Source organism: Ruegeria sp. YTSC002 (genome assembly GCF_059609845.1).
Window position 1 is genome coordinate 224,595 of the sequence record NZ_JBXWML010000003.1, and the last position, 110,628, is coordinate 335,222.

The 110,628-nt window shown below is 59.2% G+C and carries 122 protein-coding genes (2 of these 122 running past the window's edge); 58 read left to right on the plus strand and 64 right to left on the minus strand.

The genetic code is table 11. From position 1 onward, the window contains the following. The 5 genes from AC2FFD_RS08680 to miaB form a co-directional block, all read right to left on the minus strand. A protein-coding gene (locus tag AC2FFD_RS08680) for a hemolysin family protein (protein WP_170344914.1) crosses the window boundary here: on the minus strand, positions 1-652 show its 5' portion. The gene continues 236 nt to the left of window position 1, outside the view; only the first 652 of its 888 coding nucleotides appear in the window; the start codon lies at positions 650-652; its stop codon lies off the left edge, out of view. A 36-nt stretch (positions 653-688) separates the two neighbouring features. After that, positions 689-1,183: an rRNA maturation RNase YbeY gene (gene ybeY, locus AC2FFD_RS08685; protein ID WP_496872842.1), complete on the minus strand. Its 495-nt coding sequence runs from the start codon at positions 1,181-1,183 to the stop codon at positions 689-691. Positions 1,184-1,219: 36 nt separating this feature from the next. Next, positions 1,220-2,242, minus strand: coding sequence for a PhoH family protein (locus AC2FFD_RS08690; protein ID WP_170344912.1), 1,023 nt, complete (start codon positions 2,240-2,242; stop codon positions 1,220-1,222). 136 nt (positions 2,243-2,378) lie between these two features. Continuing rightward, positions 2,379-3,143: an outer membrane protein gene (locus AC2FFD_RS08695; RefSeq protein WP_257600177.1), complete on the minus strand. Its 765-nt coding sequence runs from the start codon at positions 3,141-3,143 to the stop codon at positions 2,379-2,381. 173 nt (positions 3,144-3,316) lie between these two features. Further along, the gene (gene miaB / locus AC2FFD_RS08700) at positions 3,317-4,636 is read right to left on the minus strand and encodes a tRNA (N6-isopentenyl adenosine(37)-C2)-methylthiotransferase MiaB (RefSeq protein ID WP_496872843.1); all 1,320 of its coding nucleotides are present in this window, start codon (positions 4,634-4,636) and stop codon (positions 3,317-3,319) included. 123 nt (positions 4,637-4,759) lie between these two features. Between miaB and AC2FFD_RS08705 the strand changes: the two genes are divergently transcribed. Continuing rightward, positions 4,760-5,623: a hypothetical protein gene (locus tag AC2FFD_RS08705; RefSeq protein WP_496872844.1), complete on the plus strand. Its 864-nt coding sequence runs from the start codon at positions 4,760-4,762 to the stop codon at positions 5,621-5,623. Here the strand turns inward: AC2FFD_RS08705 and AC2FFD_RS08710 are convergent. Next, positions 5,606-6,427: a phytanoyl-CoA dioxygenase family protein gene (locus AC2FFD_RS08710; RefSeq protein ID WP_496872845.1), complete on the minus strand. Its 822-nt coding sequence runs from the start codon at positions 6,425-6,427 to the stop codon at positions 5,606-5,608. The genes AC2FFD_RS08705 and AC2FFD_RS08710 overlap by 18 nt on opposite strands. A gap of 84 nt (positions 6,428-6,511) precedes the next feature. Here AC2FFD_RS08710 and AC2FFD_RS08715 point away from each other — a divergent pair, with 84 nt between their 5' ends. Beyond that, entirely contained in the window at positions 6,512-7,408 is an 897-nt protein-coding gene (locus AC2FFD_RS08715) for a LysR family transcriptional regulator (protein ID WP_170344908.1), read from the plus strand. A gap of 6 nt (positions 7,409-7,414) precedes the next feature. Here AC2FFD_RS08715 and irrA read toward each other — a convergent pair whose 3' ends face one another. Next, positions 7,415-7,831 (minus strand): iron response transcriptional regulator IrrA, encoded by a 417-nt coding sequence (gene irrA, locus AC2FFD_RS08720; protein ID WP_170344907.1) that lies wholly within the window; start codon positions 7,829-7,831, stop codon positions 7,415-7,417. A gap of 186 nt (positions 7,832-8,017) precedes the next feature. Between irrA and fabA the strand changes: the two genes are divergently transcribed. Genes fabA through AC2FFD_RS08735 form a run of 3 tightly spaced genes read left to right on the plus strand, consistent with a single transcriptional unit; the run spans position 8,018 to position 10,585 of the window. Continuing rightward, positions 8,018-8,527, plus strand: coding sequence for a bifunctional 3-hydroxydecanoyl-ACP dehydratase/trans-2-decenoyl-ACP isomerase (gene fabA / locus AC2FFD_RS08725; RefSeq protein WP_152457158.1), 510 nt, complete (start codon positions 8,018-8,020; stop codon positions 8,525-8,527). A 31-nt stretch (positions 8,528-8,558) separates the two neighbouring features. Next, positions 8,559-9,788, plus strand: a complete 1,230-nt coding sequence (gene fabB, locus AC2FFD_RS08730; protein WP_170344906.1) for a beta-ketoacyl-ACP synthase I — start codon at positions 8,559-8,561, stop codon at positions 9,786-9,788. A 5-nt stretch (positions 9,789-9,793) separates the two neighbouring features. Next, complete coding sequence (locus AC2FFD_RS08735) at positions 9,794-10,585, plus strand: enoyl-ACP reductase FabI (protein WP_170344905.1); 792 nt, start codon at positions 9,794-9,796, stop codon at positions 10,583-10,585. A 271-nt stretch (positions 10,586-10,856) separates the two neighbouring features. Here AC2FFD_RS08735 and AC2FFD_RS08740 read toward each other — a convergent pair whose 3' ends face one another. Beyond that, positions 10,857-11,285 (minus strand): FKBP-type peptidyl-prolyl cis-trans isomerase, encoded by a 429-nt coding sequence (locus tag AC2FFD_RS08740; protein ID WP_170344904.1) that lies wholly within the window; start codon positions 11,283-11,285, stop codon positions 10,857-10,859. Positions 11,286-11,411: 126 nt separating this feature from the next. Between AC2FFD_RS08740 and AC2FFD_RS08745 the strand changes: the two genes are divergently transcribed. From AC2FFD_RS08745 to AC2FFD_RS08785, 9 genes are all read left to right on the plus strand, one after another. Beyond that, entirely contained in the window at positions 11,412-12,098 is a 687-nt protein-coding gene (locus AC2FFD_RS08745; RefSeq protein WP_257600173.1) for a haloacid dehalogenase type II, read from the plus strand. Further along, a complete protein-coding gene (locus AC2FFD_RS08750) occupies positions 12,098-12,928 on the plus strand; it encodes an alpha/beta fold hydrolase (RefSeq protein WP_496872846.1) in 831 nt (276 codons plus the stop codon). Before AC2FFD_RS08745 ends, AC2FFD_RS08750 begins: the two co-directional genes overlap by 1 nt. After that, a complete protein-coding gene (locus AC2FFD_RS08755) occupies positions 12,925-13,899 on the plus strand; it encodes a threonine ammonia-lyase (RefSeq protein ID WP_496872847.1) in 975 nt (324 codons plus the stop codon). Before AC2FFD_RS08750 ends, AC2FFD_RS08755 begins: the two co-directional genes overlap by 4 nt. A 60-nt stretch (positions 13,900-13,959) precedes the next feature. Then, the gene (gene pcaD, locus AC2FFD_RS08760; RefSeq protein ID WP_496872848.1) at positions 13,960-14,748 is read left to right on the plus strand and encodes a 3-oxoadipate enol-lactonase; all 789 of its coding nucleotides are present in this window, start codon (positions 13,960-13,962) and stop codon (positions 14,746-14,748) included. A gap of 12 nt (positions 14,749-14,760) precedes the next feature. Continuing rightward, positions 14,761-15,474 (plus strand): alpha/beta fold hydrolase, encoded by a 714-nt coding sequence (locus tag AC2FFD_RS08765; RefSeq protein WP_496872849.1) that lies wholly within the window; start codon positions 14,761-14,763, stop codon positions 15,472-15,474. Between the two features lie 100 nt (positions 15,475-15,574). Further along, a complete protein-coding gene (locus tag AC2FFD_RS08770) occupies positions 15,575-16,774 on the plus strand; it encodes a TCR/Tet family MFS transporter (RefSeq protein ID WP_496872850.1) in 1,200 nt (399 codons plus the stop codon). An 82-nt stretch (positions 16,775-16,856) separates the two neighbouring features. Beyond that, positions 16,857-17,951, plus strand: a complete 1,095-nt coding sequence (locus AC2FFD_RS08775) for a Zn-dependent alcohol dehydrogenase (protein ID WP_496872851.1) — start codon at positions 16,857-16,859, stop codon at positions 17,949-17,951. Between the two features lie 19 nt (positions 17,952-17,970). Beyond that, the gene (locus AC2FFD_RS08780) at positions 17,971-19,203 is read left to right on the plus strand and encodes a mandelate racemase/muconate lactonizing enzyme family protein (RefSeq protein WP_496872852.1); all 1,233 of its coding nucleotides are present in this window, start codon (positions 17,971-17,973) and stop codon (positions 19,201-19,203) included. Between the two features lie 112 nt (positions 19,204-19,315). After that, positions 19,316-19,603 (plus strand): ArsR/SmtB family transcription factor, encoded by a 288-nt coding sequence (locus AC2FFD_RS08785; protein WP_171205760.1) that lies wholly within the window; start codon positions 19,316-19,318, stop codon positions 19,601-19,603. A gap of 3 nt (positions 19,604-19,606) precedes the next feature. On the opposite strand, the gene AC2FFD_RS08790 is transcribed toward AC2FFD_RS08785, so the two are convergent. Further along, positions 19,607-22,603: a cyclic nucleotide-binding domain-containing protein gene (locus AC2FFD_RS08790; RefSeq protein WP_496872931.1), complete on the minus strand. Its 2,997-nt coding sequence runs from the start codon at positions 22,601-22,603 to the stop codon at positions 19,607-19,609. A 244-nt stretch (positions 22,604-22,847) separates the two neighbouring features. On the opposite strand from AC2FFD_RS08790, the gene AC2FFD_RS08795 reads away from it, so the two are divergent. Next, positions 22,848-23,210, plus strand: coding sequence for a DUF3307 domain-containing protein (locus AC2FFD_RS08795; RefSeq protein WP_374041614.1), 363 nt, complete (start codon positions 22,848-22,850; stop codon positions 23,208-23,210). Here AC2FFD_RS08795 and AC2FFD_RS08800 read toward each other — a convergent pair. The 7 genes from AC2FFD_RS08800 to AC2FFD_RS08830 all read right to left on the minus strand — a co-directional run bounded on the left by AC2FFD_RS08800 (position 23,165) and on the right by AC2FFD_RS08830 (position 31,186). Then, a complete protein-coding gene (locus AC2FFD_RS08800) occupies positions 23,165-23,947 on the minus strand; it encodes a hypothetical protein (RefSeq protein WP_496872853.1) in 783 nt (260 codons plus the stop codon). The two genes, AC2FFD_RS08795 and AC2FFD_RS08800, sit on opposite strands and share 46 nt — an antisense overlap. A 56-nt stretch (positions 23,948-24,003) precedes the next feature. Beyond that, positions 24,004-25,308 (minus strand): NAD(P)/FAD-dependent oxidoreductase, encoded by a 1,305-nt coding sequence (locus AC2FFD_RS08805; protein WP_170344893.1) that lies wholly within the window; start codon positions 25,306-25,308, stop codon positions 24,004-24,006. Continuing rightward, positions 25,305-25,979 (minus strand): TetR/AcrR family transcriptional regulator, encoded by a 675-nt coding sequence (locus AC2FFD_RS08810; RefSeq protein ID WP_170344892.1) that lies wholly within the window; start codon positions 25,977-25,979, stop codon positions 25,305-25,307. Before AC2FFD_RS08810 ends, AC2FFD_RS08805 begins: the two co-directional genes overlap by 4 nt. Then, positions 25,980-27,524 carry a trimethylamine methyltransferase family protein gene (locus AC2FFD_RS08815; RefSeq protein ID WP_496872854.1) on the minus strand — a complete coding sequence of 515 codons (1,545 nt, stop codon included), beginning with the start codon at positions 27,522-27,524 and terminating at the stop codon, positions 25,980-25,982. It lies immediately after the preceding gene. A 2-nt stretch (positions 27,525-27,526) separates the two neighbouring features. Next, on the minus strand, positions 27,527-29,929 hold the full coding sequence (locus AC2FFD_RS08820) for a GcvT family protein (protein WP_496872855.1): 2,403 nt from the start codon (positions 29,927-29,929) through the stop codon (positions 27,527-27,529). Positions 29,930-30,040: 111 nt separating this feature from the next. Beyond that, positions 30,041-30,670 carry a glutathione S-transferase family protein gene (locus AC2FFD_RS08825; RefSeq protein ID WP_496872856.1) on the minus strand — a complete coding sequence of 210 codons (630 nt, stop codon included), beginning with the start codon at positions 30,668-30,670 and terminating at the stop codon, positions 30,041-30,043. An 18-nt stretch (positions 30,671-30,688) separates the two neighbouring features. Then, positions 30,689-31,186, minus strand: coding sequence for a class I SAM-dependent methyltransferase (locus AC2FFD_RS08830; RefSeq protein WP_368040345.1), 498 nt, complete (start codon positions 31,184-31,186; stop codon positions 30,689-30,691). Positions 31,187-31,419: 233 nt separating this feature from the next. Here AC2FFD_RS08830 and AC2FFD_RS08835 point away from each other — a divergent pair, with 233 nt between their 5' ends. From AC2FFD_RS08835 to AC2FFD_RS08855, 5 genes are read left to right on the plus strand one after another with little or no spacing between them, the layout of a single operon-like run. Then, positions 31,420-33,192: an ABC transporter ATP-binding protein gene (locus AC2FFD_RS08835; RefSeq protein ID WP_257600163.1), complete on the plus strand. Its 1,773-nt coding sequence runs from the start codon at positions 31,420-31,422 to the stop codon at positions 33,190-33,192. Further along, the gene (locus AC2FFD_RS08840; RefSeq protein WP_496872857.1) at positions 33,185-35,098 is read left to right on the plus strand and encodes an ABC transporter substrate-binding protein; all 1,914 of its coding nucleotides are present in this window, start codon (positions 33,185-33,187) and stop codon (positions 35,096-35,098) included. Before AC2FFD_RS08835 ends, AC2FFD_RS08840 begins: the two co-directional genes overlap by 8 nt. 14 nt (positions 35,099-35,112) lie before the next feature. Beyond that, entirely contained in the window at positions 35,113-36,141 is a 1,029-nt protein-coding gene (locus AC2FFD_RS08845; protein WP_152457137.1) for an ABC transporter permease, read from the plus strand. Then, positions 36,138-37,292: an ABC transporter permease gene (locus tag AC2FFD_RS08850; RefSeq protein WP_257600162.1), complete on the plus strand. Its 1,155-nt coding sequence runs from the start codon at positions 36,138-36,140 to the stop codon at positions 37,290-37,292. Before AC2FFD_RS08845 ends, AC2FFD_RS08850 begins: the two co-directional genes overlap by 4 nt. Then, positions 37,289-38,644, plus strand: coding sequence for a CoA transferase (locus tag AC2FFD_RS08855; protein WP_496872858.1), 1,356 nt, complete (start codon positions 37,289-37,291; stop codon positions 38,642-38,644). Before AC2FFD_RS08850 ends, AC2FFD_RS08855 begins: the two co-directional genes overlap by 4 nt. Before the next feature lie 86 nt (positions 38,645-38,730). On the opposite strand, the gene AC2FFD_RS08860 is transcribed toward AC2FFD_RS08855, so the two are convergent. Continuing rightward, entirely contained in the window at positions 38,731-41,106 is a 2,376-nt protein-coding gene (locus AC2FFD_RS08860) for a mechanosensitive ion channel domain-containing protein (RefSeq protein ID WP_496872859.1), read from the minus strand. Positions 41,107-41,492: 386 nt separating this feature from the next. Between AC2FFD_RS08860 and AC2FFD_RS08865 the strand changes: the two genes are divergently transcribed. From AC2FFD_RS08865 to AC2FFD_RS08895, 7 genes are read left to right on the plus strand one after another with little or no spacing between them, the layout of a single operon-like run. Beyond that, complete coding sequence (locus tag AC2FFD_RS08865) at positions 41,493-42,707, plus strand: glycosyltransferase family protein (protein ID WP_257600159.1); 1,215 nt, start codon at positions 41,493-41,495, stop codon at positions 42,705-42,707. Next, positions 42,704-43,951 (plus strand): glycosyltransferase family 4 protein, encoded by a 1,248-nt coding sequence (locus AC2FFD_RS08870; protein ID WP_496872860.1) that lies wholly within the window; start codon positions 42,704-42,706, stop codon positions 43,949-43,951. Before AC2FFD_RS08865 ends, AC2FFD_RS08870 begins: the two co-directional genes overlap by 4 nt. Next, positions 43,951-45,027 carry a glycosyltransferase family 4 protein gene (locus AC2FFD_RS08875; RefSeq protein ID WP_496872861.1) on the plus strand — a complete coding sequence of 359 codons (1,077 nt, stop codon included), beginning with the start codon at positions 43,951-43,953 and terminating at the stop codon, positions 45,025-45,027. The genes AC2FFD_RS08870 and AC2FFD_RS08875 overlap by 1 nt, the downstream gene beginning before the upstream one ends. Next, entirely contained in the window at positions 45,024-45,608 is a 585-nt protein-coding gene (locus AC2FFD_RS08880) for a histidine phosphatase family protein (protein ID WP_496872862.1), read from the plus strand. Before AC2FFD_RS08875 ends, AC2FFD_RS08880 begins: the two co-directional genes overlap by 4 nt. Then, positions 45,605-46,747: a glycosyltransferase family protein gene (locus tag AC2FFD_RS08885; RefSeq protein ID WP_496872863.1), complete on the plus strand. Its 1,143-nt coding sequence runs from the start codon at positions 45,605-45,607 to the stop codon at positions 46,745-46,747. The genes AC2FFD_RS08880 and AC2FFD_RS08885 overlap by 4 nt, the downstream gene beginning before the upstream one ends. Next, a complete protein-coding gene (locus AC2FFD_RS08890; RefSeq protein WP_496872864.1) occupies positions 46,744-47,499 on the plus strand; it encodes a polysaccharide deacetylase family protein in 756 nt (251 codons plus the stop codon). The genes AC2FFD_RS08885 and AC2FFD_RS08890 overlap by 4 nt, the downstream gene beginning before the upstream one ends. Positions 47,500-47,509: 10 nt before the next feature. Continuing rightward, complete coding sequence (locus AC2FFD_RS08895; RefSeq protein WP_496872865.1) at positions 47,510-47,986, plus strand: class I SAM-dependent methyltransferase; 477 nt, start codon at positions 47,510-47,512, stop codon at positions 47,984-47,986. On the opposite strand, the gene AC2FFD_RS08900 is transcribed toward AC2FFD_RS08895, so the two are convergent. After that, positions 47,987-49,129, minus strand: a complete 1,143-nt coding sequence (locus tag AC2FFD_RS08900; protein ID WP_496872866.1) for an alpha-D-ribose 1-methylphosphonate 5-triphosphate diphosphatase — start codon at positions 49,127-49,129, stop codon at positions 47,987-47,989. Positions 49,130-49,181: 52 nt separating this feature from the next. Between AC2FFD_RS08900 and AC2FFD_RS08905 the strand changes: the two genes are divergently transcribed. Next, complete coding sequence (locus tag AC2FFD_RS08905; protein WP_496872867.1) at positions 49,182-49,865, plus strand: DUF1045 domain-containing protein; 684 nt, start codon at positions 49,182-49,184, stop codon at positions 49,863-49,865. Here AC2FFD_RS08905 and phnN read toward each other — a convergent pair. From phnN to phnG, 8 genes are read right to left on the minus strand one after another with little or no spacing between them, the layout of a single operon-like run. Beyond that, positions 49,847-50,395, minus strand: a complete 549-nt coding sequence (gene phnN / locus AC2FFD_RS08910; protein WP_257600150.1) for a phosphonate metabolism protein/1,5-bisphosphokinase (PRPP-forming) PhnN — start codon at positions 50,393-50,395, stop codon at positions 49,847-49,849. The two genes, AC2FFD_RS08905 and phnN, sit on opposite strands and share 19 nt — an antisense overlap. Beyond that, a complete protein-coding gene (gene phnL, locus AC2FFD_RS08915) occupies positions 50,392-51,075 on the minus strand; it encodes a phosphonate C-P lyase system protein PhnL (protein WP_170344873.1) in 684 nt (227 codons plus the stop codon). Before phnL ends, phnN begins: the two co-directional genes overlap by 4 nt. Positions 51,076-51,097: 22 nt before the next feature. Further along, entirely contained in the window at positions 51,098-51,868 is a 771-nt protein-coding gene (phnK, locus tag AC2FFD_RS08920) for a phosphonate C-P lyase system protein PhnK (RefSeq protein WP_496872868.1), read from the minus strand. Beyond that, positions 51,865-52,725 carry an alpha-D-ribose 1-methylphosphonate 5-phosphate C-P-lyase PhnJ gene (locus tag AC2FFD_RS08925; protein WP_496872869.1) on the minus strand — a complete coding sequence of 287 codons (861 nt, stop codon included), beginning with the start codon at positions 52,723-52,725 and terminating at the stop codon, positions 51,865-51,867. Before AC2FFD_RS08925 ends, phnK begins: the two co-directional genes overlap by 4 nt. Further along, on the minus strand, positions 52,722-53,318 hold the full coding sequence (locus tag AC2FFD_RS08930) for an HAD family hydrolase (RefSeq protein WP_496872870.1): 597 nt from the start codon (positions 53,316-53,318) through the stop codon (positions 52,722-52,724). The genes AC2FFD_RS08925 and AC2FFD_RS08930 overlap by 4 nt, the downstream gene beginning before the upstream one ends. Further along, on the minus strand, positions 53,315-54,403 hold the full coding sequence (locus AC2FFD_RS08935; RefSeq protein WP_496872871.1) for a carbon-phosphorus lyase complex subunit: 1,089 nt from the start codon (positions 54,401-54,403) through the stop codon (positions 53,315-53,317). Before AC2FFD_RS08935 ends, AC2FFD_RS08930 begins: the two co-directional genes overlap by 4 nt. Positions 54,404-54,406: 3 nt before the next feature. After that, positions 54,407-54,982, minus strand: a complete 576-nt coding sequence (gene phnH, locus AC2FFD_RS08940; protein WP_496872872.1) for a phosphonate C-P lyase system protein PhnH — start codon at positions 54,980-54,982, stop codon at positions 54,407-54,409. Further along, entirely contained in the window at positions 54,982-55,440 is a 459-nt protein-coding gene (gene phnG, locus AC2FFD_RS08945) for a phosphonate C-P lyase system protein PhnG (protein ID WP_496872873.1), read from the minus strand. Before phnG ends, phnH begins: the two co-directional genes overlap by 1 nt. 103 nt (positions 55,441-55,543) lie before the next feature. Here phnG and phnF point away from each other — a divergent pair, with 103 nt between their 5' ends. Next, entirely contained in the window at positions 55,544-56,254 is a 711-nt protein-coding gene (gene phnF / locus AC2FFD_RS08950) for a phosphonate metabolism transcriptional regulator PhnF (protein ID WP_496872874.1), read from the plus strand. A 169-nt stretch (positions 56,255-56,423) separates the two neighbouring features. After that, a complete protein-coding gene (gene rpe / locus AC2FFD_RS08955; protein WP_480685294.1) occupies positions 56,424-57,113 on the plus strand; it encodes a ribulose-phosphate 3-epimerase in 690 nt (229 codons plus the stop codon). 525 nt (positions 57,114-57,638) lie between these two features. Here rpe and tuf read toward each other — a convergent pair. From tuf to AC2FFD_RS08970, 3 genes are all read right to left on the minus strand, one after another. After that, positions 57,639-58,814 (minus strand): elongation factor Tu, encoded by a 1,176-nt coding sequence (gene tuf, locus AC2FFD_RS08960; RefSeq protein ID WP_152457114.1) that lies wholly within the window; start codon positions 58,812-58,814, stop codon positions 57,639-57,641. Positions 58,815-58,929: 115 nt separating this feature from the next. After that, positions 58,930-59,520: a hypothetical protein gene (locus tag AC2FFD_RS08965; RefSeq protein WP_170344863.1), complete on the minus strand. Its 591-nt coding sequence runs from the start codon at positions 59,518-59,520 to the stop codon at positions 58,930-58,932. Between the two features lie 96 nt (positions 59,521-59,616). Next, complete coding sequence (locus AC2FFD_RS08970; RefSeq protein ID WP_496872875.1) at positions 59,617-61,965, minus strand: DNA topoisomerase IV subunit A; 2,349 nt, start codon at positions 61,963-61,965, stop codon at positions 59,617-59,619. 203 nt (positions 61,966-62,168) lie between these two features. On the opposite strand from AC2FFD_RS08970, the gene AC2FFD_RS08975 reads away from it, so the two are divergent. The 6 genes from AC2FFD_RS08975 (at position 62,169) to AC2FFD_RS09000 (ending at position 66,428) form a co-directional block, all read left to right on the plus strand. Then, positions 62,169-62,798 carry an SH3 domain-containing protein gene (locus AC2FFD_RS08975; protein WP_496872876.1) on the plus strand — a complete coding sequence of 210 codons (630 nt, stop codon included), beginning with the start codon at positions 62,169-62,171 and terminating at the stop codon, positions 62,796-62,798. 69 nt (positions 62,799-62,867) lie between these two features. Continuing rightward, complete coding sequence (locus AC2FFD_RS08980) at positions 62,868-63,695, plus strand: SDR family NAD(P)-dependent oxidoreductase (RefSeq protein ID WP_170344861.1); 828 nt, start codon at positions 62,868-62,870, stop codon at positions 63,693-63,695. 77 nt (positions 63,696-63,772) lie between these two features. Further along, positions 63,773-63,976 (plus strand): twin transmembrane helix small protein, encoded by a 204-nt coding sequence (locus AC2FFD_RS08985; protein WP_171727088.1) that lies wholly within the window; start codon positions 63,773-63,775, stop codon positions 63,974-63,976. Further along, positions 63,977-64,549: a cob(I)yrinic acid a,c-diamide adenosyltransferase gene (locus tag AC2FFD_RS08990; protein WP_117869844.1), complete on the plus strand. Its 573-nt coding sequence runs from the start codon at positions 63,977-63,979 to the stop codon at positions 64,547-64,549. It begins immediately after the preceding gene. A gap of 191 nt (positions 64,550-64,740) precedes the next feature. After that, positions 64,741-65,499, plus strand: a complete 759-nt coding sequence (locus AC2FFD_RS08995; protein WP_170344858.1) for an electron transfer flavoprotein subunit beta/FixA family protein — start codon at positions 64,741-64,743, stop codon at positions 65,497-65,499. Next, positions 65,499-66,428, plus strand: a complete 930-nt coding sequence (locus tag AC2FFD_RS09000; RefSeq protein ID WP_257600139.1) for an electron transfer flavoprotein subunit alpha/FixB family protein — start codon at positions 65,499-65,501, stop codon at positions 66,426-66,428. The genes AC2FFD_RS08995 and AC2FFD_RS09000 overlap by 1 nt, the downstream gene beginning before the upstream one ends. A 50-nt stretch (positions 66,429-66,478) precedes the next feature. On the opposite strand, the gene AC2FFD_RS09005 is transcribed toward AC2FFD_RS09000, so the two are convergent. Then, positions 66,479-67,282, minus strand: a complete 804-nt coding sequence (locus tag AC2FFD_RS09005; protein ID WP_496872877.1) for a DUF6473 family protein — start codon at positions 67,280-67,282, stop codon at positions 66,479-66,481. 163 nt (positions 67,283-67,445) lie between these two features. Between AC2FFD_RS09005 and AC2FFD_RS09010 the strand changes: the two genes are divergently transcribed. Then, a complete protein-coding gene (locus AC2FFD_RS09010; protein ID WP_257600137.1) occupies positions 67,446-68,321 on the plus strand; it encodes a 3-hydroxybutyryl-CoA dehydrogenase in 876 nt (291 codons plus the stop codon). A gap of 74 nt (positions 68,322-68,395) precedes the next feature. Here AC2FFD_RS09010 and AC2FFD_RS09015 read toward each other — a convergent pair whose 3' ends face one another. From AC2FFD_RS09015 to AC2FFD_RS09050, 8 genes are read right to left on the minus strand one after another with little or no spacing between them, the layout of a single operon-like run. Further along, complete coding sequence (locus AC2FFD_RS09015) at positions 68,396-69,295, minus strand: lysophospholipid acyltransferase family protein (RefSeq protein WP_170344855.1); 900 nt, start codon at positions 69,293-69,295, stop codon at positions 68,396-68,398. Positions 69,296-69,334: 39 nt separating this feature from the next. Beyond that, positions 69,335-69,604, minus strand: coding sequence for an HPr family phosphocarrier protein (locus tag AC2FFD_RS09020; protein ID WP_152457104.1), 270 nt, complete (start codon positions 69,602-69,604; stop codon positions 69,335-69,337). Between the two features lie 16 nt (positions 69,605-69,620). Further along, positions 69,621-70,013 (minus strand): PTS sugar transporter subunit IIA, encoded by a 393-nt coding sequence (locus AC2FFD_RS09025; protein ID WP_152457103.1) that lies wholly within the window; start codon positions 70,011-70,013, stop codon positions 69,621-69,623. Then, on the minus strand, positions 70,010-70,891 hold the full coding sequence (gene rapZ / locus AC2FFD_RS09030) for an RNase adapter RapZ (RefSeq protein ID WP_170344854.1): 882 nt from the start codon (positions 70,889-70,891) through the stop codon (positions 70,010-70,012). Before rapZ ends, AC2FFD_RS09025 begins: the two co-directional genes overlap by 4 nt. Beyond that, a complete protein-coding gene (locus AC2FFD_RS09035) occupies positions 70,888-71,343 on the minus strand; it encodes an HPr kinase/phosphorylase (RefSeq protein WP_253285458.1) in 456 nt (151 codons plus the stop codon). The genes rapZ and AC2FFD_RS09035 overlap by 4 nt, the downstream gene beginning before the upstream one ends. Positions 71,344-71,362: 19 nt before the next feature. Continuing rightward, positions 71,363-73,054, minus strand: a complete 1,692-nt coding sequence (locus AC2FFD_RS09040; protein ID WP_496872932.1) for an ATP-binding protein — start codon at positions 73,052-73,054, stop codon at positions 71,363-71,365. 59 nt (positions 73,055-73,113) lie between these two features. After that, positions 73,114-73,818: a response regulator transcription factor gene (locus AC2FFD_RS09045; protein WP_170344852.1), complete on the minus strand. Its 705-nt coding sequence runs from the start codon at positions 73,816-73,818 to the stop codon at positions 73,114-73,116. Positions 73,819-73,839: 21 nt separating this feature from the next. After that, positions 73,840-74,106 carry a hypothetical protein gene (locus tag AC2FFD_RS09050; protein ID WP_170556094.1) on the minus strand — a complete coding sequence of 89 codons (267 nt, stop codon included), beginning with the start codon at positions 74,104-74,106 and terminating at the stop codon, positions 73,840-73,842. Between the two features lie 55 nt (positions 74,107-74,161). Between AC2FFD_RS09050 and AC2FFD_RS09055 the strand changes: the two genes are divergently transcribed. From AC2FFD_RS09055 to AC2FFD_RS09065, 3 genes are all read left to right on the plus strand, one after another. After that, entirely contained in the window at positions 74,162-75,760 is a 1,599-nt protein-coding gene (locus tag AC2FFD_RS09055; RefSeq protein WP_496872878.1) for a phosphoenolpyruvate carboxykinase, read from the plus strand. A gap of 358 nt (positions 75,761-76,118) precedes the next feature. After that, positions 76,119-76,409 carry a hypothetical protein gene (locus AC2FFD_RS09060; RefSeq protein WP_170344849.1) on the plus strand — a complete coding sequence of 97 codons (291 nt, stop codon included), beginning with the start codon at positions 76,119-76,121 and terminating at the stop codon, positions 76,407-76,409. 24 nt (positions 76,410-76,433) lie between these two features. Next, positions 76,434-76,988 carry a hypothetical protein gene (locus AC2FFD_RS09065; protein ID WP_257600133.1) on the plus strand — a complete coding sequence of 185 codons (555 nt, stop codon included), beginning with the start codon at positions 76,434-76,436 and terminating at the stop codon, positions 76,986-76,988. 4 nt (positions 76,989-76,992) lie between these two features. Here AC2FFD_RS09065 and AC2FFD_RS09070 read toward each other — a convergent pair whose 3' ends face one another. After that, positions 76,993-77,757 carry a sulfite exporter TauE/SafE family protein gene (locus AC2FFD_RS09070; RefSeq protein ID WP_496872879.1) on the minus strand — a complete coding sequence of 255 codons (765 nt, stop codon included), beginning with the start codon at positions 77,755-77,757 and terminating at the stop codon, positions 76,993-76,995. A gap of 144 nt (positions 77,758-77,901) precedes the next feature. Here AC2FFD_RS09070 and AC2FFD_RS09075 point away from each other — a divergent pair, with 144 nt between their 5' ends. From AC2FFD_RS09075 to AC2FFD_RS09085, 3 genes are all read left to right on the plus strand, one after another. Beyond that, positions 77,902-79,593 carry an acyl-CoA dehydrogenase family protein gene (locus AC2FFD_RS09075; protein WP_425080160.1) on the plus strand — a complete coding sequence of 564 codons (1,692 nt, stop codon included), beginning with the start codon at positions 77,902-77,904 and terminating at the stop codon, positions 79,591-79,593. 251 nt (positions 79,594-79,844) lie between these two features. Continuing rightward, the gene (locus tag AC2FFD_RS09080) at positions 79,845-80,399 is read left to right on the plus strand and encodes a hypothetical protein (RefSeq protein WP_496872880.1); all 555 of its coding nucleotides are present in this window, start codon (positions 79,845-79,847) and stop codon (positions 80,397-80,399) included. Between the two features lie 40 nt (positions 80,400-80,439). Continuing rightward, positions 80,440-80,832, plus strand: a complete 393-nt coding sequence (locus AC2FFD_RS09085; protein WP_496872881.1) for an META domain-containing protein — start codon at positions 80,440-80,442, stop codon at positions 80,830-80,832. Here AC2FFD_RS09085 and recO read toward each other — a convergent pair. Further along, positions 80,816-81,541: a DNA repair protein RecO gene (recO, locus tag AC2FFD_RS09090; RefSeq protein ID WP_257600128.1), complete on the minus strand. Its 726-nt coding sequence runs from the start codon at positions 81,539-81,541 to the stop codon at positions 80,816-80,818. The two genes, AC2FFD_RS09085 and recO, sit on opposite strands and share 17 nt — an antisense overlap. 195 nt (positions 81,542-81,736) lie before the next feature. Here recO and AC2FFD_RS09095 point away from each other — a divergent pair, with 195 nt between their 5' ends. Next, a complete protein-coding gene (locus AC2FFD_RS09095) occupies positions 81,737-81,988 on the plus strand; it encodes a hypothetical protein (protein WP_170344843.1) in 252 nt (83 codons plus the stop codon). A gap of 214 nt (positions 81,989-82,202) precedes the next feature. After that, complete coding sequence (locus AC2FFD_RS09100) at positions 82,203-82,592, plus strand: VOC family protein (protein WP_496872882.1); 390 nt, start codon at positions 82,203-82,205, stop codon at positions 82,590-82,592. 57 nt (positions 82,593-82,649) lie between these two features. Here the strand turns inward: AC2FFD_RS09100 and AC2FFD_RS09105 are convergent, their stop codons facing one another. From AC2FFD_RS09105 to era, 3 genes are all read right to left on the minus strand, one after another. Beyond that, entirely contained in the window at positions 82,650-82,973 is a 324-nt protein-coding gene (locus AC2FFD_RS09105; protein WP_496872883.1) for a SemiSWEET transporter, read from the minus strand. A gap of 113 nt (positions 82,974-83,086) precedes the next feature. Then, positions 83,087-83,416, minus strand: coding sequence for a DUF1491 family protein (locus AC2FFD_RS09110; protein WP_425080164.1), 330 nt, complete (start codon positions 83,414-83,416; stop codon positions 83,087-83,089). Beyond that, positions 83,413-84,321: a GTPase Era gene (era, locus tag AC2FFD_RS09115; RefSeq protein WP_496872884.1), complete on the minus strand. Its 909-nt coding sequence runs from the start codon at positions 84,319-84,321 to the stop codon at positions 83,413-83,415. Before era ends, AC2FFD_RS09110 begins: the two co-directional genes overlap by 4 nt. A gap of 159 nt (positions 84,322-84,480) precedes the next feature. Here era and AC2FFD_RS09120 point away from each other — a divergent pair, with 159 nt between their 5' ends. After that, on the plus strand, positions 84,481-85,863 hold the full coding sequence (locus tag AC2FFD_RS09120; RefSeq protein ID WP_496872885.1) for a multicopper oxidase family protein: 1,383 nt from the start codon (positions 84,481-84,483) through the stop codon (positions 85,861-85,863). 2 nt (positions 85,864-85,865) lie between these two features. Here AC2FFD_RS09120 and AC2FFD_RS09125 read toward each other — a convergent pair whose 3' ends face one another. The 10 genes from AC2FFD_RS09125 to folK all read right to left on the minus strand — a co-directional run bounded on the left by AC2FFD_RS09125 (position 85,866) and on the right by folK (position 93,644). Continuing rightward, positions 85,866-86,384 carry a GNAT family N-acetyltransferase gene (locus tag AC2FFD_RS09125; protein WP_170344838.1) on the minus strand — a complete coding sequence of 173 codons (519 nt, stop codon included), beginning with the start codon at positions 86,382-86,384 and terminating at the stop codon, positions 85,866-85,868. A 4-nt stretch (positions 86,385-86,388) separates the two neighbouring features. Then, positions 86,389-87,081, minus strand: coding sequence for a ribonuclease III (rnc, locus tag AC2FFD_RS09130; protein ID WP_171617537.1), 693 nt, complete (start codon positions 87,079-87,081; stop codon positions 86,389-86,391). After that, the gene (gene lepB, locus AC2FFD_RS09135; protein WP_496872886.1) at positions 87,078-87,917 is read right to left on the minus strand and encodes a signal peptidase I; all 840 of its coding nucleotides are present in this window, start codon (positions 87,915-87,917) and stop codon (positions 87,078-87,080) included. Before lepB ends, rnc begins: the two co-directional genes overlap by 4 nt. 60 nt (positions 87,918-87,977) lie before the next feature. After that, entirely contained in the window at positions 87,978-88,397 is a 420-nt protein-coding gene (acpS, locus tag AC2FFD_RS09140; RefSeq protein WP_496872887.1) for a holo-ACP synthase, read from the minus strand. Then, positions 88,394-89,017, minus strand: coding sequence for a LysE family translocator (locus AC2FFD_RS09145; RefSeq protein ID WP_496872888.1), 624 nt, complete (start codon positions 89,015-89,017; stop codon positions 88,394-88,396). Before AC2FFD_RS09145 ends, acpS begins: the two co-directional genes overlap by 4 nt. Beyond that, the gene (locus tag AC2FFD_RS09150; protein ID WP_170344833.1) at positions 89,014-89,760 is read right to left on the minus strand and encodes a pyridoxine 5'-phosphate synthase; all 747 of its coding nucleotides are present in this window, start codon (positions 89,758-89,760) and stop codon (positions 89,014-89,016) included. The genes AC2FFD_RS09145 and AC2FFD_RS09150 overlap by 4 nt, the downstream gene beginning before the upstream one ends. Beyond that, positions 89,753-90,451 carry a DUF2062 domain-containing protein gene (locus AC2FFD_RS09155; protein WP_170344832.1) on the minus strand — a complete coding sequence of 233 codons (699 nt, stop codon included), beginning with the start codon at positions 90,449-90,451 and terminating at the stop codon, positions 89,753-89,755. The genes AC2FFD_RS09150 and AC2FFD_RS09155 overlap by 8 nt, the downstream gene beginning before the upstream one ends. A 16-nt stretch (positions 90,452-90,467) precedes the next feature. Further along, the gene (locus AC2FFD_RS09160) at positions 90,468-92,600 is read right to left on the minus strand and encodes a RelA/SpoT family protein (protein ID WP_170344831.1); all 2,133 of its coding nucleotides are present in this window, start codon (positions 92,598-92,600) and stop codon (positions 90,468-90,470) included. A gap of 26 nt (positions 92,601-92,626) precedes the next feature. After that, positions 92,627-92,980 carry a DNA-directed RNA polymerase subunit omega gene (gene rpoZ, locus AC2FFD_RS09165; RefSeq protein WP_117869873.1) on the minus strand — a complete coding sequence of 118 codons (354 nt, stop codon included), beginning with the start codon at positions 92,978-92,980 and terminating at the stop codon, positions 92,627-92,629. Between the two features lie 94 nt (positions 92,981-93,074). Continuing rightward, positions 93,075-93,644: a 2-amino-4-hydroxy-6-hydroxymethyldihydropteridine diphosphokinase gene (gene folK / locus AC2FFD_RS09170; protein WP_496872889.1), complete on the minus strand. Its 570-nt coding sequence runs from the start codon at positions 93,642-93,644 to the stop codon at positions 93,075-93,077. A gap of 141 nt (positions 93,645-93,785) precedes the next feature. On the opposite strand from folK, the gene AC2FFD_RS09175 reads away from it, so the two are divergent. From AC2FFD_RS09175 to AC2FFD_RS09205, 7 genes are all read left to right on the plus strand, one after another. Then, the gene (locus AC2FFD_RS09175; protein WP_117869875.1) at positions 93,786-94,361 is read left to right on the plus strand and encodes a LabA-like NYN domain-containing protein; all 576 of its coding nucleotides are present in this window, start codon (positions 93,786-93,788) and stop codon (positions 94,359-94,361) included. Positions 94,362-94,551: 190 nt separating this feature from the next. Continuing rightward, positions 94,552-95,502 carry a 4-hydroxy-3-methylbut-2-enyl diphosphate reductase gene (ispH, locus tag AC2FFD_RS09180; RefSeq protein ID WP_496872890.1) on the plus strand — a complete coding sequence of 317 codons (951 nt, stop codon included), beginning with the start codon at positions 94,552-94,554 and terminating at the stop codon, positions 95,500-95,502. After that, positions 95,499-95,951 carry a DUF3429 domain-containing protein gene (locus AC2FFD_RS09185; RefSeq protein WP_496872891.1) on the plus strand — a complete coding sequence of 151 codons (453 nt, stop codon included), beginning with the start codon at positions 95,499-95,501 and terminating at the stop codon, positions 95,949-95,951. Before ispH ends, AC2FFD_RS09185 begins: the two co-directional genes overlap by 4 nt. Further along, a complete protein-coding gene (locus tag AC2FFD_RS09190; protein WP_496872892.1) occupies positions 95,948-96,535 on the plus strand; it encodes a class I SAM-dependent methyltransferase in 588 nt (195 codons plus the stop codon). The genes AC2FFD_RS09185 and AC2FFD_RS09190 overlap by 4 nt, the downstream gene beginning before the upstream one ends. After that, positions 96,528-96,995, plus strand: coding sequence for a ribonuclease HI (gene rnhA / locus AC2FFD_RS09195; RefSeq protein ID WP_171232686.1), 468 nt, complete (start codon positions 96,528-96,530; stop codon positions 96,993-96,995). The genes AC2FFD_RS09190 and rnhA overlap by 8 nt, the downstream gene beginning before the upstream one ends. After that, the gene (locus AC2FFD_RS09200) at positions 96,992-97,615 is read left to right on the plus strand and encodes a trimeric intracellular cation channel family protein (protein ID WP_171169182.1); all 624 of its coding nucleotides are present in this window, start codon (positions 96,992-96,994) and stop codon (positions 97,613-97,615) included. Before rnhA ends, AC2FFD_RS09200 begins: the two co-directional genes overlap by 4 nt. Before the next feature lie 65 nt (positions 97,616-97,680). Further along, complete coding sequence (locus tag AC2FFD_RS09205) at positions 97,681-98,283, plus strand: COG3904 family protein (RefSeq protein ID WP_496872893.1); 603 nt, start codon at positions 97,681-97,683, stop codon at positions 98,281-98,283. Position 98,284: 1 nt separating this feature from the next. On the opposite strand, the gene speB is transcribed toward AC2FFD_RS09205, so the two are convergent. The 6 genes from speB to def (AC2FFD_RS09235) are packed head-to-tail and all read right to left on the minus strand — an operon-like array spanning position 98,285 to position 101,574. After that, positions 98,285-99,106, minus strand: coding sequence for an agmatinase (gene speB / locus AC2FFD_RS09210; protein ID WP_496872894.1), 822 nt, complete (start codon positions 99,104-99,106; stop codon positions 98,285-98,287). Between the two features lie 60 nt (positions 99,107-99,166). Continuing rightward, complete coding sequence (locus AC2FFD_RS09215; protein WP_152457067.1) at positions 99,167-99,403, minus strand: GlsB/YeaQ/YmgE family stress response membrane protein; 237 nt, start codon at positions 99,401-99,403, stop codon at positions 99,167-99,169. Between the two features lies 1 nt (position 99,404). Next, positions 99,405-99,641 carry a hypothetical protein gene (locus tag AC2FFD_RS09220; protein ID WP_170344822.1) on the minus strand — a complete coding sequence of 79 codons (237 nt, stop codon included), beginning with the start codon at positions 99,639-99,641 and terminating at the stop codon, positions 99,405-99,407. A 6-nt stretch (positions 99,642-99,647) separates the two neighbouring features. Next, positions 99,648-100,562, minus strand: coding sequence for a methionyl-tRNA formyltransferase (gene fmt / locus AC2FFD_RS09225; RefSeq protein WP_425080175.1), 915 nt, complete (start codon positions 100,560-100,562; stop codon positions 99,648-99,650). A 2-nt stretch (positions 100,563-100,564) separates the two neighbouring features. Beyond that, positions 100,565-101,059, minus strand: coding sequence for a peptide deformylase (gene def, locus AC2FFD_RS09230; RefSeq protein ID WP_425080176.1), 495 nt, complete (start codon positions 101,057-101,059; stop codon positions 100,565-100,567). Then, a complete protein-coding gene (gene def / locus AC2FFD_RS09235; RefSeq protein WP_496872895.1) occupies positions 101,056-101,574 on the minus strand; it encodes a peptide deformylase in 519 nt (172 codons plus the stop codon). Before def (AC2FFD_RS09235) ends, def (AC2FFD_RS09230) begins: the two co-directional genes overlap by 4 nt. Positions 101,575-101,668: 94 nt before the next feature. Here def (AC2FFD_RS09235) and AC2FFD_RS09240 point away from each other — a divergent pair, with 94 nt between their 5' ends. Then, positions 101,669-102,841: a MalY/PatB family protein gene (locus tag AC2FFD_RS09240; RefSeq protein WP_496872896.1), complete on the plus strand. Its 1,173-nt coding sequence runs from the start codon at positions 101,669-101,671 to the stop codon at positions 102,839-102,841. A 164-nt stretch (positions 102,842-103,005) separates the two neighbouring features. Here the strand turns inward: AC2FFD_RS09240 and AC2FFD_RS09245 are convergent, their stop codons facing one another. Further along, a complete protein-coding gene (locus AC2FFD_RS09245) occupies positions 103,006-103,359 on the minus strand; it encodes a hypothetical protein (RefSeq protein ID WP_170344817.1) in 354 nt (117 codons plus the stop codon). 212 nt (positions 103,360-103,571) lie between these two features. On the opposite strand from AC2FFD_RS09245, the gene AC2FFD_RS09250 reads away from it, so the two are divergent. Next, positions 103,572-104,561, plus strand: a complete 990-nt coding sequence (locus tag AC2FFD_RS09250) for a glutathione S-transferase family protein (RefSeq protein ID WP_496872897.1) — start codon at positions 103,572-103,574, stop codon at positions 104,559-104,561. On the opposite strand, the gene AC2FFD_RS09255 is transcribed toward AC2FFD_RS09250, so the two are convergent. Beyond that, positions 104,543-104,905, minus strand: coding sequence for a response regulator transcription factor (locus AC2FFD_RS09255; protein WP_171205733.1), 363 nt, complete (start codon positions 104,903-104,905; stop codon positions 104,543-104,545). The two genes, AC2FFD_RS09250 and AC2FFD_RS09255, sit on opposite strands and share 19 nt — an antisense overlap. Positions 104,906-105,090: 185 nt before the next feature. Here AC2FFD_RS09255 and cobD point away from each other — a divergent pair, with 185 nt between their 5' ends. The 3 genes from cobD to AC2FFD_RS09270 are packed head-to-tail and all read left to right on the plus strand — an operon-like array spanning position 105,091 to position 108,149. Continuing rightward, positions 105,091-106,056 carry a threonine-phosphate decarboxylase CobD gene (gene cobD / locus AC2FFD_RS09260; RefSeq protein WP_496872898.1) on the plus strand — a complete coding sequence of 322 codons (966 nt, stop codon included), beginning with the start codon at positions 105,091-105,093 and terminating at the stop codon, positions 106,054-106,056. Continuing rightward, positions 106,053-106,973 (plus strand): adenosylcobinamide-phosphate synthase CbiB, encoded by a 921-nt coding sequence (gene cbiB, locus AC2FFD_RS09265; RefSeq protein WP_496872899.1) that lies wholly within the window; start codon positions 106,053-106,055, stop codon positions 106,971-106,973. The genes cobD and cbiB overlap by 4 nt, the downstream gene beginning before the upstream one ends. Positions 106,974-106,985: 12 nt before the next feature. Continuing rightward, the gene (locus AC2FFD_RS09270) at positions 106,986-108,149 is read left to right on the plus strand and encodes a lytic murein transglycosylase (RefSeq protein WP_257600111.1); all 1,164 of its coding nucleotides are present in this window, start codon (positions 106,986-106,988) and stop codon (positions 108,147-108,149) included. A gap of 13 nt (positions 108,150-108,162) precedes the next feature. Here the strand turns inward: AC2FFD_RS09270 and AC2FFD_RS09275 are convergent, their stop codons facing one another. The 3 genes from AC2FFD_RS09275 to AC2FFD_RS09285 form a co-directional block, all read right to left on the minus strand. Continuing rightward, entirely contained in the window at positions 108,163-108,960 is a 798-nt protein-coding gene (locus tag AC2FFD_RS09275) for a class II glutamine amidotransferase (RefSeq protein WP_496872900.1), read from the minus strand. A gap of 136 nt (positions 108,961-109,096) precedes the next feature. Then, positions 109,097-109,447, minus strand: a complete 351-nt coding sequence (locus AC2FFD_RS09280; RefSeq protein WP_496872901.1) for a hypothetical protein — start codon at positions 109,445-109,447, stop codon at positions 109,097-109,099. Between the two features lie 55 nt (positions 109,448-109,502). Beyond that, positions 109,503-110,628 carry the 3' end of a chromosome segregation SMC family protein gene (locus AC2FFD_RS09285; RefSeq protein WP_496872902.1) on the minus strand. It continues 2,330 nt past the right edge of the window, so only the last 1,126 of its 3,456 coding nucleotides appear in the window; the start codon falls outside the window, past its right edge — the gene reads right to left on this strand; its stop codon occupies positions 109,503-109,505.

The window sequence follows — 110,628 nt, forward strand, 5'->3', positions numbered from 1 at the left end:
CCTGCACAACGTAACAGCCCGGCTTTTCCTGCACCCAGAGCTGATCTTCGTCTGCATCGTGTTCGTCCGCGATTTCACCCACGACCTGTTCTATCAGGTCTTCGATCGTCAGCAGCCCGTCGACTCCGCCATACTCATCAATCACCAACGCCATATGGCGACGTTCGGTCTGCATCTTGGTCAGCAGGACCCCGATCGGCATTGAAGGCGGCACGAACAAAAGCGTGCGCAACATGGATTTCAGGTCAAATTTGTCCGCACCGCCATTGAAACCATGGGTCAGTGCGAAATCCTTGAGGTGAACGAAGCCCAACGGCGTATCCAGCGTTCCTTCATAGACCGGGATTCTGGACAACCCACTGTCCCGGAACACGTCGGCCAGTTCATCCTTGGTGATGGTAGAAGGAACCGCGATGATCTCGGCCGTGGGAATGGCCACGTCTTCGACGCGCATCCGGCGCAAGTTCATCATCCCATGAGGCGGAGCTGCCGCTGCGCTCTGCCCATTCATCACCGGGTTTTGCTGAGTCTCATGACCCGAAAACGCATCGAAAATTCGGGAAATAAACCCGCTTTTCTCTTCTGTATCATTGCCGCTGTCCTGAGGTTGCGCGCTTTGCGCTGCCCCAGAACTGCCGTCTGTTTCGCCCATTACCTTGTTCCAACTGATCGGGTCACATGACCCACTTTATACCTTATATGGGTCATCTATACCCAACTTGCCAAGTATCTCGACCTCAATCCCTTCCATCAAAGCGGCATCGGGGTCACGAATGTGATCATATCCCAGCAAATGCAACGTTCCGTGAACAAGCAAATGAATGACGTGATCGTCAATGTCCTTGCCTGCCTCATCGGCCTCTCGCGCACATGTGTCGAAGGAAATCGCAATATCGCCCAAAGGAATTTCACCGGTGAAATCCGGCTTTGGCGGATGCGGCGCTTGCCCGGCTTCGTCCGGGGCCAAATCTTCTGCCGGCCAGCTCAGAACATTGGTGGCGGTAGGTTTGCCGCGAAACTCGGCGTTCAGTTCCGAAATGCGCGCGTCATCACATCCCAGAACGCTGACCTCGCAACACTCCGGGTCCAGTTCCGCATGGGACAGGACGGCGGATATCACCTGCCGCGACAAAGCTTCAAGCCCTTGCCACCGGTCGTCTTCGACAGTGAGTTCCAGATTCATCTTATCGCACAACAGCCCTGTGAATGAGCCTTGCAATCAACTGGTTTCGCGGCCCGCATCCGCCTCATACGCCTCGATGATCGCGGCCACAAGCGGGTGGCGAACCACGTCTTTGGACGTGAAATAGTTGAAGCTGATATTGGGAATCGTTTTCAACAGTCTTTCCGCATCCTGAAGCCCGGACTGGACGCCGCGTGGCAAATCCACCTGAGACCTGTCGCCGGTGATTACCATGCGGCTGCCCTCGCCCAGACGTGTCAGGAACATCTTCATCTGCATGGTCGTGGCGTTCTGTGCTTCGTCCAGCACCACGAACGCATTGGCCAATGTGCGTCCACGCATGAACGCCAGCGGCGCTATTTCGATTCGCTTTTCCTCGATCAGCTTGGCCAGTTGCTTGCCGGGCAGAAAATCATTCAGCGCGTCGTACAGCGGCTGCATGTAGGGATCGACCTTGTCTTTCATGTCACCGGGCAGATAGCCCAGTTTTTCACCCGCCTCGACCGCCGGGCGGCTGAGGATGATTCGATCCACATGTCCGCCAATGAACATCGACACGCCCACGGCGACAGCCAGATAGGTTTTCCCCGTGCCGGCAGGTCCGATGCCAAATGCAAGCTCGTTTTGAAACAGTGACTGCACATAAGCCTTCTGGGCGTCCGTGCGCGGTTCCACCAGTTTCTTGCGGGTTTTGATCTCGACTGAACCGCCCTTGAACATTTCCAGCTGATCGCCGTCTCGGCTGCCGGTCCCCTGTTCCGAACCACCCATCCGCAGTTCCCGGTCCACGTCCGCGGCCTCGACCTCACGCCCGCCTTCCAGCCGCGTGTAAAGCGATTGCAGCACCTCGATAGCCTGCTTCTGAGCGTCCTCATCGCCCATCACGACAAGCTGATTGCCGCGGCGTACGATCTGGACGGAAAGCTTGCTTTCGATGTCGGTCAGATTGCGGTCGTATTCGCCACACAGGTCAATCAACAATCGGTTGTCGGGAAACTCTACAAACGCCTCGCGTTGGGGCATTTCATCTTGCGGTGGGGTCAGGGCACCGATGGCCAATCCGTTCTCCTGTCTTGGCGGTTCACCCCGAGCGTAGCCAACAAATCTCGGTGGGCGCAAGCCACAGTTTCAAAAATAAGCCCACGGATGACAAAAGCGCAGATCACAGTAAAGAAAAATGCATGTCAGACGGACATCAGAAAGTATAGTTCAGCCCGAATCTCAAACCGCCGTATTTCGGTGTCGACTTCGTGGAAAAGCCCGAACCGAATTGAACGTCCTCGGATTTGAACTGGACGTATTCGTATTCGCCGGTGACTGACCAATTGTCGGTCAGCTTGTGTTCGGCACCGATGCTTGCGGTGTATCCGCCCCGCCTGTCCGACGCCGAAAAGCTCTGTACCGAAGTTCCCGATGTGATGCTGTTGGTCGTTTCAACATCGCCCCACAGGTACCCGACGCTGAAAAAGTAAAGAACCCGACCGTTTCGGCTTGTCAGGCCGCTTCGATATTTGAGGGACAAAACGTCAGATATCTCGGCCCCACCCTCGACGTTAGACCCGCCGATCTGGGCCCGTACACTGTCATCCAAGGATCCGAAATCATAACTGACTTCAAAACCATAGACGAAATCACGCCCCCACCTGGAAGGCAGAACACCGCGCCAACCACCGCGAAAGCCACCATAAGTTCCGGACACTTTGAGGTCGCCGACATCAAACAACCCGGCGGGCGTTCTCAGACCAAATCGATCGTCCCTGCCCGAACCGTAGCCACCAGAAATCCCCAGGTAAAATGCACTGACGTCACTGCTGAATTTCTTGGGGCTAATTACAACTGGATCGGTTGTTTTGCCTTTCAAATCCCCGGCAATCGTCGCGCTGGCAAGTAGAGTGACCGCGGAAGCCACGGGCAAGGTTTTCACCAGGCTCAAGGCCCTGAAGCTCTTCAAGATTGACACTCATACCTCCATCACTCCGACCTTCGGATCGGCGTATAATCGTTTTTTAGACGCAAAAACTGGCGCCCGAAAAAACATGGCTCCTCTCGGAGCATAGTTCCAAGCAATAAATCAAGGGTAAATTTTGGAAACAAACACCAACTATGGTGCCTGAACGGCGGAATCTCACCGACTCAGAGCAGTTCACCCGCCAAAGAGTTGGCGCCTGACTCGGTGATCCGGACCTCTTTCAGATCACCAACGGCAATCTCGGGGCCTTTTACGTGAACCGAGTGAAGATACTCGGATTTTCCGACCATTTGACCAGGCAGACGGCCCGGTTTTTCGAACAAGACGCGGACTGTACGGCCAACCATACCGTCCTGAATTTCCCTTTGATGACGGGTGATAAGGGCCTGAAGACGCTGCAACCGATCATCCGCCGCAGCCGGATCAACCTGAGCCCGCTCGGCCGCAGGTGTTCCCGGGCGTGTGGAGTATTTGAAGGAATAGGCGTAGCCGTATTTGACCTCTTCAACCAAATCCATCGTTGCCTGAAAATCCTCTTCGGTTTCTTCGGGGAAGCCGACGATGAAATCCCCCGACATCACGATATCCGGGCGTGCCGCACGAATGCGCTCGATCAGGCGCAGATAACTTTCTGCCGTGTGGCTGCGATTCATTCGCTTGAGGATACGGTCCGAGCCCGACTGAACCGGCAGGTGCAGATACGGCATCAGCTTGTCACAGGTGCCATGCGCCTCGATCAGGTCATCGGCCATGTCATTGGGGTGGGACGTGGTGAAACGGATACGTTCCAGCCCGTCAACCCTGTTCAGTTCCCAGATCAACCCGGCCAGGGTCATATCTCCGTCGGGTCCGGCCCCGTGATAGGCGTTGACGTTCTGACCCAACAGCGTGATCTCGCGCACGCCGCGTTCAACCAGATCATGGGCTTCGCGGATGATGCGATCCGCGGGGCGGCTGACTTCGGCCCCACGTGTATAAGGCACGACACAGAAGGCGCAGAACTTGTCGCAGCCTTCCTGAACCGTCAGAAACGCCGTCGGGCCGCGTTTGGCCTTGGGACGGTTCTTCAGCTTTTCGAACTTGTCTTCTTCCGGGAAATCAGTGTCCAGCGCCTTTTCGCCCGCTCGGGTCTTGGCCTCCATCTCGGGCAGACGGTGATAGCTTTGCGGGCCAACGACCAGATCAACCAGCGGTTGGCGGCGCATGATTTCTTCACCTTCGGCCTGTGCAACACATCCCGCCACACCGATTTTCAGGTCAGGCTTTTCGGCCTTCAGCCCCTTGAAGCGACCGAGTTCCGAATACACTTTCTCAGCCGCTTTTTCGCGGATGTGACAGGTGTTCAGCAGAATCATGTCGGCATCGTCAGGCGTTTTGGTTTCGACATAGCCCTGCCCGCCCAGCGCCTCGGACATGCGTTCGCTGTCATAGACATTCATCTGACAGCCATAAGTCTTGATAAACAGCTTTTTCGGTTCGGACATGGGACGGGCCTTTGCATTCGCTGGATCGGCGTCATCTATACGCTTCGAACGCCGCTTGCAATGCGGGCGCAATTACCCGAATTTGGCAGGACTTTCCAGAAAGGCCGGACCAAAAAGCACCCGATGACGTACGATTCCCTCGACCATTTCCTGAAATCGGGACAGGCCGCACTGGCCAAAGGCCCCGTAGCATTGATTTTTGCCGAGGACGAAGTGGAGCTGGCCAGCACGCTGCACCATCATCTGAGGCTGGGCTTCAAATCCGTCATCGTCTTTGCACCGGACGAGTTTCACCTGACAGAAGACCTGTCCGCCAAGGTGCATCGGGTCCGTTTGAAGTGTTTTCCCCGGCTGGTCGTCTTCGAAACCATAAACAGGATCATTCAGGCCGCACCCGGTATCTGGATGTATTATTGTTACAACGCCGAATACCTGTTTTTTCCCTACTGCGAAACGCGCAGCGTGGGCGAGATGCTTGTCTTTCACGGTGAAGAGCGTCGCAATGCGATGCTCAGCTATGTCATCGACCTGTACGCAGAGGATCTGATCGCACATCCCAACGGCGTGGCCCCCGATCAGGCCATGTTCGACAGCGCTGGGTATTATGCCCATACCCGCCACGACCCAAGCGGCCAACCGCTGGACCGTCAGGTGGATCTTTCAGGCGGGTTGCGGTGGCGGTTCGAGGACCACATTCCCTACGAACGTCGCAGGATTGACCGTATCGCAGTGTTCAAGGCGCAAAAGCACCTGGTGCTGAGGTCCGACCACACCTTCAACGAACCGGAGTACAATACCTATTCCTGTCCCTGGCATCACAACCTGACGGCCGCCATTTGTTCCTTCCGGGCCGCGAAAGCGCTGAAATCCAATGCAGGGTCAACATTTGACATCCGAAGCTTTCGCTGGCGCAACTCGGTACCGTTTGAATGGCAGTCCCGCCAGTTGCTGGATCTCGGACTGATCGAATCAGGACAGTGGTTCTGAGCCGGCCTGGCGCTGCAACAAAATCGGAAACCAATCCTCGCGCAGGCGCTGCCCCGGCGTCATGTCATGACCGGGAAACGGGGGCGAGGTTCGGCCGGGGCGCTCTACATACCGGGCATCGTCGCCAACCAGCCGCAAGGAAAAGGCGCGGCGACGGCTGTCTGACTGGTTTCCGCGCGCGCCGTGCAGCGTGCGATAGTTGAATGCAACGGCATCGCCGGGCTCCATCTCGAATTCGATGACCTTCATACCTTCGGCATCCGGATCCGGCACGGGGATGTACTGACCTTCATCCGGGAAAAAGCCGTCCTCGGAAACCCAGCGGGTCGGCAGAACCTCTTTCTTCCAACGGTGTGACCCGGCAACACAACGCAGCGTGGCCTGCCTGACCGGATCAAGCGGAGACCAGAAGCTGATCGTCTGCTGACCCTCGACGAAATAATAGGGACCGTCCTGATGCCATGGTGTCGCCATCGACGTACCGGGTTCCTTGACCAGCACGTGATCGTGAAACATCTGAACGCGTTTCGATTGCATCAGATCCGCGGCGACCTCGGCTGCGGGAGATGTCTCAATCACTTCGCGGAACTGTGGAATCCGGGTCCAGTTGCAATAATCATCAAAGAAACGACCTGTTTCACCGGCCTTCTTGTTTTCGGACGCATACGGACCGGGATCGGCCATATTCGCAGCCACCCCGTCCTGCAACTGATCCACGTGATCGGCAAACAGCCCTTTGACCAGTACGACGCCATCCGCCTGATAAGTGTCGATCATCTGCTGAGAAACAAGAGGGTGTGGCATCGGAAGCTCCTGAAGTTTTTTTTGTTTTTGCCCGCAACAGTGTATTCTGTTCAAATCATATCTTTCGAAGTTATTATTAATCTCATGTTATATATTTCGCTGCGCCAATATGAATATGTCTGTGCAGTCGGGCGTCACGGCAGTTTGTCGGCGGCGGCCCAACATCTCAACGTTTCACAACCGGCCTTGTCTACTGCGCTGACGCGCGTTGAAGCCCATTTGGGGTATCCGCTGTTCGTCCGCCGGCGTGGGGCGGCCATGGCACTGACACCTCAGGGGCGTACGTTCATAGATCATGCCGAGGTCCTGCTGAAAAATGCCGCCCGAATCGAGGCGTCCGATACCTCCGTACCGGAAACAACCAAACTGAGATTGGGCTGCTTTACGGACCTGGCCCCCTTCCTGTTGGCTCCGGCCCTGCAACTTCTTCGCGACACATTCGCCGATATCAACCTTACGTATGTGGCCGGGTCCTTCGAAGGGCTGCTGAATGGATTGATGGATGGCCAGATTGACATCGCAATCACATACGACCTGACCATGGATGCGGGGTTCGCCCGTACAAAGCTGTTCGACAGCAGACCAAAGGCCTTGATGTCCCCGGATCATCCGTTGGCGGCAACCACAGAAGTCACCCTTGCAGCGCTGGAAGGTTATCCGCTGATTCTGTCTTCGGAAGGATTGTCCGCTCAACACATTCTCGGCCTGTTCCGCCAACACGGGCTGCGCCCTACCGTCGCGCACCGGGCCGCATCCCTTGAGATTCAACGCAGCCTTGCGGCTCATGGTGAGGGAATCGGGATCAGCTATGCCAGCCCACCCAGCAGCTTCAGTTATGACAACAAGCATCTGGTCAGCGTGCCGATTGCCAATCCGGACACAGCAGAATCCGTCGTTCTGGCACGGCACGGAACGGGACCCTCTGACACGGTCATAGAAAAGACAGAACGTGTTTTGGTGGCCGGGCTGACAGGCGTTTAAGGTCTTTTACTTCTTGCGCAAGCGAATGACGACATCGACAGACGCGATTTCGACACCTTCCGGCGCCTCGGGAAGACGCTGAATGACCAGCTGATCCGATGGCGCATCACTTAGCCTTGCGTCGTCTTCCCAATAAAAATGGGGATGATCATGCGTGTTCGTGTCGAAATAGCTTTTGGATCCGTCCACTGTGATTTCTTGCAGCACACCTGCATCGCAAAAAGCACGCAGAGTGTTGTAGACCGTTGCCAGAGACACGGCATCACCATTCGCCTTTGCCGATTCAAAAAGGCTTTCTGCGGTGACATGGCGATGGCGGCCGTCGCCCACCAGAAGCTCGGCCAGCGCCACGCGCTGACGCGTCGGTCGCAAGCCGGCATTCACCAGCCAACCCGTTGCGATTTCGCGGCTCTGAGGTGTCATCGATCCGATACCCATTATTGCTGCCTTTATATATAGGGGCGCATCACCGGCAATTACAAATGAAATTCATTCGCAGGATAAGAACCAACACAACATGATGTGGCGCACCGCTCTTGCAGGACCTTGCAAACGGGTGCTAGACGAGGCCAGATATAAAGACAGACCCCCGGCAGGAAAGGCGGCAGAATGGCCCAGTTCCCAAGCAGTTTTGACAAAGATGATCTGCTGAAATGCGCTCGCGGCGAGTTATTTGGCCCCGGCAACGCACAATTGCCCGCCCCACCGATGCTGATGATGGACCGGATCACCGACATCTCTGCCGATGGCGGCCTGCACGGCAAAGGCCATGTGCTGGCCGAATTCGACATCACACCCGACCTTTGGTTCTTTGAATGCCACTTCCCGGGCAACCCGATCATGCCGGGCTGTCTGGGGCTGGACGGGCTTTGGCAGCTGACCGGTTTCAACCTTGGCTGGCGTGGATGGCAGGGGCGCGGCATGGCCGTCGGCGTCGGCGAAGTAAAGCTGACCGGCATGGTGCGCCCGGACCGCAAGATGCTGACGTACAAAATCGATTTCAAAAAAGCGATTCAAACGCGTCGCCTGACAATGGGTGTGGCAGATGGCATTGTCGAAGCCGATGGCGAGATGATTTATGATGTCAAGGACATGAAGGTCGTTCTTTCCGAGGCCTGAGCCCGAACGGTCTGAAACAAGGAGTGCGCACATGCGTCGAGTAGTCGTCACCGGTCTGGGGGTTGTATCCTCGATCGGGAACAATGCCGAAGAAGTTCTGACCTCGCTCAAAGCAGGTAAATCCGGGATCGTGGCAAGCGAGCAGATGGCGGAACATGGTTTTCGCAGCCAGATCGCGGGTACGCTCAAGATCGACGTGGCCCAGCATGTGGACAAGCGTACACTGCGCTTCATGGGTCCCGGGGCCGCCTATGCACATATCGCCATGAGCCAGGCGATTGCCGATTCCGGGCTGACCGAAGACCAGATCGTCAATCCCCGCACCGGACTGGTTGCGGGCTCTGGCGGACCATCGACCAGCGCCATGCTGACGGCGCATCAGACCGTTCTGAAGACGGGCGCGACCAAACGGATCGGGCCATTTGCCGTGCCGAAATGCATGTGCTCGACGATTTCGGCAAATCTCGCGACGGCATTCAAGATCAAGGGCATCAACTATTCGATCACGTCCGCCTGCTCGACTTCGCTGCATTGCATCGGCAACGCGGCCGAACAGATCATGCTGGGCAAGCAGGATGTGATGTTCGCCGGTGGCGGCGAGGAACTGGACTGGACCCTGTCCTGCCTGTTCGACGCAATGGGCGCGATGTCGTCGAAATACAATGACACACCCGACAAAGCCTCGCGCGCGTTCGACGAAAACCGCGACGGTTTCGTGATCTCGGGCGGCGGCGGAATCGTTGTTCTGGAAGAGCTGGACCACGCCCTGGCCCGCGGCGCCAAAATTTATGCTGAAGTTACGGGTTATGCCGCAACTTCAGACGGCCACGACATGGTTGCCCCTTCAGGTGAGGGCGGCGAGCGCGCGATGCGTCTTGCGCTGGATACCGTGCCCGAGGGGCGCAAGGTTGGCTATATCAATGCCCACGGCACCTCGACCCCCGTCGGCGATGTGGGTGAGGTCGAGGCCGTGCGCCGCATCTTTGGCGAAGGCAATGTGCCCCCCATCTCGTCGACCAAGTCTATGACAGGCCACGCTCAGGGCGCAGCTGGCGCGCTCGAGACGATTTTCTGCCTGCTGATGCTGGACAATGATTTCATTGCGCCATCCATCAATGTCGAAACGCTTGCCGAAGGCATTCAGCCCGGTGAAATTGCAACTCAAGTGGTTGAAAATGCAGGACTGGACAGTGTCATGACCAACAGCTTCGGCTTTGGCGGCACGAACGGATCCATGGTTCTGTCAAGGTATAACGGGTGAAAGTAATGTCGGATCTTCTCAAAGGTAAACGCGGCCTGATCATGGGCGTGGCCAATGACCGCTCGATTGCGTGGGGCATTGCCAAGGCCATGCACGAGGCTGGCGCCGAACTGGCATTCACCTACCAGGGCGAGGCATTCGGAAAGCGGCTGGAGCCGCTGGCTCAGAGCCTGGGCAGCGATTTCATGGTCGATGCGGATGTCACCGACGACGAGTCGCTGGATCGCGCTTTTGGCGAGCTGGCCGAACGCTGGCCAACGATAGACTTCCTGGTCCATGCGATCGCCTATTCGGACAAGTCCGAGCTGACAGGTCGGTTCCTGAATACCACACGAGCAAATTTCAAGCATTCGATGGATGTCTCGGCCTATTCCTTCATCGAGGTCGCGCGCCGCGCCTATCCGTTGATGAAAGACAATGGCGGGTCTCTGCTGACCCTGACTTATCAGGGCTCCAACCGGGTTGTACCCAACTACAACGTGATGGGTGTCGCAAAGGCTGCGCTGGAATCAGCAACGCGTTATCTGGCCAACGATCTTGGCCCCGATGGCATCCGCGTGAACGCGATTTCCCCGGGGCCGATGAGAACCCTCGCCGGTGCAGCCATCGGCGGCGCCCGCAAGACCTACAAATTCTGCGATCAGAATGCACCGATGCGCTCTAACGCCACACTTGAAGCTGTCGGCGGTACGGCTGTGTACCTGACGTCAGATGCAGGTGCCTGCACGTCGGGTGAGATCATCCGCGTTGACGGTGGTTTCCACGTACTGGGCATGCCACAGCCCGAAGCCATGTGACCATATCTTTCCCTGCCGCTGCCCAGATTTTACCATCATTGCGCGGCAGGTAATCGATATGAGCAAACTTGACCAAATCATTGCAAACAATGCACGCGCGACGCAAAGCCGGCGAAAGCCCGGCTTTCTCAGCCAACGGGCCAGGGTGCTATTGCTTACGTTGACTTCACTGTTGCTGGTGTTTGTCTTCTTTACGCAGCCACAGGTGCGGGCCGCGATTCACGCTCTGATAGGGTGATATCCGGGCCGGACGTCCGGCCCGAAACATGTCTCAGTTGACTGAAACGACTTCGATCTCGAAAATCAGATCCTGCCCTGCCAGCGGGTGATTTGCATCCAGGGTAACGGTGGCTTCGTTTGCATCCACGACCGTTACAGGCACGGCCTGACCTTCTGGCGTTTGCATCTGCAATTGTGTCCCGGGATCCAGGGGAATGTCGTCTGGAATGCCTTCGCGGGGAATTTCCTGACGCATCGCAGGGTTGATCGGGCCGTAGGCGTCCGTGCAGGCAATCTCGACCCGCGTCTTGTCCCCGGTGGACAGACCCGGCATGGCACTGTCCAAACCTGGGATGATCTGGCCCGACCCGACCACGAATTCCAGCGGATCACGCCCGTCCGAGCTGTCAAAGACTTTGCCGTCCAGCAACGTCCCGGTGTAGTGGATGCGAACCGTGTCGCCCTGTTTTATTTCAGTCATCGTGGCCTCCGGCCGTTCTAAGGGGTTAAGCAGCCAACCCTAGAGGTTGACACAATGTTGTAAAGCCTCGGCCCTTTCACCCCATTCCCCGATGTGCCAACCTGCGCGCAATCAGAGGAGGATCATATGGCGATCACGACCTGTGTGTTCGACGCCTACGGAACACTGTTCGACGTTGCTGCCGCTGCCCGACAGGCGGCAGACGAGCCGGGTTTCGAAGCCCTGAAAGACAAGTGGACCACAGTTGCGGCGCATTGGCGTCTGAAACAGCTGCAATACACATGGCTGCGCGCCGTGGCGGATGCACATGCGGATTTCTGGGACGTCACCCAGGACGGGCTGGATTGGGCTCTGGAGGCCGCAGGCCTGCAAGGCGACCCGGACCTGCGCCAACGTCTGCTTGATCTCTATTGGGAATTGCAGGCCTATCCCGAAGTTCCGGCCATGTTGAAAGCCCTCAAGGAAGCCGGGCTGCAAACGGCGATCCTGTCCAACGGGTCACCCCCCATGCTGGATGGAGCCGTGAAATCCGCCGGAATCGGGGATGTATTGGATGATGTGCTGTCGGTCGAAAGCGTCGGCGTCTTCAAACCCCATGCACGCGTCTATGATCTGGTGCAAGACAGGTTTGGCTGCGCACGCGGTGACGTGTTGTTCGTCAGTTCGAATGGCTGGGATGCTGCCGGGGCCAGCGGGTACGGTTTTGTGACCGCATGGGTCAATCGGATTGGTGAACCCATGGACCGCCTTCCCTGGACACCTGCGCATGTGCTGTCTGATCTGACCTCGATTCCCAAGCTGGCCGGTCTCTGATGTCAGAGTTCATGACAACGGACGGCAGGCGCATCTATTTCGAAGAGACCGGCACCGGCACGCCGCTTTTGTGTCTGGCTGGTCTGACCCGAAACAGCCGCGACTTTTCGTTTTTTGCGCCACATGCCTCGGGCCTGCGCATGATCGCCATGGATTACAGGGGGCGCGGGCGTTCGGAATACGACCCCGAATACATGAACTACAATATCTTTCGCGAATCCCATGACGCGATTGAACTGCTCGATCATCTGGGGATCGCGAAAGCAGTCATTCTGGGAACATCGCGCGGCGGGCTGATCGCCATGGCGCTGGCCGCAAGCCATCCTGAACGTCTGGCCGCCGTAATTCTGAATGACGTGGGGCCGGTAATCGAGCCGTCAGGTATCGCCAAGATCATGGCCTACGTGGGGGCGCAACCCACGGCCAGAACCTATGATGAAGCCGCCGCCGCATTGAAACACGTAATGGAGCCGCAATTTCCCGGTGTTCCACTGGAAACCTGGCGCAAACAGGCAGAATTTCAGTATGAAATGTGCAAAGACGGGCTGAAGCTGCGATACGATCCAGCCCTGCGCAAGGCGCTTCTTGAACAAGCTGCAAGCGGGGCAGCCCCTGATCTATGGATGTTCTTCGAAGCCTTGCGCGACATTCCCACCGGTGTGATCCGGGGCGCGAATTCCGATGTTCTGGGCGTGGCCACTCTGGCCGAAATGCACAGTCGCCATCCTGGCCTGATCTCGGTCGAGGTACCGGATCGCGGGCATGTTCCGTTCCTGAACGAACCCCAATCACTGGACCTGATACAGAAGGTATTGAAGAACGCCGCATGAGCACACTTGAGATGATCGAAGCCGCCGCAGATCGGCTGAAAGGACACGTCCGCGAAACACCGATCCTGTCGTCGCCCTTTCTCGACACCCTCGCGGGCCGCCGGATCTGGGTCAAACCGGAATGTCTACAACATACCGGCAGTTTCAAGTTTCGCGGCGCGTGGTCGGCCATTTCGGCGCTGGATGAGGGCATACGCAAGCGCGGCGTGATCGCATATTCATCGGGCAACCACGCGCAGGGCGTTGCGATGGCCGCTTCGAAACATGGTATTGCCTCGGTCATCGTCATGCCGTCGGACGCGCCGCAACTCAAGATCGACAATACCCGCGCGCTGGGCGGAGAAGTCGTTTTGTACGATCGCGCGAATGAAAGCCGGGAGGAGATTGGCGAAGCCATCGCGGCAGAACGTGGTCTGACCCTGATCCGCCCCTATGACGAACCGCAAGTCATCGCGGGGCAAGGCACGACCGGGCTGGAAATCGCCAGGCAGGCAGCGGAACTTGGGGTTTCGCAGGCGGATGTTCTGATCTGCTGCGGCGGCGGAGGTTTGACCTCGGGCATTGCGCTGGCGCTGGAGAAACACGCGCCGAACTTGCGGGCGTGCCCCTGTGAGCCGGAAGGGTTCGACGACGTCAAACGATCATTGGCGTCAGGTCGCATTCAAAACAACACTGCGGCGTCGGGTAACATATGCGATGCGATCCTGACACCGCAGCCTGGCGATATCACCTTTCCGATCCTCCATCGTCTTTGTGGGCCCGGACTCTCTGTCACCGAAGACGAGGCGTTGCAGGCCATGGCCCATGCCTTTCTGCGCCTCAAAATCGTATTGGAACCCGGCGGCGCCGTAGCCCTGGCCGCGGCCCTTTTCCGGGGTGACGAGATCGAAGGCGACGACGTGATCGTCGTCACATCGGGTGGGAATGTCGATCCGGGAATATTTGCTAAGGCGTTGGAATTCCTGACCTGACATGGGTGCGAAAGCTGTGCAAATTGCATCAGGACCGCCGTGACGACAAGGACCTTTGTCATGATGATCGCTGATCTGGGCGACGTGAAACTGAACTATCGCATCGACGGCCCCCCGGACGGTGCACCCATTGTGTTTGCCAATTCCCTGGGAACCGACCTGCATCTTTGGGACGCGGTGCTGCCATACATGCCCGACGGGCTGCGCATCATCCGATATGACAAGCGCGGGCACGGGCAATCCTCGGTGCCCCATGCACCCTACGCGATGGGCGCTTTGGTGCGGGATGCCGAGGCGCTGCTGGATCATCTTCAGGTTCGCGATTGCGTCTTTGTCGGCCTCTCGATTGGCGGGATGATCGCACAAGGGCTGGCAGTCAAACGCATGGACCAGATACGTGTGCTGGTGCTGTCGAACACCGCTGCCAAGATCGCCACGCCTTCGATCTGGCAAGAGCGCATTCAGGCGGTGCGAGAGGGCGGGATCGAGGCTCTGGCCGATGCCACGATGGAGCGCTGGTTCTCGCGCGAATTCCGCCGCGCGCAAAACCACCTGCCCTGGCGCGATATGATGGTCAGCCAACCAGTCGAAGGGTATCTGGGCTGCTGTGCCGCCATTGCCGGTACCGATTTTTATACGCCCACAAGCGGCCTGCGCCTGCCCACGCTTGGGATTGCGGGCAGCGAAGACGGATCGACCCCACCCGATCTGGTGCGGGAAACGATTGATCTGGTTCCCGGATCCCGGTTCCAGCTGATGCGCCGCGCAGGGCATTTGCCTTGTGTTGAGAAACCCGCGGAATACGCAGAAATCCTGACCGGATTTCTGACCGAAATCGGACATGTCTGAAGGAGAATGACAATGGCATCCTTCCTGTTGGTCCATGGCTCGTGTCACGGTGCCTGGTGCTGGCGCGACCTGATCCCCGCTTTGGAAGCCCTGGGCCATACCGCCCGCGCCATCGACATGCCCAGCCATGGTGCAGATCCCACACCGGTGGCCGACGTCACGCTGGACAGTTGCCGCGATGCCATATTGAACGCCTGTACACCCGATACGATTGTCGTGGGCCATTCGTGGGCCGGCTTTCCGATCAGCGCCGCGGCCGAGGCGCGCCCAAATGCAATGCGCGCCTTGGTTTACCTGTGTGCCTATGTCCCTCGGGATGGTCTTTCGATGGCAGAAATGCGCAGGCGCGGGCCACGGCAAACCATTGCGCACGCAGTGGAAAAATCTGCGGACGGGCTTTCCTACACCGTATCCGTCGATGCCATCCCACAGCTGTTTTATCACGATTGCCCGGACGACATCCTGCCATACGCATACGCGCGCCTGTGTCCGCAAGCCATCCATCCACAAGAAACACCGCTGCCGGTTGGTCCGCGCTTTGCCAAAGTCCCCAAGGCCTATATCCGAACAACCGATGACCGCACGATTCCAACCGAGTACCAGGCAGACATGAGTGCCTGCGTTCCCGAAGATCTTCGGCGCGCAATCGACAGCTCACATTCACCTTTTTTTTCACATCCTCAGGAATTGGCCAAGCTTTTGACCGAACTGGCAAACGAACTTTAGTAACCTGTCGCGACGACATGGGGCATGAGGGCGAACTCTCTCTTCCCTCATTCGTCGAGCGCGCCTAGGGTGCCGCACACAACTCACTTGTTCAGGTCCTATGCGTCTGCCGTTTTTCTTCATCCTCAGCATCGTCATGATCGATGCCATGGGCATTGGCCTTGTGATGCCGATCATGCCGCAACTGATTGTCGAGGTTCAGGGCGGCACCCTGGCCAATGCCGCAATCTGGGGCGGTGTGCTGAGTACTGCGTTTGCGGCAATGCAATTCATCTTCGGACCCATTCTGGGAAACCTGTCCGATGCTTACGGACGCAGAACGGTATTGCTGGTGTCCCTGTTCGTCATGGCGCTGGACTACATGGTCATGGCCGTGGCGGGCAGCATCTGGCTTTTGCTGGTCGGACGCATCATTGGAGGCATCACGGCGGCCACCCATTCTACAGCGGCGGCTTTCATGGCGGATGTGTCCGACCCAAAAGACAAGGCCGCAAATTTCGGCCTTCTGGGTGCCGCTTTTGGCGTAGGTTTTGTCCTGGGTCCGGTGATCGGCGGATTGCTTGGCGAATTTGGAACCCGGGCGCCATTCTGGGCTGCGGCAGGGTTGGCGGCGCTGACCTTTTGCATCGGCTGTTTCGTGATGCCCGAAACAGTGACCGCCGAGAACCGGCGTGAATTCAACCTGCGGCGTGGAAATCCGGTGAACTCGCTTCGCGCCATTGCAGCATTGCCGGGAATCCGGCCGATGCTGTGGGTCTATTTCCTGTATTCGGTTTCAATCTACGTCTATCCCGCCATCTGGTCTTACTTCACGACCGAGCGCTTCGGTTGGTCCGCGCAGATGATCGGCCTGTCGCTTGGTGTCTATGGTATCGGCATGGCCGTCGTGCAAGGCGGCCTGATCCGCCCGGCCATCCGGCTTTTGGGCGAGCGGGGTACAATCATCTATGGCATGGTTTTCGAAATCATAAGCTTCGCCATTCTGGCCTTTCTGACCAACGGCCTGATCGCACTGCTTCTCATCCCAATTACCGCCATTGGGGCGGTCATCACGCCCGCCCTTCAGGCCATGATGTCAAGGGCCACACCAGATTCGCAGCAAGGCGAATTGCAAGGTGTCCTGACTGCGTTGCATGCGCTTTCCATGGTGATCTCACCGTTGGTGATGACCAGCGTATTCGCGCAGTTCATTCGACCCGACACCCCGCTCTACCTGCCCGGCGCCCCTTTTCTGTTGGCACTCTTGTTGATGCTGGCAGGATTTCTTCTGTTTAGACGGTCCCGGCCTGTCGTAGCGTAACAACGACATGCAAATGGCGGTTTCTGCCTTGCGAGCCGCCTTTTCCCGCGCCACCGTGAACCCAACGGGAATGAGGGAAAACATGCAAAAAATCAAAGCCGCAGTCTGCCGGGCATTTGGCGAACCACTGGTGATCGAAGACGTTCATCTGGCCCCCCCCGGCACGGGCGAGGTCGAGGTGACACTGGAGGCCGTGGCCATCTGCCATTCGGACATTTCCTATGCCGACGGCGCATGGGGAGGGTTCCTGCCAGCCGTTTACGGGCACGAAGCCGCAGGCGTGATCAGCGCGGTCGGAGAGGCGGCCGGGGACTTCAAGGTCGGCGACCCAGTGGTGGTGACCCTGATCCGCGCCTGCGGGTCTTGCCCTGCCTGCGCAGGCGGGCAACCGACTATTTGCGAAACGCCCTACGATACTGTCAAAGGTCCGTTGAAAACAGGCGATGGCGGCCCGCTCGAACAGGCGATGGCATGCGGGGCCTTTGCCGAAAAGGTCGTGGTAAGCCACCGCCAGATCGTCAAAATCCCGGATGACCTGCCCAAGGAACTGGCCAGCCTGCTGTCCTGCGGTGTAATTACTGGGGTCGGCGCTGCGGTGAATGCGGCGGGCGTGCGCCCCGGTCAGGACGTGGTGATCATTGGGGCGGGTGGTGTCGGCCTGAACGCAATTCAAGGCGCGCGGATTGCAGGCGCGCGGCGGATCGTGGCCGTGGACATGACTGAAGAAAAGCTTGAGATCGCCAAGGAGTTCGGCGCAACCCACGGCGTCCTCGCCAGCTTGGATCAACCATGGAAAGCCGCATACAGGGCGCTGGGGGGACGCGGCGCCGATGCCGTTCTGATCACTGTCGGCGCGATTCCCGCCTATGATCAGGCCCCGCGCTATCTTGGGCGCGGCGGCAAGGCGATCATGATCGGGATGCCACATTCCGGTGACATGGCCAGCTATGAACCCGTTGTATTGGCAGCCCTGGGTCAGGGCGTTGTCGGGTCGAAAATGGGCGACGTGGTCATTCAGCGCGACATACCCTGGATGGTGGACCTGTATGAGCAGGGGCGGCTGAAACTGGATGAGCTGATCTCGGGCCGCTGGTCACTGGATCAGATCAACGAGGCCATCGCCGACACCAAAACCGGATCGGCCAAGCGAAACGTGATCCTGTTCGACAGGACCTGACCCGCCGAAAGGATTTGGGATGAAACTGCAGGATCTCGACATCATCGTCACCGCCCCGCCCGCTCCGGGCTGGGGCGGGCGCTACTGGATACTTGTCAAAGTGACGACTGATACCGGCATCACGGGCTGGGGTGAGTGTTATGCCTCGTCCGTGGGGCCCGAGGCGATGCGTCATGTCATTCAGGACGTGTTCGACCGGCATATGCTGGGCGAGAACCCCGAAAACATCGAGCTCATGTTCCGTCGCGCCTATTCCAGCGGCTTTACGCAGCGCCCGGACCTGACGGTGATGGGCGCATTCTCGGGGTTGGAGATCGCCTGCTGGGATATTCTGGGCAAAGATCGGGACAGGCCGGTTCATGCGCTGCTGGGTGGCAGGGTGAATGACCGGATCCGGGCCTATACTTACCTGTATCCCCTGCCCCGGCACAACCTGAACGATTTCTGGACCTCTGCCGAACAGGCCGGTGAAACGGCGGCTGAAATGGTAAAACGTGGCTACACCGCCGTGAAATTCGACCCGGCCGGCCCCTATACGATCCGCGGCGGGCACATGCCCGCGATGAGCGACATTTCCATGTCCGTCGCCTTCTGCAAGGCGATCCGCGAGGCCGTGGGCGACAGGGCCGATCTGCTGTTCGGCACCCATGGCCAGTTCAACACGGCCGGGGCAATTCGGCTGGGACAGGCGTTGGAACCATATCAGCCCCTTTGGTTCGAGGAACCTACACCGCCTGACAATATCGAAGACATGGCCCGCGTCGCCCGCAACGTACGCATTCCGGTTGCAACCGGAGAACGGATGACCACAAAGGCCGAATTCGGAGCCGTCCTGCGCGCCGGAGCCGCCGAGATTCTGCAACCGGCGCTGGGACGTGCAGGCGGAATCTGGGAGATGAAGAAAGTCGCAGCTATGGCCGAGGTCTTCAACGCGCAGATGGCACCGCATCTGTATGCCGGTCCGGTCGAATGGGCCGCCAACATCCATCTGGCAGCTTCCATTCCCAATCTGCTGCTTTTAGAAACCATCGAAACACCGTTCCACGATCAACTGATCAAGGGCTCGATCCGGGTCGAGAATGGGTTCGTCGCCGCCCCGGATGCTCCGGGCCTTGGGATCGATGTCGACGAAGACCTGGCCCGCGCGCACCCATATGACGGCGACGGGTTGCATCTGCAAATGCAGGAGGACCCATGCAATTACGTTGAAGGCAACGCTTTTCAGGGGGGTGCGCCGGCAACCGAGGGGTGACAATACCAGTCGCCTTGATGCATATTGCCATCACAAATCGCGATATGACGGTCAGAAAGTGGCACTTAACGAAACCGAAGCTCAGGCACGCCCAACGGACGCTCTGCCGGACATGAAAGACAATGCTGCACGCGCGGCTGCATTTCTCAAAACACTGGCGCATGAGGGGCGCCTGATGATCTTGTGCCATCTTGGCGGTGGTGAAAAATCCGTCGGCCAGCTTGAGGAGCTGCTTCAGTTGCGGCAGGCCGCAGTCAGCCAGATGCTGGCGCGCCTGCGCGAGGAAGAGTTGGTCTCGACGCGTCGGGAAGGCAAAACGATCTATTATTCATTGCGCGACGGAGCCACGGAAAAAGTGATCCGTCTGCTTTACGATTTGTTCTGCGGCACGGACTGCTGATCGCTAATTGGACACATAACCGGCGATAACCTGCAACAGCTTGAATGCGGTCGCTGCATCGTTTTCCACAACGGCAAGGAATTCTTCTTCACCGATCCGCAAGCAGGAAAGCTGGGTTTCCGCCACCATGCTCAGCGCACGTGGTTCTTTTCTGATCAGGCCCAGCTCTCCGACCAATGCGCCGGGCCCGACTTTGGTGATCAGTTGGTCAGGCCCCTGTTCTTGTGGCAGGTACAGACCTGCTTCGCCCTCCAGCACCACATAGGCACCGTCGGTGGGCTGGTCATCTTTCAAGAACACCACCTGCCCCGGCTCGGCATCAAACCAGCGCGCGCCAAAGGCCAGCAGGCGCAGCTGACGCCGATCCAGACCCGAAAACAAGGGGGTTTGCTCCAAGGCGCGTAGTTTCCGCGTCAAATCCGCCGATGCCGCACTGTCTTCCTCCACCTCCACAGGCCCTCCGTCCGAGACCACACGACCTTGCCGGATTTCCACATACATGTCGAATGCACCGGGGTTTTCGAACTGATCATTCAGATAGACAACAGTGGTGTCCGGCAGCAGTTCACGGAGCCGTTTATAGACCGCCACCTGCGTTTTCATGTCGTAGCTGGCCAGCGCATTTTCCAGAATCAGGATGTCAGGTTTCTTGATCGTCGCACGGGTAAAGGCCAAGGGCTCGGCAAATACCGCCGGAAGATTCTGACCGCCCAAAGCAACCTGGACATCATATATCAACTCTGTGACCAATGGGCGCGCGCCGTTTTCAGCCAACACATCGACAATCAGCTTGCGGGCTTCGTCTGAACGGGAACCGCCAATCTGGCTGACTTTTCCGAATAGCGCATTTTCCATGACCGTCAGTCCGGGCGCAAAGACATTTGGATCCAATGGAACGAAGACGTCTTGCAAACGCTCCATCAGTTTCTCGGAATGGCTGTGCCGCAGTTCGAGGATGCGATCCTTGAGTTCATCGGTGAACGCAGGTCCGATCTGTTCGGCAGAGATCACAAATGGCACCGCCAACATGTTTGCAAGCTGCTCGTCATCCAGCCCGTCCGAACCATCTTTGCGAGTCTGGTCCACCAGATCCACGGCAATTTCATAGGTTTTTGCATCAAGACCAAGTTTTTGAAACAGCGGGTGGTCCGTTCCATCGATCCCGAAGATCTGGCGCAGCATTTCGATCACGTCGCGAGTCAACGCGATCAGTGTCTCGTCCAGCCCCAATTCGCGCAACTGTCCCAGAAAAACCTTCTGTTGCGCAAGCAAAGCTTGTGTCACGGGAACACGTGGCGTTGCGAAAAGCAGGTTTTCAGCCACAGGCAGGGCCGCGTTATACGCGTTCCGGTCAAAGACAAGCGCCTGTTGTTCCAGCCCGGCATCACGAACAGCCTGCTGAACAACCGGGCGCAGCTCGATCAGTTTCTTTGCCAGTTCACAATGCTCGGCCGCATCGAAACTCTGTTCGGCGCCCCGTTGGAACAGCGCTGCGCCAAAACCCATTCCGTCAATCAGCTGCAACCACCAGGCACGCAGTTCCGCGGCGTCCTGAAAACCGGCCAAAGTTGGGTCCAGCCATTCCGCTCTGAACGGATCGGCACTGTTTCCCGCCCTCAGGGTTTCAAGAAAGTCCGGATCGTCCGGCGGGTCAGTCAGCGGTTTGAACCGCATCGGCATCATCACGTTGTCGCCCAGCGTACCCTGAAACATGACAGGGCGTGATGTGACATACCCGATACGCGCGGCGACAACCGCCTGATGCAGCTCGGCCAGTTTCAGGTCCCCGATCCGCACCTGGCCAGCACTGGGGCGTATTTCCCGTGTCAGCAATTCGCCGATGGCGCGTCGATCTTCCTCGCTGGGGGCGGCGATCCCGATTGTCTTTCCAGCAGGAAAGCTGAGGTCCAGATCATCGAGCACCTGATTGCCATCCATGTCACGCACCGAAACGTGGTCCAGCACGATGTTGCCGTTCAGGTGCGGCCACTCGGCAGGTTCACCTTCAAACAAGGCTTCATCGAGCATTCCGGCCGGAGCAAACCGGTCAATGACCACATCCCAACGCAGCGACATGTCCTGGGTCTGGTTGTAATAGGTCAGCAGCTCTTTCCATGGTGAGCTGAGATCCTTGTACGCGGCCAATGCGGCAACCAGCGCCCCCAGCGAAACCGAACCCTGAAGCACCAACAGACCGCCAACCAGATAGAACATGAACGGTGTAAGTTGCGAGATGAAGTTGTTCAGGAACTTCATGAAGAACTTCTTTTGATAGATCTGGAAACGGATGCCGAACAGGCGGCCCAATTGCTCCGAGACCATCGACCGGCGATAACGCCAGCCGCCATTGGTCCGCAGGGTGGACGCGCCCACCGCGTTCTCGCCGATCTGCGCCGCCAGAACGCGAACCTCCTGAATGCGTTTTTTGTTCAGCAGGTTGATCTGGCGTTGCAGCTTGGGGATCAACCAGGCCTGCAAGGGTATCAGCGCCACGGCGGCCAGCCCGAACCAGACGCTTTGCAGGAACAGGAAGGAAAGTATGGTGATCATTTGGCCGGCCTGAAGAACCGGCTGGCTGATCGCGTCGCCCATCAGGCCGCCCATCGGCTCGCTTTCGGCGGTGATCATTGACACCATTTCACCCTGGCTGACACGCTCGAAATAGGGTTGAGGAAAGCGCAGCGCCCGGCTGATCAACTGATACCGAAAGCGCCGCAGCATCCGTTCGCTCAGCACGCCTTTCATGGTGTTGATGCGCATTTTCATCAGGCCGTGGCACAGCACAGCCGCCAGAAAGGCAAAGCACAGAACAATCAGAAAATTGGTCTGCGACATGGAATAGCCCCAGACCGTTACCTCAGTGGTGGACGACCCGATCGCGTCATTGATTATTCGTTTTGGCAGCTCAAGTGTGAGGTACAGCAAAGGAAACAACGTCGCCGTCACGGCCAGCAGGATCAGCTGTTCGCGTTTGGAGTATTTCCAGATAAAGCGGAAAATCGTGCGTTCTATGGAACCTGCCCCTGCTGCTGACCGACGACGCGGATTGAACGTAATGCATGCAATTTCAACAGCATGAATCAAATACCATCCAGACAGGATAAGCAAATTTTTCCCTTTTGGAAAATTTCTTGACCGTATGTGAACTAGTTCATTTACGCGCGCCCGTTTTATTGCCTAATGTTGGCTTGAGAACGATATCGGGAGGGTTCTTTTGACTGCCAGTATTGGCGCAGTGTTTCTTATGCTTTGTCTTTTGCTGATCAAGCATATGTTCGCTGACTATTACCTCCAGACACCGAAGATGCTTTCCGGCCGGGGTGAGTATTTTCATTTGGGACGCGCGCAACATGCCGCTGTGCATGTTGTGGGTTCTGTCGTCGTTTTTTTGGTGTTCGGCGCGCCGCTGCTTTTTATTCTGATCGTCGCGGCGCTGGAATGGTTCATCCATTTCAATATCGATTTCGTCAAGGCCAGCTATTCAGACAAAAAGCGGCTTGAGCCAACGCAACCCGCGTTTTGGCGCGCCGCCGGTTTGGATCAGTTGATGCACAACCTGACTTATGTGGCGATGGTTTGGGCCTGGGTTACCTTCGCCGCCGCCTGACCCTGCCAGGCCGCGTTTTCCGATACGGCTAGCTGGAAGGCCCTTAGCCACATCCGATCCAATACATCAATCTCATCAGGATCGAACCGGTGTTCAACTTCCCAATACCGGCCCGAAGCAACATAGTATCCAAGTTCATCTTCAATTTGCCGCACATTGTGCATGGCAGTTACATCGGGAAGCGGTACGGTCGTCAGGTCAGATATGTTGACGGACGGAAATACAAGCCGGCTTGGCGCGCTGGACAACCGCACGGTTCTGCACCCCTGTGCGGCTGCGTAGAGCCCCAGGCGGGCGGATTTCGCTTCAAGCGAACGCAGTGTCACGTCCTCTCGCAAAGGGTCCGCAGTGCCATTTCCGTAAAAATGTGTTCGTCCCGATCCTGAATACATCATGTCGCAGCCGGAAAAAGCCAGAACATCCGGCTTCAGGGCTGACAAAGCCCAATAGCCTGCCGTGAAAGCCATCGTTCCGCCGGCATAGACGAACCCACCATAGTCATTTTGTCTTGGGACGTATTCGTCGGCAGTGACTATGTGTTGAGTACCAAGAACTTTATCAGGGCGGCGCTCTGCCGGGAAGTCTTCGGGATGGATCAGGTAATCCCAGTCTTCTCGGATGCGCCATGCGTTGTTGATGGCGACGATATGTGTGAAAGGCGCGCGCGACCATGCCCGCGCCGCCAGCGCCGATGGGGCGCTGCCAAGGATCAATACGGTGGTCTTTGGGTCGGTCATAGTGGGGCCACGCTTGTTGACAGCCCCACATGACATAGACCTATTGCGAACCGCGGCTAGCCCAGAACCGAGAAACTGCTTTCCTCATTGATCGGGCGTTTGCGTGAGTAGAAACCCACGTCGATTGCCCGCTTGATGTATGGCAATTCGAACTGCAACGGGTTCGCGTCGTGATCGGCGCCGTTTTCACAGTAATCGATCAGTGCCGCCATCATCTTGCCCGCAATCGGCGCATTCTTGTACTGGTTTCCGCTGGAACCACAGGCCATGTAGAACCCCGGCAGGCTGGATTTGTCATAGATCGGAATCCAGTCGGTAGACGCATCATACAGGTCAACCACGCCCCGCGTTTTTGAAGGAATGCCAAGGCTGGGCACACGCTGCGCGTACCGCATGGCCTGTGTGGTCCATTGGTCGGTGAATTCCCGATTGTAGTTCACATCGTCCTCGCACCACTGATGCGGATCACATTCCGGGTCTTCCGATCCGACAAGGATGTGATTGCCGTGTTCCGGGCGGCAATAGCAGGCGATGTCACTGTCCGAAACGATGGTTCCGTCGTGTTCAAAATCGAACCCTTCGGGGGCGGGAACATGCACGACCTCCTGCCGCAAGGGCCGGGTTTTGATGGTCATATCGTCCAGAACGCCGGCCATCTTGTTGATGATCGACGAACCAGGTCCCGCAACATTGACAACGACCTTGGCGTGGATTTCCTCGCCCGAAGCCAGCTTGACGCCGGAAACGCGCCCGCCCTCGGTCAGGATCTCCGTGACTTCAGCGCCGGTACGCACCTCGGCCCCGTGCAGCTTCGCAGCATCCATCAGGTTCTGCGCCGACAGGGCCGGGTCGGTGACATAGCCCGCCTGAGGCCAGTACACCCCGCCCGTCATTTTGCGCCCGTTGGGCTGGCCGAATTCCGGATCGTCCATGCGCCGCGCCGGGGCAAAGCTGTCCAGCGAATAGACCGGCAAGCGGTCCAGCACTTTTTCACCTGACCATTCCTCGAACGGGCAATCCAGCTCGGACGAATTGCGCATGTGCTTCTCCAGCATCCCGTTCGCCTCGGTCTTCATGACCAGACAGCCGGTTTCGCGGAACTGCGCAAGGTTGGCGTCTTGCGGCAAGCCAAGATACTCGGCCCAGTCGCGCCAGTAGTGGTAGCCTTCCCAGGCAAACGCGGTTCCATCGAATGTGGAATAATGCATCCGGATAATTGCGCAGGACCCCGCGGTAGAACCGTGCCCGACCTGAGAATTCCGGTCCAATGACAGGGTTTTCCAACCTGCCTTGGACATCTCGAACGCAATGGCCGCGCCGATCACGCCAGTACCGATGATGATTGCGTCTGGTTGGCTCATGTCTGGTTTCCTTTCCAAAAGCGCAGAGAATACGCGCTGAATTCTTCAACTTCTTCAGGCTTCGGCTCGACACCTGTGAAGGCGTAAAGGTAATGCGGCACCATCGACAGCCGCATCTCGATAGGTTCGTTCAATTGCGCCAGATCATAACCGATCTGCATGTAATACAGCACGCGTGCCCGGGTTTCGGCTTCGATCTCGGAATAGCCGTAGCGGGCGAACATGGCGTGTAGGGCTTCCAGCCTGCGGGCGTCCGACTGGTCCAGCATACGCCGCACCTTGCCTGACTTTCGCGCCCAGTCACGTACGGCAAAATCCAGCGCAGTATCGAACAGATCGGTGTTCACCACGCACCGATGAACGTTGCAGACGGCCGCTGTGATCGTCTTGGCCGGAGCTTCGGCCTGCGCGATCAAAGCGGCTGTGTTGGTGGCCTGCCAGCGGGCCAGCAGCGCATCCAGCAACTCTTGTCGGGATTTGAAGTACCAATAGAACGACGACCGCGATACTGCCATCCGTTCGGCCAGGTTCAGAACCTTGATCTGATCCACCCCGTCCGAAATCAGCACATCCATCGCCACGTTCAGCCAGTCGTCACGCGTGACCTTGATGTTGCCGATCAAGGGTTCGGCCTCGGGGTCATCGCGATGAAGGATCGGTTTCGGGCTCATTCAACTCTCCGGCGGTGCCCCGCCCTCGGCGGTACGACGGGCAATGAAGTCACGTAAATCACCTATCCGATCATTGTCGACAGCGGGCGCCTGAAAGTCATTCAGAATGCCCTTCCAAACGTCCGTTGCCCGATGGTTTGCGTCCACCGACCCGCGCTCGGCCCATGTGCCGAAATTGGCGTAGTCATGGACATGCGGTTGATAGAATTCAGTGTTGTAGCGCTCCATCGTCTGGCTTGATGCAAAGAAATGGCCACTGGGTTCAACCTCACTCAATGCAGATTCAAACCCAATCTCGGACGGCCCCGCCTGCGCACCTGCGCACAGTTCGGCGACCATGTTCAGCACTTCCGCATCGCAGACCAGCTTTTCGAAGGAAACCGTCAACCCTCCTTCCAACCAGCCTGCGGAGTGGATGATCACCGTTGCCCCGGCCATCAGGCATCCCCAAAGGCCAAACTGGTTCTCGTTCGCGGCCTGCACGTCGTTGATGTTTGACGCCGATCCGGCAGCCGAACGCCAGGGCAAACCAAGATGCCGCGCCAGTTGACCGGCAGCCAGCGATGCCTGAAAGTGCGACGGCGTCCCAAAGGCGGGCGCGCCGGACTTCATGTCCACGTTACTGGTGAACGTGCCATAGCAGACCGGAGCACCAGGATTGGCAAGTTGGGTCAAAGTCAGCGCGGCAAGGGCCTCGGCATGAGACAAGGTGATCGCCCCGGCCACGGTGATCGGTGCCATCGCGCCCATCAGGGTAAAGGGTGTGATGATCGACATCTGACCGTGGCGGGCAAAGTCGATCAGACCTTGCGCCATGGGGATATCCAACGTGCGCGGGCTGTTGGTGTTGATGATGGTGTAGCAGTGGGCATGGCCCCGGAACGCATCATCCGAAAGACCGCGGGCCGTGGTCAGCATCTCAAAGCAGTCCATCACCTGCGGGGTTCCACGCGAAAAGAAGAACGGAAACTTGTCCGTCAGTTCCATCTGCGCCCGAGTCGTGAAGTAATGACGCAGATGGGTCGGCACATCCTGCGGCTCGACCTGTGGCGAGATCATCTGGAACACGTCGAAATGATGCGTGAGCTTCAGAAATTCCAGATAATCCTGACCCGTTGCCGGGCGCCGACCGCGTTCAAGATCGGTGGCATTCGGGGCGCCGGCTCCGGGCTGGAAAACCAAAGAACCCAATTCCAGCGTGAAATCGCGACGCCGGGCACCGGCGCGACAGCCGATGGATTTGGGCGCTGACGCGACTGCGGCTTCAACCATCTCGCGCCCGATAAAGACCATCTCACTGTCTTCATCCACCCGCGCGCCACCTTGTTTGAACAGTTTCCGCGCCTCGGGAAGCAGGGTCTTTACCCCCAACTGTTCCAGAGTCCGCAACGCGGTGTCATGCATGTCCGCGATTTGGTCGGCCGGGAACACTTCCATCAATGGAAAAGGATTCCTGAGCTGGCGATAGTTCACATCGCGACCGGGCTGCGGGGCGGCTTCAGCCCCCCGCCCCCGCCGTCGGCGTCCGCGCTCCGCAGCAGTCATGATCAGCCTCGCATCGCTTTGCCCTGAGGATCATAAGGCGACGGCGCAATCACGCGCGCCGGACGTTCAACGCCCACCACATGGACGGACAGTTCCGTGCCCGGTTCCGCCTTGTCCCGATCGATCAGGGCCATCGCCAAAGACTTGCCGGTATAGTGCCCGTAGCCGCCCGAGGTTACGAAGCCAACGCGCTCGCCATTGGCCCAGACCGGTTCGTATCCGCTGGCATCTGCATCCAGTGCATCAATTTCCAGTGTCGCCTGAATTTGCGCGGGGCCGTTGCCGTCACGTTCGGCAAGCGCGCCCGCCTTTCCAACAAAGTCCTTGTCCCAGTCGATCCAGCGATCCATTCCGGTCATGCCCGGTGTATAGGCCTGCGTGAACTCTGCCGACCAGATGCCAAAGCTCTTCTCGAGCCGTGTTGACAGCATCGCGTTGAAGCCGCATTCGCGGATACCTTCCCCGGCCCCCGCTTCCAGCAGGATGCGGCGCAGCTTGATGTGGTCGCCATAGCGGCAGTTGATCTCGTACCCTTTCTCTCCGGTCACCGACATGCGGGCGACGCGGGCGCGCACGAGGCCGATATCGAAATCGCCGCAGCCCATGAATTTCAAGCCCGAAATATCCTGTTCCGCCAGTTTTTCGACAACCGCCTGTGACTTCGGCCCGACCACGGCAAAGCCACAGTATTCCTCGCCCAGATCACGGATATTGACCCCATCCATCATGTGATCGTCGAACCAGCGCATATGCCAGGCCCGCAGGTAATAGCTGCCCATGATCCACCAGGTCCCGTCGCCCCAGTTGAGCACCGTCAGATCGCCCTTCAGGCGTCCGTCTTCACCCAGCATCGGGGCCAGTTTCGCACGACCCGGAGCGGGGAGCGTGGAGGCCATTACTTTATCCAGCCAGGCTTCCGCATTCGGACCGGAAACCTCGAACCGCGAAAAGCCCGAAATATCCAGCAAAGCCGCACCTTCGCGGATCACTTTGCATTCCTCGGCCACGATGTAATGCGCGTTCGAACGCTTGAGCGTCGGCGTTTCCTCGAACCCTTTCGGCGCGAAATAAAGCGGTACTTCAAGGTCCCAGCTCACGCCCCATTTGCACCCTGCTTCGGTCATCGCGTCATGCGCCGGTGCCATTTTCAGCGGGCGTCCGGCGGGCAGTTGCTCGTTCGGATAGGTCATCACGAAGCGGCGGGAATAGAACTGCCCCGTCGTCTCGCGGATATAGCGCTTGTTCTGGGCAAAATCGCCATAGCGCGCCACGTCCATCGGCCAGGCGTCGGCCTCGGGCTCGCCATGGATCATCCATTCGGCCAGCGTCTTGCCGACACCGCCACCCTGCAAGAATCCGGCCATCACCGCGCAGGCGGTCCAATAACCGCGCTTGCCCGGCACCGGACCGACCAGAGGGTTGCCGTCGGGCGAGAAGGTGAACGCACCGTTCACCCATGTCTTGATGCCAACGTTCTGGATCGCCGGATAGCGTTCGAAGCCCAGCGTCAGCTCGTTCTCGATGCGGTCCAGCTGTTCCTGGAACAGCTCTTCGCCATAGTTCCATGGCGCGCCGTCCATGGCCCAGTGTTCGTGATCGACCTCGTAGATGCCGACCAGAACACCCTTCTGGTCCTGCCGCATATAGGTGAAGCCCTCAAGATCCACGGTCATCGGCATCTCGAAATCGGCCGCTGCGACCTCGGGCACCGTGTCGGTGATCAGGTAATGGTGTTTCAGCGGAGAAACCGGCAGTTCGACCCCTGCCATGCGCCCCACCTGCTTGGCCCACAGGCCGGCAGCGTTGACCACATGTTCGCAGGTGATCGTGCCCCTGTCGGTCACCACCTGCCAGCCATCCGCCGTCTGGATCAGTTCCTCGACCTTGGTTTCCTCGTAGTATTCCGCCCCGCGCTTTTTCGCGGCGGTGGCATAGGCCTGCACGGTGCCCGTGGTGTCGATATACCCTTCGCGGTCGGCCCACATCGCGCCCAGAATGCCGTCGGTGGACATGATCGGGCAGCGCTTCTGCGCCTCTTCCGGGGACAGCAATTCACAATCGTCAATGCCGATGGACTGGAAGATGCGGTAATTGGCTTGCAACCACTCCCACCGCTCGGGGGTTCCGGCCAGCGTCAGACCACCAGTCATGTGCAGGCCGATATTCTGGCCCGATTCCTTTTCGATCTCGCTGAGCAGATCAATGGTATAGGCCTGCAAAGACGCCATGTTCGGATCGGCATTCAAAGCATGAATGCCCCCCGCCGCGTGCCAGGACGACCCAGACGCCAGCCGCCGGCGTTCCAACATGACCACATCCGACCAGCCGAACTTGGCCAGGTGATACAGAACCGAGGCCCCGACAACGCCTCCTCCGATGACCACGACGCGATATTGGGATTTCATCCCGACCTCCCCTGAACAGAATCTGAGGAGACGCTAGTGGCACTGTTCACATCTGTCTAGACATTTCTGTACAGTACAAACCACAACGCAACCCGGCTCGGCTTGGCAGGTTTACAGGCTTGCGCTTGGTCGAGATTGGATGGCTTGAAACCACGCCAGGGTGGCGGCGTTGTCTTCCGGGATACGCATCTTGATGACGCGGGCGAAATCGACAAAAACAAAGGCCGAGATATCCGCCAAGGAAAATACATCACCGGCCACAAACGGGCTTTCCGTCAGACGTGATTCCAGCATTTCAAAGAAGGATGCCACACGCTCGCGCCCGCGCTGCGCAAGTTCGGGGATCTGCGCATGATTGGAGGGGCCCGGAATGGCGCGATCCTTGAAGGCGGGATGGCCGTTGCGCAAAGCCTCGGCAATCGGCGCCCCGCCCTGCTGTTCGACAATCGCGTTCCACATCAGGACCAGACCCTTTTCCTCGGGGGTTCGGCCCATCAAAGGCGGTTCAGGAAACTGCGCCTCAAGAAAAGCGGCAATGCCCAAGTTTTCCGTCAGAACGGTTCCGTCATCCGTTACCAGAACCGGTATCGTGGCCCGTGGGTTCACGGCGCGAAAGGCTTCGCTCAATTGTTCACCTTTCGCAATCGAGACCTCACGGGTTTCGATATCCAACCCTTTTTCGGCAATGTACATCCGCGCGCGGCGCGGACTCGGAGCAGTGGAGCAGTCGTAAAAAATCATGCCGTTACCCCTTTTCGGTCAGCGGCGATAGATGAAACAGCGCCCTTCAACGGCGCCTTCGGGCAACGGCATCTCGGTCAGCCCCTCGAAATACATCCGATCACTCGAGACCATCAGCCCGCCCGGAGCAAGCAAAGGCTCGATGAGCGGAGATACAAACCGCGCGAATTTGTCATTCTTTTCGCGATTGTGCCCACCAAGATCCGCGTGGATCAGGCTGGCTGACGCGCCGAACCGTTCAACCGATGCAGGCAGGGTGTCCCGCACATCGCCCAGAATCACGCGATCTTCGGGCGGGGTCGAGTCGGGGTGCGAGGCCACCGCGCGTTCGAACACATAGACCGGGCGGCCATCCATGTGCTGCACAAGATGGTGATATGTACGCCCGTTGCCCAAACCCAATTCGAACACCGGACCCGCCATGCCCGCAGTGAGCCGGATTGCGTGATCCAGACAAGCGCGCTGTGACACCATGCGATCGATGAACAGATCCAGACGGCTTTGATTCTCGGACACCGGAAAATATCTCCTTGATACCAATCGAGAGCATAAATGCGCCCGATGCCGCCCTTGATGACAAAATCTCAAGACTTTGTGTAGCGACGAAGCCCATAGTTTCACGATTTCGCGACATTTCGGCCCAAGAACGGGTTTGACTAGACGGGCGGAACCGCGCGACACTGAACAAAAAATCACGGGGAGTTGAAGTAACCGATGTCATCGAACGGTCAAACGGGTGGAAAACCCGCATGAGCGCGTTGTTGTCCGTAAGAGACCTCAGTATCGGCTTTGGTACGGGCAATTCCGTGGTCACGAATGTGAACTTCGATGTCGAAGCGGGACAGACGCTGGCCCTGGTCGGTGAATCGGGATCGGGGAAAACAATCACCTGCCGCGCCGCCTTGCGCATTCTGCCCCGCACGGCGCAGATTCGAAGCGGAACGATTACCCTGAACGATTCCAAGGGCATGTGCGAGCTCACCACAGTGTCCGAACGTGCGTTGCGCGACATCCGCGGCAATCGGGTTTCAATGATCTTTCAGGAGCCCATGAGATCGCTGTCCCCGCTGCACAAGATCGGCAATCAGGTCAGCGAGGTTTTGTGGCTGCATCGCGGGCTGTCCGAGTCCGCGGCACGCAAAAAGGTCCTGACGCAGTTCGAACGCGTCGGTTTCCCAGATCCGCAACGGGCCTATGACTCGTACCCTTTCGAGTTGTCCGGCGGTATGCGCCAACGTGCCATGATCGCCATGGCCATGGTGTCCAAACCCGAATTGCTGATCGCGGATGAGCCAACCACCGCTCTGGACGTGACCACCCAGGCGCAGGTTCTTGGCCTGATCAAGGAATTGCAGCGCGAAACTGGCATGGCGCTCATTCTGGTGACTCATGATCTGGGTGTCGTCGCCAACATGGCCGAGCAGGTCGTCGTCATGCACAAGGGACGTATCATGGAGGCCGGCCCCGCCGCCCCGATCCTGACCGCGCCCGCACACCCGTATACCAAGCAGCTGTTTGATGCCGCGCCGGAAATACCGGATCAGGATGCGGTGGGCATACCGATGCCCGACACGGATCTGATCCTTCAGATGAAGGATGTGTCCAAGACCTACACCATGCGATCCAGCAAAGGCTGGCAGTCCGACAAAGCAATCTATGCCTGCCGAGGTGTCGACCTGAATCTGGCGCGCGGAAAGACATTGGCAATTGTCGGTGAAAGCGGATCGGGAAAGACGACGGCGGCCCGCATCGCGTTGGGGGCTGAATTGCCCGACCCCGGTGGTGAAGTCCTGTTTCGTACCGCCCCCGATGCCGACCCGATCACGGTGCACAACATGACCCGAGCCCAGCGCACGGCGTTTCAGCGCAAGGCACAGATGGTGTTTCAGGACCCCTATAGTTCGCTCAGCCCCCGGATGCGCATTCAGGACGCCATGACCGAACCACTGGAAATCCACCGCATCGGCACAACAGCCGAACAGCGCGACAAAGCCGCCGAGATGTTGCAGCGCGTCGGCCTGACGGGTGATATGCTCAAACGCTATCCGCACGCGTTTTCCGGCGGGCAGCGACAGCGCCTTTCCGTGGCCCGCGCCATGATGCTGGACCCGCAGTTGATCGTGTGCGACGAACCCACCTCGGCATTGGATGTATCTGTTCAGGAACAAATCCTGACCTTGCTGGAAAACCTGCAGGACAGCCTGAATCTGTCCTACCTGTTCATCTCACATGATCTGGCCGTTGTCGCACGGATCGCTGACGAAGTTGCCGTCATGCGGCGGGGTCTGATCGTCGAACAGGCACCGCCTGAAACTCTTTTCTACAATCCGCGCCACCCATACACCAAGGCGCTGATTGCCGCTCAACCCGAACCCGACATCAATCGCCCGATTGACCTGCAATTGGTTTCTCAGGGTGCCGGCGCGCCGGACAGTTGGGATGAAGCCTTTCGTTTCTCGGACACCGTGATACCCTCATTGGTGGAATTGGAACCGGGCCATAAGGTACGTTGCCATGTTTGATACCATTCGCCCTCTGCTGCTGGCTGCAATGCTGGCGTTTTCCGGGACCCTGTCCGCGGCGGCAGAGACAATCCCGACACCTCAGGAAAGCGCCTTCTGGAGCGCCGAGGTTGAAAGCGGCAATCTTCCGCCGGTGCAGGAGCGTTTGCCCAAGGACCCTCTGATCGTGGATCTGGCCGCAAAAGGAAGAGAATTCGGGAAACCGGGCGGTACTCTGCGCACCATGGTCACGCGATCCAAAGATATCCGGCAGATGGTTGTCTATGGTTATGCAAGGCTGGTCGGGTTCAACCAGGATTACGAACTGGTACCCGACCTGCTGGCCTCGTATGAAAACGAGGGCAATCGCAAATTCACCCTGAAACTGCGCGAAGGGCACAAGTGGTCGGACGGCTCACCCTTTACCTCGGAAGACTTCCGCTATTGGTGGGAAGACGTCGCCAACAACGAGTTGCTCAGCCCGTCTGGCCCACCTGATTTTCTGATCGTCGAAGGCAAAGCCCCCAAGGTCACGTTTCCTGATGAGACCACAGTGATCTTCGAATGGGATGACCCCAACCCGGACTTCCTGCAATCTCTGGCACAAGCACGACCACCGTTTATCTACCGACCGGCCGCGTTTCTGAAACAGTATCACGAGAAATACGCGGACGCGGAAGAGCTTGCCTTTCAGGTTGAAGATGCCCGGGTCAAAAGCTGGGCGGCGCTGCACAACAAGCTGGATAATCTTTACAAATTCGACAACCACGAACTTCCCACGTTGCAGCCGTGGCTGAACGCCAGCTCGGGCAAGAAAATCCGTCACAACTTTGTGCGCAACCCCTATTATCACCGCATCGACAGCAAGGGGGTGCAGCTTCCCTATATTGACGTGGTCGAGATGGAGATCGTCGCCCCCGGTCTTGTTGCCGCCAAGACCAACGCCGGTGAAAGCGATCTGCAAGGCCGTGGCCTTGCCTTCCGAGACGCGTCGATCCTGAAGAAAGGCGAAGCACAAGGCGGATACAAAACGCTGCTGTGGAAAACCGGCGTGGCCTCGCAGATCGCGATCTACCCGAACCTGAACTTCTCTGATGACGTCTGGCGCGATGTACTGAGGGACGTTCGCGTGCGGCGCGCCTTGTCGCTGGCCATCGACCGGCAGACCATCAATCAGGCCCTATACTTCAAACTCGCACACCCTGCCGCGAACTCGGTTCTTCCCGCCTCGCCCTTCTACAGTGAAGAAAACGCCGCGGCCTGGGCGCAATACGATATCGATCAGGCCAATGCGCTTTTGGATGAGGCTGGTCTGGATCAGCGCGACAAAAACGGCATTCGCCTGTTGCCTGACGGCCGTCCGATGGAGCTGGTGATCGAAACCGCAGGCGAGCGGCAGGAGGTCGAAAACGCCCTTCAGATCGTAACCGACACCTGGCGCGATATTGGGGTCAAACTGATCATGCGCCCGCTGGACAGGGACATCCTGCGCAACCGCGTGTTCGCGGGCAACTCAATGGCATCCGTCTGGTACGGTTGGGATGACGGCATTCCGCAGGCGCACACCTCCCCGGCTTATCTGGCCCCGACTGACCAGGTGTTCCTGGCCTGGCCAAAATGGGGGCAATACTACCAGACCGGTGGCGAAGCGGGTGAGGCCCCCGACATGCCAGAGGCGCAGCGCCTGATGGAATTGGCGCATGAATGGCAAATCGCCACGACCGATGAAGAACGCGCAGCTGTCTGGAGCGAAATGTTGAACATCCACGCCGATCAGGTCTATGCCATAGGCATCCTGAACGGTGCTCCCCAGCCCATTGTGGTGTCAAACCGTCTGCGCAATGTTCCGGAACAAGCTATGTGGGCCTGGGAACCCGGTGCACATTTCGGCATTCACCGGCCGGACGAATTCTTTTTCGCCGACTGAGCAGGAGCAGCTAAATGATCATGCTGCGCTACGTGGTGTATCGCTTTTTCACGATGCTGCTGACTTTGTTGGTGGTCTCGGTTCTGGTTTTCGTAATCATCAACCTTCCGCCCGGTGACTATCTGAGCAACCAGATCGCCGAACTTCAGGCCTCGGGCCAGTCGGCAGGTGTCGCAAAGGCAGAGTTCCTGCGCGCTGAATATGCGCTGGATCGCCCCATGTGGGAACAATACCTGATCTGGATGGGTTTCTGGCCCGGACCGCACGGGTTTTCGGGGTTGATCCAGGGCAATTATGGCTGGTCTTTTGAATTCGACCGCCCCGTTTCCGAAATCGTCGGTGACACGCTTTGGTTGACGGTTGTGGTCAATCTGGCTGCGATCCTGTTTGTCTATGCCGTGGCACTACCATTGGGCGTTATCGCCGCCGCGCGGTCCCGGACATGGATCGATTATACCTCGGCCTTCGTGGGGTATCTGGGGCTGGCAACGCCGAACTTTTTGCTGGCGCTCATCCTGTTCTACTATGGCCACCAGTATTTCAATCTGCCGATCGGGGGCTTGATGGATCCGAGTTTCGAAGGCCAGCCGATGAGTTGGGAGAAACTGAAATCCATCCTCATCCACCTGATCGTACCGACCTTTGTCATCGGCACTTCAGGCGCGTCGGCGATGATGCAGCGTCTGCGCGCGAACATGCTGGACGAGTTGGGCAAACCCTATGTGGAAACCGCCATCGCGAAGGGCATGGCCCCGTCACGGATGCTGACCAAGTATCCGCTGCGGGTGGCCTTCAACCCCTTTGTCGCCGATATCGGCAACCTGCTGCCATCGATGGTGTCCGGCTCGGTTCTGGTATCGGTCGTTCTGGGGTTGCAAACCATCGGCCCTACATTGCTGACTGCTTTGAAGACGCAGGATCAGTTCCTGTCAGCGTTCATCCTGATGTTCGTCGCCCTGCTGACGCTGATCGGCACGATGATTTCGGATATCCTGCTGGTGATGCTGGATCCGCGCATTCGGTATGAGGGGCGCGAAGCATGACTAACCGTCCTGACAACCGCTACGTCGATGATGCGCCGTTTGATCCGCAGGCCTCGATTCAGCAACTGGAACGCGCCGATCTGGATGCCCCCAACTGGGTTCTGGTCTGGCGCAAGTTCAAAACCCACAAGCTGGGCCTGATCTCGGGTATCTTCCTGCTGTTTTGTTATCTTATGCTGCCCTTTGCGGGGTTTGTTGCGCCTTACGGGCCAAATGACCGAAACGGAGAGCACCTGTACGCGCCGCCACAATCGGTAAACTGGTTTCACGAGGGTGAGTTCATCGGCCCCCACGTTTACCCGATCGTCGCCGAAGCGGACCTTGAAACCTTCCAATGGAAGTTCGTCCCCGACACGGAAGACCCGCGCCCGATCCGGTTCTTCTGCGAAGGCTCTGAATACAAGCTGGCCGGTTTCATACCGTCCGACACACACCTGTTCTGCCCGCCGGAAGGAACCACGCTGTTCCTGTGGGGATCCGACCGGCTGGGCCGAGACATCTTCAGCCGTATTCTCTATGGCGCGCAGTTGTCTCTGACGGTGGGTCTGATCGGTATCTCGGTGTCCTTCTTTCTTGGCATCCTGTTCGGTTCGATGGCCGGCTATTTCGGCGGGCGTATCGACTGGACCATCAACCGTGTCATCGAAATCCTGCGTTCGTTGCCGGAACTGCCGCTGTGGCTGGCCCTTTCTGCCGCCGTACCTTCGAACTGGAGCCCGGTCGCGGTGTTCTTCATCATTTCGATCATTCTGGGTATCCTTGACTGGCCGGGCCTGGCGCGCTCGGTTCGCGCGAAATTCCTGTCTTTGCGGGAAGAGGAATATGTCAGAGCCGCCGAGATGATGGGCGCAAGTTCGGGCCGTGTGATCCGCAAGCACCTGCTGCCCAACTTCATGTCGCACCTGATTGCATCGGCCACATTGTCGATCCCGGCCATGATTCTGGGGGAAACGGCGCTCAGCTTTCTTGGCCTCGGCCTGCGCGCACCTGCGGTCAGTTGGGGCGTGATGCTGAATGACGCGCAGAACCTCGCTTCGATCGAGATCTATCCCTGGACGGCAATCCCGATGCTGCCGATCATTGTCGTGGTGTTGGCGTTCAACTTCCTTGGTGACGGGCTGCGCGACAGTCTCGACCCCTATCAGCAATGAGTCTTCTGGCCACTCTTCCCGCTGCTGACAGCTATCACAGGGTCGGTGCCGGTGTTCTGCCAAGCGCCTTCGCCGTTTCCGAACTGGCCACCGCCAGTTTCGCAGCCTTGGGGCGGGAAATGGCCCGGTTGATCCAGGCTCTCAACCTGTCTCCGAAGACACCTGAGGTCACAATCGATCACCGGCTGGCATCTCTGTGGTTCGGCTATTCCTTCAAGCCGGATGGTTGGGACATGCCCAGTTTGTGGGACGCGGTCGCGGGCGATTACAAAGCCGCGGATGGCTGGATCAGGCTGCACACAAACCTGCCCCGCCATCGCTCTGCCGCGTTGAAAGTCCTTGGTACCCGGCCAGAGCGTGAAGCCGTGGTAAAAGCCGTCAGGTCTTGGGCAATATCGGATCTGGAAACGGCGGTTGTTGCCGAAGGTGGGGTGGCCGCTGCCATGCGCAGCCGAGTGGAATGGCTTGATCATCCGCAAGGCCGCGCCGTGTCGCGTGACCCCTTGATCGGATGGCAGGGACCGCGCTATGTCAATTTGCGCGACAGACCTCGGGCTACCGCTGATCGGCCTCTGGCAGGGTTGCGGGTGCTGGATCTGACGCGCGTTCTGGCCGGTCCGGTTTCCACGCGAACACTTGCAGGGTTCGGAGCCGAGGTTTTGCGCATCGACCCACCTGGCTGGGATGAACCTGGGGTGATCCCTGACATCTCGCTGGGGAAACACTGCGCCTATCTTGACCTGAAATCCGAAACCGGCCTTGAACGTCTGCACGGGCTGTTGTCTCAGGCCGATGTGTTCGTACACGGGTATCGGCCCGGCGCGCTGGATGCACTGGGATTGACACGGGCCAAACGTGACGAGCTGGCTCCGAACCGGATCGAAGTCACGCTGGATGCCTATGGTTGGCAAGGTCCATGGTCGACCCGGCGCGGGTTTGACAGCCTTGTCCAGATGAGCGCAGGTATCGCCCATGCCGGGATGGGTTGGGCGAACGCGGACAAGCCGACCCCGTTGCCGGTTCAGGCTCTGGACCACGCAACGGGCTACCTGATGGCTGCTGCCGTCCTGTCCGCACTGGCCGAGGCCGCATCGGGCAATTCCATCATGCACGCACATCTCTCTCTGGCGCGTACCGCCGAACTTCTGGCCGTGCTCGGCAAGGACGACGCAGAATCCGCGCCCATCAGCCCGGCAACAACAGACTACGGCACGGCAACAGAGACTTCCGGCTGGGGCCCCGGCCATCGCCTCAAACCTGCGCTGAGGGTCGGCGAAGCGACGATGCGCTGGGATTTGCCTGCGTCGAAACTGGGCGCTTCGGACCCTGTCTGGCCCTTCACCGCCAACTGACCATCCGCCGCGTGGGACGCGCGGCCGGGCCCAACGCTTTGGGTGGCGTCTCGTCAGAGACGCAGTCCAAAGCGACGGGAGCGCCCCTAACGATCATCGCCGCCTGGCCCGATATCGTCCAGATAATCCTCATCAATCGCCGCCTGCACCGCACCTGTCACGGCCTCACGTTGTTTGGGCGTCAGGTCATCGGCCTCTTTGCCATCCGCCAACCTCACGGTGACTTCGCGATGCGCGAATTTGATGCCTTCCCGCGCGAACAGCTCGCGAATCTCCTGATAGACCCTCTTTCGTACCAGCCACTGATCGCCCGGTTTGGTCATGAACTTGACCCGGATGATCATCGCTGAATCCTGCATTTCGATCACACCCTGAGACTTCAGCGGCTGTATGAAGTTTTCGCCGATCACAGGATCGCTCAGCAATTCCTGCCCCAGCTTCTTGATCAGCTTTCGCACCTTTTCCACGTCGGTGTCATAGGTCACGCGCAGCGGCAGTTTCATGATCACCCAGTCACGGGAATAGTTCGTCAGAACCTTGATTTCGCCAAAAGGAATCGTGTTCAGCGCGCCAAGATGGTGACGCAGCTGGAAGGACCGGACCGAGATTTTCTCGACCGTTCCCTTGACGTCTCCGATATCAATGTACTCACCCTTCCGAAAGGCATCATCCATCAGGAAAAACGCCCCTGAAAAGATGTCTCGCACCAGTGTTTGAGACCCGAAGCCAACGGCCAGACCAACCACACCAGCACCTGCAAACAACGGGCTGACATTGATACCAAGTTCCATGAGAACGATCAGCATGATCGTCACGACCACAACGGCCAGAATAGCGCCGCGGAACAATGGCAGCAGTGTCGCCAGACGGCTTTGGCCGCCTTCTCCGCCCTCATCGCCCAGTTCGGCCTCGGTGCCATCATCGACTTCTTCCGCTATTTTGCTGTCGATCCAGATCCGAAAGAAATGAAACAGAATATAGCCGATGAAGATGATGACCATCACGTCCAGCATGCGTGCAATCGGCAGGTCCTCGCTCCAGTCCGCATCGGGATACCAAATCACCACAAGGGCATAGGCACCGATCACAAAGGCCAGAATTCCAGCCACCCGGCGGGCCAGATCTTCATAGGTCAGAAGATACTGTTTGCGCTGTTCTGCCTCGGGCGTTTCCACGGGCTCGGCATCTGCTTCGGCAGCGGCGGTTTCTTCGTTTATCTCGTTGATCTTGCGTGAACGGTCAAAATACCGCTCCAGCACGTAGTTCATTGCACCATAGGCAACGACGACGGACATGAAGATCATATAGCTGCTTGCGATCAGCGGCAGCGGCGTGGGGTTCTCCAGTGCAAGATCAACCGCCAGACGGAACCAGCTGAACACGACATAGACGATCAGTGCAGGCGCCCAGCCGAAGGATACGAACCGCAACAACCAGGACACCTGATCCGGCGCTCTACCGCCACGGATTGCATTTGAAATGGCCCGGGCATTGAACAGGATCATCAGAATATTGCCCAAAGCGCCCACCATTGTCAGGCAGCCATAGACCATGGCGTAGACGTTGTAGTTCAGCCCGAAATCCGCAACCCAGGTCGAAAACAGAACAACCGTGATGTCATAGGTCGCGAGTGCCGAAGCCCACAGATACAGCCGCTTGGCGTCCCGGTCCGAGAACGGTGGCAACCTGTATTGACTCAGGTAGGGTGACAAAACCATCCGCCACAGATCCGACACCGTGCGCGACAGGAAGAACGCCGTAAAGATCGCCGTAACCGTGAACTGGATCGAGATATCGTCTGCTTCGCCAAAAAACAGATATCCGACGATCAGGGCCATGAGCATGGCAAATATCGTCGCTCCGATACCCATCAGGAATCGGAACAGAAGGAAGGGCATCTTTTCACGGTAGCCCTGCGGTTCATCCTTGATCCGCGCAACAACCCAGCGGCGCGCGATGCGTTTTCCGTAAATCTCGATAGACAGCCAGCGCCCCAACAACAGGAACAGGATGTTCCAGCCCAGAACTTCCACATAGGTCTGAATGCGACCGTCCGGACTGGTCTGGCGCAGGACATACTTCACTTCGAACACCGAATACGGTAACGCCTCGAGCCGGGACTGCATGGACTCACGGAATTTCGAGAACCGCTCCTGCGCCTTCATCAGCTGCGATCCCTCACCCATGGGATTGTTCGAATCGCCCGCTGCATCATCCGCGCCCGCATCCGTGCTGCCGGCTGTTGTCACAACCTGCCCGGCGCTGTCGATGACGATCACACTTGCCCCGGCTTCACTGGCCGCGCGAATTGCCGCCGCCAAATCACTTTCTTGCGTGGCTTCAGACGAACTGCCCGAGCTATACCCCGGAATCAAGGACGACTGCGCTGAGACGCTGACCGGAAGTGCCAGAACAAAAGCCCAAAAAGCCAGAAATACTGCGGCCGGAAAGGTGTGTTTCATAGGGTTTTGTATCCAGTTTTTCCGATAGCGGTCAGATTACAGAAGGGTTTCAGGCAGTTCAAACACTCGGGCGCGCCCTGCTCAATAACGTGTTCCGGCGTGTTCTTGGCGCACCGCCTGATTCCAGATGTTTTCAATCTGGCCAAAATTGAATATGAACGGAGTTTGAAGGCCCTGCCCCTTTGCCAGTTCACCGGTTCTTTTGCGATCCCTCTCAAGCCTTGGTGCGACATGACGCGAAACCGTCAATATGCTGTTGCCAAATCGCAATGCTTGGAACATTTGCGGAAGAGCATTTCCTCCTTTGGCAAGCGTGACGGGGATATATACAGTAACGCTTGCAAACGCGCGGATTTCGAACCGGGATCAAGAAGACAGGCAACACGATGAGCCTAGGCAAAACTAATTCCAAACCGGGCCGCGCGCCGCGTATCCTGTTTTACAGTCACGACACGTTCGGACTGGGCCATCTTCGTCGGTCTCGGGCCTTGGCGGCCGCGATCACGCAGGCGGACCAAAGCGCGTCGGCGCTGATCCTGACGGGATCACCCGTGGCAGGACGGTTTACCTTTCCCCGTCGCGTTGATCACGTGCGCCTGCCCGGTGTCACCAAACGCGCAGACGGGTCTTATGCTGCACGCACGATCGGAATGGGCATCGAAGAAGTGACCGAATTGCGGTCGGGTCTGATTCAAACCGCTGTTCAGCAGTTCGACCCCGATGTTCTGATCGTCGACAAGGAACCGACGGGGTTCCGGGGTGAGCTGCTGCCGACACTGAAATACCTGCAAAAGAACTGCGGAACCAAAATGGTGCTTGGCCTGCGCGATGTTCTGGATGAACCCGAAGTCCTGGCCGCCGAGTGGGCGCGCAAGGAAGCCGTTGAAGCCACCGAACGGTTTTATCACGAAATCTGGGTTTACGGCTTGCAGTCGATTCATGACCCCACACAGGGGTTGCCGCTGAGCGCTGCGGCGCAGTCCCGCATCCACTGGACAGGATATCTGCGCCGCGATCTTGGTCCGGTCGGCGAGCCTCCGCAACAACCCTATATCCTGATCACGCCCGGCGGTGGCGGCGACGGCAAGGCGATGGTCAATCTTGTCTTGTCTGCATATGAAAAAGATCCGGATCTGTCGCCGCGCGCGGTTTTGGTCTACGGCCCCTTCCTGTCTGGCGAGTTGCGCGAAGATTTCGAAACCCGCGTTGCCGCATTGAACGGTCGCGTCACCGCCGTTGGTTTCGAATCCCAGATCGAAACACTGTTTGCAGGCGCCGAAGGCGTCGTCTGCATGGGCGGCTACAACACGTTCTGCGAGGTTCTGTCCTTTGACAAACGCGCCGTCATCGTCCCGCGCACCACGCCCCGTCTGGAACAGTGGATACGGGCCTCGCGTGCAGAAGGGCTGGGCCTTGTCCGAATGCTGGATGAAAACCGGGATGGCCTGACGCCCGAGGCGATGATCCGCGCCATTCGGGAACTGCCGCACCAGTCCCTGCCGTCCCAAGCCATCCAGAGCGGATTGCTGGACGGGCTGGACTATGTCACCGACCGCATCGAGAGCCTGCTGACCTGGGAACAGGAACGAGCCACCGGATGACCTCAGATTTTCCTAGATTGGCGGTTGTGGTCAAAGGCTGGCCACGACTGTCTGAAACGTTCATTGCGCAGGAACTTGTCGCCTTGCAGGATGTCGGGCATCATTTTGACATCTGGTCTTTGCGGCACCCGACCGACACGAAACGCCATCCCTTGCATGACCGTTTCACAGGGCAGGTCCGATACCTTCCCGAGTATCTTCATGACGAACCCAAACGGGTCTGGGCGGCACGGGCTTTGGCCCAAACGCTTCCCGGTTACAACAGGGCCTATCGGATCTGGCGTCAGGACTTGAAGCGCGACCCGACACCCAATCGCATCCGCCGGTTTGGGCAAGCCTGTGTTCTGGCCGCTGAATTGCCTGCCCGGACGCAAGGGTTGTACGCTCATTTCATGCACACGCCGTCTTCCGTTGCCCGTTACGCCGCCATCATGCGCGGATTGCCGTGGAGTTTTTCGGCTCATGCCAAGGATATCTGGACGTCGCCGGATTGGGAAAAACGTGAAAAGCTGCAAGCCGCATCCTGCGGGGCCACGTTCGGCGCCACCTGCACGGCCATCGGAGCCGAGCATCTGCGCAGCCTGGCCGATGACCCCAAGCGCGTGGACCTGATCTATCACGGTTTGGACCTGTCTCGCTTTCCCAAGCCCCCAACGCGAAACCTGCGGGCTGCGGGCAGTCCTTTTCACATGATTTCCGTCGGGCGGCTGGTCGAGAAAAAAGGCTTCGATCGTCTGATCGCGGCCTTTGCATTGCTGCCCGATGACCTGAACTGGCACTGGACCCATATCGGCGGTGGCGTGTTGGGTGACGCTTTGCGGGCACAGGCGAACGCAGCCGGCATCGCGAACCGGATCACCTGGAAAGGGGCCTGCGACCAGCCCGAAGTCATCGAAGCGATGCGTGATGCCGACCTGTTCGTTCTGCCCAGCCGCATCGCGAAGGACGGAGACCGCGACGGGTTGCCGAATGTGTTGATGGAGGCCGCGTCTCAGCTGTTGCCAATCCTGTCGACTCCGGTCTCGGCGATCCCCGAGTTTATTGAAACCGGAACGCATGGGGTTTTGTCCGATGACGACCCCTCTGCACTTGCAGAAGCCATGGAACGTTTGTCAGCCAATCCGCAGCAAGCGTCAAAGATGGCGCATGCGGCCTATGATCGCCTGATCGCCGAGTTCCGGATGGCCCCCGGCATCGCACGGCTGTCTGAACGCCTCAATTCCATGTGCATGGAAAACGCGTAATGGCGCGGGTCGCGTTTTATGCCCCGATGAAATCTCCTGACAGCCCGAAACCTTCGGGCGACCGTGAAATGGCCCGGAATCTTATGCAGGCGCTGACCGCCGAGGGTGATACGGTCGATCTGGCGTCCGACTTGCGCATCTATGACAAAAGCGGCGACGAAGACCTGCAACATGCCCTGAGGCGCGCGGCAGAAGAAGAAGCGAAACGACTTGTCGCTGACATGCCATCAGATACCGGTCTGTGGGTGACCTACCACAACTATTACAAGGCACCTGACCTGCTGGGCCCTCGGGTTTGCAAGGCGCGTGGCATTCCCTATGTGCAGCTGGAAAGCACCCGCGCATCAAGCCGGTTAAGCGGGCCGTGGGCTGAGTTTGCCAGGGCTGCGCATCAGGCCTGCGATGCAGCGGATGTGATCTTTTATCACACGGCCAACGACCTGATCACTTTGCAGCGGGATCGTTTTGGCGATCAGGCTTTGGTCGAATTGCCTCCGTTCCTGCCAATGGCCGAATTGCCCCCCGCCGCCATCGGGGGCAAACCCATGCTGACCGTCGGCATGATGCGGCATGGGGACAAGCTGGCATCCTATCAGATATTGTCCGAAGCCCTGGCGCATTTGACCGGGGACTGGCACCTGAACATCGCAGGAGACGGCCCGGCGCGCAGGCAGGTTGAAGCCCTGATGGCACCATTCGGACAGCGGGTGCGTTTTCTGGGTCAGCTTGACCGAGAAGAACTGCAACGCGCCTATCAACAGTCATCTCTGCTTGCATGGCCCGGAGTGAATGAGGCTTACGGGATGATTTACCTTGAGGCGCAGGCCGCGGGATTGCCTGTCGTCGCGCAGGATCGGCCCGGTGTACGCGATGTTTTGTCCCCTGCGGCCTATCCGTCTGTCGAAAGCGGTGCCAGGGGATTTGCGGAAGGCATGCAGGCCCTTCTTTCGGATTCCATGCTGCGCCACTCTCTCGGCGCTGCGGCACGCAACTACGTGGCAGAGCGCCACCTGATGCCACAGGCGACCGAGCGCTTGTGGGCAACCCTCCGACCCCTGCTGAAGGACGCATCATGACCCGGCTTGCACTGCTCCGCCACGGGCACACCCATTGGAACCGCGCGGGACGGATCCAGGGGCGCAGCGACATACCGCTGGACGATGACGCCCGAGCCGAATTGGCGGGCTTTGGATTGCCGCAGGACTGGGCCAGGGCTGACATCTGGTCCAGCCCCCTGCACCGCGCCAGTGAGACGGCGCGGATTGTGACAGGTCGCGACCCGAACACCTCGGACGCGTTGACCGAGATGAACTGGGGCGATTGGGAAGGTCAGCGCGGGGTTGACCTGATCGCGGACACATCCAGCGGATATCGTCACATCGAGAGTTGGAGCTGGGACTTCCGCCCACCAAACGGGGAAAGCCCGGCCGAGGTTCGGGACAGGCTTGACCCGTGGCTGTCCGAGTTGCGGCAAGATACGGTCGCGGTCTGCCATATCGGTATCATGCGGGTCATTCTGGCTCAGGCCTGGGGTTGGAATTTTGAAGGGCCTGCCCCCTTTAAGATCAAACGCAATCGGCTGTATATCGTCGACATGAAAACCATGACCGCCGCCGCCGACCCCGTTCGCCTGATCAAACGCGAGGCCCCGCAATGAAGGTGATGATCATCGTCACGCACCTGTTGGGCACCGGGCACCTCAGCCGGGCGCTGACATTGGGGCGGGCCTTTCGGGATGATGGTCACGACGTCATGGTCGTGACCGGTGGCATGCCCGCGCCGCAGTTGGATAGCGCGGGCATGACCCTGTTCGGCTTGCCGCCGCTCAGGTCAGACGGAACCAACTTCACCCGTTTGCTGACCGAAAGCGGCGAAGAGGCTGACGCGGCCTATCACGCCGCGCGTGAGGCCGCCCTGGTGCAGGCGGTGAACAGCTTCCAGCCTCAGATCCTGATCACCGAGCTTTACCCCTTTGGCCGCCGATCACTGTCGGCCGAGTTCGATGCGGCCCTGAATGCGGCGATCGCGTTGCCTGAGCGTCCCGTCATTCTCGGATCGATCCGGGACATTCTGGCTCCGCCCTCCAAACCTGCCAAAGTCGAGCGCGCGGATGAAATCGTGTCCCGGTATTATGACGGCATTCTGGTTCATTCCACCGAAAGCGTTACGCCCCTGTCGGTCAGCTGGCCGGTGTCGGAGCGACTGGCCAAGCGACTTCACTACACTGGCTTTGTGGCGCCTGCATTGCCCCGACCGCACCCCGACGCGGCGGGTCAGAATGAAATCCTGGTCAGCGCTGGCGGCGGATCCGTCGGGCAACCGATCTTTCGCGCGGCCATCGAGGCCGCCCGAAAGATGCCCAACAGGCGCTGGCGCCTGCTGGTCGGTGGAACGGATGCGAAGGCACGGATCGCGGAATTGTCCCGGATGGCCGAAGGAGCTTCGGTTGTTCTGGAACCTGTGCGGCCGGATTTCCGCCAGATGCTGCCCCTTGCAGCGGCATCGGTAAGCATGTGCGGCTACAACACTGCCATGGATATCCTTCAAAGTGGTACCGCCGCCGTGTTTGTGCCTTTCGACGACGGCAAAGAGGTGGAACAGGGGCTGCGCGGGCAGAGCCTGTCCGATCTGCCCGCAATCGAAGTTCTGGAAAGCAGAGCGTTGAGCGGGGCGGCATTGGCGCAGGCGGTGGAGCGTGTCCTGGCCGACGGCCCCCGTGTACAACAGGGTTTCGGTTTTGACGGGGCCATCCAATCCGTTCACATCGCCAAGCGCCTGCTGGAGCAGCGTACATGAACCCCGACTGGCGCCCACTTGATGTCGAGTTGAACCATTGGCGTGCCGAAAGCTTGCCCTTGCCTCTGTGGTGGCGCGATGATGATGCCATTGCGCCAGCACCGCAATTGGACCGCCTTTCCGTGCTGGCCGACAAACTGGGCCTGCCCGTGCATCTGGCCGTCATCCCACGCGACGCGACGCCCGCGCTGGCGGAATACGTCGCCGCGCGCACGTCACTTGTACCGGTCGTGCACGGGTGGGCGCATACAAACCATGCGCCCCGTGGTGAGAAGAAGGCCGAGTTTCGGCTCGACCGTCCGCTGGACGTGATGGTGACGGATGCGCAGGCCGGGATGGCGCGTCTTCGGTCCCTGTTTGGTGACAATGTGCGACAGATGTTCGTGCCCCCCTGGAATCGCATTGCGCCCGAGATGGCCAAACAGTTGCCAAAGCTGGGATACCGCATCCTGTCCACCGCAACGCCCCGCAAATCGCGTCTGGCCGCACCGGGGCTTGAGCAGATCAACACCCACCTTGACCCGATCGACTGGCGTGGGTCGCGTGGCTTGATCTCACCCGACGCCCTGATCGCACAGACTGCTGGTCTTCTGCGAGACCGACGCGAAGGCCGTTCAGACAACACCGAGCCCTTTGGCATATTGACCCATCATCTGGTCCATGACCGGGGTATCTGGGCCTTTACCGAGGCCCTGCTGAACAAATTGCTGAGCGGGCCTGCCACTGCTTGGATCGCGCCAAAGAACGAATGAGGACATCACCATGAGCCGATTGGATTCCATGCTGCGCCGACTGACGGCCCAACGTGACGGACTGAACTGGGCAGCCGAGCGGATCAGCGGTCAGCCGGGCGATGTGCTGGACATGGGGTTGGGCAATGGCCGCACCTATGATCACCTGCGTGAAATCCTGCCAGAACGCCGGATCTGGGTGATGGACCGGGTCCTGCAATGCCATCCGGACAGCACCCCCCCGGCCGAGGATTTCCTGATGGGTGAAGCCGAACCAATGCTGCACAGACTGGCAGCCGGCGGGCATCGGATCGCGCTGGCGCATTACGATTTCGGACGCGGCATCAAGCACGAGGACGTCGCCGAAGCAGAGCGGCTCAGCCCGCTGATCGCGAAAGTCATGCAGCCCGGAGGGTTGTTGATATCAGGTCAGCCCCTGGTCGGCTTTACCCAGATCCAGGGGCCCAGGACAATCGCCCCGGACCGTTACCTGTTCTACACGGCCTGATTACGCCACGCGTCGACCGCGCACCCAGACCGAACTCGGGACGGGTACACCCGCGCGCATCCGGAAGCGGATGACATCAGCGCGGGCGCCGGCGCGCAATTCACCCCGTTCCTCCAACCCTGCCGCCCGAGCCGGAGCCAGCGTTACCGCCTTCATCCCGCGTGCCATGTCGCCCCAGATCTCGCCCAGCCTAACCGCCGACAGCAACAAGGCCGACGGCACATAATCCGAAGACAGGATGTCCAGATACCCAAGCTGGGCCAGCTCACAGGCCGCAACATTGCCAGAATGCGATCCCCCACGGATTATGTTCGGGGCACCCATCATGATCTGAATGTCGTTTTCGTGGCAGGCGCGTGCCGCCTCGACGGTCGTGGGGAACTCGGCCAGACGGATGCCGTGACCTGCGGACACTTTCACCTGATCTTCCGTCGTGTCGTCATGGCTGGCCAATACTGCTCCGAAACGGCAGGCCGCCTTGACAGCTTCGACCTCGTGCAGATCGCCATTGCGATCTCGAAGCCCTTTCAGTTGCGCCACGTGCTGAAAGTACATGTCATCGTCCATGGCATATTTGGCTTTCAGATAGGTCTCCAGCTTGTTCATATCTCGAAACTGACGCTGTCCGGGTGTGTGATCCATTATGGACACAAGCCCAACCCTGTCTTCCGGTCCAAATTCGTTCAGCTCTTCGACCAGAGTTTCCGAACACACCTCGGCCCGCAAGTGCAGAAAGTGGCTGATCCTGAGCGCGTCCTGTTCGCGCAGGTCCCACAACTCCTGCGACAGGCCACGGGCGTACTTCCCGTACCGCCGCGCGCCCGACGGGATCGATCCAACCCGCATGGCATCGAACACTGTCGTGATACCGGTGCTGGCCAATTCCGCATCATGCGCAAGAATGGCGGCGGCATGGGGCCAGTTCACCTGTGGACGCGGTTGAATGTGACGTTCAAGGTTGTCCGTGTGCAACTCGACAAGGCCGGGGCTGACATAGTCGCCCTCGCAGTCTATCGCACCCGCGGGAACCCCGTTTCCGGTGTCGATTTCAGCGATGGTCCCACCCACGATCCGGACACTGCCGGTTACGGTTTCATGCGGCAATACAAGCGTGGCATTGGCAAGGATCAAGTCTTCTGTCATCTGAACTTCACGCATGTTGAGACCGAGGCAGGCCAAGCAAAAGGAGGCCGATATGACATTCACGCGATACGCGATCTATTTTGCGCCACCGGCGGGCGCGGAATGGGCGAAATTTGCAACCAGCTGGCTGGGTTGGGACATGGAGGCGGGAAAGCCGGTTGCCCATCCGATTGTCGAAGGCATCGACGTTGCCGCTGTCACGGAGGTGCCGCGCAAGTACGGGCTGCACGCGACGCTGAAGCCACCGTTCAGACTGCGCGACGGCAAAACGTTCGAAGCCCTGCAAGAGGCGTGCATATCGCTCGCCTCCCGCCAACCGACTGTGTCGCTGGGTGGCCTCGAGATCGCTCGGTTTGGCCGCTTTCTGGCCTTGCGCCCGCTGGGTGAGACGCGGGCGCTGAATGCGCTTGCCGCGGCCTGTGTTCGGGAACTGGACAGTTTTCGTGCGCCTACCTCCGAGGCCGAACTGGCCCGCCGCCGCGCCGCCGGGTTGACCCCAGAGCAAGACGCCAACCTGGTTCAGTGGGGCTATCCTTACGTACTGGACGCGTTCCGCTTTCACATCACGCTGAGCGGCAAGCTGGACAAACCAACCCTGAGAGCAACTCGAAACGCGCTGCAAACCCATCTGGCCCCATTGCTGCCGCAGCCCTTCCAGATCACGGATCTGGCCCTTGCGGGCGAGGCTGAGGACGGGCGGTTTCACCTGATCCATCGCTACGCGCTCTCCGGTTGAAGCTGCGAAAGGATTTCGGCAACCGTATCTTCCATCGCACCAGAGTTGTCGATTTCCAAGACCCGGTTCAAACCGTTGGGCAAAGACGTTTGGGCCCGGTCCAGACGCCGCGTCTGTTCCGCCTTGCTTTCCCGTCCTCTTAAGGACAGGCGTTCGGACAGAACCTCGGGCTTTGCCGTCAGGGAAATCACGATCAGATCACCAAACACTTCCTGCGCCTGAAGCAACACCGTTCGTGACAGGTTGACCAGAACGGCCTCGGCCACCTGCCGCTGCCGCGTGATCGTCTTCGGTACGCCGTAACAAAGCCCATGCGCATGCCAACTCAGCGCAAACGCACCATCCCGTTCCATCCGCTGAAATGTTTGGACCGAGACCCGGTCGAAATCTTCGCCGTCTTCGCCTTCGGGGCGGGTAATCACCCTCCGCAGCTGCTGAACACCCGACGCCCGGGCCACCAACGCGTTCATTACACTGTCCTTTCCGACACCCGAAGGGCCGACGACCGCTATGACCGGAGCAAGCGTCATGCAGCCTTCCCCGGCGTGAAGTCCGAGACATCGACCTCGCGGTCACAGACCCGTTCGCGTGCGTCGAGATCATGAAAAATCCCGACAATCGTCACGCCCTTGTTCTTGGCCTCTTCGATCAGGGACAAAACGGTTTCCCGGTTCTGTGCATCCAGGCTTGCCGTCGGTTCATCCAACAGCATTGCCGGATATTCGGGCGCAAAGCCCCGCGCGATGTTCACTCTTTGCTTTTCGCCGCCCGAGAAGGTCGTTGGGCTGAGGGTCCACAGGCGTTCGGGAATATTCAGCCGTTTCAGCAACCCGGCTGCCCTGTCCATAGCCACTTGTCTGTCACAGCCCACGGCCAGCAGCGGCTCGGCCACAACGTCCAGCGTCGGCACCCGGGGCACGACCCGCAGGAACTGGCTGACATAGCCCAGAGTGTCACGACGCAGCAACAGGATCTGTCGCGGTTCAGCCCTGGCCACGTCCAACCCAGCAACCAGCACCTGACCAGAGGCCGCCAGATAGTTGCCGTAGATCACCCGCATCAGCGTGGATTTGCCTGCACCCGACGGCCCGGTCAGGGCGACGCACTCACCCGGCTCCGCTTTCAGAGACGCGCCTTTCACCACCGGGATCGTGGCGCCGCCCTGATTGTGCAGGGTGAAGCTTTTGCTGACATCAACAAGTTCAATCATCGCTTCATCTTTCCCCAAAGCCTCAAACCTGCAAAACGCTGGATACCAGCAACTGCGTATAGGCATGTTGCGGGTCGTCCAGTACCTGATCCGTCAGCCCGGCCTCGACCACGCGGCCGCTTTTCATCACCATCAACCGGTCCGCCAGCAGACGCACCACGGCAAGATCATGGGTGACGATGATCGCACTCAACCTCATTTCACGTACAAGTCCGCGCAACAAATCCAGTAAACGCGCCTGCACCGACACATCCAGACCACCAGTCGGTTCGTCCATGAACACCAGCCGAGGACCTGTCTCCAGATTGCGCGCGATCTGCAAACGCTGCTGCATCCCGCCCGAAAACGCGCTGGGGCGGTCATCGACGCGGCTCTCGTCAATCTCGACCCGGCCCAGCCAGTCAATGGCCTTGCCCCGAATGCTGCCATAGTGGCGACCGCCGACGGCCATCAGCCGCTCGCCTATGTTGCCTCCTGCGCTGACAGACATCCGCAACCCGTCGCGCGCGTGTTGATGGACAAAGGCCCAGTCGGTGCGGCTCAGCATCCGGCGCTCTGGCTCGGACATTGTGACCGTATCGACCGGGCCGTCTGCACGGGTATCAAAAATCACCTGCCCGGCGTCAGGCTTCAGAAGACCGGCCATACAGTTGAGCAAGGTCGACTTGCCGGACCCACTTTCACCAACGATTCCCATCACTTCTCCGGGGAAGAGATCAAAATTCACATCCGCGCATCCGATCCGGCGACCATAGCGTTTTTCAACGCCCTTGACTTGCAACAAAGGAGTCATTGCGCGTTCTTTCCGGCCAATCGGCCTGCATGCCCCGCCTCACGGAGTGACCGGCAGTAATCCGTGTCGGAACAGACAAACATCCGGTTGCCCGCGTCATCCATGATGACCTCATCCAGATAGCTGTCTTCGGCCCCGCACAGGTCGCAGGGATGATCGGCCTTGGTGGCCTCGAACGGATAGTCCTCGAAATCGAGGCTCACGACCCTGGTATGCGGTGGTACCGCATAAATGCGCTGCTCGCGCCCGGCGCCAAACAGCTGGATCGCGTCCATCTCAAGCTTTGGATTATCGAATTTCGGAATTGGGGACGGGTCCATCACATAGCGCCCCGACACCTTCACCGGATAGGCATAAGCGGTCGAAATCGCCCCGTGCTGGCTGATATCCTCGTACAGTTTCACATGCATCAGCCCGTATTCCTCAAGACTGTGCATCTTGCGCGTCTCGGTCTCGCGCGGTTCCAGAAAGCGCAGAGGTTCCGGAATCGGCACCTGATAAACGATGATCTGGTCTTCGCGCAACTTCGCCTCGGGGATGCGGTGGCGGGTCTGAATGATTGTGGCCTTTTCCGTCTTTTCCGTGGTGGCGACCCCTGCGGTGTTTTCAAAGAACTTGCGGATGGATACGGCGTTGGTCGTGTCGTCTGCGCCCTGATCGATCACCTTGAACGTATCCTCGGGCGTCAACACCGCGGCTGAAACCTGTACGCCCCCGGTACCCCAGCCATAGGGCATCGGCATCTCGCGACTGGCAAACGGCACCTGATACCCCGGGATGGCCAGACCTTTGAGGATCGCCCGGCGGATCATCCGCTTGGTTTGCTCGTCCAGATAGGCGAAATTGTATGCGCTCATAAGCAGCCTCTTTCTGCAAGAGCACGTTCCAGCGCGCGCGGCGCGGAGAAGTGGATCCCATCCATGCCCACAGCACGCGCGCCTTCGACATTGTGCAGCCCGTCATCGATGAAAATGCAGTTCTCAGGTGAAAGCCCGGCCCGCTTGCACAGCAGATTGAAAATCTCTGGCTGAGGCTTCAAAAGCTTCTCCTGCCCCGACACGACGGTGACACCAAACACTTCGCCCAATTCAGGATGTGCCCCCACCCCGACAGGCCAGGTTTCCGCTGACCAATTGGTGATCGCGTGAACCGGAGTGCCCTTTTCTTTCAACCGATAGAGCACCTGCCAGGTCCCCTCGATCTTTTGCGGAACGGTTCTGGCATAACGTTCAACGTAAACACTGAGGCGCTGCCGATCTTCCGCATTATCCAGTTCAGCGGCCAGATCGGCGAACATCTCTCCTCCATCGGCCCTCAGGTTGCGCTCGGGGAAATTGATGCGCGTCAGGAATTCTGCCACCGCCTCGCGGCTGCCCATCTCCTCCAGCCATGCCAGATGCGGATCCCACTGGACCAGCACGTTTCCGATATCAAAAACGACGGCTTTCATTCCACGGCCTCCTCTGACATGCGCTCTTGGGCCTTTCGGCGCAGTTTGCGGAGCAGTTCCAGCTCGGACTGGAAATCGACGTAATGCGGCAGTTTGATATGTTCGAGAAAGCCGGTAGCCTGAATGTTGTCCGCATGGCTCAGGACAAATTCTTCATCCTGCGCGGGCGCGCCCACGTTGTCTTCACCCAACTCTTCCCACCGCAAGGCCCGATCGACCAGTGCCATCGCGATGGATTTTCGTTCAGACTGGCCAAAGACCAGCCCATAGCCGCGCGTGAACTGTGGCGGTTCCGTTTTCGAACCGGTGAACTGGTTCACCGTTTCACATTCGGTCAGCTCGACCTCGCCGATATCGATGGCAAAGCCCAGCTCGGGGATGTCCAGCTCAACCACGACCTTGCCGATACGCAATTCTCCGACAAAGGCGTGGTTGCGGGCGTAACCGCGCTGGGTCGAATAAGCCATGCCCAGCACAAAACCCTCGTCCCCACGGGTCAACGACTGAAGGCGCACCGGGCGGGTGGACGGGAACTCCATCGGTTCACGGGTCAGATCGCCCGGAACGTCATCCCGGGCCGGTTCATCCTGAATGATACCCTCATCCTTCAGGAATGCGGTAATATGTGGCGTCGGTTCCAGCCGCACGGGGCCTTCAGGCGCCTTTGGAATTTCGCCCTCGGCCGCCAGCTTGAAATCCAGCAGTCGGTGGGTGTAGTCGAAGGTTGGCCCCAGAACCTGACCACCGGGAACATCTTTGAACGTGGCCGAGACCCGGCGATCACAGGCCATGTCGCCGGTTTTGACGGGATTGGAATGGCCGAAACGAGGCAGGGTCGTGCGGTAAGCGCGGACGAGGAAAATCGCTTCGATCAGATCGCCGCGTGCCTGTTTGATCGCCAGCGCAGCAAGGTCGGGATCGTACAGCGACCCCTCGGCCATGACCCGGTTCACCGCAAGGCTCAACTGTTCACGTATCTGCGCGAGGCTCAGTTCCGCGACATCTGTCGCTCCGCGGCGTTCTTCGGCAAGCCACGCATGGGCATTTTCGATGGCTTTTTCGCCTCCTTTGACAGCGACATACATGGCTCACCCCCTGGACCTGATTTGCGTGCTACGCGGCAGAGCCGCGACCGCCTCACCGCAGGTAAAGAAAAAATCACACCCCAAAGGGTAAAGCAGCGCATTGTTCTGAAGAGCCTGAACATCCGGCAGAGAAAGCCGCGCCGTGTCCCGGATGCCAGGGCCGCTCAGAACCGCACCATTCTGCTCCAGCCGCCTGCATTCCACAACAAGCGTCGCGGACCGGTCCGGGTATTCCGGCGTCCCGATACGATAGGTTTTGAGCGGCGCCAATGCATCCCACGTGCCAAGGACAAAATCAGCCTCTTCCGCCGCCACTATCGGTGCACCCGTGTGAAAGGTCAGCCATTCGCGCACCGAACCGGTATCGGCTTCACCCGCCAGGTGAACATTTGTCTCGGCGTCGCAAAGCGTCACGAGCAGCGTGCCAGCCGCGACGGACAAGGGCGCAGGTGGTTCACAGCCAGCCAGCGCGCGGATTTCACCCGGACGCGCCATGACGGTCATGGCCGCGCGGAATGCATGTGCCGCATCGACAGCTGCGTCTTGAAAGCCCCCCGAGAACCGCATGTGATCAGGCATCAGTCTTCCCCCCGAGCCAGCGTGAAAAACTCGACCCTGGTGGCCGCTGCCTTTGCGGCGCGCGCTGTCTTGATCGACTGCATTTGCAGCCTCAGCGGATCAAGCAGCCGTGTCTGCAAATCATCAGCAGCGGCCGTCTGCATCATCGCATCAATCAATGCCGCGGCTTCTGCCTTGGATTTCGACCTGCCCTGAACATAGCCGTGACCGACCGTACCATCCTGCAAAACGACCGAGCAGCGCGTAACGGTCATTTCACCCAGGTTGAACAAAGCGCCGGTTCCTCCGATGCGGCCACGCACCATGACACCACCCACTTCGGGCCTGCGCAGCCATTCGAAACTCGGGCAGTCCTGAATGCCGTCCCACAGCGTCATCAGGGCGACGTCCGGCGCGCGCGCCAGCAGACCCATCCAATCCTTCCGTGCCTTGATCCCGATTTCCGCCTGATTTGCCATCAAAGCCTCTTGGACAGGTTGTCTAGGTGAACTATACAACTAGACAAATACTAACTGACAGGTTGTCAAAACGCAATCTGCGACCGTTTGAAGGTTTGGTGAAATGAGCAAAACGCCGATCTGGAAAAGTATTGCCCTGCGCCTGACGTCGGACATCGCCGAGGGACGATATCAAACCGGAGATCGCCTGCCGACCGAAGCCCAGCTGGCCGCCACCTATGGCGTCAACCGCCACACGGTACGGCGCGCTTTGGCTGACATGTCTGATCAGGGTCTGGTACACGCTCGGCGCGGTGCAGGCGTTTTTGTTGCGGCACGGCCAACGGATTATCCGATCGGCAAAAGGGTGCGCTATCACAAGAACATCTCGGCCAGCGGCAAGATACCGGGCAAGAAAATCCTGGCTTTGACCACGCGCGTCGCCGATGAAGCCGAAGCCAAAGCCCTGGGCCTGAACAAGGGCGATCCAGTGCACGTCTATGACGGATTGTCCCTGGCGGACGGGCAACCCATAGCCCTGTTTCAGAGCGTTTTCCCCGCGGAACGGTTTCCGGATATCTTGCAGACTTTGACCGAAACCCAGTCGGTGACCAAAGCGCTGCACGCCTGCGGCGTCAGGGATTACGTCCGCGTGTCGACTCGCCTGACCGCGCGCGGGGCGACCGCCACGCAGGCTCTGCAACTTCGATTGTCTGAAGGTGCTCCTGTTCTCTTCTCGATCGGCGTCAATGCCGACCCAGATGGACGACCAGTCGAGTACGGCCGTACAGTTTTCGCGGGTGAGCGTGTAACGCTGACCCTGAGCGAGACATAAGCCAACAAGGCTTCTCAGCCGCTTCCGACCGCCGGTCCGAGGCCTTACTCCATTGGGTCAGATGCCACGCGGTGAGAGTTTTGTGCCGGCACAGCGTTTGCGGGGGCTATCCATCCCGCCGGCTCACAGGTATACGCATCCGCGACTCTTCAGCTGATACGAGGCCACCATGAGCTTTGACCGCACCATCAAGATCGCGCCGTCTATCCTGTCCGCCGATTTCGCCAATTTCGGGCAGGAAATTCAGGCCATCGAAGCACAGGGCGCAGACTGGGTTCATGTGGACGTGATGGACGGCCATTTCGTTCCAAACCTGACCTTTGGCCCTCCAGCCGTGAAAGCCTTTCGCCCGCATGTCAAAACCGTCATGGATGTGCATCTGATGATCACGCCGGTCGATCCCTACATCCAGGCCTATGCCGATGCCGGAGCGGACATTCTGACCGCACATGTCGAAGCTGGCCCCCACACCCATCGCACCTTGCAGGCCATTCGCGGTGCCGGAATGAAAGCCGGCGTTGCCCTGAACCCCGGCACCCCCGCCGAAGCGGTCGAGCATCTGCTGGACCTCACGGATCTGGTTTGCGTGATGACCGTGAACCCCGGCTTTGGGGGCCAGAAATTCATCGACATGACCGGCAAGGTCAAAAAACTGCGTCAGATGATCGGTGATCGTCCGGTGCATATCGAGATTGACGGTGGCGTCGACCCGAATACCGCCCCGCTGGTGGCCGCGGCGGGTGCGGATGTGCTGGTGGCCGGTTCCGCGGTGTTCAAGGGCGGATCGGTAGACACGCCTGATGTCTACGGTGAAAACATCCGTGCCGTTCGGGCGGCGGCTGAATCAGCACTGTCCTGATTTGCAATCACCAGCGGCTGTCGGCAAGACCGTCAGCCGCCGGTATGGATCACAGCCCTTGCCAAATAGGGGCTTCAATCCGCGCGGACCGCGCCCACATGAGACGCTCTGCCCGTTTCCTTGACGTTGCGGTAAGAGGGGGACAGGCGCGCATCGCCATCCCACGTCGCGCCCAAAAAGCGGATATCACCCCGCCTTGATGTTCTTGTTTGAGAACGCGCGCGTGTTGGTGGGGTTTTGGCGAGGGGGTTTTCTTTAGGAATGCTCCGCCACCGCCAGCCGTTACGATTGTTACAATTATTGATTGAATATCGATTGCCATCACTGTCTCTAAATCACTGTCTCTAAATAGCGTTTGAGATTCCTACAAAATGCAAAACTCGGTCTACTTTAAGACTTTTTCTCAAATCGTTTTCAATGTGCTAACGCGGACGGGCTTGAAGCCTTAGGCGAACTTCAAAGCTTTCAAACGAAAAAGGGCGCCCCGCGGGACGCCCTTTCCGTCTGATCATTCGCTTGCGCGAATTATTCAATAATTTTGGAAACAACGCCGGCGCCGACGGTGCGGCCGCCTTCGCGGATGGCGAAACGCAGGCCGTTTTCCATCGCGATGGGCGCGATCAGCTCAACGCCGAACGACACGTTGTCGCCGGGCATGACCATCTCGGTGCCTTCGGCCAGGGTCACGGTGCCGGTCACGTCCGTCGTACGGAAGTAGAACTGCGGACGGTAGTTCGCGAAGAACGGAGTGTGACGGCCGCCTTCTTCTTTGGTCAGGATATAGGCTTCGGCTTCGAACTTGGTGTGCGGGGTCACCGAGCCCGGCTTACACAGAACCTGGCCACGCTCAACGCCGTCACGGTCAACACCACGCAGCAGCGCGCCGATGTTGTCGCCCGCTTCGCCGCGGTCCAGCAGCTTGCGGAACATTTCAACGCCGGTGCAGGTGGTCTTGGTGGTGTCGCGGATGCCGACGATTTCGATCTCGTCGCCAACGTTGATCACGCCACGCTCGACACGGCCCGTAACAACGGTACCACGGCCCGAGATCGAGAACACGTCTTCGATCGGCATCAGGAACGGCTGGTCAACGGCACGCTCAGGGGTGTCGATATATTCATCAACAGCCGCCATCAGTTCGCGGATCTTGTTCTCGCCGATTTCCGGGTTGTTGCCTTCCATCGCCGCCAGAGCCGAACCTGCGATGATCGGAATATCGTCGCCGGGGTAGTCGTAGCTGGACAGCAGTTCGCGTACTTCCATCTCAACCAGTTCCAGCAGCTCTTCGTCATCAACCTGGTCAACTTTGTTCAGGAACACGACCATCTTCGGGATGCCAACCTGGCGGCCCAGCAGGATGTGCTCGCGCGTTTGCGGCATCGGGCCGTCAGCGGCGTTCACAACCAGGATCGCGCCGTCCATCTGCGCCGCACCGGTGATCATGTTCTTGACGTAGTCGGCGTGGCCGGGGCAGTCGACATGTGCATAGTGGCGGTTGTCGGTCTCGTATTCCACGTGGGCGGTCGAGATGGTGATGCCGCGCGCTTTCTCTTCCGGCGCACCGTCAATCTGGTCATACGCTTTGAAGTCACCGAAATACTTGGTGATTGCTGCGGTCAGCGTGGTCTTGCCGTGGTCAACGTGGCCAATCGTGCCGATGTTGACGTGCGGTTTTGTACGCTCAAACTTTTCCTTTGCCATTCCTCAGGCGCCCTTTTGCGATTTGGGGGACCCTTGGTCCCGTGGTTACATCTGCGCGCGCGAGATATTTGGTTCAAAGGGGAAAATCAAGCACATCCTGAGGGAAATGCGCCGATCACGTTGGATTTTGCGTAACCTCGACAGATTCCAACGGCTGGATCAGGTCCGGCCTTTTGTCAAACCAGCCATTTTCTTCATGTTCTTCAGCCAGCCATTCCTCGACACGGTCGGCTATTTTGAGGGCCAGGCCGCTCATCTGTTCTTCTTTAGTGCGCTCGTGCCCTGACCCTTTAAATGCACTTCCGCCGGTGGTGTCTTCCAGCACCTGGAATTGCTTCCCCTTGGCCAGAAACTCTTTCTTCTTCACGTCATAGACGTTGACCAGCACAATCGCAGTGCTTCTGGGATTGTAAATCACAGGGATCCCCGGCGGAGCCAGCATGTAGCCCTCCAGACTAATGCCGACGTCATATTCCTGCGAGCCGTCGTAACGCCCCAAGCGAATATCAACCGCGTTCTGGATCGCTTTTGTCCATTCTTCAGGGGTGGCGTCCCGCGATACAGGTCCCTGAACGGCCTTGTCCGCAAAGGCATAATTCACACGAAGCTTGAATTCTCCGAGGGATTCAGGCGGCTCATACACCTGTGTCTGTGTGCAAGCGGCCATCAGGGCCAGTCCGGTGATCAGCGTCAGAATGCGCAACATGTCTCGTCTCGATAGGCCTGTTTTTTGTTGATCTAGCGCACCGATACGGGTTGTGCCAAGCCGTATCGGCGGAAATTCACCCGCGCTGCTGCGCAATCACGAAAACTTATAGTCACGCGGGAAGCCATAGGGCGGTTTTTTCCCGACGCTGGCCCGTTTTGCCAGCCATTGCGTCATATCCGCCTCATGTCGGGTCTTGTCGCCGCCCATGGACCATTTCAGGCCCTCTTCCCAGTTGAAGGTCGTTACATCCGACAAACCGCCATCCAGCTCGAGCGTTCCCTGCCGGCCACGCGCCATATTGTACTTTTGCAAACGCACGCCTTTTCCGCGCGTCATCTCGGGCAGTTCCTGGGTTGGGAAAACCAGGAACTTTCCGTTTTGCGACACCACGGCGACGTGGTCTCCGTCAACCGGCTTGCAGATCATCGCGGTCTCGTCACCCTTGACGTTCAACACTTGTTTGCCGTTGCGCGTCTGCGCCAGCACATCATCTTCGGGCACAACAAAGCCGTTGCCCGCGTCCGAAGCCACCAAAAGCTTGCGCCCCGGCTTGTGGATCAGAATGTCGATGATCTGCGCCTCGTTGGGCAGATCCACCATCAGGCGCAAAGGCTCGCCCATGCCGCGCCCGCCGGGCAGGTTGGCTGCGCTGACAGTATAGAATCGGCCATTCGAGGCAAAGACCAGCAACCGGTCGGTCGTTTCCGCGTGGAAGATGAAACGCGGGCCGTCGCCGTCCTTGAACTTCAACTCGCGCTTCAGGTCGATATGGCCTGTCATGGCGCGAATCCAGCCCATCTGAGAGCAGACGACCGTGATCGGTTCCTTGTCGATCATCGCCTCAAGCGGCACTTCCTCGATCTGTCCGGCCTCGGCGAACTGCGTCCGACGCGCACCGCCTTCGTAGTCTTTGCCAAAGGTCTTCTTCGTCTCTTTCAACTGCTCGGCAATCTTGGCCCATTGCAGGCCTTCGTCCGCCAGAAGGTCTTCGAGATTGGCGCGTTCTTCCATCAGCCCGTCGCGCTCGCGAACCAGTTCCATCTCTTCCAGACGGCGCAAGCTGCGCAGGCGCATGTTCAGGATGGCGTCGACCTGCACTTCCGACAGTTCGCCCTCGCCCGGCTTGGGCGAGACATAGTCGGCCTCGCTGGTGGCGCGGACATGGGTAATGCCCCAATCCTCGCGCATCAGCGCGGCTTTGGGGTCGTCGTCGTAACGAATGATATCGATCACGCGGTCGAGGTTCAGGAAGGCGACGATGAAGCCTTCGAGCACTTCCAGCCGGTGGTCGATCTTGGCCATGCGATGACGCGAGCGGCGCAGCAGCACCTCTTGCCGGTGATCGAGGAAGGCGCGCAGCACCTCTTTCATCGAGCAGACCTTGGGCGTCACCCCGTCGATCAGCACGTTCATGTTCAGGCTAAACCGCACCTCGAGGTCCGAGTTGCGATAGAGCATGCCCATCAGCACCTCGGGGTCCACGTTCTTGGAGCGCGGTTCGAGGATCAGACGGATGTCATCGGCGGATTCGTCGCGCACATCCGCGAGGATCGGGATTTTCTTGCTCTGGATCAGTTCCGCGATCTTTTCGATCAGCTTGGACTTCTGAACCTGATAGGGAATTTCGGTAACGACGATCTGCCACTGACCGCGGCCCAGATCCTCGACCTCGAACTTGCAGCGCAGCCGGAACGAGCCGCGCCCGGTACGATAGGCCTGGGCGATGTTCTCGGGCGGTTCGACGATCACGCCACCGGTCGGAAAATCCGGTCCGGGGACGTAGTTCAGCAGCGTGTCGTCGCGCGCGTCCGGCGTCTTGATCAGGTGCAGGCAGGCGTCGCAAAGTTCCGAGATGTTGTGCGGCGGGATGTTCGTGGCCATGCCGACGGCGATACCGCTGGCGCCGTTGGCCAGCAGGTTCGGAAACTGCGCAGGCAACACCACCGGTTCGGTCAGCGTGCCATCATAGTTGTCGCGGAAATCTACGGCGTCTTCGTTCAGACCCTCAAGCAGCGCCTCGGCCACGATGGTCATCCGCGCCTCGGTATACCGCGAGGCCGCCGGGTTGTCGCCGTCGATATTGCCGAAATTCCCCTGCCCGTCGACCAGCGGGTAACGCACGTTGAAGTCCTGCGCCAGGCGCGCCATTGCATCGTAAATCGCGGCGTCGCCATGCGGATGGTAATTGCCCATCACGTCGCCGGAAATCTTGGCGGACTTGCGAAAACCTCCGGTTGCACTGAGTCGCAGCTCTCTCATCGCATAGAGGATTCGCCGGTGCACCGGCTTCAATCCGTCCCGCGCATCCGGCAGGGCACGATGCATGATAGTGGACAGCGCATAGGTCAGGTAACGCTCGCCTATCGCGCGGCGCAGCGGTTCTGCCACCTCACCCCCGTGGTCGGGGGCCTCCATGTTGGGGTCGTCGATCGTATCGTTCATATATGATGTGATACGACGCAAGGACGCCTTGGTAAAGCAAGCAACGCGTATTTTACTGGGGACAAGTCGGGCTTTTTGCAACAGGGGGAGGCAAGTCGGTGTTTTCCCCGAATTTTCGACTCTGCCCTTCTATTATGCTACCATTCCAACAATTGAATGATTGCTGCCTGTTTTGTTGTTACGATTGAATTGGGGGATGCGCCATGACGCGCCTTGTACTTGTTACCTTCGCCGCACTCGGCTGGACTTTTTACGTGTTGAGCGGAGGCCCCAACTTTGAGCCGCGCGGGGTCCGCAGCGCAGAGCCCGAGCGTGTTGCCAATGCCCCGAGACCTTCAAAGCCAGCTATCGAACCCGCGCCCGCGGAAACGTTGGTCGCGCGTGCTGCGGTGAAGCCCTCGGTGCCGGTCGCACCGGTCACTGAACCCGTCGCCGAGCTGGATGAAGCAGAAACCAAAGCGCTGTTGTCGCAAGTTGCGGCTGGCCTGAAGGCAAACCCCTCGTTGTTCGCTGACGAAAACGTCACTCTGACCCTTGCGTCGCTGGAACAGGGTCTGGCCTCTCTCGAGCAGGTCACCACCGACGCCGATCTGCCAACGGTTGAACTGCCCGCGCCTGTCGAGGCCGCCAAGGATATCCGCGAAATATCGGGAACCCGCGTGAACCTGCGCGATGGGCCGGGGACGATCTATCCGATCATCGGCAAGGCCAGGATCGGTCAGCAGGTTGAAGTCTTTGGGGATTCAGGTACCGGCTGGTTGCGCCTGCGCGTGTTGCCGGGGCAACAGGTTGGGTGGATTTCGGCATCACTCGTCCGGAAAACAACGAACTGACATCGAAGTGTCATTGCCCTGCCGCAAACCCCGCCATAGCTATGGGCGGGGATCAGGCTCGGAAGGCATATGCAGAAATCGATTCTTATCACGGGATGCTCGTCAGGCATCGGTCTGGACGCGGCACACGGCATGCGTGCACGAGGCTGGCGTGTTTTTGCATCCTGCCGCCAGCAACGCGACTGTGATCGCCTACGCGCACAAGGCTTTGAAAGCCCCAGAATCGACTACACCGATACAGACAGCATCACGTCGGGTTTGTCTTATGTTCTTGAGGCTACAGGCGGCTCGCTGGATGCCCTGTTCAACAATGGCGCACATGGCCTGCCCGGCGCGGTAGAGGATGTTCCGACGGATGGCCTGCGCCATATATTTGAGACCAATGTCTTTGGCTGGCACGAGCTGACCCGACAGGTCATTCCCGTCATGCGGGAACAGGGTCATGGCCGGATCGTGCAGTGTTCCTCGGTTCTGGGTCTTGTCGCCTTCCCGTGGCGCGGCGCATATGTCGCCACGAAATACGCGATCGAAGGGCTGACCGACACGCTGCGGCTGGAGCTTCGGGATACCGACATCCACGTCTCCCTGATCGAGCCCGGCCCCATCACCTCGAAACTCCGGGAAAAGGCGATCCCCATGTTCGAGAAATACATCGACTGGGAAAACTCGGCCATTCGGGAAAAGTATGAAGGATCACTGCTGAAGCGTCTTTACGAAAGCAGTGGGCCAGACCGGTTTGAACTGCCCGCCTCTGCCGTCACGGACAAGCTGGCCCATGCGGTCGAGGCCCGACGCCCCAGACCACGTTACTATGTGACCACTCCGACATACATCGCCGGAATCCTGCGCCGGATTCTGCCTACAAACGCCACTGATCGAATCCTTTCGGATATCTGAGACGATATTTCCCGTTCGCTTTTCGACCTCCGGACGCTAGATGGATGGTAATCGAAAAAACCGGACGGTGACTTCAAATGGACCTTGTAATGGTCATTCTTCTTCTGGCCATGGCGGCAGTTGTCGTCGTGCTGGCCTTGGGCATCGCGAATTTCGGCAAAGGCGGCATGGAGGCGGCGAAGAGAAGCAACAAGATGATGCGCCTGCGCATTCTCTTTCAGTTCATCGCCGTGTTGCTGATCGTGCTTTTCGTGTATCTGCGCGGACAGGGAGTTCAATAAATGGTCGTACTCAACAAAATCTACACGCGCACCGGCGATGACGGGAAAACCGCCCTGGGCAACGGAGAGCGCGTGGCAAAATATTCGGGCCGCGTCGCAGCCTATGGCACAGTGGACGAGCTGAACGCTTTTGTCGGCGTGGCACGGACCGAGGCCGAAGGCGATGTCGAAATCGCGCTGTCGCGCATTCAGAATGACCTGTTCGATCTGGGTGCCGACCTCTGCCGACCCGACATGGAAAAAGATGCCGAGGCCGACTATCCCCCCCTGCGCATCGTGTCCGCCCAGATCGACCGGCTGGAAGCCGAGATCGACGTAATGAACGAGACGCTGGAACCTCTGCGCAGCTTCATCCTGCCTGGTGGCTCGCGTCTGGCTGCACATCTGCATGTGTGCCGCACCGTTTCGCGCCGGGCCGAACGGCTTGCGGTCGAACTGACGAATATGGAACCTGTCAACGACGTGGCGGTCAAATACCTCAACCGCCTCAGCGACTGGTTCTTTGTTGCTGCGCGCTGCGCAAACGCAAACGGCAAAGACGACGTGTTGTGGGTTCCCGGCGCGAACCGCTGATCGCGAAATACAGAGTCGCGGGTAATATTCTTTCGCCTATCTGCAAAAAAATTGCAAAACGCGACGTCCCGACGCCATGACGTGACGATTTTGCTCTGTTGTGCCACTGCGGCAGGCGCTATCTAGTCGGTCGAGAGCATTGGTGGAGTCGCCTTCGCGGCTTACCGTTTTTTTGAGGAGAAAGCGCTACAATGAAGGTACTGGTGCCTGTCAAACGCGTGATTGACTACAATGTGAAGGTCCGCGTGAAAGCGGACGGTAGCGGTGTTGATCTCGCCAATGTCAAAATGTCGATGAACCCGTTCGACGAGATTGCGGTGGAAGAGGCGATCCGCCTGAAAGAAGCCGGCAAGGCCGACGAGGTCGTTGCGGTTTCGATCGGCGTGAAGCAGGCGCAGGAAACCCTGCGCACCGCGCTGGCCATGGGTGCGGACCGCGCCATTCTTGTGGTCGCGGCGGATGACGTCCACCAGGACATCGAGCCTCTGGCCGTTGCCAAGATCCTGGCCAAGGTGGTCGAGGAAGAGCAGCCGGGCATCGTGCTGTGCGGCAAGCAGGCGATCGACAACGACATGAACGCCACCGGCCAGATGCTGTCGGCGCTGCTGGGCTGGTCCCAGGGCACCTTCGCATCCGATCTGGACATCGAAGGCGACACCGCCAAGGTCACCCGCGAGGTCGATGGCGGGTTGCAGACCATCAGCGTCAAGATGCCCGCCATCATCACCGTTGACCTGCGCCTGAACGAGCCGCGCTATGCCTCGCTGCCCAACATCATGAAGGCGAAGAAAAAGCCGCTGGACGAAAAAACTGCCGCCGACTACGGCGTCGACGTCACCCCGCGTCTGGAAATCGTCAAGACCGAAGAGCCGCCGGCGCGCGCGGCAGGCATCATCGTGGGCTCGGTGGACGAGCTGGTCGAGAAACTCAAAGAAGCGGGGGCTGTGTAATGGCTGTACTTCTGCTTGCCGAAGTGAACAACGGCGAACTGGCGATGGATGCGACCGCAAAGGCCGTGACCGCCGCGAAAGTGCTGGGCGACGTGACCGTTCTGGCCGCGGGTGGCTCGGCCGCTGCTGCCGGTGAGGCTGCGGCCAAGATAGACGGCGTGTCGAAGGTTCTGGTCGCCGAAGACCCGTCGCTGGGCCACCGCCTGGCGGAATCAACCGCGGCCCTGATCGTGGGCCTGGCCGATGGCTACGAGCACATCGTGGCGCCGGCCACCACCGACGCCAAGAACGTGATGCCTCGCGTTGCAGCCCTGCTGGACGTGATGGTGATCTCGGATGCCTCCGGCGTTGTTGATGGCTCGACCTTCGAGCGCCCGATCTACGCGGGCAACGCGATCCAGACCGTCAAGTCGAACGACGCCAAAAAGGTCGTCACCATCCGGACCGCCAGCTTTGACGCGGCCGGCGAAGGCGGTTCGGCCACGGTCGAGACCGTGTCAGTCGGCGAAAACCCCGGCCTGTCGGAATGGGTCGAAGACAAGGTGGCCGAAAGCGACCGTCCCGAGCTGACCTCGGCCGGCGTCGTTGTTTCGGGCGGCCGTGGTGTCGGCTCGGAAGAAGACTTCAAACTGATCGAAAACCTGGCCGACAAGCTGGGCGCCGCGGTTGGTGCGTCGCGCGCGGCCGTTGACTCGGGCTATGCGCCGAACGACTGGCAGGTGGGTCAGACCGGCAAGGTTGTTGCCCCGGATCTGTATGTTGCCGTCGGCATCTCGGGCGCGATTCAGCACCTGGCCGGCATGAAGGACTCGAAGGTCATCGTGGCGATAAACAAGGACGAAGAGGCGCCGATCTTCCAGGTCGCCGATTTCGGCCTGGTCGCAGACCTGTTCCAGGCGGTGCCGGAACTGACCGAAAAGCTCGGCTGAACCGGATATCCGGATTGATCTGCAAAGGCCCGCCAACAGGCGGGCCTTTTTCAGTTCAGGTTCCGCAAAGCGATCAGCAGATGCTCGGCAATTTCTCGATGCGCGGACGGGCCGATCATATGTTCCGCAATCGGCTGCTGAAGCGTTCCGAACATGACATCTTCGAGAGCATCCGATCGAGCGGATACAGCTACCGAAACCTCTACGACATCGGCGCAGAGCGGGCGCAGTTGTTCGATCATGGCGGCGTCGGGCACGATATGGTCGACATGCGATCCGGTTTGCCGCTGCACATGCAACCAAAGCAGCACAACGCCGGGTTCGATCCGTTCTATCAATTCCCCGGTGGCGCGTATCCAGACCTCTCGCAGTTCCTGCGCTACGACTTCGAAACGTGCGTCTTCTGTTGCGCTCAGCTGCTCCAACAGATGGCGCACAAAATGGATTTCCGTGAAGTCAACATCCGGGTACAGCACCAGCAAGTCCGCGGTGGGTTCAAGGAACCGATCGTTGCGACGCGGGTGCACGCGGTAAAACCGGTTCGATTGGCGCAGAAGATCGGGCACCTGCAACACGCATAGGTCTGACTGATTGACCAGATTCAGCACTCCCGGATCAGTGGACAACGCTTCGACTCCGCAAAACAGGCTGCCAAAGTTGACGCATGGCTTTCCCAATCGCTTCTCGAGCACGGCAGGAAACGGGCAATCGACGAATCTGCCGAAAGTTTCCTCTCCTCCCAGACAGGCCACATAGGGTTGGTCCAACCTGCCGGGTGGACCCCGGAACCAAAGTTTCGAATTGGCATACTGGCAGGCGGACTCCTTGCCGCTGTTTGTCTGATGAAAGCTCATATCAAGCCCCCCGTTTTCTCACCCGGTGCCATCTTGCGGCCATAGATATTGAGATTTTCCTAATGCGCGCATTTGAAGCAAAATTGATCGCCGCGATCCTCTTGCCGCCCGCCCCGGTCTGCCGATACTGTCGCGGTATCCTCCAGGGCAAAGGCAGCTGAACATGGAAGTCAAATCGGTCGGTGTGATTGGCGCGGGACAAATGGGCAACGGCATTGCCCATGTTATGGCGTTGGCGGAATACGACGTCTTGCTGAACGATGTCAGCCAGGATGCTCTGGACAGCGCCATTGCCGCAATCGAAGGCAACATGGCGCGGCAGGCGTCACGTGGCAAAATCACCGACGAGGCGATGAAGGCAGCGCTGAAACGGATTACGACCACGCTTGAGCTGCCGAAACTGGGCCAAACCGATCTGGTTATCGAGGCGGCAACCGAGCGGGAAACGATCAAACAGGCGATATTCGAGGACCTGCAACCGCACCTGCTGCCGCATACGATTCTGACGTCAAATACATCCTCGATTTCCATCACCCGGCTGGCAAGCCGCACGGATCGGCCTGAACGGTTCATGGGTTTTCATTTCATGAACCCTGTCCCTGTTATGCAGCTGGTGGAATTGATCCGCGGCATCGCCACGGATGAAGAAACCTTCAACGCCTGCAAAGCGGTGGTGGACCGGTTGGGCAAAACGGCCGCCAGCGCCGAGGACTTTCCGGCCTTTATCGTGAACCGGATCCTGATGCCCATGATCAACGAGGCGGTCTACACACTCTATGAAGGTGTGGGGAACGTACAATCCATCGACCAGTCAATGAAGCTTGGGGCGAATCATCCCATGGGCCCGCTTGAATTGGCGGACTTCATCGGGTTGGATACCTGTCTGGCGATCATGAACGTGCTGCATGACGGGTTGGCCGATACCAAATACCGTCCCTGCCCTCTGCTGACGAAATATGTCGAGGCCGGGTGGCTGGGGCGCAAGACTGAGCGTGGCTTTTATGACTACCGAGGCGAAGTTCCGGTACCGACACGCTGAAGGGGGCCAGCCCCCTCGCCCGGACTTTGTCCGGGCTCACCCCCGGGATATTTTGGGCCAGATGAAGACGCAAATCAGGTCTGTTCCGACTTGCCCAGAGACATGGTGTGGTTTCTGAGCCAGGCCATGAATCCGCGCGGATCGCGCTCCAACAGCTCCATGTCGCGGTCCGAAATCGGTTCGCCGATCACCGGCGACTGGGGTTTGTTGCAGGATCGGACGATCTCGTGCAGCAACAATCCCTGCCGCAGAATTGCAGAGACACGGTTGGCGATCTGATACCAGCGCGAATTGCTGCCCGGAAAGAAAATCGGCACCACGCGCGCGCCCGAACGGCGGATCATCTTGGCGGTGAACACGTTCCATTCCCGCTCGATCGCAGGCCCGAACCAATCATCCGAGGACATCACAACACCGGATGGGAACAGCGCCACAACGCCACCGTTCTTGAGATGTTCCATGGCTTTGCCGCGCATTTCCAGCATCTTGGCCTGCGCCTCGGGGTCATGTGGAAACGGAACCGGAATCATGAATGACGTGGCCGCTTCGTCCAGCCCTGTCAGGACCGAACGGGTCAGAATGCGGTAATCACTGCGCACCCGACCGATCAGTTCTGCCAAAATCATGCCATCGACCATACCGTGCGGATGGTTGGCGACGACGACAACCGGGCCGGTCTTGGGGATGCGGTCAATCTGTTCCTGCGGTGTGGTCAGATCGATTCCCATAGTCTTGAGGGCACCCCCCCAGAACCGCTGGCCGCGATAGTATTCGTTCTTTTTTTCGAACTTGTTGACCATGCGCAAAATGGTCAGCTTGCCTGTGCACCACTCGATGGCCCGAATGGCAGTCGCAGTCCAGGCATCATCGAATGAATTCGCGTAGGTCAGCGTTCTACGGTCGTAGATCTCACCCTGATCTGCGGTTCCATCCACCACCGGGCTTGTCTTGGTCTCGTGCGTTGTTTCCGCCAATTCCTGGTCTTCCCGTTCTTCCTGTCCCGGCGGGGCGGCTTAGAACCCCTCTCCGAACTTGTCGTTCACAAGCGTTTCCAGAGCTTCTGCCAATGCCTCAGCATCCGGCCCGGACGTCTCGACGTCAATAGTTGTTCCGCGCGATGCTGCCAACATCAAAAGGCCCATGATACTGTCGCCTGATGCAGAAAGTCCGTCTTTTGACACCTCAGCATGCGCATCGAACCCCTCTACAACCTCAACCAGCTTTGCCGAGGCCCGTGCGTGCAGGCCCTTTTCATTGATGATTTTCAGGCTTCGGCTCGTCATATTCAATAATCCGCTTTCAATCCAATGTCACATTCTGCGCATTGATGTACTTCCGTCCAGCCTCCATTGCCTGACGGACCGCATCACCAATGGGCAAGTGGCGGCTTTTGGCCAATTTGATCAGCATCGGCAGGTTTGCCCCGTACAGAATACGCCGGTCCTGAGGCGCGCAAGCACGCAGGCTGAGATTCGAGGGGCTGCCGCCAAAGAGGTCGGTGACGACAACGACACCATCGCCGGTGTCCACTTCGTCCGCGGCACGGCAGATTTCGGCCTGTTTTTCGTCCCGGTCATGGTCAGCCTCTATCGCGACCGCCACGAGGCTGGCCTGTGGTCCGACCACGTGTTGCGTGGCGGCCAGGTATTCCTGAGCCAACCCCCCATGTGCAACGATCACAATTCCGATCAATCCGACCTCACATTCAACGACCGACGTTCCATCTCGCGATGCCTAATTGCCACCTGCTGCCCGTCTTCCGCAAGAGCCTTTGCAACGGCTTCTGCCAGGGCAACTGATCTGTGCTGGCCCCCCGTGCACCCAAACGCCACGGAAAGATGCGCTTTGCCCTCGGCCCGAAAGGCCGGCAACAGCAGGGTCAGCAAGCCCAGCACACGTTCAAAAAACGGTAAGTAGTTTGCGTCTGACTGCACATAGTGCGCAACGTCAGGGTGTCGACCATCCGCTGCGCGAAATTCCGGGCGCCAGTACGGATTCGCCAGAAACCTGCAATCGAACACCATGTCCAATCCGCGCGGCAGGCCGCGTTTGTAAGAAAAGGATTCGATGGAAACCGCCAGATGCCGCCCGCCTTGCGGGGCGAACCAGTTCTCGACCTCTTCCCGCAGCTGATGCACGTTCAGAAGGCTAGTGTCGATCAGCGTATCCGCAATCTCTCGTATCGGCGCCAGCAGCTCTTTTTCACGCTGAACGCCGGTTTCCGGGCTGGCATTCTTGGCGACGGGATGCCGCCTTCGGGTTTCTGAAAACCTGCGCACCAGAACATCATCCGTGCAATCCAGATACAAAACCGTCAGATCGACCTGCGCCAACCGGCCCAGCTTTTCAGCCAGTTCTATGAAACCGATCGTCGAGAAATCGCGATTGCGGGCATCTATACCCAAAGCCATCGGACGGTCGCTGTCCGCGCTGTCGAGCAAGCGCAGCAAAAGCCCCATCGGCAGGTTGTCGATGGCTTCAAAGCCCAGATCTTCCAGCACATGAATGGCCGTGGATCTTCCTGCCCCGGAGGGCCCGGTGACAAGTACGATCCGCCTTTGCGATGTCATGTGTTCGGCCATTCCGGGTTTACGCGCCCATTTCCTAGAAGCTGCATCATCGCTACAGCCAAGTTGGGCACGCCCGCACCCCGAAGCAAGGGAACAGTTTGCCTCAGCACGGAAACCGTCAAAGGGTCGGGCAGACGCTGAGGCTCAGGCTGATCCAGATCCACCACGTAATCCAGCGGGACAGGCCCCCCAGGTTCGGCTTTGATCAAGCCAATCTGGCGCGCCTCGATCAAACCGCGTATCTGCGAAACTGCCGAGGCGATCACCCGGTTCTGCTGCATCTCCAAATTGACGCGGTCATCGGCGACCAGTTCCGCACCGAACGCCATCATTTGCAACGCCAGTCCGGACTTCCCTGTGCCGGACGCACCGATGATCAAAAGCCCGCGTCCGGCAACCGATACGCAGGAGGCATGAACACAAGCGCTGTCCTGATCTTTCGCGAGTGACAACGAATCAATATGCATGGACTTAGACGGGCAACCCCACGACAAAGCGGGCACCCAGAGGATCCGATGTGATATCGGCCTCGGTCGGGCGGATGTTTTCAGCCCAGATCACTCCGCCATGGGCTTCGACAATCTGCTTGGAGATCGCCAGCCCCAGGCCCGAATTATTGCCGAAATGTTCCGCCGGACGCTGCGAGTAGAAACGCTTGAACACTTTGGTAAGCGCCTGTTCGGGAATTCCAGGGCCGGTGTCTTCAACAACGACCAACACACGGTTGTCCCGCTGCCGGACCCAGACGCGAATGGCGTCGTTTTCTTCGCAGAAGGAAATCGCGTTGGTGATCAGGTTGACGAAGACCTGCGCCAGACGCGCTTCCAGCCCGTTGATCACAATCGGCTCAGAGGGCAGATCCGTAATGTAATCGATGCCCTTGGAGCGCGCATCCTCGCCCAGATACTGGCCGAGATTGCCCAGCAGCTTGAGCAGGTCAAAGGGCTGCTCTTCTTCCTTGACCAGTTCCGCATCCAGACGCGACGCATTTGATATGTCGCTGACCAGCCGATCCAGACGCCGTACGTCATGCTCGATCACGTCCAGCAGCTTGTCGCGCTGATCCTCGCGCTTGACCATCCGCAGGGTTCCCACGGCGGATTGCAGGCTGGCCAGCGGGTTTTTGATTTCATGGGCGACATCGGCAGCAAACTGTTCGTTTGCGTCGATCCGATTGTACAGCGCGGTCACCATACCCCGCAAAGCGCGACTGAGACGTCCGATCTCATCAGGACGGGCGCTGAGGTCGGGAATGCGGATGCGCCCGGGATTGACACCCGTGCCCCGGTCTTTGCCCATCTCTGCCGCGGATGCCAGATCGGCCAGCGGGTTGGCAATGGTCGAGGCCAAAACAAGGCTGAGGCCCACGGAAACCAGCAGCGCCACCACGAACATCTGAAGAATGCGCTCCTGCTCGCGGCGGGCAAGCGCGTCGATTTCACCGGCCGGGCCGGTAATGGCCACCGCTCCGGCGGGAACATCCGCATAAAGGATCGGTGCGGCAGCCACGATGACCGTCTCACCCGCGCTGTCCTGTACCGCCTGTACCTGGCTGTTACCGGCAATCGCTTGCGGAATGATGGTCTGAACACGCTGCGCCAACGTCGGTGCCTCGGTTTCAGTTGACCAGTTGAGCAGGTTCGACAAACCTGTCCAGACGGCATTCAGCGTGTCGCTGATCACCGTGCTGCCGGTCTGCATCTCGGCCTCGGATTGCAGAAGAACCGGCATGTCGGAGGCTTGCGGGGCACCACGTGTCCAGCCGATCAACGTGCCGCTGGCGTCATATACAAAAACCTCGCCCCCTTCGGGCAGGGTGAGGCCAGACAAGGTATCCTTGACGTCCAGGTTCCCGGCATTCTGCCCGGATTGCTGTGCGCTCTGACGCAGCTGGGTTTCAAACACGTTGCTGACAAGCTGCGCATCGCCCAGCAGATTGCGGGCGGTCTGCTGAACCTTTTCTTTTCGCGAGTCGTCCAGATACAGCAACCCAGTGACCAGAATCACCAGAGCGATCAAGTTGAACGTGATGATTTTGCGCGCCAGAGGTGAACCACGCAGAGAAAACAGGTTCCTCCGGGATCGCTTTTCCCTCAGCTCCGCTGACTCGGGGTCCTGAGGAATGACCCAGTCATCCCCTAGAACGACGTCACCGTCGCGCATTTCGCTGGCTTGTTCGGTGTCGCGCACGAGACCCCATTACCTCTTGCAGGCGGCCGCGCCTATTCTTCGTTGTACCGGTAACCGATACCATACAAGGTCTCAATCGCCGAGAACTCGGGGTCAGCCGCGCGCATTTTTTTCCGCAGGCGCTTGATGTGGCTGTCGATCGTGCGGTCATCCACATAGACCTGATCATCATAGGCGACATCCATCAACTGGTCGCGGCTTTTGACGAATCCCGGACGTTGGGCCAGCGCCTGAAGCAACAGGAACTCGGTCACGGTCAGGGACACATCATTCCCTTTCCAGCTGACCGCATGGCGCAGCGGGTCCATTCTCAGGTCGCCGCGTTCCATGACTTTGGTGTCATTGCTGTTGGTTGCGACCGCGTCGCCGCTGGTCGCCTCTTGGCGGCGCAGCAAAGCCCGAATGCGTTCGACCAGCAAACGCTGCGAAAATGGCTTCTTTACATAGTCATCCGCGCCCATACGCAGGCCCAGCACTTCGTCGATCTCATCGTCCTTCGAGGTCAGGAAGATCACCGGCATCTGCGTCTTCTGACGCAGCCGTTGCAGCAGATCCATGCCGTCCATTCGCGGCATCTTGATATCCAGAACAGCCATGTCCGGCAGTTTCTTGTTGAACGCATCCAACGCGGCCTGGCCATCATTATAAGTTTCAACCTCGAAACCTTCGGCTTCGAGGGTCATGGATACAGACGTCAGAATGTTTCTATCGTCATCCACAAGTGCAATTTTTGACATCGGGCTCACCCCTATTCCTGCTCACTCGCGCAATAATTCGCTTATTTGTAAGGCATTGTTGGCGGTTTTAAGACGCCGAATCAATCCGTAACTGCGAATCATGCCTTTGTTGCGGCAGGTCTGCGGCAAATTTGCCTTGATGCCCGCAAAAATCTGCCCGCTTTTCCGACATTGAATTTCTGATGGCGCTAAACCCGGACTTGGTTGCGCTAACTGCGTCAAACCCGCCTGTTCATGCCCTGAATGACCGTGATAAGACGCGCTCAGCCGCCGGTTTTCCCGGCTCACTGCCCCAAAGGCGCAACGGCCAACGACCTTCGCGCCGCCACAGGAGAAGACACACATGACATCTGGACGGGTTAACCCGCAATTCCGCCTCGAAGATCAGGGCATCGAGGGTCTGGGCAATGTCTATTACAACTTCATGGAACCGGCGCTGATCGAAGAGGCGCTGAAGCGCGGCGAAGGCACTCTTGGCAATGGTGGCGCGTTCCTCGTTACCACTGGCAAGTTCACCGGCCGGTCCCCCAAGGACAAACACGTCGTCAAGACCGACAGCGTTGCCGACTCCATCTGGTGGGAAAACAATGCCGAAATGAGCCCCGAAGGCTTTGACGCACTGTACAATGATATGCTGGCCCATATGAAAGGCCGTGACTATTTCGTGCAGGACCTCGTCGGTGGCGCGGACCCGGCTTACGCAATCAATGTACGAATGGTTACCGAACTGGCGTGGCACAACCTGTTCATCCGCCACCTGCTGCGTCGCCCGGACCGCGAAGATCTGGATGAGTTCACGGCCGATTTTACCGTCATCAACTGCCCCAGCTTTCAGGCCGACCCGGCAAAGCATGGCTGCCGCGGCGAGACCGTGATTGCAATGAACTTCGACCGCAAGCTGATCCTGATCGGCGGCACCGAATATGCCGGTGAAAACAAGAAGTCCGTTTTCACCCTGCTGAACTACATGCTGCCCGAAAAAGGCGTGATGCCGATGCACTGCTCGGCCAACCATGCCGTTGGCAACCCGGTCGACACCGCCGTGTTCTTTGGCCTGTCGGGCACCGGCAAGACCACTCTGTCGGCCGATCCGGCGCGCACTCTGATCGGTGACGACGAACACGGCTGGTCCGATCGCGGCACCTTCAACTTCGAAGGCGGTTGCTATGCCAAGACCATCAACCTGAATGCCGAGGCAGAGCCGGAAATCTACGCGACCACCTCGAAATTCGGTACCGTGATCGAAAACATGGTCTTCGACCCCGAAACCAAGGAACTGGATTTCGACGACGACTCGCTGACCGCCAACATGCGCTGCGCCTATCCGCTCGAGTATATCTCGAACGCATCCAAAAGCGCACTGGGTGGCCACCCGAAGAACATCATCATGCTGACCTGCGATGCCTTCGGCGTTCTGCCTCCGATCGCGCGGCTGACGCCGGCACAGGCCATGTATCACTTCCTGTCGGGTTTCACGTCAAAAGTGGCTGGTACCGAACGTGGCATCACCGAGCCGCAGCCGACTTTCTCGACCTGCTTTGGCGCGCCGTTCATGCCCCGTCGCCCAGAGGAATACGGCAACCTGTTGCGGGACAAGATCGCTCAGCATGGCGCGACCTGCTGGCTTGTCAACACCGGCTGGACCGGCGGCGCCTACGGCGTGGGCAGCCGGATGCCGATCCGCGCGACACGCGCCTTGCTGACCGCCGCTCTGGACGGCTCGCTGCGCGACGCCGAGTTCCGCAAGGATGCCAATTTCGGCTTTGACGTTCCGGTCTCGGTGCCGGGAGTTGCCGAAGTTCTGCTGGACCCGCGCCGTACCTGGGACGATCAGGCCGCATTCGACAAACAGGCCGAAAAACTGGTGCAGATGTTCGCCGAGAACTTCGAACAGTATCTGCCCTTCATCGACGACGACATCAAAGCCGTCGCAATTGGGTAAATTGGGGAAAGGGGCCACCGCGCCCCTTTTTCACTGCACCTGCCGCGTTTCTATCTATGGTTGTTTGCCGCAAAAAGCACCTACAATTGCGTTGTTTCAAAATGCAATTTGCGCTAGCTCTGTTAACCGCTGAGACGAAAAAACCCGGCACTTTTGCGCCGGGCATTGGCTGAAATAAGATTGGGGGTCGCTCATGTGCGCACACTCACAACGCGGGATTGAGCAACCTAATCAGTCACCTAGTCTAAGTGAAAGGGGATGAGTGTCAATACGATACATGCTGAATAACGCATCATTCAGCATGGCTCAACTGGTCGCAATTGCGCGCCAATTGGCACAGTAAAAGATGGGTAAATCTATGACTGAGATCTCGAAACTCGCCGAACTGCGCAAATTGATGCAAAGTATGGAGCGTACTTTAGGCCTGGAAAAACTATCTCCGGTTGAACGTGACATCTACTATGCCGCCGAAGAGCTTTCAAAGTCCGATCAGGAAGTTCGCACATTCGGCTTGATCGAGCACACGTTGGTTCAAAGTGTTTCGCGCCCAACATTCTTTCGCGCGCTGAAATCGCTGGTCGAAAAAGGCTATCTTTCTCAAAGCGGCAGCGCCAACCGGGGACGGTACATCGTTCATGCACCCAAATGACGCGATCCACACGCGCAAGAGGCCGTGACTACGTTGCGCGGGTGGGCTACTGAAACACTTCTGGCCTCTTTGGCCTATGTGCTGGCGTCGTTCCTTACATTCGCCGTCCTCATGCCATTGCAGAACGTGTTTTTCCCGGAATACCCAAGCAGGGCGAGCCTGTTGTTTCTGCCGCATGGCGTACGGGTTCTGTCGGCGTGGCTGTTGGGGTGGCGCGCCATTTTCGCATTGTTGCCTGGCGTGTTCATCGTTTTCGCCTATTTGGGTGGAACGGACGTGTTCCTGCCCAGCCGCCTGATGGCCATGGCGATTGCAGTTCTGACTGTCCCGGCCGTTTTCTATCTTCTCAAAGCGATCGGGTGGGATCTGTTTCCCCGTCCGGAACGCAAACCCTGTTGGATATGTGTGATGGGCGTCGGTTTCGTAACGTCCATCCTTGTCTCCGGGTTGACCAACCTGGCTTTTGGCAGTGCGACGGTCGAATACATCGCGTTCCTGATCGGCGATATCTCGGGTTTATTCTTCCTGATGCTGGGTCTGTACTTTGCTTTCCGGTTTGCCGACAAGCGCACGGGCTGACCTGTCACCCCACCAAACCACGTCGCAGCAGGTTCAGGCCGGCGATCAGCAATACCAACAAGGTCGCCTTGCGAAAACTTGCCTGATCGATACGGTCCTGCAATTTCATGCCGATCCACATCCCGGCCACGGCCGGAACGATCAGGGCTGCGGAAAACTGAAGTGTATCTGCATGCAGGATGCCTGAGCCAAGATGTGCGGCCAGCAGCAAGACCGCTCCCAAACCGTAGATAACGCCCTGAATTCGAATCTGTTCGGTCTTGGGGGTGTTCAGCGCCGTCAGATAGGCAACTGTCGGAGGCCCCCAAACTCCTGACATGCCGCCGACAAACCCCGCCAGGCCACCTACAACGGCCTCGACTGCGGTCGACGGTTGGCTCAGCGCCATTCTGAACCCAAGAACCTGCAACAGCGCGAAGACCGACACGAAACCGCCCATCAGAACCAGAAAGACAGACCCCGGGATCAAAGCGACCAACTGTGCGCTCAGCAGCAGAAAGAGACCGCCGACAATAAGGAAAACCCGAAACCGCCGAACCGAGGCAACCGCCGCAGCGCGACCGCCGCGAAGGGCTTGCTGCCCATTGGCCACCAGCGTCGGCAGGATAAGTCCCGCCAAGGCCAGATCCGGCGGCAGAAATGAATTCAACCCCGATACCAAAATCATGGGCATCGCGAAACCAACCATACCCTTGACCCATCCTGAGGCAAAAGCGATTGCCATGGCCAACAGCAGTTCCTGCGGGGAAAGAATGGAAAACAGGGTCATGTCCCCTAGATAACATCTGGATTTTCTTCTGCATTGCAAAAATGATGGGGTAATATTTGAACTTTTTCGCAGCGTAATAAGTATTTTTGTTGCGCTGCACGTGCAGCATGATATGACCAGACGACCGAGGAAAGGACGCGATTCATGGCCCACGACGGACAGGATATGACCGAGATGACAACTGCTTCAGTTTTGCCCGATCTTCTGAACATGACCCGGGCTGCCCTACCCGCGGTAGAAGCCGTTTTTGAAAAAGCCCGTGAATCCGTGCGCGGCATGGTCTCGGCGGATGGCCGTATCTCTGGAGCTCTGATCGAGGCCAACCAGACCGCCGCACATGGTCTGGCATGGCTGGCCACATATAATCAGTCGCTGCAACAGATGCAGCGCTGGGCCGAAACACTTCAGGCCGAAGGCAAATTCGGCGAAGTCGAGCAGTTGCTTCACCAGATAGCCTTTGGCGAGTACCTGCATCAGGTCGCAGGTGGCATCCCGATGAACCAGGGCGAGGTCGTGCGCCTTCAGGATATGGGCCTCGGCTGGGATGCGCTGTCGGGCTTTCAGTCGACCGAAGTACAGACCTTGATGGCGCAGGCAAATTCACAAGCCGCACGCAGCCGTTTGGTCGAGCTGATGCAGGATCAGGCCGGCGCCACCATGTTCGGCGCGTCGGGCCTGGACGAAGAACTTGAGATGATCCGCGACCAGTTCCGCCGCTATGCGCAGGAAAAGGTCGAACCGTATGCCCATGAATGGCACCTCAAGGATGAGCTGATCCCGCTGGAAATCATCGAAGAGTTGGCGGAAATGGGCGTTTTCGGGCTGACCATCCCGGAGGAGTTTGGCGGTTTCGGCCTGTCCAAAGCCTCGATGTGCGTTGTGTCCGAAGAACTGTCTCGTGGCTATATCGGCGTCGGCTCGCTGGGCACCCGTTCGGAAATCGCAGCCGAATTGATCATCGCCGGCGGCACGGAAGAGCAAAAGGCCAACTGGCTGCCGAAACTGGCCAGCGCCGAAATTCTGCCGACCGCTGTCTTTACTGAACCCAATACCGGCTCGGATCTTGGCAGCCTGCGCACCCGTGCCGTGAAGGACGAGAACGGTGATTACCGGATCACCGGCAACAAGACCTGGATCACCCACGCCGCGCGCACCCATGTCATGACTTTGCTGGCGCGGACCGATCCCGACAGCACCGATCACCGCGGCCTGTCCATGTTCCTGGCCGAAAAGACACCGGGCACGGACGAGAACCCCTTCCCCACACCCGGCATGACCGGTGGTGAGATCGAGGTTCTGGGATACCGCGGCATGAAGGAATACGAGCTGGGCTTTGACGGCTTCCACGTCAAGGGTGAAAACCTGCTGGGGGGTGAAGAAGGCAAGGGCTTCAAACAGCTGATGGAAACCTTTGAAAGCGCCCGCATCCAGACTGCTGCGCGCGCCATCGGCGTGGCGCAAAGCGCGCTGGATATCGCCATGCAATATGCCATCGACCGCAAGCAATTCGGCAAATCTCTGATCAACTTCCCGCGTGTGTCCGGCAAACTGGCAATGATGGCTGTCGAGATCATGATCGCACGCCAGCTGACCTATTTCAGCGCGTGGGAGAAAGACCACGGCCAGCGCTGTGATCTTGAGGCAGGCATGGCCAAGCTGCTGGGCGCCCGTGTGGCCTGGGCAGCCGCCGATAACGGGCTGCAAATCCACGGCGGAAACGGTTTTGCGCTGGAATACAAGATCAGCCGCGTTCTGTGTGACGCGCGCATTCTCAACATTTTCGAAGGGGCGGCCGAGATTCAGGCACAGGTCATCGCACGACGTCTGCTCGGGTGACCGGAACCGGCGCCCCGTTTCCCCAACTGACCCGGCCATTGCGCCGGGTCTTTTTCTTGATTTTTGAGGTTTTGTACACCACCTACCTGCGGACCTTCCGTTTTGTACGAACCATTTCCGCATCTCTGACCGGCTGAACAACGACCAGCTGTGTCCGCACCAATCCAAACTTCCCCCTTTGATCCCGACCCATTCGCCGCTAGAGCATCAGTTTGACCCGACCCAAACCCGATCAGCACCTGGTACACCGCATGACCCGATCCATCTTTGCACTTTGCGCCACTCTGGCGGTGCTCGTTCTTGCGGGCTGCACCACCCCTACGCCAACGGCCGATCAGAGCGATGTCGAAGCGCTTGCCCAGTCGATCCGAATGCTCGGGCCGGATGTCGATCCGGTCGAGGCACAGAGGGCGGCCACAATCGCCTATTCCTATTCGCAGCAATTGGCGCGGGATTGGAACGTCACCGACCCGGCCATCATCCACAACGCCAAGGTTATCAACGGGTTCCGCGAAAAGGGGTTGTGCAATGACTGGGCCGAAGCCATGACCAGGCGGCTGCGGCAGGAGAACTTCCGAACACTGGATCTGCACTGGGCCACGTCGCCGCCGACATCCTTTCGAATTATCCACCATTCGGCGTCTATCAGCGCCAAGGGGGATTCGATGTATGACGGCATCATCCTTGATCCCTGGCGCAACAGTGGCGCATTGTTCTGGGCGCCGGTGCGTGAAGATACGCGCTATAACTGGAAACCCAGGCAGGAAGTGCGTGCGCAACTGCTGAACGGGTCTCTTCCCTACTGATCCGGTTCCAACGACATCCCCTATGCGCTAAGACCCAGCTATGACTCGCCTGATCCTGACCCTGCCCTTGATGGCATTGTTCCAATGCGACATGGACGAAACCGTTGCCGCCTATGGTGCGGCGGACCAGACCTGGGTTTTGCAGGAAATAGATGGTCAGCCCTATGAGGCGAGCGCTCTGCTGCGGTTTCCCGAAGAAGGCAGGATTGCCGGGAACGCTCCGTGCAACAGCTATGACGGAACACTCAACGCGCCCTACCCGTGGTTTGAGGTTCAGAACCTCAACGCGACGCGCGCCGCCTGCGCGGGGCTCGAAGCGGAAGGCGTCTACTTTGCCGCCCTCATGGCCATGACCCAATCCGAAGTGTCAGGCAATGTGCTGATCCTGCGCAATGAGGACGGGCACGAGATGGTGTTCACAGCCGCCGAGTGACCTGATCCACGAACCGGGCCCGCGCTTCGGGCAGCGGATTATGCCCCAAAGACGGCGCGACGCGGTGCTCCAGGAAATACCCGGTCGTGCGCAGGGCCTCTGCGATCTCGGCATCGGGCGCAGTGCCTTCCCCGCGCAGACAGGGCGGAAGGGGCAACAGCTTGTCCGCCCAATCCCCGGCGCCCTTCGCACTGACGGAACGGCCTGTTTTGGGCGATACATAGATCAATCCTTCGGTCACACCGGTCACGGCGCAGGCTGTCAGATCAAGGCCAAAGCCAAGCTCGTCAAGCAGCGCGAGTTCCCATCGCAGATAAGCCAGAGGCCAGACCTCGTCCTGCCCCAGCAGGTCCATCAACTGCTCCGTCCGCGTATAGAGCGAGGCGTGTGGTTCCCGTTCGGGCAGGCAGAAGGACAGCAGAGATACGACGGCGTTCAGCCCGGACAGTGCCAGCCGCCCTGAAAACGCGGCGGCCGCGCGGGAGCGCAGGGGTTCGACCTGAAAGGTTCCGATATGTTCTTCCAGTCGCGCGCGCCACAGCACGTCCAGTTGCGCGCCGGGTTGCAGGATCGGCGCGATCTTGCGGCTGGTCCCACCGCGCACCACACCGGCATGACGCCCATGGCCTTCGGTAAAGACTTCGATGATCGCCGCTGTTTCACCATGGCGGCGTAAAGTCAGGAGTATTCCGTGATCGCGCCAGTCCAAAACTCGGCCCTGCTGTTGGTTGGGTTGGATCGCAGAAAATCCCAAGCGACGTCAGCGCGCAAGAGCGGAACTTCTTTTCCCCCTTTCAACGAGAGTTCTTTTTCCGAAAGCGCCATAGTTTTGTGACTTCGTGCCACCCGTCTTGTGCGCGTTCTCGCAACCCCCACCTGCGCTTCAAACAGAAGGGGCCGCACCATGATCGATGACGAACCGCAACCTGCCGCGTATTACGACGAACACGAAATCTGGACGCCGGATCCGACAGCCGCGGACATGCAGGTCTATGAGACGTTCGCTTCGGCCGTCGTTGAACTTGTGCAGGTGCTGGATGACAACAAGCCGATGTTGTCGCGGGATGTCTACGCCCGCTTTTTTGCGTCTCTGCTGCACCTGTCCAGGGTGTTGGGCGAGTACGAAGACGGATGGAACGGCGGACGTGGCGCGTGATCGAAAGCCGTGCGAAGACCGTGGGGAAGACTATCAGCCTTTCATTCCAAAGGCCCGGTAGAACGCGTCAGCTGACCCACAGACCGATGGAAACCCCATCAGTTGCCCTGTTCGGGTAGGTCGGGGGTCGCCAAAACTATTCCGAAAAACGCGTTGCTTGAAACCAGTTCAGGTATTAATGTTCTGCTTATGTTCTTAAAGTGGGATTCCAAAAATGTCTCTTAATTATGTCATGATCGGTTCCAACGACGTTGCCAAGGCACGCGGCTATTACGACGCGGTTGTGCCCCGGATCGGCGGAAAGGTCATCGCCGAGTATATGCCGCATGCTGTCTGCTATGAGCTGCGTGGCGGCGGATGCATATGGGTCGCGACACCATTCGACAAAAAAGACGCGACGATCGGAAACGGGAACATGGTTGGCCTGCTGTGCCAAAGCGAAGCGGAAGTTCGCGATGCGCATGCAACCGCGCTTGCAAATGGTGGAACAAACGAAGGTGATCCGGGCGACCGGCCCCAATATGGCCCAAGCTTTTTTGGTGCCTACGCACGCGACCCGGATGGGAACAAGATGAGCTTTGTCTATTTTGGCGACGCAGGTTGATGGCGCTGAAAACCACTGCAAGCTTGGTAGTGAGAAAAACCCAAGGCAACAGGAGGTTCAGAACGTCACACCTGCGTGAATTAGGATGCCGATGACCATCAATAAGTTCAGCACCATCGAGAGTCCGTTGCCCACATAAATGGGCAGCTTGCCCACCACCACACCATAGGCAAACCACAGGAAGGACAGCCCGGCATAAAGCGACCAGGACAGAAGCGACTGACCGGTCGCGTGTTCGGAATGGGTAAAGTAGAGCTTGATCAGTTGTGGAAGCGTGGCAAAAGGGCCGACAACGCCGACAAAGACCATGAAGCCCTCGAACCGCTGCATCCAGTGGCCGAGTTCCGATTTTTCCAGTTTCTCTGCAAGCGTTTCAGTCACGAAAGCACCTCTTGGTTGCGCTCGGTCCGTAGGACACGTCAGTGCTGACAGGCCATTTGCAGCACCAAAATAGTCGCTTTGATCTCGGCGTCAAAGACCCTTCAGTACCGTGGTCACTCCAGCCCCTCTTCGCCCAGCAGGTGCCGCCCCTGCCGGTCTTCGACCTCGATCACCCAGAGGTCGGGGTCAAAGCTGCGTTGGCGCTGGATGGCCTGGTCCACGTCGACCTCGGGGCCAGACGAGAGTTCGACCCATTTTCGTTCACCACTCATCAGATCAAAGCTGCGTTGGAACGCAACGGCCTGCCCGTCCAGCGTGTTCAGCTTGACCAGAACTGCGCCTGCCGTGTCATCGCCATGGGCCACCACATAGGCCGGGATATCCTGGAATCGCAGCCGCGCCAGATAGGCGTGGACCCAGAATTCGGCGGTCAGGCGGGTCATGCGTTTCCGTCTTTGAAATCCAGACCCATTTCCGAATACCGCTCGGATTCTTCCAGCCAATTGGGCCGGACCTTCACTTGCAGGAACAGGTGAATTTTGCGGTCGAGGAATTCTTCCAGTTCTGCCCGCGCAGCCTGGCTGACGGCCTTGATGGTCTCACCCTTCTTGCCCAACACGATGCCTTTGTGGCCGTCACGCATGACATAGATGACCTGATCGATCTTGGCAGAGCCGTCTTTGCGTTCTTCCCAGTTCTCGGTCTCGACGGTCAACTGATAGGGCAATTCCTGATGCAGGCGCAGGGTGAGCTTCTCGCGGGTCATTTCCGCGGCGATCATGCGCAGGGGCAGGTCGGCGATCTGGTCTTCGGGATAGAGCCAGGGGCCTTCAGGCAGTTCAGAGGCCAGCCACTTGCGCAGGTCTTCGACACCGTGGCCCTTTTCAGCAGAGATCATGAAGGTTTCGGCAAACGGGTAACGTGCGTTCAGGTCACTGGTCAGCGCCAGCAGCTTTTCGGACGGCACCTTGTCGATCTTGTTGATCGCCAACGCGATGGTGCGGCCCTGTCCGATTTCTTCCAGACCTTCGAGGATGCGCTCGACCCCTTCGGTGATACCGCGATGCGCTTCCACCATCAGGACAACGATGTCCGCATCTGCGGCCCCGCCCCATGCAGCAGCGACCATGGCGCGATCCAGGCGGCGGCGGGGTTTGAACAGGCCGGGCGTGTCGACGAAGACCAGCTGCGCGTCGCCTTCCATCGCCACGCCACGGATACGCGCGCGGGTGGTCTGCACCTTATGCGTCACGATGGAAACCTTGGCCCCGACCATGCGGTTCAGCAGGGTTGACTTGCCCGCATTGGGCTCTCCGATCAGGGCGATAAATCCGGCGCGTGTGGTCATGAGTCTGGCGATCCTGTTTGCAAGTGCGCACCCCTATAGCAGAAAGCAACGACGGGCCAGAGGGATTTGTCGCATTGCGGCCATGCGGTTTCGATGTCAGATGAACGCAGACGCCCAGCCAATCCCAGCCCGGCATCAAATCCGTTCAGTGAGGTTTTCATGAAACGTCGCGAGTTTCTTCTTGGAAGCAGCGCCGCTGCAAGTGTTTTGGGATTGGGAGCGTTGCCTCTGACGGCCAGCGATGCTGCGCAGGAGCTGGTGTTGCAACCTGCCAGCTATCGGTTGCGCGATCAGCCGACCATGGGGATGGTCAGCCTGTCACCGGATGCGCCGCCACCGGTTCTTTACGGCCGTCAGGGCGAGGTACTGCGTCTGACGGTGCGCAATACCCTGCCCGACTATACTGCGATGCATTGGCACGGTCTGCGCATCCGCAACGAGATGGACGGGGTACCCTACCTGACCCAGATGCCCATCGGCGAAAACGAAAGCTTTACCTATGAATTCACACCGCCGGATGCGGGCACGTATTGGTATCACCCTCATTGCATGACGATGGACCAGATGGCCCGAGGGCTGACCGGTGTGATGGTGGTTGCCGAACCGGAAGACCTAGGGTTCGACAGCGAGCAGGTGATCAATCTGCGGGATTTCCGGCTGGACGAAGATGGCGCGTTTCTGCCCGCTTATACCGCCCGCGGCGCGGCGCGGACCGGCACGTTCGGCAACGTGCAGACCGCCAATTGGCAGAGCGAGGCAGTATATGACCACGCCGCAGGCAGCCTGGTGCGCGTACGGGTGGTCAACACGGACACGACCCGTATCTACAGGTTGCATCCCGAAGGGGCCGAGACCCGGATCATCGCATGGGACGGACATCCGGTAGAAACAGACGTGACACGGCCCACAGCAGCCCAGCCGCTCTTGCTGGCCCCGGGTCAAAGGGTGGACCTGGCGGTTCGGATGCCGGACGACGAGGGGCAGTCAGCCCAGCTGATGGCAAAGTTTCCCGGGCAGAAACACCGCGCCATGGTCCGGTTGAGGGCCACGGGACAGTCCATTGCGCGTGATCTGCGAGAGCTGCGCCCATTGCGCCCGAACCCTGTCGCGCGCCCTGATCTGGGTCAGGCCGAGTTGCATGAGTTCGTGTTCGGCTGGACCCCGGAAGGCGGCGCCCCGAATGACGGGTTCTGCGGGTCTTTGGGCTATAGTTTCTGGTCGATCAACCGAACGCCCTGGCCGGGCGATGCGGCGCAGGGAACCGGGCCACTGGCCGTGCTGCAACGGGGCAAGAGCTATGTTCTGCGACTGCGCAATGAATCGCCCAACCTGCACCCGATCCATCTGCACGGGCTGGCCTTTGTTCCGCTGACCTCGAACCTGCGCAAACTGCCACCGTTGCTGTCCGATACGATGCTATTGCTAAAAGACGAGACCGTAGACATCGCGCTGGTCGCGGACAATCCCGGCGACTGGGCGTTTCATTGCCACGTGATCGAACACCAGAAAACCGGACTGGCCGGGTTCATCCGGGTAATCTGACCCTAGCCCGGTGGTGACATGTTCAACGCCAGAACGTGGTTCGGATAGGCTTGGTCCGCGATACGGAAATCCGTGACGCCGACCTGACGGAAGCCTTTGGACAGGTAGAAATCAATGGCCGGAGCGTTCTGGGAATTGGTCGTCAGCCAGATTTCGGGGCGGCCTTTGTTCCGGCAATGGTCAATGGCCACCTGCAACAACGCTGACCCGATGCCCTTTCCGTGGTGGCGCGGCTGCACGTAAAAGGTCACGATCTCAAGATCGGAAAGCCCGTCGATGGGGGCGGGACGGCCCTCTGCCAACCGAATGTAGCCATCGATTCCATCGCGGTTTTCAGACACCACCAGAAGATCACTCTCTTCCTCAAGCAGCGCTTCGAACCGTGCGGTTGTGAACTCGGACAATGCAAACTCGGCGAAGAAAGAACTTACGCCATGGCGCAGGTAGGTGCCGATCCAGACTTCGATCGACAACGCGGCCAGGCTGGCCGCGTCCGATTTCCGGGCTGGTCTGAGCTTCATGCCCCTAGGACGAGCTGGCCGGACTCAACCGCTCCAGCAAAGCTTTCGCCGCGGCCTGTTCGGCCTGACGTTTGGATCCTGCGGTGGCCTGTGCCTCGGTGCCGTCCTGAAGGCGGGCGGCGATGGTGAAGATCGGGGCGTGGTCCGGGCCGCTGCGTTTGATTTCGACGTATGAGGGCGGCTTTTGCCCACGCGCCTGCGCCCATTCCTGCAACGAGGTCTTGGCGTCACGCGCATCTGCCTCGACCTTGTGGATGCGGTCCCCCCAAAGCGCCAGGATGACATCGCGGGCAGCCTCGAACCCCGCATCCCGATAGATGGCGGCGATCACGGCCTCCATCGCATCGCCCAGCAGCGCTTGCTTGCGACGGCCACCAGACAGCATCTCGGACCGGCCGAGTTTCAACACCGCGCCCAGATCGATCTGGCGGGCCACATCTGCACAGGCCTCTTTGCGGACCAATGCGTTGAACCGGGGGGCCAACTGGCCTTCGGAGGCTTTTTTGTCAGCTTCAAGCAACGCGGTGGCCATGACCAGGCCCAGAACGCGGTCACCCAGAAACTCCAGCCGCTGGTTGTCGGGTCGGGTGGACGAAGACACCGAGCCATGGGTCAGCGCGCGCACCAGCAGTTCGGGGTTTTTGAACTCATACCCCAATCGCCGCTGGAACGCCTTTATCTCAGACGAAAGCTTCAATTGACCGCCTTGAAGAACCGATTACCGCGCCATGTCCAGAAGAACAGCATCGAACGGCCCGCGGACGAGAACATGATCCGGTCGGCGCGACCGATCAGGTTTTCGTAAGGCACGTATCCGACACCGCCGGCAGATTGCGGCAGACGGCTGTCGCTGGAATTGTCACGGTTGTCCCCCATGAAGAAATAATGGCCCTCGGGCACGGTGTAGATGCCGGTATTGTCCGATGCCTGGTTGCCGATGTTCAGCACGTCGTAGGACACGCCATTGGGCAGGGTTTCGATCAGGCGCGATTTTTCACAGGTGCCGCCAATACCGACAGGGCCGTTTTCACAGCGCGGGCGTAGGCGCTGTGGGCCTTGCGGTTCCGCGACTTCGGTGAACACGCCATCGAGCTGCTGAGGAACCGGAGTGCCATTGAGGATGATCTGGCCATTGCGGACCTGGATCCGGTCGCCCGGCAAGCCAATCAGGCGTTTGATATAATCACGCCCGGTGACCGGATGGCGAAAGACGATGACATCGCCACGTTCCGGATCACCGCCCCAGATACGGGTATTGTCTTCGCCCTGCATCCAGCCACAGATATCTTCGGCATCCATGTTCAGGCCGACGCTGGGGATGATCAGGCTGGGGCAGGATGCGTAGGAATAGCCATAAGCCATCTTGTTGACGAAGAGGAAATCACCGATCAGCAGCGTCTGCTTCATCGAGCCCGAGGGGATCCAGAACGGCTGAAAGAAGAGGGTACGGAACACGCCGGCAATCAGCAGCGCATAGACGATGGTCTTGATCGTCTCCCAGACGGGATTTCCGGTCTTGGCTTCCTCGGCCATACTGCTCTCTCCAGTTCTTTGCTTGGCTTCGCTGCTACATGCGGGGGCGATGGGGGCAAGTCAAGGCTGCGTGGTGTGATCTTGAAGCGGACGCGCTTCGATCACCACGAAAGCCTGCGCCCAAGGATGGTCATCGGTCAGGGTGACATGGATGATCGCCTCGTGCCCTTCGGGGGTCATTTCATTCAGGCGTTCGGCGGCCCAGCCTGTCACATGCATCACGGGCTGGCCGGTGCGCAGATTGGTGACGGCCATGTCCTTCCACGCGATGCCCATGCGCAGACCGGTGCCCAACGCCTTGGAACAGGCCTCTTTCGCGGCCCAGCGCTTGGCATACGTACCCGCGGTGTCGGCGCGGCGTTCGGCTTTGCGCTGTTCGGTCTCGGTGAAGACACGGCTGCGGAACCGGTCGCCGAACCGGTCGAGCGTGCCCTGAATGCGGTCAATATTTGCGAGGTCCGTGCCGATGCCAAGGATCATGACAACCGCACCGTCAGGATCTTGTAACTCGCCACACCAAAGAACCCGGCGAAGGCGAAATCGAACCAGCGGCGGGCGCGACGGTAGGTTCGGACCATGCGTTCGGATGAAAACAGGAAGGCATAGCCGATGAAGATCAGCAGCGATCCGGTATAGAGCATGGCGAAATAGCCCAGCAGCATCGACAGGCTGGCATCATTGGGCGCGACGATGGCATAGATCGAGCCCCAGCTGAGGATCGCCTTGGGGTTGGTCAGGTGAATGGCCGCGCCTTTGGCGAAGATCGTCGGCAGCGCGCCTGTGACCGGTTTGCCCAAAGCGACCTCGTCCGCGGTCATCGCACGGCGCAAGGCCTTCAGCGCCAGCCAACCCAGATAGGCCACACCGACATAGCGGATCACCTCGAACACCCAGACATTGGCCAGCATGATCGCCGACAGGCCAAGTGCTGCGGCAATGCCCCAGGCGGCGGACCCGGCACAGATGCCCAGTGCAAAGACCAGCCCAGCGGTGCGGCCTTCGTTCATGGCGGTTCCCGCAATGCCCATCGTGGCGGGGCCCGGAGAGCCTCCGGCCATCAGCCAGGCCAGCCAGATGGCGACAAAGCCGGGGGTGATCACGCCCGCGCCTCGTCCATCAGGCGACGCATTTCCTGAATGGCCGGGGTCAGGCCCAGAAAGATCGCCTCGCCAATCAGGAAATGACCGATATTCAGTTCCTTGACCTCAGGGAAGGCGGCAACCGGTTTTACGGTGTCATAGGTCAGGCCATGACCCGCATGAACCTCAAGCCCCAGCGAATGGGCGAAAGAGGACATCTGGCGCAGCGATTCAAGCTCGCGTTCGGCATCTTCCATGCGGCCTTCGGCATGGGCGTCGCAATAGGCGCCGGTGTGCAGCTCGATCACTTCGGCACCGATGCGATGCGCGGCCTCGATCTGACGCTGATCGGCGGCGATGAAGATCGAAACGCGACAGCCGACATCGCGCAGAGGGGCGATGAAATGCGCCAGCTTGTTTTCCTCGCGCGCGACTTCAAGACCGCCCTCGGTGGTGCGCTCCTCGCGCTTTTCGGGAACGATGCAGACCGCATGCGGTTTGTGGCGCAAGGCGATCTGCTGCATCTCGGGCGTCGCGGCCATCTCAAAGTTCAGCGGCACCGACAGAACCTCCATCAGCCCGTCGATATCGGCGTCCGAGATATGGCGTCGATCTTCGCGCAGATGCGCGGTGATGCCATCCGCGCCCGCTTCTTCCGCCAGTTTGGCAGCGCGCAGCGGATCCGGATAGTCCCCGCCCCGCGCATTGCGCACCGTGGCCACGTGATCGATGTTCACACCCAGACGCAGATGGTTCTCAGACATCCCTCGATTCCTTTTGCATGCTTTGGCCCGAGCCTAGAGGCTCTGCCGAAGAAACGGCAGCCGAATCTTCGGCCAAACGCTTGATTTCATCAAACTTCGCCTTGATTCTGGCGCGACGACGCTGCTGATATGTCAGGATCAGCGGCAGGCTGAGGTAATAGCAGATCACCCCCGCAACGAGGCCCGGAATGATCCCACCGATCATATAGGGGTAGAAGACGTCGTCGTAGAACTGCGACAGCCCGTGCCAGTCGGCCACGCGATCCGTAAACAACGCCAGGAAATTGTTCTTGAGATCCCCCAGGGCACTGGCGAATTTGCCCATAAGCCCCTGTGTGTCGCCTTCTTCGTATTCGGTGCCCAGCAGGAAATGCCCGGTCTGAAGACAGATCACTCCGATCGGAACATAGGTGAGCGGGTTGCCGAAAAACGTGCCGCTGAGCGCGGCAAGAATGTTCCCCTTGATCAGCCGGGCACCGATGGCGGCGACAAGAAAATGCAACCCGTAAAACGGCGTAAAGGCCGCGAAGACGCCCGCCCCTATACCGCGCGCGATCCGGTCAGGGGTATCCGGCAAGCGCCGGACGCGGTGTTTCACGTAATGGAAGGCGCGGGTCCATCCGCCACGCGGATAGACGAAATCCGATGCGATCTGGACTGGAGAGCGTCGGTCTCGGCGCTTGAATACCACCCGTGATCACCCCTTCTCAGCCAGCCGCAACCGAAGTTTTGACCTGATCCCGATACCGTTCGACCGCAGCAACATCGCTTTCCGCCTCCAGCATCAGCATGAGTGAGTGAAGCTGTTCAAGGTCGCGCAGTTCGACATTGATCAGAAGGCGGTAAAAATCCGGTTTGCGATCGACAAACTCGAGGTTCGAGATATTGGCCTTTTTCTCGCCGATCAATGTGCAAATACGCCCCAGAACCCCGGCATCGTTGCCAATGGTCAGATCCAAAGTCGCGCCATAGACGGCCGGGTGCGTGCCCGAATGCCAGTGCAGATCGACCCAACGGTCAGGTTCGCCTTCGAACTCGCTGAGCCGGTCGCAATCGATGGCATGTACAACCACGCCCTTGCCCCGATAGGTGATGCCAACGATCCGTTCCCCCGGCAGCGGCTGACAGCAGGGGGCGCGGTCGAACTTCTGTCCCGGCTCCAGACCGATCACTGCACGGCGCAGCGGAATGGCGTCGCCGTCGTCCTTGGCAAGTTCGGGATAGACGGCCTGAACCACCTCGTGCGCAGTCAGCTCGGCACTGCCAAGGCGGGCCAGAAGCTCGTGCCGATCTTTCAGGCGCAGGTGTTTCGCCGCGGTATCGAGCGCCTTGTCGGTCGCCTTGCGGCCCACGTGCTCGAACCCGGAACGGGCCAGTTCCTTGCCCAGCTTGATGAATCGTTCCCGATCCACCTCGCGCAGGGCGCGGCGAATGGCGGTACGGGCCTTGCCGGTGACTGCAATCTCCAGCCACGTGACCTGTGGCGTCTGACCATCGGCGGTGATGATGTCCACGGACTGGCCATTTTTGAGCCGCGTCCAGAGCGGAACGCGGATACCGTCAACCTTGGCCCCGACACAGGCGTGACCGATCCGGGTGTGAATGGCATAGGCAAAATCGATCGGTGTCGCGCCACGCGGCAGTTTCACCACGTCGCCCTTGGGGGTGAAACAGAACACCTGGTCCGAGTACATCTCGAGCTTGACGGCCTCGAGGAAGTCTTCGTGATCTTCCTCGTTGTCGAACTGCTCGGTCAGGTTGGAAATCCACTTGGCCGGGTCGACGGCGAATGGGTTCTCGGTGCGCACACCGTCGCGATAGGACCAATGCGCCGCGACTCCGGTTTCGGCCACGTCATGCATCTGGCGGGTGCGGATCTGCACCTCGACCCGTTTACCGTCCCGGCCGGAAACGGTTGTATGGATGGAGCGGTAGCCGTTGGATTTGGGCTGGCTGATATAGTCCTTGAAGCGCCCCGGCACCGCGCGCCAGCGCTGGTGGATGGCACCCAGGGTTCGATAGCAGTCTTCCTCGGTCTGGGTGATGATGCGGAACCCGTAGATGTCGGACAGGCGCGAGAAGCCCTGATCCTTTTCCTGCATCTTGCGCCAGATCGAATAGGGTTTCTTGGCGCGGCCGAACACCTCGGCCTCGATGCCCACTTTCTCCAGCTCGTGCCGCATGTCGCCGGTGATGCGGTGGATCACGTCGCCGGTTTCCCGTTGCAAAGTGATAAAGCGACGGATGATCGACTGGCGGCCTTCGGGGTTGAGGACACGGAAAGCCAGGTCTTCCAGTTCCTCGCGCATCCACTGCATGCCCATCCGGCCCGCAAGCGGTGCATAGATATCCATCGTCTCGCGCGCTTTGACGATCTGTTTTTCGGGACGCATCGCCTTGATCGTCCGCATGTTGTGCAAACGGTCGGCGAGCTTGACCAGAATGACCCGCAGGTCCTTGGACATGGCCATGAACAGCTTGCGGAAGTTCTCGGCCTGCTTGGTCTCGCGGCTGGACAGTTGCAGATTGGTCAGCTTGGTGACGCCGTCGACCAGTTTGGCGACCTCATCCCCGAAAAGTTCAGCCACCTTGCCATAGTTGGCCTTGGTGTCTTCGATCGTGTCGTGCAGCAGCGCCGTGATGATGGTCGCATCATCCAGACGCTGTTCGGTCAGGATGGCGGCAACGGCAACGGGATGGGTGAAATAGGGCTCGCCGGAATGGCGAAACTGCCCTTCGTGCATCTGCTGGCCGAATTCGTAGGCCAGCGCAATGCGGTCGGCATTCGTCTTGGGATTGTAGTTGCGGACCAGCGCAATCAGATCGTCAGCAGAAATCATCCGGTCCGCACCTTCGTCTTCAGGGCTTACCCCTGCCCTTGAGCCTCCATCAGAGCGCGCAGGAGCTTCTCTTCGGACATGTCGTCCATGGCGGGTTTGTCAGTTTCGGCACCCATCAGCAGCGCCATCTGATCTTCTTCGGGCTCATCAACCTCGATCTGGGTCTGGTTGGCCTCGATCAGGCGCTCGCGCAGCTCGTCCGCGCTTTGGGTTTCGTCGGCGATCTCACGCAGAGACACGACAGGGTTCTTGTCGTTGTCGCGGTCAACGGTAATCGCTGCACCGGCGGAAATCTCACGCGCCCGATGGGCGGCGAGCATCACCAGCTCGAACCGGTTTGGAACCTTGTCTACGCAATCTTCAACCGTCACGCGGGCCATTGGGCGCTCTCCGTTTCTGAATCCATGTCAGGAAGGGGTTTATCTAAGCGCGAATCCGCGCCTTGACAAGCAGGAAATGCTGCATTTGCACGGATCACAGCGCCGTGACCGCCGCAACCTCTGCCGCGGGAAGGGTCTGGATCATCTCGCAGACCGTGCGACCCAGAACCGGATGACGCCAGTCGGGCACGATATCGGCCATCGGCACCAGAACAAAGGCGCGATCCTGAAGGCGCGGATGCGGCAAGATCAACTGATCCGGTGCCTCTTGCCTTTGCGCGTCGGTCGGCAGGGTCAGCCAGCGATCAAACGTGGCGCGATCCGGCAGGACCAGATCCTGGAAACAGACCAGATCCAGATCCAGCGTCCGCATCCCCCAGCGCTGCACCCGTTCGCGCCCGAATTCCTGTTCCACCTCGTGCAGCACCTGCAACAGCTGCGAAGGAGACCTCTCGGTTGCAATCAGCGCCGCGGCATTCACATAGTCCGGGCCGGCCCCGGCGGGAAAGCACGGGGTAGCAAAAAAACGACTGACAGAACGAATCACCACATCGTGACGCGATAACGCGTCAAGCGCGTTCTGAAGTGTTACAGCGGGACCATTTCCTCTCAAATCGAGATTTGCGCCCAGCGCAACAACGGCATTTGGCATGGATTTGCTCATGTGATACCCTATATTCGACACATTGCATACTTGCGATAACCGACAGAAGTTCTAATTATAGGCCTACCAGCGCGCGTCATTTTATCACTCACTCACTCACGTAACGCGGCACGCACTGGATTATACCGGAAGGGACCATTTATGTTTTATAAAGACGAACGGCTAGCGCTGTTCATCGACGGCTCGAATCTTTATGCCGCGGCAAAAGCACTCGGTTTCGACATTGACTACAAACTTCTGCGGCAGGAATTCATGCGCCGCGGCAAGCTTCTGCGGGCCTTCTACTATACAGCGCTGCTGGAAAACGACGAGTATTCGCCGATCCGTCCATTGGTTGACTGGCTGCATTACAACGGCTTCACCATGGTCACGAAACCGGCCAAGGAATACACCGACAGCATGGGGCGTCGGAAAGTCAAAGGAAACATGGATATCGAACTTACAGTCGATGCCATGGAACTGGCGCCGCGCGTCGATCATATCGTGCTGTTCTCGGGTGATGGGGATTTCCGCCCGTTGATCGCAAGCCTGCAACGGCAGGGTGTGCGCGTATCGGTGGTTTCGACCATCCGCAGCCAGCCACCGATGATCTCGGACGAACTGCGCCGCCAGGCCGACAATTTCATCGAGCTGGAAGACCTGCGCGATGTCATCGGCCGCCCGCCGCGTGAAATGCCGACGGAGCATCGCAGCGTCGCTGTTGCCAGCAACAGCTGACTAGGCGACAGGCCTGTCATGATGGGGAAAAATCGCGCGGTCAGGACATCGGTCCTGGCCGCGCTTCTTTAACAAGGTACAGGTGCTTAAACATCACCCGATTAGCAACGATTCGTGTCAGAGGAATGACGATGTCCTGTCTGGACCAAGGCCGGGAAAAGACTTACCTGTGCCATAAGGAGACAGCCTGATGAAAAAGCCGCCACTGACACTTTACCTTGCCGCCCCACGCGGGTTCTGCGCCGGTGTGGACCGTGCCATCAAAATCGTTGAGATGGCTTTGCAGAAATGGGGCCCACCGGTCTATGTGCGCCACGAGATCGTGCACAACAAATTCGTGGTCGATGGCCTTCGCGCCAAAGGGGCCGTTTTCGTCGAGGAATTGCAGGAATGCCCCGATGACCGCCCCGTGATCTTCTCCGCCCACGGGGTGCCGAAATCCGTTCCCGCCGAGGCTGCCCAGCGCGAGATGATCTATGTGGACGCCACCTGCCCCCTGGTCTCGAAGGTGCATGTCGAGGCGCAGCGCCACGCGGAAGCGGGGTTGCAGATGATCATGATCGGCCACAAGGGCCACCCCGAAACCGTGGGCACCATGGGGCAGTTGCCCGAGGGCGATGTGCTGCTGGTCGAAACCGTGGACGACGTGGCCACGGTGCAGGTGCGTGACCCGGATAAGCTGGCCTTTGTCACCCAAACCACCCTTTCGGTCGATGACACCAAGGAAATCATCGCCGCCCTTCAGGCCCGGTTCCCGGCCATTGTCGGACCGCACAAGGAAGATATCTGTTACGCCACCACCAACCGGCAGGAAGCGGTGAAGGCCGTGGCCCCCAAGGCGGATGCTTTGCTGGTTGTGGGCGCTCCGAACTCATCGAACTCGCGCCGCCTTGTCGAGGTTGCCTCGCGCGAGGGGTGTCAGTACGCGCAGCTGGTCCAGCGCGCCACCGAGATTGACTGGCGCGCGCTCGAGGGTATCTCGACCGTGGCTGTCACCGCAGGCGCGTCGGCCCCGGAAGTCCTGGTAAACGAGGTGATCGAAGCGTTCAGCGCGCATTATGATGTCACCGTCGAGCCGGTCGAGACCGCTGTTGAAAACGTCGAGTTCAAAGTCCCCCGCGTGTTGAGGCAACCGGCGTGAACGGAGTGCCGAAAGCGCCGCTCTATCTGGGGCTGGCGGGACTGATCCCGTTTGTCTGGGGCGTCCTGACCTATCTGAACGGCGACCTGAATGCCTGGGGCGTGCAAACCTTTGGCCCACGTTTCGTGGGGCCCTATGTGCAACTGTTCTATGGATCGGTCATCCTCAGCTTCATGTCCGGTGTTCTCTGGGGTTTTGCCACCAAGACATCAGGCAGCAAGGCGGCCCTGTGTTATCTGTTGTCGGTTCTGCCCGCGCTTTGGGCCTTTGCCATGACAGGGGGTGGGCCGGTGAATGCGGGCACCAATCTGATGTATGGCTTCGCTGGCTTGTTGTTGCTGGATGCCCTGTTTTCCTACTGGCGCCTGACACCGGTCTGGTGGATGCGGTTGCGCATCCTGCTGACCGCGGTCGTATTGGCCAACCTTGCAGTCGGAGTGTACCTGTGACCGATGAACGTACGATCAACGCCTATACAAACAAGGTGGCCGAATATCTGAAGATCCCTCTGCCGCCCGAGCAGCTTGAGGCGCGTCAGGCTTTCGCCGATGCGGTCGGCGCAGGCGGCTATGTGCTGGATCTGGGGTCCGGACCGGGGTCGGACAGCGGGTTCCTGATGCGTCAGGGGCTGAAAGTTCGGGCACTGGATGCCACGCCAGCCTTTGTCGAACATGCACGCGAAAACGGTGTGGATGCACATCTGGGTACGTTCGATGACGTCACCGAGACGGCCGAATATGACGGGATTTACGCCAGCTTTTCCCTGTTGCACGCGCCGCGCGCTGATTTCCAGCGCCATCTGCAAGCGATCCACAGGGCTCTGAAACCCGGTGGACAGCTGTTTCTGGGGATGAAGCTGGGCACTGGTGAACACCGGGATGATCTGGATCGTTATTATTCCTATTACACGGAGGCCGAGATCGAGGACGCCTTGAACAAGGCCGGGTTCACGATTGATCGCGCAGTCCACGGCATCGGAAAAGGCCTGGCCGGATCGTATGACGGGTACATTCTGGTGTTCGCCCATGCCTGAATTGTTTGCCTATACGGACGGTGCCTGTTCCGGCAACCCCGGCCCCGGCGGCTGGGGCGTGCTACTGCGCGCGATGGACGGGGACAGGGTTCTGAAAGAGCGTGAGCTCAACGGGGGCGAGGCCGAGACGACCAACAACCGGATGGAACTGCTGGCCGCCATCAGCGCGCTTGAAGCGCTGGAGCGACCGTCGAAGATTACCGTCGTCACCGACAGCGCCTATGTGAAGAACGGCGTCACCGGGTGGATTTTCGGTTGGAAACGCAACGGCTGGAAAACCTCGAACAAGAAGCCGGTCAAGAATGTCGATCTGTGGCAGCGTCTGGATGAAGCGCAGGAACGGCATGATGTGACATGGGAATGGGTCAAAGGGCACGCAGGCCATCCCGAGAATGAAAAGGCCGATGAGCTGGCACGGGCCGGAATGGCGCCGTTCAAACCGAAAAAGGCACAGGCGTGACCGCACTGACGCTGCTGGACTATGCCTCGGTTCTGATCTTCGCGTTGACAGGGGCACTGGTGGCCAGCCGTGCCCAGCTGGATCTGGTAGGATTTGCCTTCATGGCCTGCCTGACCGCCGTCGGTGGCGGTACGGTGCGCGACCTTCTGCTGGATCGTCACCCGATCTTCTGGGTTGGGCAGCCGGATTACATCCTGATCGCAGTCGCGGCTTCGGTCCTGGTGTTCTTTACAGCACATCTGGTGGAAAGCCGTTATAACTGGCTGGTCTGGCTGGACAGTTTTGCACTGTCGGTGGCTGTCGCAGCCGGAACCGGCGCGGCGCTGTCGCTGGATCAGTCCGGCGTCATTGTCGTTTTGATGGGTGTGACCACCGGATGCCTGGGCGGGCTGATGCGTGACGTGGTCTGCAACGAAGTGCCTCTGGTGCTGAAACAGGGCGAGCTTTATGTGTCCTGCGCTTTTACAGGTGCTCTGACTGCGGTGCTGGCTTCCGGGTTGGGGGCGGCGCCTGCGTTTTCCCTGGGCCTCTGCGCCCTGGTGTGCTGGGCGTTGCGCGCCGGATCGTTGACGTTTGGCTGGCAATTGCCGGTCTACAAAAGCCGCCCGCCGCGCAACTGAGCCCGACAGTGGACGCCAAAGCGGCGTGCTGATACCCCTTTTGAAAGCACAGCCCGGAGGCCAACGTGACATTCAGACTTGCATCCATCACAGCCTGCCTGGCCCTGCTCGCCTCATGCGGCGCGTATTACACCCCCGTCAGTTTTGTTGCGCAGGGCGACCAGATCATCGCCTCGGGCACGATTGACGAGACGACGCTGTCTGCCTTTGAGGAAGTGAAAGCCCAAAACCCCGAAGCCCGCACTCTGGTTCTGCGCTACATTGAAGGATCTGTTGACGATGACGCCAATGTCATCTTCGCCCGTGAAGTGCACAGGGCCGGGTTCGACACCGTCGTGCCCTCGAACGGTCTGGTTGCCAGCGGGGGTACCGATCTGTTTCTGGCCGGAAACCGCCGCGTGCTGCAACCGGGGGCCTGTGTCGGTGTCCACAGCTGGGCCGGGTCAGGTCTGGTGGCGACCGACTTGCCCGAGGACGACCCCGAACATGATCGATACCTGGACTATTTCAAGGATATCGGCGTGGATGAGGAGTTTTACTGGTACACCCTGTTCGCTGCCCCGGCCGACAGTATGCACTGGATGAATGCCACCGAAGCGAACCGTTTCGGTTTGACCACCAGAGGTGCTCCGGCACTTGGGTCTGCGACGGAGTGCGACGAAAGGTAAACTAGCCGTTCAACAAGCGCGCGCCGATTTCCTTGACGAACTTCGCGGCCACCATCGCCGTCATGCCATGGGGGTCGCGATGCGGGTTGAGCTCGACGATATCCGCACCGACCAACTGGCCTTTGAACCGGTGGATCAGGTCGACAACCTCGCGCGTGCTCAGCCCACCGGGTTCATGATGCGAGACGCCGGGGGCAAAGGCCGGGTCCAGCGCATCCAGATCCAGTGACAGGTAGACCGGGCCATCGAATGAAATCTGCAAGTCGGGGCTCCAGCTGCGCATGTCGATCACCTCGACGCCGAACCTGTCGGCCTGTTCGCGCTGATGGGCGTTCATGGTGCGGATGCCGACCTGCACCAGACGCTTGACCGGACAGGTCTCCATCACCCGGGCAAAGGGGCAGCCATGGCCGAGCGGTCCGATATCCTGCGTGTCGTACAGATCCGGGTGGCTGTCGATATGCAGGATGTTCAGGCCTTCGTACCGGTCTGCATGGGCCTTGATCAGCGGATAGGCCACGGAATGGTCGCCGCCCAGCGACAACAGGCGCGCGCCGGTTGCGATCCGTTTCGCCGCTTCGGCCTCGATCCGGTCAATCGGTTCCTGCCCGCGCATCTCAAAAACATCCAGATCGCCGCTATCCCGGAACTGGGCGCTTGCACCCAGATCGGTGCCATCCTCGGCGGTCAGGTTGGCCGCGCCGGAATGCAGCGCCTCGCGGATGCGTCCAGGGGCGAATGCCGGCCCTTGCAGGAACGAGGAATGCAGATCCAGAGGAATGCCCATCAAAGCGACATCACCCGGCTTCAGTTCGTACGGCATCATCACTCCCCTTTTTACTTGAATGTGATCTGGATGGAGGAATGGCGCCGGGTCAAGGGGTTAACGGCGCAGGTAGGTCTGCCAGATCCAGATCACCAGCAATGCACCCAGAACCGCCCCGACAAAACCGGACAGCCACCCCATAACGGTTACAAGAAACCGCAGCAGCATCCCTCCGATCAGGGCCCCCACGATACCGATCAGCATGGTCGTCGGGATGTCGGCCTCGATCCGCATCAGGCGGGTGGCCAGAAATCCGGCAGCTGCACCGATGATGATCAGGGCGACGATTGGCATGTCACTTCCTCCAGTGGGTCGGCACGATGATCAGGGCGCCAACAGAGGAAATCACCGCATCCAGCCCCGGAGGACCAAAGCTGATGCCGAACATGATGCGGACGAAATAGAACAGGAACGCCCCGCCCACGCAGATGATGATGGATTGCAAATAGCCGTTATGGGTGAAACCGGTCTGTTCGGACAGATACCCGACGATCCCGGCAATCACGACAGTGCCCATCATCACCATGAACATATGACTTTACTCCGAAGACATCCGGGTGCCGACCGGGATTGGCCAGCCCCGCAGGAATGTTTCCCTATCCTGCGCGCCTTTGCCCGCCCTTTGCAAGCGCAGCAGTTCTATGGCACCCTGCCCGCAGGCCACATACAGATCGTCATTCAGAACCTCGCCCGGTGCGCCCTGCCCTTCGGCCAGACGCGAGGCGAGGAGCTTTATCCGGTTGCCGTCGATCTCGGTCCAGGCCCCGGGAAAGGGCGACAGGCCGCGGATCTGCCGATCGACCTCGACAGCGGGGCGCGACCAGTCCACGCGGGCCTCGGACTTGTCGATCTTGGCAGCGTAGGTGACACCATCTTCGGGCTGCGGTTCAGGGGTCAGCCCGGGCAGCTTTGCAAGCGCCTCGACAATCAAGGCCGCGCCCATCTCCGAGAGCCGGTCATGCAGGTCCGCAGTGGTTTCCTCGGGCCCGATATCGGTGGCCTGCCGCAGCAGAACGGGGCCGGTATCAAGGCCCGCCTCCATTTGCATGATACAGATGCCAGTTTGCGCATCGCCTGCCATGATCGCGCGATGAATCGGAGCCGCCCCGCGCCAGCGCGGCAACAGGCTGGCATGAATGTTCAGGCAGCCATGAGTCGGTGCATCGAGGATGGGCTGGGGCAGGATCAGACCATAAGCCACAACCACCGCCACATCCGCGTTCAGTGCCGCAAAACTGTCCTGTTCTTCGGCCGGTTTCAGCGAGGTTGGGTGACGCACGTCCAGACCCAGCGCCTGGGCCCGCGCGTGAACCGGCGTTGGGCGATCCTTCTTGCCCCGCCCCGCCGGACGCGGGGGCTGGCAATAGACGGCGGCGATCTCATGCCCGGCCTCGACCAGCGCATCCAGAACCGGCACCGAGAAGTCCGGTGTTCCCATGAAAACAACGCGCATCTTTATCCCTGTTTTTTCGCTTTTCGAAGCAGCATGTCGCGTTTGACCTTGCTGAGCCGGTCAAAATACATCCGGCCATTCAGATGGTCGATCTGGTGCTGGACACTGGTGGCCTCGATGCCGACAAAATCGCGACGGTCCACCATGCCCTGCTCGTTCAGGAATTTGACAGTCACTGCACGCGGACGTTTTACCGCGGCCGACACGCCCGGCAGGTTCGGACTGGCCTCTTCATGTTCACGCAACTCGATCGAACTGTGCAGGATTTCCGGGTTCGCCAGACGCACGGCCTTGCCCCGCTCGGCCGACCCATCGACAACGGCCAGCCGCAACATCACTCCGATCTGCGGTGCGGCAAGACCGACACCGGGCATGGCCTCCATCGTGTCGATCATATCCTGCCAGATCCGGCGAATGTCATCGGTGATTTCAGTCACTTCATCCGCCTTGGTGCGCAAGCGTTTGTCGGGCCAGGGCAGACAGGTACGGACGGTCATGCGCGCGCCCGTTCACGTTTGAGCTTTTGCATCTTGCGGGTAATCATCTGCCGTTTCAAAGGTTTGAGGTAATCGATAAACAGCTTGCCGTTCAGATGGTCGATTTCATGCTGCACGCAAGTGGCCCAAAGCCCGTCAAAGGTTTCCTGTTGCAGGTTTCCCTTCTCGTCCATCCACGTGACATCGACCACCTTGGGGCGGGTCACTTCGGCATATTGATCCGGGATCGACAGGCACCCTTCCTCGTATACACTGGTTTCCTCGGAAGAGGCGATGACCTGAGGGTTGAACATGATCAGCGGGCGCGGTGTTTCGCCTTCTTCCTTGATGCAATCCAGCACGATCAACCGTTCCAGCACACCGATCTGCGGCGCGGCGAGGCCAATCCCGGGCGCGTCGTACATGGTTTCCAGCATGTCGTCAGCCAGCGTGCGCAGCTCGTCCGTCAGGTCGGATACGGGCGCGCAGACCTTTTTCAGGCGGGGGTCGGGATGGATCAGAATAGTGCGTTTCATGAGGCTGATTTAGGCCATCCCGCCCCGCGCCGCAACGCCCCCCTTGCACCTGCCCGATTTGCGGTTAGCTTTCGGTCGAGAAAATGGAGCAGACATGACTTTCAACGACCTGATCGACCGCCGGGGCACCAACAGTTCAAAATGGGACAAGATGGAGATGCTGTATGGCGTCTCGCCCGAGGACGGTCTGGCCATGTGGACGGCAGATTCCGATTACCAAACGGCACCCTGCGTGATCGAGGCCGTACGCAAAGCCGCAGATCACGGCGTGTTCGGCTATTCATGGATGCACCCGGATTACCTGGCCTCGGTTCAGTGGTGGATGAAAACCCGCCACGATTGGGAAATCGACACGGATTGGATTCTGACCACGCAGGGCTTGGGCAATGCAATCGCCCTGTCGCTGGATGTCTGGACCGATCCTGGTGATGGCATCGTGATCTTCACCCCCGTTTACCACGAGTTTGCCCACAAGGTGAACAAATCGGGCCGCCGGGTCGTGGAATGCCCTTTGGTGCGGGACGGGGACAGTTACGGCCTTGATCTGGAAGACGCCCAGTCCCGGTTGGACGGGTCCGAGAAGATGCTGCTGTGGTGTTCGCCGCAAAACCCGTCGGGTCGTGTCTGGACACCCGATGAGTTGCAGGCCGTGGCCGCGTTTGCCGAACGGAACGGTTTGATCCTGGTATCCGACGAGATTCACCACGATCTGGTCTATCCCGGCACAAAATTTGTGCCAATGGACGTGGCGGCCCCGAATGCACGCCCGTGGACCGTGACGCTGACTGCGGCATCGAAGACCTTCAACATCGCCGGGCAGCGGACCGGCAACATGATCATTCCAGATCCCAAACTGCGCGCGGCCATGAAGCAACGGCTGCAAACATTGGATTACGATCCCAGCGCCCTGGGCGTGGCGATGATCACCGCTGCCTACAGCCCCGAAGGGGCCGAATGGGTGGATGCCCAGATCGCGCATCTGGAGGAAAACCGGCGTCTGTTCGATCAGACCATCGCCGAGATTCCGGGGCTCTGGTCGATGCCCTTGCAGGCGACCTATCTGGCCTGGGTCGATTTCTCGGGCACCGGCATGGATCACGCCGAATTTGTCCGCCGTCTGCGCGAGGACGCACGGATCGCAACATCGTCGGGTCCGGGTTTCGGCACTGGAGGCGAGACGTTTGAACGGTTCAACCTCGCCACGCAACGGGCGCGGGTCGAGGAAGCTTGCCTGCGGCTGAAACGAGCTTTCGGAGATCTGCAATAAGTACGTGCCGGCCGGGGCTTGCAAGACCTGCCCTGTTGTTTACAGGGGCCGGTTGATTGGCTGACGTTGCTTGGCCCGCGCGGGCCTGCCTTTATGGTGGCACCGCAAGCCTCTGTTATCGACCAAACCCTGACCGAAACCGGAACTCCGGTTGAAATTCGACCTCAGTCGTCATGCCCCAGCAGGGCGATCGGCGCATCGGGCGCGCGGTAAAAGTCAAGCGGCGCGCTGTCATGGGCCGCCGTGCTGCGTTTGAATTCATACCGCATCTCACCGCCCTCATCCTCATCCGCGACGATGAGACACTGATAGAGGTGGTTGGCCCCGTCAAAGATATCGACAAGCCCGCGCAGGCGCGGCGTGGTTTCCGCCTCAACCGTAAAACCGTCTTTCCACAATTTGAGTATTTTGTAGGTATTGTCGCCCATCTCCACCCGTAAACGGCTGGCTTTTTTCAATGTCGCGATTCGGGCCGCGTCCAACTCGGCGCGTATTTCCTTTGAAACATAGGTACTCATAAATCCGTTCCCCCGTGAATGACTTCTATTGTGCGGGAAAAGTTGTAAAAATCCAGTGAACCACGTCACAGACTGCGATCTGGCGGAGCTTTGTTGCACAGAAATCCCGGCCTCGACTGTGCGCGAATGCAGGGCATTTGCGCGGGCACTCGCATAGGAAGACGCCGGGTCCGGGCCTATCTTTGGCGAAACGCGCATGCGGAGGAAAAGATATGGGCCTGCTGGTCGAAGGAAAATGGCACGACACCTGGTATGACACCAAATCCACGGGCGGTGCATTCAAGCGCAGCGCCGCGCAGTTTCGCAACTGGTTGACAGCTGACGGCGACGCGGGGCCATCAGGCAAAGGCGGGTTCAAGGCGGAACCCGGGCGCTATCACCTTTATGTCAGCTATGCCTGCCCCTGGGCGCATCGCACGCTGATTTTTCGCGAGTTGAAAGGGCTGAGCGATCTGATCTCAGTTTCGGTCGTGCATCCGGACATGCTGGACCAGGGTTGGACCTTTGAGACAGACGGCCATGGCGCGACGGGCGACGATCTCTATGGGCTGAGCTTTGCGCACCAGATCTATACCAAAGCCGATCCAGCCTATTCGGGGCGCGTTACCGTGCCGATCCTGTGGGACAAACGGCAGGAAACCATTGTGTCGAACGAAAGCTCGGAAATCATCCGCATGTTCAATTCGGCCTTCGACGGGGTCACCGGCAATACCGATGATTACTGGCCCGAAGCGATGCGCGCTGAAATCGAAGAGGTCAACGCGCGCATCTATTCAGACGTCAACAACGGCGTCTACAAGTCCGGCTTTGCCACCTCGCAAGCGGCCTATGACGCCGCCGTGGGCCCGTTGTTCGACACGCTGGACTGGCTGGAAGATCGTCTGGCCCGGAACCGTTACCTGATGGGGGATCGTATCACCGAGGCTGACTGGCGGCTTTTTACGACGCTGATCCGCTTTGATCCGGTCTATCATCTGCACTTCAAATGCAACAAACGGCGCCTGATCGATTACCCGAACCTATGGGCCTATACGCGCGAACTGTACCAATGGCCCGGCGTGGCGCCCACCGTGAACATAAACCATATCGTGCGCCACTATCATTACAGCCATGACAGCATCAATCCGCACCGGATCATTCCGGTAAACCCGGTGCTGGATTACGCAGAACCACACCGCCGCGATCAGCGCCCTGCTGCGTAATGCTCGACCATCGCCGCCAGATCCTCTGGCGGTGTTTCGCTTTGCACATAAGCACAGGCGTTCGGGCTGTGGGCAAATATCGATCCATCCGAGAAGAAGGTGGTGTTGGTCACAAAGATCACCCGCGCCTGGGGGCGGCGATAGCTTGCAAAATCGGCCACGGCCAATGCACTTCCGGTTTCCAGAACCAGATCCAGCACGATGATTTCGAAATCCGTGCCGTACAGCGCCAGAATGGCGGCTTCCTGCGTCTCGACCAGCGTGACGTCAGCGCCCTGCCGTTCCAGATGCCTTTTCCAGACCCGACCAAGGTCGGGATTACTCTCAACAATCAGAACTTTCATTTGCAACAACCTCGGCACTTGGTATGGTGAGTGGTGCCGACCCCCGTGGTCCGTGATCTCGTTATTTCCTTAACAAAGTGTTAACAGCAGCCCCACAGGCCCGTGAACAGGCGGATTTGCTTGTATTAGAGGCGAAAATCCGCTTGAAGCAGGCCAAAAGCGGTATTTTCTCGCAGAGAGAGCAGATGAACACACCGGATCAAGACTTGGATCCACGCACGGTTCGCGACCACGGCGGTGGGCTGGACAGGGCGATTGCACAATATGGTGGACAACGCACCGACTGGATCGATCTGTCCACCGGCATCAATCCTCATGCCTATCCCGTGTCCGGCCTGACGGCCGGGGATTGGGCTGAATTGCCGGATCACGGGGCGTTTGAACGGCTCAGCGGTGCCGCGCGCGGGTTCTGGAACGTGCCGCAGCGTGCAGCGATCCTGCCCGCGCCCGGAGCGTCGGCGATCATCGCGCGCCTTCCCGCGCTAACCGCGGCGGGTACGGTACAGATCACGCCGCCCACCTATAACGAACACGCCGCCGCCTTTTCGGCCCAGGGATGGAAGGTACGGCAAGACGGTCCGTGTGACGCCCGCGTCATCGTCCATCCGAACAACCCGGACGGGCGTATCTGGCAGGAAGGCGACGTATCCGCACCACTTACCGTGATTGACGAAAGCTTTTGCGACGTCATGCCGGACAAGTCTTTGATCCACCTGGCAGACCGCCCCGGCGTGATCGTGCTGAAGAGTTTTGGCAAATTCTGGGGGCTGGCCGGGGTAAGACTGGGGTTCGCCATCGGACGACCGGATATGATCAGCCGGTTGAACGATCTGACTGGCCCTTGGTCTGTATCAGGCCCTGCCTTGCGGATCGGCACACGGGCCCTTGCAGATACGGATTGGGCAAGCGCCACGCGTAAGCGACTGGCGGACGAGGCCGCTCGGCTGGATGTTCTGTTGACGGCCAGGGGGGCCAAGGTCGCTGGCGGCACAAGCCTGTTCCGATTGTACAAGGTCGATGATGCCTCCCGCTGGCAGGAACAGCTGGCACAGAACCATATCTGGAGCCGCATCTTCCCCTATTCCGACACCTATCTGCGCCTTGGGTTGCCACCTGCGAACGAGTGGGACCGGCTGGAGGCCGCGCTGTGAGCCTTGGCCTGATGCTGGTCTGTGCCATGTGTCTGGACGCAGCGCTGGGAGAGCCCGACTGGCTCTGGTCGCGTATCAAGCATCCGGCGGTAATGATCGGAAGCCTGATTGGCTGGCTGGATAAACGTCTGAATCACGGGGCCGCACGACGGGCAAAAGGGGTGGGTGTGCTTGTCCTGCTGGTTTGCGGCGCATGGGGGCTTGGGTGGGCTTTGTCCCTGCTGGGGCCAGTTGTCGAAATCCTGGTCTGCGCGATCCTGCTGGCGCAACAATCGTTGGTCGCCCATGTTCGCGCCGTGGGCGAAGGGCTGATGGCCTCACTGGCAGAGGGACGGGCACAAGTGGCCATGATCGTCTCGCGCGATACACGGGACATGACCGAGGCGCAGGTGGCACGCTCGGCCATCGAAAGCGCCGCAGAGAACCTCAGCGACGGTGTCATCGCGCCTGCGTTCTGGTTTCTGGTCGCGGGGTTGCCGGGGCTGCTGGTCTACAAGGCGGTAAATACCGCCGACAGCATGATCGGGTATCGCAATGAAAAGTACCGCGCGTTTGGCTGGGCCTCGGCCCGGTTCGACGACCTGCTGAACCTGATCCCGGCCCGCCTGACCTGCGTGATGATCGTGGCGCTGTCGGGCCAGTGGTCGCGCTGGCGCGAAATCGTGGCAGACGCGCACCGTCATATCTCGCCCAATGCAGGCTGGCCCGAGGCCGCCATGGCCCGCGCGCTGAACGTCGCCCTGGCCGGACCGCGCAGCTATGACGGTAAGGTACGGGATCTGGCATGGGTCAATGGCGATGCCCCGCGCGAGATCGGGGCGTCAGACGTTTTCCGCGCATGTCGCATGTTGTGGCGTGTTTGGGGGCTTGCGCTTGGGCTCGTGTCGGTGTCGGTTGGGATCGACCTGATTTACTGACGGACACTTGTCATGCGTTTTCTTTCCGGCCTGATCGCCGCTGCCCTGTTTGCCCAACCTGCCCTTGCCCAATGTGGCGGTGGCTTCAATTCTTTTGTCAAAGGGCTAAAGGCCGAGGCCGTACAGCAAGGCTTTGACAAATCCACCGTGAACGCGTTTTTCAAAGGCGTACAGCAGGATGGCGCCGTGCTCAAGGCCGACCGGGCGCAGGGGGTGTTTCAGAAACCCTTCATCGAGTTTTCCCGTCGTCTGATCTCGGCCAACCGGATCGAACGCGGGCAAGCGATGTCGCGCAAATACGATGCGGTATTTGACCGGATCGAGAGGGAGTACGGCATCTCGCGCGGGGTGTTGCTGGCTTTCTGGGCGTTCGAGACCGATTACGGATCATTCCAGGGCGACTTCAACACCCGCAACGCGCTGGTGACCTTGGCCCATGACTGCCGTCGACCCGACCTGTTCCGCCCCCAAATCTTCGCGGCCATCGAACTTTATCAGAACGGTGATTTCGACCCGGCCCGCACAACGGGCGCGTGGGCCGGGGAAATCGGCATGGTCCAGATGCTGCCGCGGGACATTCTGGAAAACGGTGTCGATGGGGATGGCGACGGGCATGTCCGCCTGAAAACCTCGGCCCCCGATGCGCTGATGTCCGGCGCCAAGATGCTGTCGCATCTGGGCTGGCGCGCAGGCGAACCATGGCTGCAAGAGGTCACGGTGCCCGCGCAGATGGATTGGTCCCTGTCCGGCCCCGGCAAGCCCCGGTCGGTGGCCGATTGGCAGGCCATGGGCGTTGAGGCGCGCAGCGGGTCGCTGGCGAACCTTCCGGCCTCGCTGATCCTGCCGCAGGGGCGCAACGGCCCGGCCTTTCTGGCCTATCCAAACTTCGACGTCTATTTCGAATGGAACCAAAGCTTTGTCTATGTATTGACCGCCGCCTATTTCGGGACACGTCTGGAAGGGGCACAAATCTACGATGCCGGCAATCCCGCACAGGGTCTGAACGGGGCGCAGATGAAGCAGTTGCAAAGCAAGCTTCAGGCCAAAGGGTATGACGTTGGCAAGATCGACGGGATCCTGGGGGCTGGTACCAGAGCGGCTGTGCAGGCGGAACAGAAGCGGCTTGGCCTGCCGGCCGACGCGTGGCCGACAGTGGATTTGCTAAACCGGCTTTAGGCAGCAACCACGCTCACGCGACCCATTCCCGTTCCAGCGGAACATGGGGTACAAAGGCGTGCGTCACCACCGCGGCACCCTCGGTTTCGATTGCCGTGTTGGGCTGTATCTCGAGCCATCCCTCGTTATTGGCATCCAGTGGCTCGGACGAAATGATGATACCGTCTTTGCAGACCTTGTAATGCAAACTGGGCGCAAACCGATCCGAGGCATATCGGGCCGCAAAAACCCGTTTGCCGTCCGACCAGCAGGCGGCAAACCGAAGATAGGGTGATGCTCCGCGGCGCCTGGAAAGGGCTTCGACCCGACCGACCGCACGGGCCATTGCACCAACAGGATCGGCGTCCAGCCCTTCGCCATGAGCGATGAGAAAGATCGCCTCGCTCTCGGTTGCGCCCATGCGATGTTGGTACAGGTGCGCCGGGATCATGGCATCAAGCTCTTGCCGGATTCGTTCATGACCCCCGGCCTGACCGTTATGCATGAAACTCCACCTGCCGACACCGAAAGGGTGACAGTTGTTGCGTGAGGTCGCCGTACCCGTCGAGGCCCGTACATGGGCCAGAAACAGCCGGGATTTCGTGTGATGCGCCAATTGCTTCAGATTGGCATCAGACCACGCTGGATGGGTGTCCTTGTAAAAGCACGGCATGTCACGATCAGAATACCATGCCAGACCAAACCCATCGGCGTTTACCGGAGTTTTCCCAATCAATGCGTTTCGGCTTTGAATAACAAGCGATTGTTCTTGCTCAAGGACCAGTTCGTCCAGGTATCGCTGCTGCCCAACCCAAGCCAAAAATCGGCACATTTTTTTTTTCCCGTACATCAAAGAAGATTCTCCGGGACGATACCGCCTTGGTTGTCAGGTTTCCTTCCTTACATCATCTTGATTGTCGATTTCTGTCTATCAAATGAGCTGGAATTACGAGAATTTCAGATCATTTTTATTCACTGCGCACCGGATACCGGTCGCCTTTTTCGTCAATCAGGATCAACCTTTCCCCCCTGCGCACGTACAAATCGCACCGGCTGAACCCGTTGCGGTAGGCGATGCAGACACTGCCATCCTCGGCAATGGAATAGGTGCCAAAAGCAGAATCTCCGCTCGCGTATGTGTAGGAATAGGCCCCGCCCGCTGAGAATTTCGCTTGCCCTTCGTCGTAAAAGGTCAGCGTCTGCCCCGCCAAAGCACCAAGCTCTGCGGCCGTAAGGGGCGTGTCCCCGGTCTTGACGGGCCAGTCGGCTGCGAAGGCCGGGCTGGCGGCGATGAGGGCGGGGATCAGAAAGCGCGTCATGCACCCAGACTAGCGCGAAAAAGTCCCACACGTCATAAACTTGCAGTGAGCGAGGTCACGCGACCATCTGTTCGGCCTTCTTCAGATCGACCGAAACCAGCTGGCTGACGCCCTGTTCCTGCATGGTGACACCGAACAGGCGATCCATGCGCGCCATGGTCACCGCGTGGTGGGTGATGATCAGGAAACGCGTGTCGGTCTGGCGGCACATTTCGTCCAGCAGATCACAGAAGCGCGTTACGTTTGCATCGTCCAGTGGCGCATCAACCTCGTCCAGCACACAGATCGGGGCGGGATTGGCGAGGAAGACGCCGAAGATCAGCGCGGTCGCCGTCAGGGTCTGCTCACCGCCCGACAACAGGCTGAGGGTCGACAATTTCTTGCCCGGCGGCTGGCACATGATCTCGAGCCCCGCATCCAGCGGATCGTCACTTTCGACCATCACAAGATTGGCCTCGCCACCACCAAAGAGATGCTTGAACAACATGGCGAAGTTGGAATTCACCTGTTCAAACGCGGTCAGCAAACGCTCGCGCCCTTCGCGGTTGAGGCTGGCGATCCCGCTGCGCAGCGCCTTGATCGCCTCTTCCAGATCGGCTTTTTCGCTGCTGAGCGTATCGAATTCTTCCTGAACTTCCTTGCTGTCTTCCTCGGCCCTCAGGTTCACGGCCCCCATCGCATCGCGCTGACGTTTGTGACGGTTCACTTCGGATTCCAGAACGTCCGCAGCTGGCATCTGGTCGGGGTTCACGTCCAGCTGGTTCAGCAATTGGTTCGGGGTCAGTTGCTGATCTTCGGCAATCCGTTCGGCCGCCGCGACAACACTTTCCTTGGCCGCGTCACAGCGCGCCTCGGCCGCGGCACGGCTTTCGCGCGCTTCTGATGCCAGACGCTCGGCTTCCCGTTCGGCCAGAACGATTTCACGGTGCATGGCCTCGGCCTCGGCCAATTTGTCGGCGGCTTCGGCGCGCCGTGCTTCGGCGGCTTCGATCAGTTCGTTCAGTTCCTCACGCGCCTCGGCGATTTCGCCGGGTACGGCCATGGCCTCGGTCAGTTCTTCTTCCGAGCTTTCCTTGCGCTCGGCAAGTTCGGAAATCCGCTTTTCAGCCGTTTCCAAGCGGTGGCGCCATCCGCTGAGATCTTTCGCAACCTCCTGGGTACGACGCGTGCGGGCGTCCCCT

What these genes read in the sequence shown, in the direction of transcription:
- ybeY (WP_496872842.1), bottom strand. Translation starts at nt 1,183, where the DNA reads ATGAATCTGGAACTCACTGTCGAAGACGACCGGTGGCAAGGGCTTGAA.
- miaB (WP_496872843.1), bottom strand. Translation starts at nt 4,636, where the DNA reads ATGTCCGAACCGAAAAAGCTGTTTATCAAGACTTATGGCTGTCAGATG.
- AC2FFD_RS08705 (WP_496872844.1), top strand. Translation starts at nt 4,760, where the DNA reads ATGACGTACGATTCCCTCGACCATTTCCTGAAATCGGGACAGGCCGCA.
- AC2FFD_RS08710 (WP_496872845.1), bottom strand. Translation starts at nt 6,427, where the DNA reads ATGCCACACCCTCTTGTTTCTCAGCAGATGATCGACACTTATCAGGCG.
- AC2FFD_RS08715 (WP_170344908.1), top strand. Translation starts at nt 6,512, where the DNA reads ATGTTATATATTTCGCTGCGCCAATATGAATATGTCTGTGCAGTCGGG.
- irrA (WP_170344907.1), bottom strand. Translation starts at nt 7,831, where the DNA reads ATGACACCTCAGAGCCGCGAAATCGCAACGGGTTGGCTGGTGAATGCC.
- fabA (WP_152457158.1), top strand. Translation starts at nt 8,018, where the DNA reads ATGGCCCAGTTCCCAAGCAGTTTTGACAAAGATGATCTGCTGAAATGC.
- fabB (WP_170344906.1), top strand. Translation starts at nt 8,559, where the DNA reads ATGCGTCGAGTAGTCGTCACCGGTCTGGGGGTTGTATCCTCGATCGGG.
- AC2FFD_RS08735 (WP_170344905.1), top strand. Translation starts at nt 9,794, where the DNA reads ATGTCGGATCTTCTCAAAGGTAAACGCGGCCTGATCATGGGCGTGGCC.
- AC2FFD_RS08740 (WP_170344904.1), bottom strand. Translation starts at nt 11,285, where the DNA reads ATGACTGAAATAAAACAGGGCGACACGGTTCGCATCCACTACACCGGG.
- AC2FFD_RS08745 (WP_257600173.1), top strand. Translation starts at nt 11,412, where the DNA reads ATGGCGATCACGACCTGTGTGTTCGACGCCTACGGAACACTGTTCGAC.
- AC2FFD_RS08750 (WP_496872846.1), top strand. Translation starts at nt 12,098, where the DNA reads ATGTCAGAGTTCATGACAACGGACGGCAGGCGCATCTATTTCGAAGAG.
- AC2FFD_RS08755 (WP_496872847.1), top strand. Translation starts at nt 12,925, where the DNA reads ATGAGCACACTTGAGATGATCGAAGCCGCCGCAGATCGGCTGAAAGGA.
- pcaD (WP_496872848.1), top strand. Translation starts at nt 13,960, where the DNA reads ATGATGATCGCTGATCTGGGCGACGTGAAACTGAACTATCGCATCGAC.
- AC2FFD_RS08765 (WP_496872849.1), top strand. Translation starts at nt 14,761, where the DNA reads ATGGCATCCTTCCTGTTGGTCCATGGCTCGTGTCACGGTGCCTGGTGC.
- AC2FFD_RS08770 (WP_496872850.1), top strand. Translation starts at nt 15,575, where the DNA reads ATGCGTCTGCCGTTTTTCTTCATCCTCAGCATCGTCATGATCGATGCC.
- AC2FFD_RS08775 (WP_496872851.1), top strand. Translation starts at nt 16,857, where the DNA reads ATGCAAAAAATCAAAGCCGCAGTCTGCCGGGCATTTGGCGAACCACTG.
- AC2FFD_RS08780 (WP_496872852.1), top strand. Translation starts at nt 17,971, where the DNA reads ATGAAACTGCAGGATCTCGACATCATCGTCACCGCCCCGCCCGCTCCG.
- AC2FFD_RS08785 (WP_171205760.1), top strand. Translation starts at nt 19,316, where the DNA reads ATGAAAGACAATGCTGCACGCGCGGCTGCATTTCTCAAAACACTGGCG.
- AC2FFD_RS08795 (WP_374041614.1), top strand. Translation starts at nt 22,848, where the DNA reads ATGCTTTGTCTTTTGCTGATCAAGCATATGTTCGCTGACTATTACCTC.
- AC2FFD_RS08800 (WP_496872853.1), bottom strand. Translation starts at nt 23,947, where the DNA reads ATGACCGACCCAAAGACCACCGTATTGATCCTTGGCAGCGCCCCATCG.
- AC2FFD_RS08805 (WP_170344893.1), bottom strand. Translation starts at nt 25,308, where the DNA reads ATGAGCCAACCAGACGCAATCATCATCGGTACTGGCGTGATCGGCGCG.
- AC2FFD_RS08810 (WP_170344892.1), bottom strand. Translation starts at nt 25,979, where the DNA reads ATGAGCCCGAAACCGATCCTTCATCGCGATGACCCCGAGGCCGAACCC.
- AC2FFD_RS08815 (WP_496872854.1), bottom strand. Translation starts at nt 27,524, where the DNA reads ATGACTGCTGCGGAGCGCGGACGCCGACGGCGGGGGCGGGGGGCTGAA.
- AC2FFD_RS08820 (WP_496872855.1), bottom strand. Translation starts at nt 29,929, where the DNA reads ATGAAATCCCAATATCGCGTCGTGGTCATCGGAGGAGGCGTTGTCGGG.
- AC2FFD_RS08825 (WP_496872856.1), bottom strand. Translation starts at nt 30,670, where the DNA reads ATGATTTTTTACGACTGCTCCACTGCTCCGAGTCCGCGCCGCGCGCGG.
- AC2FFD_RS08835 (WP_257600163.1), top strand. Translation starts at nt 31,420, where the DNA reads ATGAGCGCGTTGTTGTCCGTAAGAGACCTCAGTATCGGCTTTGGTACG.
- AC2FFD_RS08840 (WP_496872857.1), top strand. Translation starts at nt 33,185, where the DNA reads ATGTTTGATACCATTCGCCCTCTGCTGCTGGCTGCAATGCTGGCGTTT.
- AC2FFD_RS08845 (WP_152457137.1), top strand. Translation starts at nt 35,113, where the DNA reads ATGATCATGCTGCGCTACGTGGTGTATCGCTTTTTCACGATGCTGCTG.
- AC2FFD_RS08850 (WP_257600162.1), top strand. Translation starts at nt 36,138, where the DNA reads ATGACTAACCGTCCTGACAACCGCTACGTCGATGATGCGCCGTTTGAT.
- AC2FFD_RS08855 (WP_496872858.1), top strand. Translation starts at nt 37,289, where the DNA reads ATGAGTCTTCTGGCCACTCTTCCCGCTGCTGACAGCTATCACAGGGTC.
- AC2FFD_RS08860 (WP_496872859.1), bottom strand. Translation starts at nt 41,106, where the DNA reads ATGAAACACACCTTTCCGGCCGCAGTATTTCTGGCTTTTTGGGCTTTT.
- AC2FFD_RS08865 (WP_257600159.1), top strand. Translation starts at nt 41,493, where the DNA reads ATGAGCCTAGGCAAAACTAATTCCAAACCGGGCCGCGCGCCGCGTATC.
- AC2FFD_RS08870 (WP_496872860.1), top strand. Translation starts at nt 42,704, where the DNA reads ATGACCTCAGATTTTCCTAGATTGGCGGTTGTGGTCAAAGGCTGGCCA.
- AC2FFD_RS08875 (WP_496872861.1), top strand. Translation starts at nt 43,951, where the DNA reads ATGGCGCGGGTCGCGTTTTATGCCCCGATGAAATCTCCTGACAGCCCG.
- AC2FFD_RS08880 (WP_496872862.1), top strand. Translation starts at nt 45,024, where the DNA reads ATGACCCGGCTTGCACTGCTCCGCCACGGGCACACCCATTGGAACCGC.
- AC2FFD_RS08885 (WP_496872863.1), top strand. Translation starts at nt 45,605, where the DNA reads ATGAAGGTGATGATCATCGTCACGCACCTGTTGGGCACCGGGCACCTC.
- AC2FFD_RS08890 (WP_496872864.1), top strand. Translation starts at nt 46,744, where the DNA reads ATGAACCCCGACTGGCGCCCACTTGATGTCGAGTTGAACCATTGGCGT.
- AC2FFD_RS08895 (WP_496872865.1), top strand. Translation starts at nt 47,510, where the DNA reads ATGAGCCGATTGGATTCCATGCTGCGCCGACTGACGGCCCAACGTGAC.
- AC2FFD_RS08900 (WP_496872866.1), bottom strand. Translation starts at nt 49,129, where the DNA reads ATGACAGAAGACTTGATCCTTGCCAATGCCACGCTTGTATTGCCGCAT.
- AC2FFD_RS08905 (WP_496872867.1), top strand. Translation starts at nt 49,182, where the DNA reads ATGACATTCACGCGATACGCGATCTATTTTGCGCCACCGGCGGGCGCG.
- phnN (WP_257600150.1), bottom strand. Translation starts at nt 50,395, where the DNA reads ATGACGCTTGCTCCGGTCATAGCGGTCGTCGGCCCTTCGGGTGTCGGA.
- phnL (WP_170344873.1), bottom strand. Translation starts at nt 51,075, where the DNA reads ATGATTGAACTTGTTGATGTCAGCAAAAGCTTCACCCTGCACAATCAG.
- phnK (WP_496872868.1), bottom strand. Translation starts at nt 51,868, where the DNA reads ATGACTCCTTTGTTGCAAGTCAAGGGCGTTGAAAAACGCTATGGTCGC.
- AC2FFD_RS08925 (WP_496872869.1), bottom strand. Translation starts at nt 52,725, where the DNA reads ATGAGCGCATACAATTTCGCCTATCTGGACGAGCAAACCAAGCGGATG.
- AC2FFD_RS08930 (WP_496872870.1), bottom strand. Translation starts at nt 53,318, where the DNA reads ATGAAAGCCGTCGTTTTTGATATCGGAAACGTGCTGGTCCAGTGGGAT.
- AC2FFD_RS08935 (WP_496872871.1), bottom strand. Translation starts at nt 54,403, where the DNA reads ATGTATGTCGCTGTCAAAGGAGGCGAAAAAGCCATCGAAAATGCCCAT.
- phnH (WP_496872872.1), bottom strand. Translation starts at nt 54,982, where the DNA reads ATGCCTGATCACATGCGGTTCTCGGGGGGCTTTCAAGACGCAGCTGTC.
- phnG (WP_496872873.1), bottom strand. Translation starts at nt 55,440, where the DNA reads ATGGCAAATCAGGCGGAAATCGGGATCAAGGCACGGAAGGATTGGATG.
- phnF (WP_496872874.1), top strand. Translation starts at nt 55,544, where the DNA reads ATGAGCAAAACGCCGATCTGGAAAAGTATTGCCCTGCGCCTGACGTCG.
- rpe (WP_480685294.1), top strand. Translation starts at nt 56,424, where the DNA reads ATGAGCTTTGACCGCACCATCAAGATCGCGCCGTCTATCCTGTCCGCC.
- tuf (WP_152457114.1), bottom strand. Translation starts at nt 58,814, where the DNA reads ATGGCAAAGGAAAAGTTTGAGCGTACAAAACCGCACGTCAACATCGGC.
- AC2FFD_RS08965 (WP_170344863.1), bottom strand. Translation starts at nt 59,520, where the DNA reads ATGTTGCGCATTCTGACGCTGATCACCGGACTGGCCCTGATGGCCGCT.
- AC2FFD_RS08970 (WP_496872875.1), bottom strand. Translation starts at nt 61,965, where the DNA reads ATGAACGATACGATCGACGACCCCAACATGGAGGCCCCCGACCACGGG.
- AC2FFD_RS08975 (WP_496872876.1), top strand. Translation starts at nt 62,169, where the DNA reads ATGACGCGCCTTGTACTTGTTACCTTCGCCGCACTCGGCTGGACTTTT.
- AC2FFD_RS08980 (WP_170344861.1), top strand. Translation starts at nt 62,868, where the DNA reads ATGCAGAAATCGATTCTTATCACGGGATGCTCGTCAGGCATCGGTCTG.
- AC2FFD_RS08985 (WP_171727088.1), top strand. Translation starts at nt 63,773, where the DNA reads ATGGACCTTGTAATGGTCATTCTTCTTCTGGCCATGGCGGCAGTTGTC.
- AC2FFD_RS08990 (WP_117869844.1), top strand. Translation starts at nt 63,977, where the DNA reads ATGGTCGTACTCAACAAAATCTACACGCGCACCGGCGATGACGGGAAA.
- AC2FFD_RS08995 (WP_170344858.1), top strand. Translation starts at nt 64,741, where the DNA reads ATGAAGGTACTGGTGCCTGTCAAACGCGTGATTGACTACAATGTGAAG.
- AC2FFD_RS09000 (WP_257600139.1), top strand. Translation starts at nt 65,499, where the DNA reads ATGGCTGTACTTCTGCTTGCCGAAGTGAACAACGGCGAACTGGCGATG.
- AC2FFD_RS09005 (WP_496872877.1), bottom strand. Translation starts at nt 67,282, where the DNA reads ATGAGCTTTCATCAGACAAACAGCGGCAAGGAGTCCGCCTGCCAGTAT.
- AC2FFD_RS09010 (WP_257600137.1), top strand. Translation starts at nt 67,446, where the DNA reads ATGGAAGTCAAATCGGTCGGTGTGATTGGCGCGGGACAAATGGGCAAC.
- AC2FFD_RS09020 (WP_152457104.1), bottom strand. Translation starts at nt 69,604, where the DNA reads ATGACGAGCCGAAGCCTGAAAATCATCAATGAAAAGGGCCTGCACGCA.
- rapZ (WP_170344854.1), bottom strand. Translation starts at nt 70,891, where the DNA reads ATGACATCGCAAAGGCGGATCGTACTTGTCACCGGGCCCTCCGGGGCA.
- AC2FFD_RS09040 (WP_496872932.1), bottom strand. Translation starts at nt 73,054, where the DNA reads ATGCGCGACGGTGACGTCGTTCTAGGGGATGACTGGGTCATTCCTCAG.
- AC2FFD_RS09045 (WP_170344852.1), bottom strand. Translation starts at nt 73,818, where the DNA reads ATGTCAAAAATTGCACTTGTGGATGACGATAGAAACATTCTGACGTCT.
- AC2FFD_RS09055 (WP_496872878.1), top strand. Translation starts at nt 74,162, where the DNA reads ATGACATCTGGACGGGTTAACCCGCAATTCCGCCTCGAAGATCAGGGC.
- AC2FFD_RS09060 (WP_170344849.1), top strand. Translation starts at nt 76,119, where the DNA reads ATGACTGAGATCTCGAAACTCGCCGAACTGCGCAAATTGATGCAAAGT.
- AC2FFD_RS09070 (WP_496872879.1), bottom strand. Translation starts at nt 77,757, where the DNA reads ATGACCCTGTTTTCCATTCTTTCCCCGCAGGAACTGCTGTTGGCCATG.
- AC2FFD_RS09075 (WP_425080160.1), top strand. Translation starts at nt 77,902, where the DNA reads ATGGCCCACGACGGACAGGATATGACCGAGATGACAACTGCTTCAGTT.
- AC2FFD_RS09080 (WP_496872880.1), top strand. Translation starts at nt 79,845, where the DNA reads ATGACCCGATCCATCTTTGCACTTTGCGCCACTCTGGCGGTGCTCGTT.
- AC2FFD_RS09085 (WP_496872881.1), top strand. Translation starts at nt 80,440, where the DNA reads ATGACTCGCCTGATCCTGACCCTGCCCTTGATGGCATTGTTCCAATGC.
- AC2FFD_RS09095 (WP_170344843.1), top strand. Translation starts at nt 81,737, where the DNA reads ATGATCGATGACGAACCGCAACCTGCCGCGTATTACGACGAACACGAA.
- AC2FFD_RS09100 (WP_496872882.1), top strand. Translation starts at nt 82,203, where the DNA reads ATGTCTCTTAATTATGTCATGATCGGTTCCAACGACGTTGCCAAGGCA.
- AC2FFD_RS09110 (WP_425080164.1), bottom strand. Translation starts at nt 83,416, where the DNA reads ATGACCCGCCTGACCGCCGAATTCTGGGTCCACGCCTATCTGGCGCGG.
- era (WP_496872884.1), bottom strand. Translation starts at nt 84,321, where the DNA reads ATGACCACACGCGCCGGATTTATCGCCCTGATCGGAGAGCCCAATGCG.
- AC2FFD_RS09120 (WP_496872885.1), top strand. Translation starts at nt 84,481, where the DNA reads ATGAAACGTCGCGAGTTTCTTCTTGGAAGCAGCGCCGCTGCAAGTGTT.
- AC2FFD_RS09125 (WP_170344838.1), bottom strand. Translation starts at nt 86,384, where the DNA reads ATGAAGCTCAGACCAGCCCGGAAATCGGACGCGGCCAGCCTGGCCGCG.
- lepB (WP_496872886.1), bottom strand. Translation starts at nt 87,917, where the DNA reads ATGGCCGAGGAAGCCAAGACCGGAAATCCCGTCTGGGAGACGATCAAG.
- acpS (WP_496872887.1), bottom strand. Translation starts at nt 88,397, where the DNA reads ATGATCCTTGGCATCGGCACGGACCTCGCAAATATTGACCGCATTCAG.
- AC2FFD_RS09150 (WP_170344833.1), bottom strand. Translation starts at nt 89,760, where the DNA reads ATGTCTGAGAACCATCTGCGTCTGGGTGTGAACATCGATCACGTGGCC.
- AC2FFD_RS09160 (WP_170344831.1), bottom strand. Translation starts at nt 92,600, where the DNA reads ATGATTTCTGCTGACGATCTGATTGCGCTGGTCCGCAACTACAATCCC.
- rpoZ (WP_117869873.1), bottom strand. Translation starts at nt 92,980, where the DNA reads ATGGCCCGCGTGACGGTTGAAGATTGCGTAGACAAGGTTCCAAACCGG.
- folK (WP_496872889.1), bottom strand. Translation starts at nt 93,644, where the DNA reads ATGAGCAAATCCATGCCAAATGCCGTTGTTGCGCTGGGCGCAAATCTC.
- AC2FFD_RS09175 (WP_117869875.1), top strand. Translation starts at nt 93,786, where the DNA reads ATGTTTTATAAAGACGAACGGCTAGCGCTGTTCATCGACGGCTCGAAT.
- ispH (WP_496872890.1), top strand. Translation starts at nt 94,552, where the DNA reads ATGAAAAAGCCGCCACTGACACTTTACCTTGCCGCCCCACGCGGGTTC.
- rnhA (WP_171232686.1), top strand. Translation starts at nt 96,528, where the DNA reads ATGCCTGAATTGTTTGCCTATACGGACGGTGCCTGTTCCGGCAACCCC.
- speB (WP_496872894.1), bottom strand. Translation starts at nt 99,106, where the DNA reads ATGCCGTACGAACTGAAGCCGGGTGATGTCGCTTTGATGGGCATTCCT.
- AC2FFD_RS09215 (WP_152457067.1), bottom strand. Translation starts at nt 99,403, where the DNA reads ATGCCAATCGTCGCCCTGATCATCATCGGTGCAGCTGCCGGATTTCTG.
- AC2FFD_RS09220 (WP_170344822.1), bottom strand. Translation starts at nt 99,641, where the DNA reads ATGTTCATGGTGATGATGGGCACTGTCGTGATTGCCGGGATCGTCGGG.
- fmt (WP_425080175.1), bottom strand. Translation starts at nt 100,562, where the DNA reads ATGCGCGTTGTTTTCATGGGAACACCGGACTTCTCGGTGCCGGTTCTG.
- def (WP_425080176.1), bottom strand. Translation starts at nt 101,059, where the DNA reads ATGACCGTCCGTACCTGTCTGCCCTGGCCCGACAAACGCTTGCGCACC.
- def (WP_496872895.1), bottom strand. Translation starts at nt 101,574, where the DNA reads ATGAAACGCACTATTCTGATCCATCCCGACCCCCGCCTGAAAAAGGTC.
- AC2FFD_RS09240 (WP_496872896.1), top strand. Translation starts at nt 101,669, where the DNA reads ATGACTTTCAACGACCTGATCGACCGCCGGGGCACCAACAGTTCAAAA.
- AC2FFD_RS09245 (WP_170344817.1), bottom strand. Translation starts at nt 103,359, where the DNA reads ATGAGTACCTATGTTTCAAAGGAAATACGCGCCGAGTTGGACGCGGCC.
- AC2FFD_RS09250 (WP_496872897.1), top strand. Translation starts at nt 103,572, where the DNA reads ATGGGCCTGCTGGTCGAAGGAAAATGGCACGACACCTGGTATGACACC.
- AC2FFD_RS09255 (WP_171205733.1), bottom strand. Translation starts at nt 104,905, where the DNA reads ATGAAAGTTCTGATTGTTGAGAGTAATCCCGACCTTGGTCGGGTCTGG.
- cobD (WP_496872898.1), top strand. Translation starts at nt 105,091, where the DNA reads ATGAACACACCGGATCAAGACTTGGATCCACGCACGGTTCGCGACCAC.
- AC2FFD_RS09270 (WP_257600111.1), top strand. Translation starts at nt 106,986, where the DNA reads ATGCGTTTTCTTTCCGGCCTGATCGCCGCTGCCCTGTTTGCCCAACCT.
- AC2FFD_RS09275 (WP_496872900.1), bottom strand. Translation starts at nt 108,960, where the DNA reads ATGTGCCGATTTTTGGCTTGGGTTGGGCAGCAGCGATACCTGGACGAA.
- AC2FFD_RS09280 (WP_496872901.1), bottom strand. Translation starts at nt 109,447, where the DNA reads ATGACGCGCTTTCTGATCCCCGCCCTCATCGCCGCCAGCCCGGCCTTC.